The organism is Sorangium sp. So ce124 (assembly GCF_051525235.1).
Classification (GTDB): Bacteria; Myxococcota_A; Polyangia; order Polyangiales; family Polyangiaceae; genus Sorangium; species Sorangium atrum.
This window is the reverse complement of record NZ_CP150312.1, coordinates 3,817,494-3,932,836: the sequence shown is the minus strand read 5'-3', so window position 1 is coordinate 3,932,836 and position 115,343 is coordinate 3,817,494. Positions and strand designations below refer to the sequence as shown.

Genomic DNA, 115,343 nt, shown 5'->3' with positions numbered 1-115,343 from the left:
GCGCCGGCGCCCTCGCCCGCGCCGCGCGGCCTTTGACCCTGTTCGCGCCGCGCGGCCTTTGACCCCGCCCGCGCCGCACCGCCTTTGACCTTGCCGGCGTATGCCCGCTCCGGCGAAATGCGCCGCATGTCGTCCTCCTCGACGCCGCGCGGGCGCCACGGCGCCGCGCGGCGCTCCTTGCTCGGCTTGCTCGGCCCCCTCGCCCTCTCGGCGGCGTGCGCGCCGGTCCCGCCGGGGCCGCCGGCGGCTGCGCCCCGGCCTGCCGCGTCCGCGCCGCCGGCGCCGCCTTCGCCCGCCGGACCGCCGCGGCCTGCGCCCGCGCCGGAGCGGCCCGGGTACGAGGGGCACGGCGCGGCGAGCGTCTCTCCGGAGATCCTGGCTCGCTACGCGGCGCCTCCGCTCCCGGACGACGTCTCGCGCCGCATCCAGGCCATGCTCGACGTGCGCGCTCCTTCCGGAGGCGTCCTCGGGCCGGACGGCAAGGCGCTCTACTTCACCTGGACGATCACGGGGACGAGGCAGGTCTTCCGGCTCGACGGGCCGCAGCGCTTCCCGCTGCAGCTCACGGGCGGCGAGGATCCGACCGTGGTCGAGGCCGTCACGCCGGACGGCGCGCGCCTCGTCCTCTCGCGCGACCGCAAGGGCGAGGAGAACCCAGGGCTCTACCTGCAGGACGCGAAGGGCGGTCCGCTCGTCGCCATCCAGCACGCGCCCGGCGTGCAGACGCAGCTCCAGTTCGTCTCCGACGATGGGCGGCACGTTTACTATCGGGCCAACGACGTCAAGAAGGACGCGTACGTCATCTACCGGTACGACATCGCGTCGAGGCAGCGAGAGGTCGTGTTCGATCGCGAGGGCATCTGGCGCGCCGTGGACGCCGCGGGTGACGGCCGCCTGCTGCTCGCGAAGGACGTGGGCTCCAACATGAGCGAGCTCTTCGAGTGGGCGCCCGGCGCGAAGGCCGCTCCGGGTGCCGACGCGCTGACTCCCCTCTTCGGGCAGGGCGAGCGCGAGGACTACGAGGCCAAGTACGGCGCCGCGCCCGGCGAGGTCCTCGTGCTCACGCCGCGCCTCGGGGAGCACCGCCGGCTCTACAGCTGGAAGGCGGGGAAGCTCACGCCGATCTCGCCGGAGATCCCGTTCGACGTCAGCGCGTTCTCCATCGATCGGGCGAGGAAGAGGATCCTCTACACGGTGAACGAGCGCGGCTACACGCGGCTCCGCGCGCTCGACGCGAGGTCGCACCGCGAGATCAAGCTGCCCGCGCTCCCGGCGGCGGATCACGTGACCCCGGTCTCGACGACGCGGGACGGCCGGTTCACGACGCTGCTCCTGGAGACCTCGACGTCGCCGGCGACGGCGCATGTCCTCGACTGGACGACTGGCAAGCTTTCGCAGTGGCACGCTCCGAGCATGCCCGAGATGGCGCCGGGCGCGTTCTCGGCGACAACGCTGGAGTCCTATCCGGCGCGCGACGGCGCGCAGATCCCGATGTTCGTGCGCCGCCCTGCGCGGTGCGAGCGGCCGTGTCCTGTGATCGTCCATTTTCACGGCGGCCCGGAGGCCCAGACGAGGGCTGGGTTCAGCGCGCGGGCGCAGATCTTCGTGGACGCCGGGTTCGTGTTCGTCGAGCCGAACGTCCGCGGGAGCGACGGTTACGGCAAGACATGGCTGCACGCCGACGACGGCGCGAAGCGGCTCGACGTCATCACGGACATCGAGGACGCCGCGAAGTTCGTCAAGGCGAGCTTCGGCCACGAGGGCCGGCCGCCGAGGGTCGGCATCTTCGGCGGCAGCTACGGCGGCTATTCTGCGCTGATCGGCATGACCATGTTCGCCGGCGCCTACGACGCGGGCGCCGCCGTCGTCGGCATGAGCAACCTCGTGACGTTCCTCCAGAACACGGCGCCTTACCGGAGAATCCTCCGGATCTCCGAGTACGGCGATCCCGAGAAGGATCGGGACGCGTTGCTCAAGCTCTCGCCGATCACGTACCTCGATCGGGTGAAGGCGCCTCTGCTGATCGTGCAGGGAGCGTCGGATCCGCGGGTCCCTGCGGGCGAGTCGGTGCAGATCCAGCAGGCGCTGGAGGCAAGGAAGATCCCGTCCGAGCTCATCCTGTTCGCCGACGAGGGGCACGGCGCGCAGAAGCGGGACAACCAGGTGCTCCAGTATGGGCACCTCGTGAGGTTCTTCCGGGCGCACCTGGGGGGCGGGGGCGATAGGTAAGGCGAGAAATGAACCGCCATGACGCCAAGGACGCCAAATTTTTCTCTCTCCTTGGCGTCCGTGGTGTCATGGCGGTTCTAAATTCTGCTCTCTTCTGGCGGTTTCAACCCGTCAAGCTCGGGAGTGAGCAGCGGAATCGTCACGCGAGCGCAGACGCGCTCGCCGGTGGGCGTCGCGCTGCGCTGGTCCCCACGGCGGCGCGGGGTGCGCGCGGGAGATCGCCGAAGATCTCCGGCATCAACGACGTCTTGCCGTGGAGCCGGAGCACGCACTCCACGAGGAGCTTCGCCGCGCCGTAGGTGGTGATCCACTCGTCGCGCGCGGCCTTCATCTCCGGGGTCATCGTGCGGCGCGCGAGCCGGGTCTTGCGCACGCTCCTGATGAGCGGCTCGAGGGCGTCCCGGGAGCGCTCGAGGTCGGCCGTCCACGCCTCGCGCTCGGGCAGCTGCCCCTCGTGCTGCTCGAGCACCTCGATCGCGTGCGTCAGCGCCGCGGCGAGCGCCGCGGGGCGGCGGCGCAGCACGGTGGCGAGCGACTGGCCCTGAAGGAGCCCTCGGGCCAGCGCGGCCCCGTTGGGCCGCGAGGCAGCGTGCTCCACGAGGCGGCGCAGCAGGCCGCGGCCCGCAGCGACCGGATTGGCCCGGCCGCCCCTCGATCCGCGGGACGCGCTGGGAGGCACAGGAGCGGCCGTCGCGTCCAGCGTCGCCTTGCGCAGGGCCTCGGTCGCGGCGTCGAGGCGCGCCGTGACGGTGCGCAGCGCGCTCCCGAACCCCGCATCGACCGGCAGGACGAGCTTCCGGATCTGCGACGCGGTGAGGCGGCCGTACGTCTCGATGTCACGCTGGTAGATGTAGGGATCGGGCATGGGAGCGACTCCACTGCGCGCGGGCGCGTTCAGGGCGGGCGCCATGATACCCATCGCCGGCGTCGACGAAAGGAGCCGTCGCGCTGGCCTGCCTGCCGGTCCCTCCGCCAGGCAGGCCCGCGACCGCTGCTCACGGGCAGCAGGTGAGGAGCGCGCTCGTGTCGTACGCCTCGGGGCAGCTCGTGCCGCTGGAGTTGTGCCAGATGTGGAAGATCTGCTGGCCCGTCCCTCCGCACAGGGCGCTGGCCTCCGCATCGAGCGCCGAGTGCGCCTGGCACTCGTCCCCGTGGTCGATCTTGGTCGTCCAGCACGTGGGCGACGGCAGCGGCTCCGCCGCCGGGCAGCACGCATAGACGGCCCCTGTCGTCTCGCTGCCGCTGCATCCAGGGATCTCCCGCTCGTAGGTGAACTCGGCGAGATCCGCGCCCTGGTTCCTGCAGGTGATGTAGGCCTCGTCCTTCAGATCGCTGCTGTCACTGCATGTGACGCCATCGCCCACCTCGCCGCTCCAGCACGTCTCCGGCAGGGGCGGCGGAGGGGGCAGGGCCGGCGGGGGCGGGAGCGACGAGGGCGGCGCGGGCGTCGCCTCGCCATCGTCGGACGGCGGGGGCGGCGGCTTCGCCTCGCCATCGCCGCTCGAGCCGTCCTCCACGCCGTCGCTCTTCGCGCTCTTCACGCCCGCGGAGCCCGTTCCGCTGTCAGGGTCCGGCACCTCGGCGCTGATGCAGCCCGCGCCGGCGAGAAGACCCGAGATCGAGAGACAGAGCGAGAGACCGGTCGCAACGAAAAATCGCATGGAGTCCTCCATCAAGCCCGGCCCAGCCCGGGACAGCTTCGACGCGCGCGCCGCCGGAGCCCCGGTCGGCGCGCTCTCCTCGTCGTTCCGCTCTTCATCAACCGCGGCGAGCCTGCCGGTTTCCTCCGTCAGGCCACCTCGCGATCGCGGCTCACGGGCAGCAGGTGAAGAGCGCGCTCGTGTCGTGCGCCTCGGGGCAGCTCGCGGTGCCGGAGTTGTACCAGATGTGGAAGATCTGCTGCCCGGCGTCTGCGCACATGGCGCTGGCCTCGTCACCGAGCGTCGACTGCGCCTGGCACACGTCCCCGTGGTCGATCTTGGTCGTCCAGCACAGGCGCGACGGAAGCGGCTCCGCCGCCGGGCAACACGCATAGACGGCCCCTGTCGTCTCGCTGCCGCTGCATCCAGGGACGCCCCGGTCGTAAGTGAACTCGGTGAGATCCGCGCCCTGGTTGCGGCACGTGATGTAGGCCTGATCCTTCAGATCGCCGCTGTCATGGCAGGTGAGGCCGTCGCCGAGCTGGCCGCGCCAGCACTCGGTCGGCTCGTCGTCGACGCACGTGTGCTCGACGCTGCGGTAGCCGCCGTCGCTGCACGGATCGAGCAGCCTGACGTCGTTGAGGACGAGGCCCTGCGCGTCGCACATCGCCTCGACCTCGCTCGTCCAATCCTCCGCCGTCCGGCAGCCCGCCTCTTCCTGCGGACCCGTCGGCTTCTCGTGCGGCTCCGCGGTCGCCTCGCCGTCCGCCCCCTCGGCGCTGCTCTCGGCGCTTCGCTCGCCCTTTTGCCCAGCTGCCTCCGCCGGAGCGCTGGCGCCGCCGGTGCCTCGGCTCCACGAGGGGAGCTGGTCGCGCGACGGCGACGCGTGGACAGGCGGACGTTCCAGGGCGTCGACCCACCCCGGGCTCGACGGGAGCGCGACGGCCGGCGGCAGGGCGCGCGCGCGCGACGGCGGGACCGGGGCGCGGCTCTCGGTGAGCTCGCTGTGGCGCTGGCCTACAGGCGCGTCGCGCGCGTCCGGCGGCGCTGCCGAGCCGTGCGGCGCAGGCGGCGGGGTCCTCGGCGGCGGAGCGAGCCGGCGGGGCGGCTCCCGGAGGAGCGGGGCGTAGATCCGGGGCGGCGCCGGCGGGTGGCCGTCTGCCGGCGTGCGCTCCGGGATCCCGCCGTCCGCGTGGGGGCGATCGCCGACGATGCCGACCGCGGGTTCGACGGCGGGGCTGCGCGCGGAGACCTCGGGGGACACGGGGCGCTGGAGGGCGGCGGCGAGGGCGACCGCGGCCGTTCCGGCGGCGAGGGCCAGCGCGAGCGGGCGCCCCGCGCGCCCGGCGAGGGACGGGCGCGCCCCGCGCAGCCGCGCGCCGAGGCGCGCCGCGAGCCGGGGCGACGGCGTCGCCGCCGCGAGCCGCTCGTCGACCTCGTGCAGCAGCGCGAGCAGGTCGCGGTCTCGCGTCATTGCCCCACCTCCCACCCGGCTTCGCGGAGCCGCGCGACGGCCTTTTGAATCAGCTTGCACACGTAGCTTTTGGAGTGGCCAAGGACGCTCCCGATCTCCTCCTGCTCCTTGCCGTCGAGATAGAACATCGAGAACGCGATCTGCTCCTTGGGAGGCAGCTTGCCCAGCGCCTCGAAGGCCCGGCGCAGATCGTCGCGCGCGATGGCCACCTCTTCGAGCATCGGGCGCGGGTCGGCCTCGTCCTGCCCGAGCAGCCAGCGGATGGGCGCGAGATCGAGGAACCGGTCCCGCCGCAGGCGGTTCAGGCAGCGATTCGAGGTCGCCCGGTACAGCCACCCTTCGAGGTTGTCTCGATCGGTCAGCGTCGCGAGCGCCTTCATCAGATCGAGAAATACGTCCTGCGTCACATCCTCTGCCCAGGCCACGTTGCCGCGGCCGTAACGGAGGGCGAGTCGGTACACAAGGTGATGGTGGCGGCGGTAAAGCGCCTCCGCGTCCAGGGCCGCTGCGCTCGAGATCCGCACCCCGGACGCCGGGAGGCCCGAGGACGACATGGGAGCGACGTGCTCGGGCGGGTCGTACCGCTCGCCGTCTCCGGGACGGGGGAGCAGCTCCTCGGCCCTGGCCTGCGGGCCGAGCCGGGATCGCGCGGCGAGGTTCACGGCAGCCTCGGCGCGAGGGATCCGTCCGCCGCGATGCACCATGAGCCGACCACGAGCGCCGTCATCTCGCACTCTACACAACCGAGATCGCCGCCGGTTTCCTCTCGGCGCGCCGGCGATGACGATCGCGCGGCGGACCCGGAGACGCTCGCGGCGCGCGCCCCGTCACGGAGCGCGCCTCCGGCTCGCAGCGGCCGACGCCACCCGTCGCTCGACCATCGATCCGATCACCGCAGCCGCCAAGGTCTCGATCTGGCCGAGCCCTCGTCGCTCCCCTGCCCCGGAGGCCTCGACCTGACCAGCCCCTCGTGTCCAACCTGCCGTCGAGATCGCGATCTGGCCGAGCCCTCCTCTGCCGCCCGCCGCCGAGGCCGCGATCTGGCCGAACCCTCCTCGGCCGCCCGCCGCCGAGATCGCGATCTGGCCGAACCCTCCTCGGCCGCCCGCCGCCGAGATCGCGATCTGGCCGAACCCTCCTCTGCGCACCTGCCGCCGAGGCCGCGATCTGGCCGAGCCCTCCTCTGCGCACCTGCCGCCAAGGTCTCGTCCTCGCGGAATCCTCCCCTCGGACTCGCCCAGAAGGTCTCGACCTCCCCAGGGCACGCGTCACGACGCAGCTCCCAGGTCCGGATCTGGGCGTTGGTTCAAAATTCTACCAAACCCCAGATCGTGCCCCCGGCACATCCACGGTGATGAACGCGCGCGCCCGCCCTCGCGCAGAGCGCGTCCGGCACGCTGTCGAACGAGCCTTCACCGGGGTTCCCCGCGAGCGAGACCCGCGCGCAACGGCTGAACCCGACATCGTTCCGCGGAGACGATCGCCGACGAGGGTGGCGCATCGACCGCGGCGATCGGCCCGATCTATCAGTTCATCTAGGTCTTTATCCCATGGGATAGACCACGGACGGGCGGGAGACGTCAGCGACCCTCGCTCTCGGCCGTTCCCCCGGGGTTTCTGCGGCCGGCACCCGCGGAGGCCGTCTTGGCATCCGCCCTGCAATACCCCCCAGCGTCCACGCCAGAGTAGCTCAGCGGTTAGAGCGCGAAAACAACTCCGGACGGTGTTCTCCGGCGCGATGAGCGCCGGCAGTGAGCTCCGGGGTTACTTCCCTTCTCAGGACGAGGTCGCGGGTTCGAGTCCCGCCTCTGGCACCAGGGCGCAGCGCGGCAGTGAGGTCACGGTTCCTTCGTTTTGACACGACCAACCCCGTGACCACCATCCTCCGCGCTGCGCCCGTTTTCTACGAGCGGTACGCATATCGAATCTGCACCCCGCTCTCGATCCCTCGCCGCGCGTGCGTCGAGGATGGAGGTGGCATCATGGCGTTCTTTCAGCATCTCAAGCGTCAGGACAAGCGCAGCGCCGACTCGCACCTGAACTGGATGGGCGGCCGCTCCTACGACATCACCGATCCGCTGAAGCGCCTCCGCCTCGCGGCCTCGTCGTGCTTCTTCGGCGAGCCCATGTACTACCACCTCGATCCCGCGGACCCGCGCCCGGCGAAGGCCGTGGACGCGGCGAAGGCGAAGGCGTCGGTGAAGGCGGCGAAGAAGGCGGCCGCCCGCGCGCGCCTCTCGGACGCCGAGGTGCGGCGCCTGCGCGAGACGCTGGGCGCGGTGGACCCGGCCGAGTGGCGCAAGCTCTCGCCGGCGGCGCTGATCGAGAAGGCCATCGACGAGGCGCTCGCGGCCGATCCGGAGGCGACGCTCGCCGAGGCGGCGCGGCTGCGCGAGGAGGAGCACATGCGCACGACGCCCCAGGTCATCCTGGTGCGCGCGGCGAACACCGCGTCCGTGCGCGGGACGGGCCTCGTGCGCAGCTACGCGCCGCGCATCCTGAAGCGCGCGGACGAGCCTGCGGTCGCCCTCGCGTACCAGCTCTACCGCTTCGGCAAGCCGGTGCCGAACGCGCTGAAGCGCGCGCTGCGCGACGCGCTCGAGCGCTTCGACGATCACGCCCTCGCGAAGTACCGGCTCGAGGGCAAGGGGAGCAAGACCGTGGACGTCATGAACCTCGTGCACCCGAAGAGCCCCAGCGTGGACCGCCTCGCGAAGGGCGCGCTCCGCGCGACCGGCCGCACCTGGGAGGCGATCGTCTCGGCGCGCGGCTCGAACCGGTGCGCGTGGCGCAAGGCGCTGCCGGTCATGGGCCACATGGCCCTGCTGCGCAACCTGCGCAACCTGATCGAGGCGGGCGTGCCGTTCGACCAGTTCCTGCCGAAGCTCGTCGAGACGGCCGCGGAGGGGAAGCAGCTGCCGTTCCGGTACTACAGCGCCTACCGCGCCGTGAAGGGCTGCGCGCCGGGCGCCGTGCTCGACGCGGTGGAGAAGTGCCTGAACCGCTCGCTCGGCCAGGTGCCGTACTTCCCCGGCCGCGTGATGGTGCTCTGCGACAACAGCGGCTCCGCGCAGGGCACGACCACGAGCAGCCTCGGGACGATGCAGATCTCCACGATCGCGAACCTCACGGGGGTCGTGGCCGGGATGCGCGCGAGCGACGGGCACCTCGGCGTGTTCGGCGACCGGCTGGAGACGTTCGCGGTGCGCAGGCAGGAGAGCGTGTTCTCGCAGCTCGAGAAGGCGGAGCACATCGCCCGCACGATCGGGACGGCGACCGAGAACGGCGTGTGGCTCTTCTGGGATCGCGCGATCCGCGAGCGGCAGCGCTGGGACTCGGTGTTCGTGATGAGCGACATGCAGGCCGGGCACGGCGGCCTGTACGGTACGCGGCCGAAGGACTACGCGGACTTCGCCTGGAACGGGCACTACATCGACGTGGCGAAGCTCGTGGCGACGTACCGCGCGCGGGTGAACCGCGACGTGCGCGTGTTCCTTGTCCAGGTCGCCGGGTACCAGGACACGCTCGTGCCCGAGTTCTATGACCGCACGTACATCCTCGGCGGCTGGGGCGAGGGGCTGCTGCGCTTCGCCGCGGCGATGGCGCAGGAGCAGCAGTAGGCGCGCCGGGCCGCATCAGGGGCACATCGGGTTGGCGGCGGCGCGATCCCCGCTCCGCGGAGCGATGTCCGTGCGCTCGACGCCACAATGCGACACGCCGCGAGCAGCCTCACCGACAGGGTCGGGGCCGCTCACGGCGAGCGCATCACGACGGTAGAACGGGTTCGATCAGGCTTTGCCGCCGAGCCCGAAGCCATCGTGCAGCGCGCGGACGGCGAGCTCGGCATACTTCGTCGAGACAAGGCACGAGATCTTGATCTCGCTCGTGGAGATCGCCTGGATGTTGATCCCATCCGCCGCGAGCAGCTGGAACATCCGCGCCGCCACGCCCGCGTGCGTCCGCATCCCGAGGCCGACGATCGACACCTTCACGATGTCCTCCTCGTAACGGATGCTCATGGCGCGCACGGCGCTGGCGACCTTCTCCATCACGAGCTTCGCCCGCGGGAGATCCGCCTTGCCGACGGTGAACGTGACGTCGGCCTTCACCTCGCCGGACGTGCCGCGCGTCTCCAGGCCGTAGCTCGGCGCGTTCTGGATGATCATGTCGACGCTGATGTTCTCCTCGGCCAGCGCGCCGAAGATCTGCGCCACCACGCCCGGCTTGTCGTCGACGCCGACGAGCATGACCCGCGCCTCGTTCCGGTCGAGCGCCACGCCCGTCACCGTCACGCTCTCGAGAGACTGCTCCTCGCTGACGACCCACGTGCCCGGCACGTCCGAGAACGACGACCGCACATGCACCGGGACACCGTACTTCATCGCAACCTCCACGCTCCGTATCTGAAGGACCTTCGCTCCCAGCGAGGCGAGCTCCAGCATCTCTTCGTAGCTGATCCGCTCGATCTTCCGCGCCGTCTTGCAGATGTTCGGGTCCGTTGTGTAAACGCCGTCGACGTCCGTGTAGATCTCGCACTCGGCGCCCACCGCCGCCGCGATCGCCACGGCGCTCGTGTCGCTGCCGCCTCGCCCGAGCGTCGTGATGTTGCCCGCGTCGTCCACGCCCTGGAACCCGGCGACCACTGCGATCTTCCCCCCGGCCAGCGCCTCGTGCAGCCGCTGGGCGTCGATCGCCTTGATCCGCGCCTTCGTATAGGCGCTGTCCGTCAGGATCTTCAGCTGGTGGCCGAGGAAGCTCCGCGCCTTGCCCCCCTGCGCCTGGATCGCGATCGCCATCAGCGCGGCCGAGACCTGCTCGCCTGTCGCCGCGAGCGCGTCCATCTCCCGCGCGTCGGGCACGGGCGCGATGTCCGACGCCAGCTTGAGCAGCCGGTTCGTCTCGCCGGACATCGCGCTGACGATGACCACGACGTCATGACCGGCCTGCTGTGTGGCGAGCGCCCGCGCGGCCGCCCGCTGGATGCGCTCGATGGACCCGACGGACGTGCCGCCGAACTTCTGGACGATGAGGCTCACGCGAGGTGTGGCCAACTAGTCCAACACAGAGACTCGGGTCAAGGAGAAATTCGGCAGCCGCGCGCGCCAGGCGAGCCCGTCCCACGTACGACCCGTCGCCGAGGCGCCGCCGCCACCGCGCCAATCCGGGGATAGCCCGGACAACCGCGCCGGGTGCAGCCCCGATCGCCGGGAATAAACACCAGGTTCAGCCGCTTCGGGTCGGCGCTGTTGACAGAGATCCACCCGCCGCTACGATGGCGCCGCCTTTCGCCTGGGTAAATGGTGATCCAGGGTGTCCCGACGGCGCGCCCGCCGGCCAAGGCGGGGGGGATCGCCAGGGGCGAACGACGGAGCAGGGCGCTCCGCTTCTCAAGGAACCATCTAAGGAGGTCATTTTGGCTAGCGATGTGATGATCGAGGCGAGCTCGCTGACCAAGCGCTATGGGTCGCTGCGCGCGCTCGACAAGGTGAGCTTCGAGGTCCATCGCGGCGAGGTCGTCGGCTTCCTGGGACCGAACGGGGCCGGCAAGTCGACGACGATGCGCATCCTCACCTGCTTCCTCTCGGCGTCGGCCGGGACGGCGCGGGTCCACGGGTACGACGTCTTCGACGACCCGCTCGATGTCCGGCGCAAGCTCGGGTACCTGCCCCAGCGCGCCCCGCTCTACGGCGAGATGAACGTCTGGGAATACCTCTCGTTCGTCGCCGACATGCGCGGCCTCGATCACTCGCTCTTCAAGAAGCGGATGAAGGGGATCGTCGAGGTATGCGGCCTCGCCCAGGTGCTCGGCAAGGACATCGGCACGCTGTCCCACGGCTATCGTCAGCGCGTCGGCCTCGGCCAGGCGCTCGTCCACGATCCCCCGATCCTCATCCTCGACGAGCCGACGAGCGATCTCGACCCGAACGAGAAGGCGGAGGTCATCCGCTACATCAAGGAGATCGGCAAGGAGCGGACGATCCTCCTCTCCACCCACAACCTCTCCGAGGTCGAGGCCGCCTGCGCCCGCGCCATCGTCGTCTCCAAGGGGCGCGTCGTCGCCGACGGCCCGCTCGACGACATCCGCGCCAAGAGCGGCAAGGTCCGGTACGTCGTCACCGTCCACGAGAAGAAGGTCTTCGAGGGCGGCGACGGCTACCGGTCGGGCGCGCGCAAGCCGCCGACGGCCCAGGAGGTCCAGGAGGCGCTCTCCGGTCTGCCCGGGGTCACCAGCGTCACCGAGCTGCCGACCGGCGACAGCGCCCACAGCTTCCAGCTCCTCGGCGCGCTCGGCGGCGACATCCGGCCCGAGCTCTTCCAGCTCGTCGTGCAGAAGGGCTGGCTCCTCCTCGAGATGCGGCGCGACTCGCAGAGCCTCGAGGACGTGTTCAAGGCGCTCACGCGCGGCGACGAGCGCAAAGACCGCGGCCGCAAGCTGATCACCGACGACCTCGACGACGAGGACGAGGCGAGCGCGGCGGCCGACGACGACGAGGACGACGAGGACGACGAGGACGACGACAGCGCCGGCGACGAGGCCAAGGACGGCAGCGACGGCGGCGAGGACGAAGGCGCGGAGGAAGAAGCGCCCGGCAAGAAGAAGGGCTGAACGGTATGAGCACCACCCTGACCATCGCGAAGCGGGAGTTCCGCTCCAACTTCGATTCCCCACTGGCCTATGTCGTGATCTGCTTCGGGCTGATCGCGCTCGGCCTCATCTTCTTCTTCATGAACGGCGGCTTCTGGCAGGCGGATCGCGCCTCGCTCGTGCAGCTGTTCAGCTGGGCGCCGATAGGGCTCTCCTTCTTGATCGTCCCCGTCATCACGATGCGGCTCCTCGCGGAGGAGAAGCGGAGCGGCACGCTCGAGATGCTGATCACCCTGCCCGTGCAGGACCACGAGGTCGTCCTCGGCAAGTTCCTCGGCGCGTGGGGGCTCGTCCTCGTGCTCGTCTTCTCGACGATCCTCTATCCGATCATGATGTTCGTGTGGCCCTGGCACCTCGGCGCGCTCGACAGCGGGCCCGTGCTCTCGGGCTACATCGGCCTCGTGCTCTACAGCGCGGCGGCGGTCTCGATCGGCCTCCTCATCTCGTCGCTGACCGACAGCCAGGTGATCGCGTTCTTCATCACCTTCCTGGTGCTCGGGTTCCTGCACGGCGTGGACAACTTCGCCGACTACGCCCCGTCGTTCCTCCGCGACTTCCTCTCCTTCATCAGCTTCGACACCCGCCTCACGCCGTTCGCGCGCGGCATGGTGTCCACTCGAGACATCGTCTTCTTCCTCTCGGTCACCGCGGGCAGCCTCATGGCCGCGTTCAGGGCGCTCGAGCGCAGGAAGTGGGCGTAAGGACCAACCATGGAACGGAAAGCCAAAGCCGCGACGCAGACAGGCGTCTACCTGGCCATCGTGGCCGCCATCCTCGTGGTGGCCAACGTCATCTCGTACGGCGCCTACAAGCGCTTCGACATGACGAAGACCGAGAGGTTCACCCTCTCGAAGGGCTCGGCCCACCTCGTCCGCGAGGGGCTCAAGCAGGATCTCCAGATCGACGTCTACGTCACCCGGGGGCTCCCGAAGCACGAGGCGTTCATCCAGGACCTCACCGACCTCATGAACGAGTACGAGCAGGCCTCGAACGGCAAGCTCCACTACGCGATCATCGAGGCGAAGACGGACGAGCAGCGCGCCGCCGCCAAGGAGGCGGGCCTGCAGGAGGCCGCGTTCGGCGAGGGGAGCGAGACCGGCCAGGATCAGGCCACGATCACCCGCGGGTTCATGGGCATCGCCTTCAAGTACGGCAGCGAGAAGGAGGCGATCCCGATGCTCTCGCCGGACCAGGCGCAGGGCCTCGAGTTCTGGATCACGAACACGATCCGCGAGATCCGCGACAAGGCGGACGCCATCGACACCAAGATCGGCATCGTGACCGGCAAGGACGAGATCAAGCTGACCGACGCGAACCTCGTCGCGGCGCAGGGCGGCCGGGGGGGCGGCCCGTCGATGCGCGCGCTGCTCGAGCACCACTTCCCGTTCTACAAGTTCGAGGACGTCGACCTGAAGGGCGGCGACAGCGAGATCAACAAGGAGCTCGCCGGCCTCGTCATCACGCAGCCGGGCAAGGAGTTCACCGAGAAGGAGCTGCGCCGCATCGACCAGTTCATGATGCTGGGCAACAAGGCGCTCGCCGTGTTCGCCGGCGCGGTGAACCTCAAGGCGTCCGATCCGGCGATGAAGGCGTCGCTCAACACCTGGGGCCTCGAGAAGCTGCTCGACGGCTACGGCGTCGAGATGAAGAAGGAGGCGATCCTCGACTGGAGCCGCTCGATGGCCATCCCGGTGCAGACGCAGTCGGGCCAGATGATGTGGTTCCGCGCGCCGGGCATCCTCCAGCTCCAGGAGGACAGCCGCTTCGACGAGAAGGAGCAGATCCTCGACTCGTCGTTCCCCGGCTTCTTCCGCCTCCCCGAGCTCGCCTTCCCCTTCCCGTCGACCCTCGTGCCGCACCCGGAGAAGCAGCCCGAGGCGACGATGAAGGTCGTCGCGCGCTCGACGCCGAAGACGACGGTCGACGTGTCCGAGGCCATCGACATGAAGTTCTCGGCCGACTGGAAGCCGAAGGGCGAGTACGCGCAGCGCGCGATCGCCGTGACGATCGAGGGCAAGCTCAAGAGCGCCTTCGGGGGCCAGGAGGGGCTCGGGATCAGCGCTCCCGCGGAGAGCGCGGACAAGGGCCGGATCCTCGTGCTCTCGGCGTCGCAGTTCCTCGCGAACCCGTTCGCCCGCTCCGGCAACCCGCCCCCCATGCCGCCTCAGATGGCGATGATGGGCGGGATGGGCGGCGACGAGGATCTCCTGATGCTCTCGCAGCCGTACGCGCAGAAGTACCTGACCGCCACCATCCTGGCGTTCAAGAACACCCTCGACTGGATGGCGGGGGACAGCACGCTGCTCGCCGCGACCGCGAAGATGTTCGGCGACACGAACCTGACCTACGCGGGCATCGAGAAGCCGAAGCAGGAGGCCACGGACGACGAGGCCACCCTGGCCAAGAAGGCCGAGGAGTACCGGGCGGAGCGCAAGACCGTGCAGCAGCGCGTGCAGTGGTCGCTGACGCTCCTGCCGGCGGCCCTCTTCGCCGTGTTCGGCCTCATCCGGTGGCGGCGTCGCGAGAGCGCCCGCGAGAACATCACGCTCGACTGAGCCAGAGCCCCATCGGGTGAAAGAGCCATGAAGACCGAGCACAGAATCTACATCGCCCTCGCCGTCCTCGCGCTCCTCGGCCTCGGCGTGTACTTCACGCAGAAGAAGCAGAAGGACGAGCTCGCCGCGCACTCGGCGACCGCCGCCACGGCGGATCTGCCGAAGGTGGGCGTCTCGAAGGAAGACGTCGAGAAGGTCACGAAGATCGCGATCAAGAACGCCGACAAGTCCGACGTGACGCTCGAGAAGAAGGGCGACACGTGGGAGGTCACGAAGCCCGTCAACGCCAAGGCGAACGCGGCGAACGTGCGGAGCCTCCTCGACAACCTGAAGGAGCTCAAGCTGAAGGAGATCATCGACCGGACGAACGGCACGTACCCTCAGTACGAGCTCACCGACGAGAAGGCGGTCCACGTCGTCGCGTACAAGGGCGAGGAGAAGGCGCTCGACCTGTACCTCGGCAAGAGCGGCTCGCGCGGCCAGATGGCGCGCGTCGACGGGAAGGACGGCGTCTTCGTCGCGGGCGGCTACTCGAGCTACCTCTACACGCGGGAGCCGAAGAACTGGCGCGAGACGTCGATCCTCAAGTTCGAGGACGAGAACGCGATCCAGGTCTCGGTCGAGAACAAGAACGGCCTGTTCAGCTTCTCGAAGAACGGCGACAAGTGGGCCGGCACGTTCGCCCAGCGCGACAAGGGCGGCAAGCTGGGCGCGGCCTCCGCGAAGTGGGAGAAGTTCGACGAGGCCAAGGTGAAGGACCTGCTGCGCGCCTACAAGAACCTCGGCGCGGAGGACTTCGGCGACGAGAAGTCGGACACCGGGCTCGACGCGGCGGCCTCGAACGGCGGGATCATCACGATCAAGCTCAAGGACAACGCGGGCGACTTCACCGTCAAGGTGGGCAAGATCGCGAAGGGGTCGAGCCGCTACGCCACGAAGGAAGGCGGCGATGGCACGATCTACGTGCTGTCGTCGTGGTCGGCCGACTGGGCCCTCGCAGAGCCGAAGAGGTTCGAGAAGACCGAGAAGAAGGACGACAAGAAGGGCGAAGACGCCCATGACGACGAGGCGGCGGGCCACATGGGCCTGGACGACGGCGAGTAGCCGGCGACGTCGCGCATGAGAGCGGGAGGCGCTGGGAGACCGGCGCCTCCTGGCATTTTGTGCGCCCGTAGCTCGAAGCCGGGTCGCCATCTCACCGGCGCAACCAGGCGACCTCCGCAACCGGGCAACCTCAACCTGGGTCGGCAACCTCAACCTGGGTCGGCGCCATCTGCTGGTGTGACTCCCGCACCACGCGAACCTCAATTCGCACTCGAGGGCCGATGTGACGAATATTCGACGCACTCTGCGCACGGTTTTTCGTCACCCGTGACTATCGCGCCCTGGCGAATCCGAAGCGTACACGGCGGAATCAAGCTCAAACCCTGGATTCCCGTGTTTTCTGTTTGCCCTGGCTCGATTTTCGCTTATGGCTGCGCTCACTCAGGCCCCCGCTGTCCTTATCGGACGGATCACAACGTCCGGCCGGCCTGAGCCGCCAGAGAGCCTATGCGCACGTTCGTCGAAGTCCTTCAGCAGAATTCGGTGCACGCCGACCGCGCAGTCACGTTCGTTCGCAGCTCGGGGGAGGAGCGAGCGATCACCTACGCCGAGCTCTGGATCGAGGCGAGGCGCCGGGCCTACGCGCTTCGCAAGCTCGGGCTCCGCAAGGGCGACCGGGTCGCGCTGATCCTGACGGAGGCCGACGAGTTCGTCCTGACCTTCGTGGGCGCGCTGACGGCAGGCATCGTCGCCGTCCCGATGTACCCGCCGCAGTCGCTGGCCAAGCTCGAGGCGTACGGCGAGACCGTGCAGCACATCCTCGAGGCGTCAGGCGCCAGCGTGCTCGTCACGAACGAGCAGCTCAAGGAGATGATCGACGCCTACCTCGCGGCGAACGGCGAGAGCCGCGAAGCCCTCCCAGGGCTGCGCGTCGTCCTCGAGCGTGACCTGCGCGCGCCCGACGCGTTCGACGCATCGGACGCGGGCGAGCCGTGGCGCGTGTCCCTCGACGACCTCGCGTTCCTGCAGTTCACGTCGGGGAGCACCTCGCGGCCGAAGGGCGTGATGGTGACCCACCGCAACCTGACGGTGAACAGCCACGCCATCATGTTCGACGGGCTGCGCTCCACCCCGGAAGATCGCGGCGTCAGCTGGCTGCCCCTCTACCACGACATGGGGCTCATCGGCTTCGTCATCGCGCCGCTCTACGCGCTCGTGCCGGTGATGTTCCTGCCGACGACGGCGTTCATCCGCCGCCCCTCGCTCTGGCTCGACGCGATCCACAGGTTCCGCGGGACGATCACCTTTGCCCCGAACTTCGCCTTCGCCCTCGCCACGCGCGCCGTCACCGACGCGCAGGCGGGCAGCTGGGACCTCTCCTGCGTGCGCGCGCTCGGGTGCGGCGCCGAGCCGATCCAGGCCGACGTGCTCCGCGCGTTCCTCCGCCGCTTCGGCGAGCGGGGGCTCCGCCCGGAGAGCATCCTGCCCTCGTACGGCATGGCCGAGGCCACGCTGGCGATCACGTTCAGCGACCTCAAGGCCCCGCTCACCACCGATCGCGTGGACGCGAAGGCGATGCAGGCCGGCAAGGCGCGGCCCGCGAACGGCGGCGCGTCGCTGGAGCTCGTCTCCTGCGGTCGCCCCCTCCCCTGCCACGAGCTCATCATCGCGGGCCCCGACGGATCGCCGCTCGGCCCGCGCGAGGTCGGGGAGATCTGGGTGCGCGGCCCGAGCGTCGCCGCCGGCTACTTCAACGAGCCAGAGGCGACCGAGGCCGCGTTCGGAGGGGGCTGGCTGCGGACAGGCGATCTCGGCTATACAGTCGCCGGCGAGGTGTACCTCTGCGGCCGCTCCAAGGATCTCATCATCCTGGGCGGCAAGAACTACTTCCCCCAGGACATCGAGCGCATCGCGTCCTCCGTCGAGGGGGTGCGCGAGGGCCACTGCGTCGCGTTCTCGTGCCTCACCGCCGAGGGGGCCGAGCGCGCGATCGTCGTCGCCGAGGCCAAGCGGAGCGTGGCCGGCGTCGCGCAGGCGATCACCCAGGCCGTGCGCGCCCAGCTCGGCGTGCAGCTGTCCGAGGTCGCGCTGATCAAGCGGGGGACGCTGGCGAAGACGTCGAGCGGCAAGGTGCGGCGCCGCGAGATGAAGCGGCGCTTCGAGGCCGGCGAGCTCGAGGTCGCCTCGGAGTTTGATGAGGGCGCGACGCCCTCTCCCCATGGCGACGTGGTCCGCGCGGGCGGCCCTGTGTCGCGAACCGAAGGGGGCCGCGCGGGCGGCGCCCCGGCACGTGTCGAAGGAGTCATCGATGGGATCCAGTAAGGCCGAGGTCGAGGTCAGCTACGACGTCTCGAACGAGTTCTTCAGGCTCTGGCTCGACGAGCGCATGAACTACACCTGCGCCGTCTACGAGTCCCCCGAGCAGTCGCTCGAGGCCGCGCAGCTGAACAAGCTCCGGATCCTGTCGGACTTCGCTAAGGCGGGGCCTGGGAAGAAGGTGCTCGACATCGGCTGCGGCTGGGGCGCGGCGCTCGAGTACGTGGCCACGGCGCGCGGCGTGACGCGCGCGGTCGGCGTCACCCTGTCCACCGCGCAGGCCGCCGAGGTCAACGCCCGGAAGATCCCCGGCGTCGAGGTGGTCGGCGGCGACTTCCGGACCTTCACGACGGCCGAGCGGTTCGACAGCCTCATCTCGATCTGCATGATCGATCACCTGTGCTCGCCGGAGGAGGCGCGACAGGGCAAGGCCATCGACATCTATCGGGCTTACTTCAAGAAGGCCTGGGAGCTCACGAGCAAGGGCGCCTGGTTCGGCCTCCAGACCATCCTCCGCAACCGTACGCCGCGGATGACGCCCTGGGGTGGGCTCCCCGGCGGCACGAAGAAAGAGCTGGAGGACATCTACTTCGTCACGCGGGAGATCTTCCCCGGGGGCCTGAACCCTCGGCTCGAGGACATCATCCAGGCGGCGAACCCCTACTGGGAGGTGATGCAGGTGAACACGCGGCGCGAGCACTACCAGCGCACCACCGCGGAGTGGCTCCGCCGGCTCAAGCTGAACGAGAAGACCATCCGGTCGACGTGGGGGGACAAGGTCTTCGACGACTACGATCGTTACCTGTCGACGTGCGTGAACGCGTTCGACAAGCACTACAGCTCCCTCGCTCAATACGAGCTTCGCAGGATCGACTGAACCATGACGGACAAGACCAATCTGCTCGAGATGTTCAAGACGGTTGCCGCCCGGGTGGACAAGCGCGAGTTCCCCAATGTCACCGCGACGTCCGTGATCACCGAGCTCGGCATCGACTCGCTCTCGATGATGCAGATCGTCGGAGAGATGGAGACCGAGCTCGGGATCATGATTCCGGACGAGGATCTGGTCGAGCTCATCACCGTGGGCGACCTCTGCAAGAAGGTCGGGGAGCGGCTGGAGGCGATCGTATGAGCCGGCTGGAGGAGAAGATCTTCCAGGAGTACATGACGTTCTTCGAGAAGGCGGAGCGCGAGCGCCGCTGGAACGTCTTCCAGGACATCCCGTGGGAGCGCGTGAACAAGGACGCGAGCGAGGAGCTCGCCCTGTGCGCGGAGACCTTCTGCTCGGTCGAGATGTACCTGCCGGACTACGTGGCGAACGGCATCAACCTCGTGCGGAAGTACTTCGGCCAGGCGTGGTTCCAGGCGAACTGGGCCTATGAGGAGTCGAAGCACTCGCTCACGCTGATGCAGTACCTCCTGCGCTCCGGCAAGCGCACGGAGGAGCAGCTCACCGATCTACAGAACCAGATCTTCGAGAAGAAGTGGGACCTCCCGTTCCACACGCCGCGGCAGATGACGTTCTACGGCTGCGTGCAGGAGATGGCGACGTTCGTCATCTACGTGAAGCACCGGGAGCGGGCCGCGGCGGAGGGCGACGAGTGCCTGCGGGCGATCTACGACTACATCGCCCGCGACGAGATCGCCCATTGCCGCTTCTACCAGAGCGTCATCAAGGTGCTGCTCGAGGAGGACCGGCCGGGGACGCTCGCGGACATGGCGCACGTGTTCGCGAACTTCGAGATGCCGGGCGTCGGGATCGTCCCCGACTACGACTCGCGCATCCTGAAGATGCGCGAGGCCGGCGTCGACCGGAACGTGTTCATCCAGAAGGTCTACATGCCGATCCTCAAGTACCTCGGCGTGAGCCGGCACGAGATGCTCGCCGCCCAGCGCACCGCGCTCGATCTTCGCCGCGGCGGTGAGGGCCGCCGTGACACCTCGATCGAGGGCCGCGCAGGCGCTCCCAACCTGGACAACGCCGCGCCCCAGGTGCTGTCCGCCTGAACCCTTCCACCTCCTCTCCCCCAACGAACACGAGCAGTCCGATGCGAAGGCGCGTCGTCGTGACCGGGATCGGCGCCGTTTGCCCGCTGGGCAACGACGTCGCCACCACCTGGCAGAACCTCCTCGCCGGCCGGTCCGGCGTGGACTACATCCGCGATTTCCCCGTCGACAGGCTCCGCAGCGACATCGCGGCCAGCGTGAAGGGGTTCGATGTCGGGCGGTACCTGTCGCCCAAGGAAGCGGAGATCTACGGCCGCGTGACCCACTTCAGCCTCGCGGCCGCGGTGGAGGCGCTGCGCGAGGCGGGCATCGTGCCGCTCGAGCGCGCCCCTGCCGCGGACGACGAGGCGGAGCGCGCGGGCGCGCGGGCACAGGGCGCGCCGCCGCTCGCCGCCGCGCCGGCGAGCGGCCTCGACCGGACCCGCATCGGGTGCCTGATGTCCACGGGCATGGGGTCGGTCGAGATCTTCGAAGAGCAGGTCGCCAGGAGCGCGGCGCGCGGCCCGCGGGCCGTGTCGCCCTACTTCATCCCGGGGGTCATGCCGAACGGCGCTTCGGCGCTCATCTCCATGCGATACGGGCTCATGGGGCCGTCGTACAACCTCGCGAGCGCGTGCGCGACGGGCACGCACTCGATCGCGACCTCGGCCCTCATGATCGAGGCGGGCGAGGCCGACGTGATGGTCGCGGGGGGCGCCGAGGCCGCGACGCGCCTCAACACCGTCGCGGGGTTCGGCAATGCGAAGGCGCTCGCCAAGGCCGTTGACGGCGACCCCGCGCGCGCGAGCCGCCCGTTCGACCGGCGCCGCCAGGGCTTCGTGATGGGCGAGGGAGCAGGCGCGCTCGTGCTCGAGGAGGAGCAGCACGCGCTCGCGCGCGGCGCGAAGCCGCTCGCCGTCGTGGCCGGCTTCGGGATGACCACGGACGCGGAGCACCTGACGCGGCCGCACTCGGGGGGGCTCGGGCTCGCGCTCGCGGTGGAGCGCGCCCTCGCCAGGGCCGGCACGGCGCCGGAGGCGATCGGCTACATCAACCCGCACGCGACCTCGACGCCGCAGGGCGACGCCGCCGAGGTGCTGGCGCTGCGGCGCGTCTTCGGCGAGCGCCTCGCGCGCATCCCGATCTCGGCGACCAAGTCGATGATCGGGCACCTGCTCGGCGGTGCCGGCGCCGTCGAGACGATCGCGGTCGTGTGCTCGCTGCGCGACCAGCTGCTGCACCCGTCGATCAACGTGGATGAGCTCGATCCGGAGTGCTCCCTGGACGTCGTGCGGGAGCGGCGGGCGGTCGATCTGCGTCACGCGGTGAAGTGCTCGGCGGGCTTCGGCGGGCACAACTGCGCGCTGGTGCTGGAGCGGGCGTAGCGCCCGCGACGCCGGCACGGCTGGCGGACGGCTGGCGGCCCCCCGCGTCCGGCCCTACGTGGGGCCCATGGCAGCCCACAAGAACAGGCTCGCGAGCGAGTCGTCGCCGTACCTCCTGCAGCACGCGCACAACCCGGTCGCGTGGTACCCGTGGGGCGCGGAGGCGCTCGATCTCGCTCGCCGAGAGGACAAGCCGATCCTCCTGTCCATCGGCTACGCCGCCTGCCACTGGTGCCACGTGATGGAGCGCGAGTCGTTCGAGGACGAGGCGATCGCCCGGGACATGAACGACCTCTTCGTGAACATCAAGGTCGACCGGGAAGAGCGGCCCGATCTCGATCACATCTACCAGCTCGTCGTGCAGCTCATGGGCCGGAGCGGCGGCTGGCCGCTGACGGTGTTCCTCACCCCGGACCAGCGCCCCTTCTTCGCGGGCACGTACTTCCCGCCGAAGGACGCGCTCGGCATGCCCGGCTTCCCGAAGGTGCTCGACAAGATCGCCGACGCCTTCAGGAACCGGCGCGACGACGTCGAGCAGCAGGCGCAGGAGATCACCGAGGCCATCGAGCGCGCGCAGCGCGCGCCGGCGCGCGCCGCAGGCGGCGTCGCGCCCGCGTCGTCGGATCTGCTCCGGCGCGCGTCGCGGCAGCTGCTCGCGCGCCTCGACCCCCGCCACGGCGGCATCGGATCGCGGCCGAAGTTCCCGAACACGATGGCGCTCGACGTGCTGCTCCGCCGCGGCGTGCTGGAGGGCGATCGCGTCGCGGCGGAGGGCGTCGAGCTCACGCTGGACAGGATGCGGGACGGCGGCATCTGGGATCACCTGCGCGGCGGCTTCCACCGCTACTCGACGGACGAGCGCTGGCTCGTGCCCCACTTCGAGAAGATGCTCTACGACAACGCGCTCCTCCTGCGCCTCTACGCCGACGGGTTCCGCGCGTTCAAGAAGCCGATCTACGCCGAGACGGCGCGCGAGATCGTCGGCTACCTGTTCGCCGAGATGCGCGATCCGGAGGGCGGCTTCTACGCGTCGCAGGACGCCGACTCGGAGGGGAGCGAGGGCAAGTTCTTCGTGTGGACGCTCGATCAGCTCCGCGACGCCGTCGGCGAGGATCGGCTCGCGTACGACGTGGCCCGCCTCGTCTTCGGCATCACCGAGGAGGGCAACTTCGAGGACAGCGGCGCGACGGTGCTCTCGCAGCACCGCACGCTCGATCAGGCCGCGGCGGTCATCGACGAAGGCGCGGGAGGGGGCTCCTCGACCCACCTCGATCGGTGCCGCGAGGCGCTCGCGCGCGCCAGGGCCGCGATGCTCGCGGCGCGCGAGTCGAGGCCTCGGCCGGCGCGCGACGACAAGGTGCTCGCGAGCTGGAACGGGCTGCTCATCGGGGCGCTCGCCGACGCGGGCCGCGCGCTGGACGAGCCCGCCTGGGTCGACGCCGCGGCGCGCGCCTTCGCGTTGCTCGAGCGGAAGCTCATCCGCGGCGGCCGCGTCGGTCGTTACCTCAAGGACGGCGCGCCCGCAGGCGCAAAGGGCGAGCGCGGCGGCTCCGGCGCGGCCCTGGGCGACGTCCGGCCAGGGTTCCTCGACGATCAGGCGTACCTCGGGAACGCGGCGCTCGATCTGTACGAGGCCACCTCCGACCCGCGCTACGTCGGCGTCGCGCGCGCGATCGCCGACGCGATGATCGCGCACCACTGGGACGAGGCCACGCCCGGGTTCTTCTTCACGCCGGACGACGGCGACGCGCTGATCGCGCGCACGCAGGACATCTACGACCAGGCCGCGCCCTCGGCCGCCTCGATGGCGGCGCTCCTCTGCCTTCGCCTCTCCGAGATCGCCGACGAGCGTTACCTGTCACCAGCAGAGCGGCAGCTGGAGGTCCTCGCGCCGACGGCGCTCGAGAACGCCTTCGGCCTCGGCCAGACCGTGTGCGTGCTCGACCGCCTGACGCGCGGCGCGGTGACGATCGTGGTGATCGGCGAGGCGAGCTCGGCGGCGGCAGCCGAGCTCACGCGCGAGGCGTTCGAGGCGTACCTGCCGAACCGGGCGATCGTGCTCGTGGATCCGGCTCGGCCGGAGAGCGCCGCGGCGGTGAAGGTCGTCGCCGAGGGCAAGCCCGCGCGCCCTGGCGAGGCGGTCGCCTACACGTGTCGCGGGCGGACGTGCTCGGCGCCCGTCACGACGCCGGCCGACCTCAGGGCGCTGCTGGGGTAACGCGGCACGCGCTGAGCTCGCACGGGCCGCGATCCGGGGCGCTCCTGCAGGTGCATCCGGACACCGGGCCCGGCGCGTGCGTCTGCGCGCATCCACGCCCGACGCCCTCGGCGCGGCCCTCGCTCGGAGCGCAGGCCTCCACGTCGAGCCTCGAGTCGTCGTCGAAGTCCGTCACGAAGGTGCAGCTGCAACGGTAAGGCGTGCCCTGCTCAGGGCGGCACGCCGACGAGAGCACCACCCACAGCAGGGCTCCCGCGCGCGCCGCCCGGACGGGCCATCTACGGCGTGACGGTGCCGCCACCCTTGTCGCCGCCGGCCTTGGTCCCACCCGTGTTGCTCTCGCGGATGTGGAACTCGACGCGCCGGTTCTTCTGGCGCCCGGCCTCGGTGCTGTTGTCCTCGATCGGACGCTTCGGACCAAAGCCCGCCGCCGTGAGCCGCGCCGGATCGATGCCGCCCCGCTCGATGAGGTACGTCCTCACCGAGTGAGCGCGATCGTTCGAGAGCTTCTCGTTGAGCTGGTCCGAGCCCCGGTTGTCGGTGTGGCCCTCGATCGCGACGAGCGTGATCTCGGGGTTCACCTTGAGGAGCCGGACGACCTCGTCGAGGATGCTGTAGCTGTTCGGCAGGATCCTCGCGCTGCCGGTCGCGAACTGCACCTGCTTCAGGATCTGGATCTCGCTCGACCCCGTGATGCGACGGATGAACTGCGGGCAGCCGTTCTTCGTCGGCTCGGGGCTCGGCTGGCCCGGCTCCTTGGGGCAGGCGTCCTTCGCGTCCGGGATGCTGTCCTCGTCGGCGTCGTCCTCCGGGCAGCCGTCGGCGTCGTTGATCTTGTCGAAGTCCTCGGGCTGATCCGGGCACTTGTCGCTCGTGTCGGGGATGCCGTCGCCGTCGCGATCGGGCAGCGCAGGGCAGCCGTCGTCGGGGTTCGGCGGCTTGCCGTCCTCGGGATCGGTCGGGCAGAGATCGATGTCGTCCGGGAGCCCATCCTTGTCCGTATCCGCGGCGCGCGGCGGGACCGCCTGGAAGCGCCTGCCGGGAGACACGGGCTCGACGTCCGAGATGCCGAACGAGTAGCCGATGGCCGCGACCATCCGGAAATCCGGCGCGTAGCCGCCCGACAGCCGCGTTCCGGCGCCGACCCCGAGCCACCCCTTCTTGCGCTGATCGAGCGCGAGCCGCCCCTCGGCCATCCACTCCAGCGGCGTGTTGTCCCCGGTGAACGTCGTGCCCCGGCCGAGGCCCGTCGATCCGAAGATCTGCGCGCCGAGCCGCAGCGTGCCGTTCCGGAGCGGGAGGAAGCCGCCGATCCCCCACCTCCACTCGTTCGTCACGGCGAAGTCGTTGAGCGACGAGTACGGACGGAAGTGCACCCCGGTGTTCAGGACGAAGAACATCGACTTGAGATCGATCTCGCCGGAGAGCCCGATCATCGCGCTCGCGGCGTTGTCGCCCGAGAACGAGAGCTTGCTGCCGGTCGGCACCCACGCCGTCGCGTTGGCGCCCAGCTTGAAGAAGCGATCCTCGGTGCGGTACAGGATCGCCCGCCCGTCGAGCCGTATGTCCATGAGCGCGGCGGTCGAAGGGCTCGCCGCGTCCTCTGCGCCGGCGACGCTCGGGTCGTTCGTCGGGTTGCTCGTCTGGAGGGCGATGACCGGCAGCCCCACCTGGAACGAGAAGCGGTCGAGGAGCTCGACGCCCCCGTTGAAGTAGCCGATGAGCTGCGAGGACACCGGCGAGCCGTGTTCCCTGCTGAACCGCCCCGCGGCCTGCTCGTCGTTCAGCATGTTCTCGACCCGGAAGGGATTGAGGCCGAGGCCGAGCCCGAACTGCCCGAAGAAGCGCGTCTCCGGCGCCACCTGCGGTCGCCAGAGCGCGATCGAGTCGTCGGGAGCGCCGGCCATGTAGAGCCGGTCCAGGTAGAACGTTCTCGTCTGCGCGCTCACAGGGAGCGCGCTCAAGAACAAGGCTCCCGCCGCAGCAGCCCCCAGCGCGCGTCGCTTGACGCCCCGTGCGGGCGCGTGCTGCTTTTCCCCCTCATGTCCTCCGGTGCGCGTCAAATTCCCTCCTGTGACCCGCTTTCGAACGGCCGTCGCGGTCGATCGGAGGCTACACGCTAACCCAGGCGTCTAGAAAGGTGAGAGAGAACGGCGAACCCGGGCAAGGCGCGTACAAGGCGCGTACGTACAACGCGCGGTAAAGGCGCGGTGACCGCGCGGTAACCGCGCGTCACCATGTCATCCGGTGTTGACCTGAGCCGAACGTCATGCTTTCTTGCGCGCCCGCTTGACGTGCGGCCAGGATGCCGCCGTTCGCGGTCCAGACCGAGGGACCACCAGCCATGAAGCGCACCTACCAGCCCCATAACACCCGCCGCGCCCGGACCCACGGCTTCCGTGCGCGTATGGCGACCGCCGGCGGTCGCAAGGTCATCAACAACCGTCGCCGCAAGGGCCGCGCCCGGCTCTCGCCCACCATCTACAAGAAGTAACGCGGCGGTGATGGCGCCAGCGCACCCGCGCTCGTCGGCGTCCTCCTCCTCGTTCCCACGCGAGCGCCGCATTCGCAGGCGGGCTGAATTCGTCCGCATCCAGAACGGTGGTCATCGCGTCAGCACCCGCCACCTGCTGATCCTCGTCGCGGCCCCCACCGAGGGCGCCGCTCGCGGCGGGGCCCCCCGCGGCGGCGGCGTGAAGAGCGCTGCCGCGCCCGTCCCATCGGGGCCGTCGCGCCTGGGCCTCGTCGCCTCGCGCAAGGTGGGCGGCGCCGTGTCACGCAATCGCGCGAAGCGCCTGCTCAGGGAGGCGTTCCGGAGATTCCCGGAGCTCTTCCCGGAGCGCGTCGACATCGTGGTGATCCTCCGCACTGGCGCCGGCTCGCTCGGCCTCGATGACGTCCTCGCGGAGCTTCGGGGCGTGGTTCCGGTGCTCCGCCGCCGGGCGAGGGAGGCGCTCACCGCCGCGCCGCGCGCGCGAACGGAGCCCATGGCCGAGCGCAGCGCAGGCGATCCGCCGGCGCCTGCGCCAGGCCAGGCCGACCCGACCGACAGCTAGAAGATGGCGGGGCATACCTTGCGCCGTGGTGCGCTGGGCCCCAAGCTCATCGCTCTCTCACGGCTCACCGCATGCTGGCGACGCTCCTCCTCGCGCTGATCCGCGCCTACCAGATGACGCTCTCCAGGCTCATCGTGGCGTTGATGGGCCCGGTCTGTCGGTTCGAGCCCTCCTGCTCGCGCTACGCCGCCGCCTGCATCGTGGACCACGGGGCGCTCCGGGGGAGCTTGCTTTCGCTCAAGCGACTGTGTAGGTGTCACCCGTTTCATCCAGGCGGGTTCGACCCTCCGCCACCACCTCGTCTTCGCCGTGCCGCGGCTGCCCGGATGCCGCGGCAACGGGACGCTGACCCGCGGGATACGACACGCTGTTCGTCTACTGGCGCGGAGCTCGCCTCGCACGCCTCATCCCCTTGTCGAGCGGGCTTCAGCGGCCGGGTCACCCTCATGGACTAATCCCGCTCGGCCATCGACAAGGCCCCCGGCGGCACGGCGCCCGACACGACGCGGAGCGAAGCCCGCACGGAGCGACCCTGGGCAGCCTCGTGAGGCGTCACGAGACGCCCGCAGCGAAGGGCGCGGCTCGAGATCCTGGGATCGACGAAGGACTTCATGGAACGCAGCAATATCGCCAAATGGCTGTTCCTCGGCCTCGCCATCATCCTGTTCTTCCAGTTCGGCAAGCCGCTCCTCTTCGGCCATAGCGCGCCGCAGCTGCAGCCGCTCGACGTCAACGACAGCACGGCCCCCGCCGAGCGCGCGCCCGCGGAGGCGTGCGTCATCGACGGAGATCGCTTCAAGGCTGAGCTGTCGACGCACGGCGGGTCGCTCCGGCACCTCTGGATGACGGACCCGAAGTACACGACGGGGAACGGCGAGCGCAGGCCGATGGACCTGGTCACGACCTCGCTCGAGTCGCGGATGCCTCTCAGGACGGATCTGCGCCTGCCTGGTGGCAGCACGCCGCAGGTGCCGTTCGACGATCTCGACTGGAAGCTCTCGGCGCAGGACGGCAAGAGCTGCACGTTCACCTACGCCGACGACGCGACGAGGCTCACCAAGGTCGTCGCGGCCACGGGACGCCCCTTCGAGCTCTCGGTGCAGATGACCGTCGAGAACCTCGCTCAGGAGCCGCGCAAGCACCGGCTCTCCGTCGAGCAGACCTCGTGGCGAACCCAGAAGGAGACGGAGGGCCACCTCGGCCTGATCTCGGAGTGGATCACCGAGACGGTCGCCGCGACCGACCAGAAGACCGAGCGCCAGCACCCCGACGCCTTCGAGCCTGGCGACTTCAAGGACCCGGAGTTCACCGCCGAGCGCTGGCGGCGCACCCCGGGCAACGCGCGGTTCGCCGCGGTCTCGAGCAGCTACTTCAGCAAGATCGCGATCCCGCTGGAAGGGCCGGGGCAGCCCACGGCCGAGACGCAGATCGAAGACATCTGGGATTCATCGAAGTTCCAGGACAAAGGCAAGGACCCGAACTTCGGGCACGTCTATCGCGCGCGGCTCGCCTATCCGGAGCAGGAGCTCGCGCCCGGCGGCGCGGTGACCTACAAGCTCCTGTCCTTCACCGGGCCGAAGGAGCGCGATCTGCTCGCCGCCGTCGACCACGGGGCGAGCGAGGTCATCAACCTCGGCTGGTTCTCGCCGATCGCGAAGCTCCTCGTCTCGTACCTCTATGTCCTCCACCGCGCCGTGGGCAGCTGGGGGTGGGCGATCGTCCTGCTCACCATCACCGTCCGGCTCCTGCTCTTCCCGCTGAGCATCCAGCAGATCAAGAGCGCCGCGGCGATGCGCAAGCTCAAGCCGGAGATGGATGAGATCAACGCGAGGTACAAGGACGACGCTGCCCAGCGCGGCCTCGCGATGCAGGAGCTCTGGCGCAAGAACAAGGTCGCGAACCCGGTCATCGGCTGCTTCCCGATGCTGCTCCAGATGCCGGTATGGTTCGCCCTCTACACCGCGCTCCAGACCGCGGTGGAGCTCTACCACACCCCGTTCGGCCCTGTGATTCCGGACCTGTCGGCCCCGGGAAAGTACTTCATCATTCCCATCGTCCTCGGCGGCTCGAGCTTCATCCAGCAGAGGCTCATGCCCCCGCAGGGCGACCCGGCGCAGCAGAAGATGATGATGTACCTGATGCCCGGCATCTTCACCGCGATGATGCTCTTCCTCCCGGCCGGCCTCGGCGTTTACATGTTGACGAACACCTGGCTCGGCATCGGCCAGCAGGTGCTCGTCGAGCGCTACCTGAAGGCGAAGAACGAACGAGCCGGCGGCATCAAGGTGCGAGAGATCGCGAACGCGGAGCCCCAATCCGCGATGAAGAAGACTCCGGGCGACGACGACAAGTCGGCCCCTGCTCTCGGAAAGGGAAAAGCACGTGTCCGTGGATAGTGAAGTTGCCGAAAGGGGAATCGACGCGGCGGACGTCGATGTCGATGCCGAGGCGCAGGGCGCTGGCGACGCGGCCGAGTTCGAGGAGGACGGGCGCGCCGATATCGCGCTTGACTTCGTGATCGATGTGCTCGCGGCGATGGGCATGGACTGCACCGTCGACCTCCTCGAGAACGAGGAGGAGGATCCGCCCGAGGAGATCCGGCTCGAGATCGAGGGGAAGGACGCGGGCCGCGTGATCGGCAAGAAGGGGCAGACGCTCTCGGCGCTGCAGTTCCTCGCCAACCGCGTGATCAACCGGCCGGGCAAGAAGCGGCGCCACGTGATCATCGACGCCGAGGGCTACCGGCAGCGGCGCGAGGACACGCTCTCTTCCATGGCGCGCAGGCTGGGCAAGCAGGCGGTCGAGGAGGGCAAGATCATCACCTTCGAGCCGATGAACCCGCAGGACCGCCGCGTCGTCCACCTCGCGCTGGCGAAGTTCCCCGGCGTCGTCACGAAGAGCGACGGCGAGGGAGAGGCCCGCCGCGTGCAAATCATCCCCGTCCGCCGCTGAGGCAGAAGGCCCGGCAGGAAACGCGCACCAAGCGCGCACGCGCACTACACGCGCACTAGGAGCGCGCACCAAGCGCGCGCATCAAGAACGACTGCGCCGCTGCCGGCGTTGACACCGGATCGCCCGCATGCATAATGCCGCACCTCTCCGGTACCCCCCGGGGAGGTGCGCGGGCACGCGCTCGCGCCCATGTTCTACGGAACCGCAACCGGGTTCCGTCTGCGTTCATCGCGTGAAGCACGAGGGCCGCGCGCGGCCCCCGCTCCGCCGGACGCAGTCCACGAACGGCGGCGGCCCTGCCCCCTTGAGCACGGGCACGGGACCGCGAAGACGGATCCCCGACCCTTTGAAGGATTGACCGACCATGCAGACCTCGAACATCCTCGCGAAGATCGAAGCTCCCCTGTTCCGCGAGGGGATCCCGGATTTCCGGGTCGGCGATACGGTGCGCGTCCACTACCGGATCGTCGAGGGCGAGAAGGAGCGCATCCAGGTGTTCCAGGGTGTCGTGCTGAAGCGCCACCGCGCCGGGGTCCGGAGCACCTTCACCGTGCGCAAGGTGAGCTTCACGGTCGGCGTCGAGCGCATGTTCCTCCTCCACAGCCCCCGCATCGACAAGGTCGAGATCGTCTCGCGTGGCGTGGTCCGCCGCTCGCGGCTCTTCTACCTGCGCAACCTGGCAGGCAAGGCCGCCCGCGTCCGCGACGCAAAGGATTGATCCCGCCGGCCGGCTCCCCGGCCACGTGGAGAGCGCTCCCGCAGAGCAGATTGCCAGGGGGACAGCCGGCTCCCTGCTTCGATCGCGCGCGCAAGCATCCATGGCGCAGCGCGGAAGCGGCTGCGCGCTGGACGGTGACGTGTGCATGCACGCGCACGCACCGCGTTGCCGGCCTCTAGCAAGGGTTCCCGCATACTTCTTCCTTGATCCTCGGCCGAGCGGCCACGGTATGCTCGCGGCGGCGGTGCCCCCGGCGCCGCGAAACCCGAGAAGGATCACCATGCTCTGTCCGCGTTGCGGTGCGCCCGCGACCCCCGCCGATAAATTCTGCGCTGTGTGCGCCTCGCCGCTCGCCCCGCCCGGGCCTGGAGCGTTCGGGGCTCCGCCTCCGCCGCCGCCTCCTCCTCCGCCGTTTCCTGCTCCGGGCTTCGGGGCGCCCCCCGAGCCTCCCCCGAACTATAGCTCGCCGAGCGGCGGTTTTGGTCCGCCCCCGCCGGCGCCGTTCGGGGCTCCTCCAGGCTCGCCTCCCGGGTTCCCGCCGGCGCCCGACGGCGGCCCGGCCGGCTTCGGTCCGCCTCCGCCCTTCGGGCCGCAGCCTGGTGGTTTCGGAGCGCCCCAGCCACCCCCTCCTGTACCGCTGAAGCCGCCGCCGTTCCCGCCGGAGCCGCCGATCTACGGCGCACCGGGCGGCGGCTATGGCTCGGCCCCGGGCTTCCCTGAGCAGCAGCAGGGCAGCTATCCCGGCCCTCCGCTCCCGCGGCCCGGCTTCGGCCCGCCCCCGCAGCCCGGGTTCGGTCCGCCTCCGCAGCCGCAGGGCGCGCGCTGCGTGCAGGGGCACGCGATCCCGGCGGGCGGCTCGTTCTGCATGGAGGGAGGCCACCCGATCGCCCTCGACGGCATCCAGATGAGCGGCGATCCCTTCAACCAGACGGCCTATGCGCCCAACCAGCAAGGGGCGTCCGCGCCGCCGCCGATGCCGCAGCCGAGCGGCAGCGGAGCCTACGGCGAGCCGCCGCAGCCACAGCAGAACCTCGCCCCGCCGGGCCCGCCGCCCGCGTACATCCCGCCTCCTCCCGCGGTGCGCCCGCCGACGCCGGCGCCGCCGAGGGCCGTGGGGCAGGAGAGCCGCCGCGCCCTCGCCGGCTTCCTCGTCAGCTTTCAGGACGACGCGCTCGGCAGGTTCTGGCCGCTCTGGCAAGGCAAGAACATCGTCGGCCGCGCCGAGACAGGGCAGAAGGTCGACATCGAGATAGCGCACGGCACGACCTCGACGCATCACGCGACGCTCGAGGTCGACGGCGGTCGGATCGTCCTCGCCGACCTCGGCTCCACCAATGGGACGTTCCACAACGAGGAGGCGATCGGCTTCCAGGGCCGGCGCGAGCTGCGCGATGGCGACAAGATCCGCTTCGGCGGGTTCAGCGTCATCCTGCTCAGCGTGGCCGCGCGGGCCTGACGGGCCCATCGCACGAGGAGAGGCGTTGCCGAGCCTGGCCCCCTTCCCCCGCGACGTTCGACCGGCACCTGGCGCCCCTGCCAGGCTGCGTGAAAACCAACCGGATAGCCGCCGCCAGCGCGCGGCGGCCGCCCCGCTCGCGCAGGGAGCGCTCCTCGGCTCCCTCGCGCCCGCTGGAGATCCCCACGCATGACTCCCTCTCATGACGCGACTCGCCCGATCCATTCCATGAGCGCCTCCGCCCGTCGCGGCAGGCGCGAGGGCAAGGCCCTGCGCTGCGCGAAGCTCCTCGCGCTCGCGGCCGCTGTCCTCGCGCTCCTCGCCGGACAGCGCCGCGCCGAGGCCGCACCCGAAGCGCACTTGCTCCGCATCGACCCGCGCGCGAGCACCGTGGACGGCTCGCCCGTGCTCACGACCGTGCTCGAGGTCGTGCAGAACAAGCGCCTCAGCGACCTCACCCGCAACTGCGCCGCGCTCACGGGCAACGCGAACCTCGACTGCGTCGCCGACGCGATCGAGCAGCCGTCGGCGCTCTACTCGTCGTTCGACTTCCCGGACAAGAACGCGATCCTCTCCGTCACGGTCGACGGCACGGATCTGCCGGCGAAGTTCGAGTCGAAGGCGCGGTGGGGCGACAGCGCCGGTCAGCCGGGCGTCGGGACGGCGTGGCTGATCCTGATCGACGCCGCGTCGAGCATGGGCGCCCGCTTCGACGAGGCGAAGTCGGTCGCGAGCGCGTTCGTCAACGCGATGCAGCCGAACGACATCGTCGACGTGATGTTCTTCAACGATCGCGGCATCGTCGAGGACTCGAAGTGGGTGAGCAACAAGCAGGCGGCGGCGCAGGCGATCGCCGGCGTCGCGCGCACCTACCCGACGCAGGGCCGCACGCGCCCGCTCTTCACGATCATCAAGAACGCCGCGACCGACGCGTTCAAGGAGCTCGGCAACGCAGGTCAGGGCGTCCAGGTGCCGATGCACCAGGCGATGGTGGTCCTCTCGAACGGCTCCGCCGGCGCGGATCCCAGCTCGACCGCCGCCGCGTCGAACCTCCTCCGCGACTACCTGACGAAGGGGCGGTTCCCCGAGAACAACGACGTCCTGCCGAAGACGCCGGTGCCCGTCATCTCGATCTGGTTCCCGAGCCAGCTCGTCGAGGAGTTCACAGCGAACGCCCGCGAGTTCATGGAGGGGATGGCGAACACCGAGATCGGCGGCTTCTTCAGCGTGGTGCGCGACGGCCAGCAGCGGCGCGCGGCCAACATCGTCAACGCGATCCGCACCCGCTTCAACAAGATGCACATCGTGAAGTGGCGGGTCTCGTGCGTCGCGCCGAGCATCACGCAGACGTTCAAGCTCGCCTTCATCAACACGGATCCGCCGATCGCGGGCGACGCCACCTTCCAGAACGTCCCCGTCGGCATCGATCCGACCGCGTGGCCGCTCGACGTCGACCGCGACGCGACCGACCGCGCGGCGAAGAAGACGCCGATCTATCCCGGCGGCACGGTCAAGATCTTCGGCAACTTCTGCTGGGGTGGCAACGCGCAGCGGGCAGAGATCTACATGGTCCCGAAGAACCAGGCGGCGCCGCAGTCGCTGCAGGGCGGGAACATCGAGGACGCGAAGAAGGCCCAGCGGACGCTGATCGAGGGCGGGATGCGCGGCAAGGCGGTCTCGGCCGGCGACAGCGTCGTCGAGTTCGAGCTCCCCGACACCGACAAGTTCCTCGTGGGCAAGGGCGACCAGACGACGGCGCGCCTCATCATCTACGACAACCAGGCGCGGCGGACGAGCGCGGTCACGGCCGACAAGATCCTCACGCTGAAGGCGAAGGAGGCGCCGCTGCCGTACCTGCTCATCGGCGGCGTGACCTTCGGCGGCGTCGTCATCGTGCTGCTCCTCGTCTCCATCTTCCGCGGCGGCGGGAAGCGGCGCGGCGGCACCGTGGCGGCCGCGCCGCCGAGGCCCATCGTGGCGGGGAGCGGGCCGCCTCCGCCTTACGCGCCCGCGCCGCCGCCCCCGGGCGACTTCGGCGGCTACGGCGGCGGGCCGATGATGGGGCCCCCCATGGGCGGGGTCAGCCGGGCGACGCTCTCGGGCCCGGCGGGCATCTTCACCGTGCACCCCGGCGCCGAGGTGCGCGCGGGGCGCGACGGCGCGTCGTGCCTGATCGCGCTGTCGGAGCCGCGCGTGTCCGGCACCCATGCGAGCGTGAAGCTCGAGGCCGGCCAGCTGTTCGTGCGGGACGAGAACTCCAACAACGGGACCTACGTGAACGGCCAGCGAATCGCCGCGGCCGTGTGGACGCTCGTGCCGCCCGGCGCGTCGTTGCGGTTCGGCCCCGTCGAGTTCAGCGTCCGTTTGGAGTAGCGTGTCCGGGGCCCGTTCTCGCGCCCCGAGCGACGCCCACCCATGATGCCCCCGACCGAGTCCTCTCCGCACCTCAAGATCGAGTTCGCCCAGGCCAGCGATGCGGGTCGGGACCCGAACAAGCAGGTCAACGAGGATTCCTGCGGCTACGCCGAGACCCAGTTCGGTTACCTGTGCGTCCTGTGCGACGGCATGGGCGGCCACTATGGCGGCAGCGAGGCGAGCCGCACCGCCATCAAGACCATCTTCGAGATGATCGAGCACACGCCGTCCGCCGTGGGCCCGAGCGGCGCGCTCAAGGCCGCGATCGAGGAAGCAGGGCGCCGCGTCTACCAGCTGGGCGGGCCGCCGGAGAACCGCGTCCGGCCAGGCTCGACCGTCGTCGCGATGATCCTCCACGATCGCGGCGTCGATGTCGCGCACGTCGGCGACAGCCGTGCGTACGTGATCCGGAGCCACCAGATCTACCCCCTCACGCGCGACCACTCGATGGTGCAGGGGATGATCGACGCGGGCATGATCACGGAGGCGCAGGCGATCGGCCACCCCGACGCGAACAAGATCACACGCGCGCTCGGGATGAAGCCGGAGGTGGAGGTCGAGGTTCGACCCGAGCCGATGGAGCTCTACCCGGGAGACGTGCTGATCCAGTCGAGCGACGGGCTCACCGATCTCGTGCTCCCCGGCGACATCCTCGGGTGTACGCGGCAGGCGCTCGCGTCGGGCTCGGTCGATCACGCGTGCAGGATGCTCGTGCAGCTCGCGAACCACCGCGGCGGTCACGACAACATCACCGTGCAGATGGTCCGGGTGCTCGAGACGGGCAGCCGCTCGCTGACCATCGCGCATGGGCCGCCAGGGGCGGCTGGCCCCGGCGACGGCGCCGGCCCTGCGCGCGCTTCGCGCCCTCAGGAGACCGTCGCGATGACCCGGCCCGAGGCGGCGGCGATCGGCCAGCAGCACGCCACGAGCACGCCGCTCCCCCACGGCCATGGCGCCCCTGCGGCCGCGAGCGGCGCGGCGGCCGCGGGAAAGGCGCCGGCGCCGTACCCGGCGTCCATCAACAATGCGATCACCGTCGTCCCGACGGGCTCCTCCGACACGCCGCGCCCTGCATCCATCAACAACGCGATCACCGTGGTCCCGGCAGGTTCCATCGGCACGCCCGGGCCGCGTCCAGCGTCCACCAGCAACGCGGCGACCTCGGTCTCGACGGGCTCCGATGACGTGCCGGCCGTCGCGCCGACGGCCCTGGACAACGTGCCGGTCGTCGCGCGGACGGCCACCGACAACGTGCCGGCCGTCGCACCGGGCGCTGCCGCTGCTGCCGCTGCCCATGGCGCGCCGGCGCTTCGCCCCACCATCGACAGCACGCCGGCCGTGAGCCCCACGGCCACCGATGAGCTGCCTCCCGTGGCGCCAGCCGCCGCCCCCATCGCGCCGGCCGTGAGCCCCACGGCCGCCGACAGCGGGTCGCCCGTGACGCCCACACCGATGGACTCCGCGCTGGCGCTGCCTCCAACCGTGCCAGGGGCCCATCCCCCGGTGGCTTACCCGAACGCGCCCGACGCACCCGCCGTGCTGTCTCCCCTCCCCCTGAGCGCTCCCGCGGCGGCTCCGATGGGCCGCGCCGCGCCACCCCAGCCTGGTTCGTTCGGGGCGCCGCCTCACCCAGGCGCCGCTTACGGCGCTCCGCCCCACCCTGCCGCCCCCTACGGCGCACCGCATCCTCCTGGCGCCGCCTACGGCGTGCCGCACCCTCCTGGCGGCCCCTACGGTGCGCCGCATCCTCCTGGCGCCGCATACGGCGCTCCAGCTCACGTCGGAGCCGCCTATGGTGCGCCTCTTCAAGCGACCGAGCAGGACGTCCCGCCGCCTTCGGTGGCGTTCCCGGGGCACAACCCCGCAGCGCCCGGTGGTCCCCCTGTCGCCGCCGCCCCGCCCCCTCACCTCGCGCCCACGCCGCTGCATGCTCACGCGTACGCCGCAACCGGCCCGCGCCCCGCGCCAGCACCGAGCTTCTCCGGACCCGTGTCGTCGTCTGGGGCATCAAGCGTGCCGACCACCGTGCGCGCCCCGCGCGGCGTCTACATCGCCCTCATCGCTTCGGCGGCGGCCGTGTTCCTCGTGCTGTTCGTCTTCCTTCTCTGGAAGCTCCTCGGCAGCTGAGCGCGGAACAGAAAGGCCGCCCCACCCACCACCATGCACGGATGAGCGGAAACAGCGGCGGACACGAGGACGCGGATCGAGCTCAGCGCAAAGAAACGCAAATGAGCGCAGACGACAGATGCGTGACGCGCAACGGTCCCGCTCACGGAATGCGATTGAAGAAGGACCGGATTCCGGATTAGCCTAACTTTCCGGAGGTCCCTCCATGCCTGGCGACCAAGAGCTCGAGGACGGCGACGACATGGATGGCGCGCCTGAGGATCTGGAAGACGTGCCGGAGTCGACCCCTGCACCCTCTCTCGAGGAGGCCCGCGCCGGCTTCATGCTGCTCGATCTGTGACCCGCTGAACCACCTGGCTCCCGGAAGTCACGGCGCTCCGCGCTGACGCTCCGTTCGTCCAGCGGGCGAGAGTCTCCCACCGAACGGCGCCCATCGCCGCGCGCGTGCAGAAGCGCGCTCCTCTTCCGTTTCCGCTTCCGCGAGCGACGCCGCGCCAGCGTGGCGACAGGCGGCGCACGGCACGCGCCTCTTCCCTTGCCCTCCCCGACGGCCTGTGGTGAAACGCGGCCCGCATGATCCCGGGGCTAGGTAAACAAAGCATCACGATCGGCAGCGCCCCCACCTGCGATGTGGTGCTCGTCGCACCCGGCGTCCTGCCCGAGCACGCGCGCATCGTCAACCAGGGGGGTGGCAAGCTGCTCTTCTCCTGCGGGCAAGGGCCGGCGTCGGCGAACGGGCGGCCCCTCTCGCCGGGGGAGCAGGTCCCGTTCGACTTCCGCACCCAATTCGTAATCGCGCAGACGCCGGTCCCGCTGAACCACCCGGCCATCACGCTGATGCTGGCGTCGCCCGGGAACCTCGCGCCGGCGCCCGGCCAGGTCGTGATCGGACGAGACCCCGGGCGCGCCTCCTTGGTGCTCCAGCACCCGAGCGTCTCGAGCCAGCACGCGACCGTCACGCTCGATCGCATGATGGTCATCGACCACAACTCGACGAGCGGCACGTACGTGGGCGCGCAGCGCATCGCCGCTGGCACGCCGACGCCCATCGATCCGCAGGGCGCCATCGCCTTCGGGCCTGTCCCGGTCCAGGTCAGCCTGCTCGTCCAGCTCGCCCAGGCCGCCCGGCAATCCGCGCTGCCGGCCGCCTCCGGCGCCCCGCCCGCAGCCAGCGTCCTGCCGCCGCAGCCTGCCGCTTCCGGCTACGCGCCGCCGCCGCAGCCCGGCGCCGGGGGTTACGCACCGCAGCAGCCCGGCGCCGGGGGTTACGCGCCGCCCGGCGTCGCCGGTTACGCGCCGCCGCAGCAGCCCGCGCACGCGGCGTCCTCGGTGCCCGCCGCCGGCGCGCCCGGGAGGAAGAACAAGACGGTCCTCGGCCAGCTCGACTTCTCCGGCGGCGGATCGAACGTCAAGAAGATCGGCCGCACGCCCGACAACGACATCGTGCTCGCCCACCCCCAGGTGTCGAGCCACCACGCGCTCCTGCACTCGATCAACGGGCAGCTCTACGTCGAGGATCGCGGCAGCGCCAACGGGACCTACGTCCGCGGCAACCGCATCGCGCCCGGCCAGAAGATCGCCGTGCAGAGCGGCGAGAAGATCTACATCGGGCCCATGCCCCTCCAGATCGAGATGGGGGGCGCGGGCGCCGTCGAGGTCGTCCAGGAGGAGTACTCCGCCGATCGGTGGGCAGGACGCCCGCTCTACGAGATCGAGGCGTGGAGCCTCGCCCTCCAGGTACCCGATCGGGACAACCCGAACGAGCAGAAGACCCTCCTCGACAACGTGTCGTTCAAGGCGCTGCCGGGCGACATGATCGCGCTCATGGGGCCGTCGGGCGCCGGCAAGACGACGCTCCTGCTCACCCTGAACGGCTACCTGCCGCCGACGAGCGGCGTCGTCCGCATCAACGGCGAGGACCTCTACAACATCTACGACACGCTCCGCGGATCCATCGGCTACGTGCCGCAGGACGATCTCGTCCACCCGGAGCTCACCGTCTTCGAGGCCGTCCGCTACAGCGCAAAGTTCCGCCTGCCGCCCGACTACACCGAGGCCGAGATCGACGCGCGCGTCGAGCAGACGATCAAGGATCTCGGCCTCGAGGGCGTCAAGAACCTCCAGATCGGCAAGCCGGAGAACAAGATCCTCTCGGGCGGGCAGCGCAAGCGCGTCAACATCGCGCTCGAGCTCGTCACCGATCCCGTCATCCTCTTCCTCGACGAGCCGACCTCGGGCCTCGCCGCCGACGACACGACCGCGCTGATCAGCCTGCTGCATGACCTCACGAAGGCCACCGGCAAGACGATCATCATGACGATCCACCAGCCGGCGAAGGACGAGTTCGAGAAGTTCAGCCACGCGCTCATCCTGGGCTACGGCGGCATCCCGATGTTCTTCGGGCCGACCCGGCCCGACGCGTACCGCTTCTTCGGCAGCTGGAAGGAGCGGCACGGCCAGCAGAACGACGTCGACAACCCGCGCGACATGTTCGAGATGCTCGCGCTCCGGGAGCGGCCCATCTTCGATCAGCTCCGCGCGCGGAACCCGAATGCGTCGCGCGGCGAGGCCAGGAAGCTCGCCGCCATCGAGTGGCGCAAGGAGTTCTTCAGCGACGGCAACCCGACGTACCGCCGGATGTACTCCGGCCGGCGCGAGATCGGCACCGGCCAGGGGCAGCGCGGCATCCCCGCCGGGCGCGCCACGACCAAGGGGCAGCTCGGCCTGCTCCTGTCGCGCTACTTCAAGGTGAAGAAGCGCGACATCGGCGGCACCCTGATCATGCTCCTCCAGGCCCCGATCATCGGCATCCTGCTCGCGATCGTCTTCGGCGGGCAGGAGAAGGCGATCCCGGCGTGGTGCCTCGGCGCGCTCCAGGAGCTCGGCCGCCGCGCGGGCGGCGCGGACAAGAGCACCGACGTCATCAAGGGCATGGAGGTCACCACCGACCACACCGCGGCGATCTTCTTCCTCGTCGTCGCCGCCGTCTGGTTCGGGACCTCGAACGCGGCGCGCGAGATCGTCAGCGAGCGGGCCATCTACCTCCGCGAGCGCATGGTCAACCTGGGGCTCGTCAACTACGTGCTCTCCAAGTACCTGCTGCTCGCCGGCTTCTGCCTCGTCCAGTGCACGGTCCTGCTCGCGATCGTGTTCTTCGCGCTCGGCTTCCACGGCGGCATGCAGGCGTTCGGCATGCAGCTCGCCGCGCTGACCGCCACCTCGCTCAGCGCCGTCGCGATGGGGCTCCTGCTCTCCACGGTGGTCGCCTCGTCCGAGGCGGCGATGGCGCTCACGCCGATCGCGCTCATCCCCCAGGTCGTGCTCGGCGGGCTCATGGTGCCGATGACGACCGTGCCGCACCTCCGGCCGCTCATGTACATCATCCCGGCGCGCTGGGGCTTCGAAGGCGCGATCGCGCCGGAGCGGCTCGCGACCGCGGAGGATCCGGCGTGGGTCATCGATCTGCACCGCACCGACACGAGCGCGGCGGACTTCATCGAGGGCGGCAAGTTCAAGTGCGCCATCGCGCAGATGGCGGCCGACAACTACGCGGGCGCGTGGGGCTTCACCACCTACGATCAGACCTGGATGCCCTATGCGGTGCTCGCCGGGATGACGTTGATCATCCTCGTCACGCTCTGCGCGGTGCTGAAGCGGCGCGACCCGGTGTGACGTCGTGACCGCGAAGGAGCCCTCCGCTTCCATCCGCATCGATGACCGGCGCGCGCGCCCGCGCCCGAGCGCGCGAGGCGACCGCAGGCCGGCCGCCGCGGTGCTCGTCTCGCTGCTCGCCGCCCTCTCGCCCTCCCCGGCACGGGCGCAGCAGCAAGGCCAGGAGGGGCAGGCGGCGCCGCAGGCGCCCGAGGGCGGGGCGGCCGTGCCCCGAGGCCCGGGCGGCGCGATCGTCACGCCGCCTGCCTCCACGGCCGCGCCGACGGGGAAGGCGACGCCGCCGCGAGCGCTCAACTACACGCCCCCGGAGTACCCGCCGGAGGCCGAGAAGCAGGGGCGCGAGGCGTCGGTGACCCTGCAGCTCGACGTCGACCGCGACGGGCGCGTGAAGCACGCCGTCGTCGTCGAGAGCGCGGGGCACGGGTTCGATGAGTCGGCGCTGGCCGCGGCCCAGAAGCTCGAGTTCGAGCCCGCCCGCCGCGCCGACGGGACCCCCGCCCCGGCCCGCATCCTGTACCGCTACTCGTTCACCCTGAAGGCGGCCCCGCCGCCGCCGGCCGCCGGCGAGCCCGCGAAGCCCGCCGAGAGCCTCCGCGGCACCGTGCTCGCCAGCGGGGGCGACGTCCCGCTCGCAGGCGCCACCGTCTCGGTCGCGCGCGTCGCCAGCGCGGGCGCGGGCTCGGGCACAGCGACGGCCGCCGCGCCGCCGGCGCTCACGACCGACGAGGGCGGCGCCTTCGCCTTCGCCGATCTGCCGCCGGGGCGATACCAGGTCACCATCGCGGCGCCCGGCTTCGAGCCGCTCTCCGTCGAGGAGGCGCTCGCCCCCGGGGAGCAGCTCGAGGTGAAGTACCGGCTCCTGCCGCAAGGCGACGGCCTCGAGGTCACGGTCCGCGGCACGCGGCCGCCGCGCGAGGTCACGAAGCGCACGATCGAGCAGCGCGAGATCAACCGCATCCCCGGCACGAACGGCGATGCCCTGCGCTCGCTCCAGAACCTGCCGGGCGTGGCCCGCCCGCCCGCCATCGCGGGCCTGCTCATCGTCCGCGGCTCCGGCCCGCAGGACACGCAGACCTTCGTCGATGGCACGCAGGTGCCGCTCATCTACCACTTCGGCGGCCTCTCCTCGGTCGTGCCGACCGAGATGCTGGATCGGATCGACTTCTACCCCGGCAACTTCAGCGCCAAGTACGGGCGCGTGCAGGGCGGCATCGTCGACGTCGCCCTCCGCTCGCCCAACGAGGACGGCAAGCTCCACGGCCTGGCGCAGATGGACCTCATCGACGCGCGCGTCCTGCTCGAGGGCCCCGTGCCGTTCCTCGACAACACCCGCTTCATGGTGGCAGGACGGCGGAGCTACATCGGCGAGTCGTTCGGCCCCGTGCTCGAGGCCGCGGGCGCGGGCGTCACCCAGGCGCCGGTCTATTACGACTACCAGGTCCTCCTGGAGACCGAGCCCACGCCCTCCGCGCGGCTCCGCCTCACGTTCTTCGGCTCGGACGACGCCCTCGAGCTGCTGCTCAGCGACCCGGCGCCCAACGAGCCGGCCCTCTCCGGCAACGTCGGGCTCCACACGGCGTTTCAGCGGCTCCAGGTCCGCTACGATCACGAGCTCACCGACAAGGACCGGCTCGACGGCGTGCTCGCGCTCGCGCGCGACGACGCCGATTTCGGGATCGGGCCGATCTACTTTCAGCTCGATCTCAAGACGATCTCCGGCCGCCTCGAGTATGCGCGGCGCATCTCGAAGGGCACGGTGTTCAACGCGGGGCTCGACGTCTTCGCCGGCCTCTACGCCGTGAACCTCCGCGCCCCCGGGCCGAACCGCCCCGGCGAGCCGCCGAACCAGCCGTTCTCGACGCGCACCCTCCAGGAGGTCTCGCGCGACGGCGAGTTCTTCTACCCCGCGGCGTACGCGGAGCTCGAGCTCGCCCCGACCCCTCGGGCGAAGATCGTCCCGGGCCTGCGCGTCGACTACCAGGACCTGAACCAGCAGGTCACCGTGAGCCCGCGCGTGAACGGGCGCTTCGACGTCGTCCCCGGGTTCCCGCGGACCACGGTGAAGGGCGGCCTCGGGGTGTTCCATCAGCCGCCGCAGTTCCAGGAGGTGATCCCGCCGCTCGGCAACCCCGGCCTGAAGTCGACCCGGGCGCTGCACTACGCGGTCGGCGTCGAGCAGGAGCTGACCCGGCACATCGAGGCGTCGGCGGAGGGGTTCTACAAGCAGCTGGACGAGCTCGTCGTCGGCGTGAACCGACCCGGGACGATCCAGCTCGACTACCAGAACGTCGGATCGGGCAGGGTGATCGGGGGTGAGTTCCTGCTCAAGTACAAGCCCGACGATCGCTTCTTCGGCTGGGCCGCATACACGCTGTCCCGCAGCACGCGGGTGCCGGAGCCCGGCGAGCCGGAGCGGCTCGTCCCGTTCGATCAGACCCACATCCTGACGGTGCTCGGCAGCTACCGCCTGGGAGACGGCTGGGAGTTCGGCGCCCGGTTCCGCCTCGTCTCCGGCAACCTGGTCACGCCCAACGTGTGCAACGTCAACGAGCAGAGCTGCGACCCGTACCGCACCAACGCGCTCTTCTACGCGCCCACCGGGACGTATACCCCCATCCCGTTCTCCGGCCCGAACAGCGAGCGGCTCCCGGCGTTCCACCAGCTCGATCTGCGCCTGGACAAGACGTGGAAGTTCAAGACCTGGCGGCTCGCGGCGTACCTCGACGTGCAGAACGTCTACAACAACGCGAACAGCGAGGCGATTCAGTACAATTACAACTACACAGCCCGTCAATACGTCACGGGGCTGCCCATCCTGCCGAGCTTCGGGATGCGAGGAGAGTTCTGAGATGCGCGGGGCGCAGGCGATGAACGGCGCGGCGAAGCGCGAGCGTCCCGAGCGCCGCGGGCGCCGGTGGCGGCGCGCGGTGCTGGGGACGCTCGCGCTCGCGGCGATCGCGTCGCCGGCGATCGCCTCGGGGTGCGTCGCGGGCTTCGATCCGCCGAGCCTCGTGGGCGGGCTCCGCGTCTTCGCGGTGGTCGCCGACAAGCCGTACGCCAACCCCGGAGACCAGGTCACCTTCCGGATCCACTACCAGGACGGGCTGGGCGGCCCCGAGGACGGGTCGCGCCCGGTCTCGGTCTACTGGTTCGGCGGGTGCGAGAACCCGATCGGGGACGACTACTACGGCTGCTACGCGCAGCTCGAAGGCATCACCTCCGAGATCGAGGCGTGGGTGGAGCGAGGCGACCCGACCGTCCCGCTGCCCGACCTCAACGGCGTGCGCCCCGGCTTCGGGGACACGTACACGATCACGATCAGCGACGACATCCTCACCGGCCGCACGGCGCCCGCCACGGGGGGTCCGGCCTCCGGGAGCGCGTACGTCTTCTTCGTCGCCTGCACCGGGGAGCTCGGTCTCGTGGAGGACCAGGGCACCGGCCGCGCCGGGACGTTCCCCGTCGCGTGCTTCAAGGACGGGCGCCGGCTCGGCCCGGACAGCTTCGTGCCCGGCTACACGCAGATCTACGCCTTCGAGGGGGGTCGCGCGAACGCGAACCCGGAGGTGCAGGGGCTCACGCTCGACGACAAGCCCATGCCAGAGGACTTCGCCGACATCCCCACCGTCCCGCGCTGCCGCGTGAGCGCGGAGGCGCGGCGCGAGGCCGGCTGCAGCGCGGAGGATCCGTTCGTCGAGTGCGCGGCCTACGAGCTCGAGGCGATCGTCGATCCCGAGGTGGCGGAGGACGACCCTAGCGCGCAGCATCAGGCGCTGAAGGAGATCGTCTGGGTCGATTACTTCGCCGATCTGGGCGATCTCGACGGGGGCATCAAGCTCGTGAGCGACGCGAACGAGGGGTACATCGGCGATCACGCCGTGAAGTGGATCCCGCCGGCCGAGCCGGGCGTCGCCACGATCACCGCGGTCCTGCGCGACGCGCGCGGCGGCTCGTCCGTTGTGCAGCGCCTCGTCCGCGTCGAGTGACGGCGGCCCCCTCCGGCCGCGCGCGTCGGGACCGCCGCGATCAGCCGCAGCCCGCTTCGATCTGAGAGAGCTGGTCGATGAGCTGCGCGGGGTCGCGCGCGGCGCACAGCGCGTCGGCGGCGCCGAGGCTGGCGAGCCTCGCCGCCTGGGCGAGCAGCTCGAGGTGCGCGCGGCCCCCCTCGCCGCAGACGAGGACGACGAACAGCCGGAGCGGGGCGCCGCCCGGCGTCGGCACCGCGAGCGGCTGGGCCAGCGTCGCGACCACGGCCGCCTGGCTCGCGCCGGGGACGATCGCGTGCGGGACCGCGACGCCGTTGCCGAGCGCCGTGGGCGACTCGAGCTCGCGCCGCAGGATCTCCTGGGCGAGCGCGCTCGCCGCGAGCGCGCCGCCGGGGGGCGCGAGCCGGGACGCCGCGACGTCGATGACGTCCTCGATGTCCGCGCACGAGAGCTGCAGCACGACGCGCTCGGGCGTGAGCAGCCCGCTGAGCCGCCGCGCGGGCGCCCCCCCGAAGGCCGCGCTCGCCGGGAACTCGGCGTCGATGAACGCCTTGACGCGCGCGAGCTGCGGGCCGCTGAGGTTGCGCCGCGCGAGCTCCGCGCAGAGCGCCTTCGCCGACGGGACGCGCTCGAGGTAGCGCGAGACGAGCGGCTCGACCTGGTGGCCGAGCTCGAGGAGCACCGCCGGCGGGAGCTCGAGCGCGCCCGCGATCGCCGTGAGCCGGTCGGGCGTGGGGATGGCGTCGTGCCCGTGCTCGACGCGGCTCAGGTAGGCGCTGGAGACGCCGATGCGGTGCGCGAGCGCTCGCAGGCTCAGGCCCGCCTCGACGCGGAGGAGCCGCAGCGCGGCCCCGAACTCGGCGACCGCGCGGGCGCGCGCGGCGCCGTCAGCGTCGGACATCGCTGGCATGGGATCAGGAGCGATCGGGCTCGACCGCGAGGGCGGTCGAGAGGATCTGCGGGGCGGGCGCCGGGGCCGGCGCGCGCGCGGTGGCGGGCTCGTGGCTGCGCACGACGAGCAGCGAGGTCGGGCAGCCCTGGATGATGTGCTCGGCGCGGATGCCGAACCGGCGCTGCGCGAGGCCCCACTCGGGCCCGACGCCGACGAGGACGAGATCGTAGCCGCGCTTCGCCTCCTCGAGGGCCGCGTCCGCGGGGGAGTCGTGCTCGACCACCTTGAGCACCACCTTGGACTTCTGCAGCGCGCCGCCCTCCTCACCCTCGAACACCTCGTCGACCGCCTGCTGCGCGCCGAGCGTGTCGTCGGATCTGCGCTTCGGCTTGACCACGTGGAGGATGGTGACGTCGGCGCCGACCTGCTGCGCGAGCCGGCGGGCCAGCGCGAGCGCCGCCCTGTCGTGCAACGTGCCGTGGAACGGCACGAGCAGCTTGCGGACCGCGGCGAGCCCGCGATCGATGAGCACGCCGACGTCGGTGTGGGCGCCGCGCATGACCTCGTAGACGGTGCCGCCGAGCACGGTCTGGCTGAGCAGCGGCTTGTGCCACCCGACGAGCACGAGGTCGGCCTGCTTCACGTCGGCGACGTTGCAGATGTCGTGGCTCGGCTTGGGCGAGACGAAGGAGAGCGGCCGGACCTCGGCGCCCAGCTCCTTGGCCCGCGACAGGAGCGGCGCGAGCGCCGCCGCCCCCTGCCGCTCGGGCCCTTGGTCGAGGTAGAACGAGCCGCGATCGGTCGGCGGGATGAGGCGCAGGGCGTAGAGGCGCCTCGCCTCGGGGCCGCTGCCGGCGAGCGCGCTCGCGAGCGTCACCATGCCGGGGCCGGAGCGCTCGTACGAGACGCACATGAGCACGGTGAACACGTCCGCCGCGGCGGGGAGCGGCGTGCGCTCCGGCACGTCGGCGAGCTCCTTGGCGAGCTCCTCCGGCGGGTAGATCCAGCGCAGGAGCGGCGTGGTCATGAAGGTGGTGACCAGCGCCATGAGCACCATCATCGTGAACAGCTTGGGCGAGATGATGCCCAGATCGAGCCCGAGGTTCAGGACGATGAGCTCCATCAGGCCACGGGTGTTCATGAGGATGCCGAGCGCGCTGGCCTCCCGCCAGCTCTGGCCGGTGAAGCGGGCGGCCACGGCGCTGCCGCCGAACTTGCCGAGGCAGGCGACCACGATGATGAGGCCGCACATCATCCAGCCGTCGGCCGAGTTGAGCAGCCCGATGTGCGTGCGCAGGCCGCTGTAGGCGAAGAACAGCGGGAGCAGGAAGACCACGGCGAAGTCCTCGAGCTTCTCGGCGAGGCTCTTCGCGAAGCCGGTGCCCTTCGGCATGATCGCGCCGAGCATGAAGGCCCCGAACAGCGGGTGGATGCCGATCATCTCGGTCATCCAGCTCGACACGATGAGCAGGAGGAACGTGACGGCGACGAGGTCCTGCGAGAGCCCTTCCTTGCTGGAGCCGCGCTCGCCGAGCCGGACGAGGAAGGGGCGGACCAGGAACAGCATCCCGGCGATGTAGGCGACGGCGAAGACGGTGGTCCAGACGGCGCCCACGAGGCCCGTGGCGCGCGCGATCGAGACGACGAACGCGAGGATGCACCAGGCGGTCACGTCGTCGACGGCGGCGCACGTGATGGTGAGGGCGCCGACCTTCGTGCCCAGCAGGCGCCGCTCGGTGAGGATGCGCGCGAGCACCGGGAACGCCGTGATGCTCATGGCCACGCCCATGAACAGCGTGAACGACGAGAACGGGACGGAGCTGTCGGAGAGCCGCGGGTACAGGTAGAGCGCGAGCAGCCCGCCCAGCGCGAACGGCACGACGATGCTCGTGTGGCTGATGATGACCGAGGCGTGGCCGCGCCCGCGCAGGAGCTTCGGGTCGAGCTCCAGCCCGATGAGGAACATGAAGACGATGAGGCCGACCTCGCTCACCAGCTTCAGGAGCGGCAGCGACTCCTTGGCGAACAGGACCGCAGACGCATCGGGAAAGAGCCAGCCGAACAGCGACGGGCCGAGAAGGATGCCCGCCGTCACCTCGGCGACGACCATCGGCTGCTCCATGCGGCGGGCCATCATGCCGACGAGCCGCGCGCAGGCGATGATCAGGAACGCCTGGATGAGGAAGCGGGCCAGCGAGTTGTGGATCAGAATCTCCATTGGGAGCGCTCCCTCCTGGTGGTAAGTGTTAAGTTATCGCTTATCAGCGGGCTCTCTCGACTGTCAAGAAAGGATCCGCGGAATCGAGCGGCCCCAACAGCTCGGCGAAGGAGAGCGCGCCGTGGCGCGGGCTGCGCCTACCAGTCGGTCGGCATGTAGTCTTTGAAGAACTGGCCGTACGCGTGCTGGCCGCTGAGCAGCCCGGAGAAGATGGGGTCGCAGATGCGAGCGGCGCCGTCGACGATATCGAGCGGCGGGTGAAAGCCGTGCTCCTCGAGCTTGCGGGCGGCGAGCGCCGCGGGGTCCTCGTCGGTGACCCACCCGGTATCGACGCTGTTCATGAAGATGCCGTCCTTCGCATAATCGGGCGCGGACGTGCGCGTCATCATGTTGAGCGCGGCTTTCGCCATGTTGGTGTGAGGGTGCCTGTCCGTCTTGTAACGGCGGTAGAACTGCCCCTCCATCGCCGAGACGTTGACGATGTGCCTGTCGAACGTGGGCCGTCGCATCATGAGCGGCTTCAGCCGGGAGTTCAGGACGAAGGGGGCGACCGCGTTGACGAGCTGCACCTCGAGCATCTCGACGGTCGGGACCTCGGCGAGCGTGAGCCGCCAGCTGTTCAGCGTCCGGAGATCGACCTGCTGGAGATCGGCGTCGTAGCGGCCCTTGGGGAAGAGCAGCTCGTCGAGGCGCTCGTCGCCCGGAGCCGGGATCTGGGAGAGCAAGGCGGGCTCGCGCAGGCCCGCGGTGGGGTCGGCGCCGGCGACGAGGGGGAGCGTGCCGCACGCGCGGAGCGCGTCGTACTCGCGGAGCGGGGGCCGAGCGCCCTGCGGGAGGGTGTGGACGGGCGCGGTCTCGCCCTCGATGAGGTGGCCGTAGAAGCCCGGCGGTCGCCGCACGGTCTGACAGGCGTTGTTGATGATGAAATCGAGCCGGTCGAGCGTGTGGAGGAGGTGGCGCGTGAAGAGCTCGACGCTCGGGGTGTGTCGGAGATCGAGGCCGTAAATCGCGACCCGTGATCCCCAGGCGTCGAAGTCGCGCTCCGCCGAGAAGCGGCGAGCGGCGTCGTGCGGGAAGCGGGTCGTGACGATCACCCGCGCGCCGGCGCGGAGGAGCATGATCGCCGCCTGATAACCGATCTTGACGCGGGCGCCCGTCACGAGCGCGACGCGGCCGTCGAGCGGAGCGGTCTGGCTGCGTTTGCCGTAGTTGAAGTCGCCGCAGGCGGCGCACATCGCGTCGTAGAAGAAGTGGACCCTGCGGAACTCGGCCTTGCAGACATAACACTTGCGCGGCCGCGCGAGCTCCGGCGCGCCGGGCTCGGGCGACGGCTCGGGCTCCTCGGTGGGCCCGGGCGGCGGCGCGGGCTCCTCGGCGGGGTCGGCCCATGACAGCGGGGGCGCGACCGGGGCGAGCGCGTCCGGCGTGCGGAACACCGGCTCTCGGCGGGCGACGCGGATGCCGACCGCATCGAGCAGGGCGGCGTCGGCGGACCTCTGCGCGTGCCGGTCGCGCTTGCGGAACGCCCTGGCGAGCTCTCGCTGCTCGGCGCGCTCGGGGCGCGAGACGCGGCCGGCGGCCAGGAGAAGCCGGCGGCGGTCCTCGGCGCTGATGGAGGCGAGCTCCGCACGATCGAGGGCCAAGGCCTCGAGCACCTTGAGGCAAGCGTCGAGATCGGCGGCAGTGAACGGCCGGCCTGCGCCGGCGGCTTCGCGGTCGGGACTCATCGAAGCGTGCGTGCATAGCACGCGGGAGACCGCGCGCGAACCGCAGCGGCCCTTCGGGTCCTGCCGGCACCTCCGCTGGCCGCGGCGCGCCTCGCCTTGCCTCGCCTCGCCCAGAGCGCCCGCGCCCAGAGCGCCGCCGACGAGCCCCGCGCGTCGCGTCCTGTTCGCCAGCTGAGGATTGTACACTACGTTCGCACATCATCCTGAGCCCTCGGAAACTCCAGCAGAGGATCTTATGATCGAGTCGCCACACAGTCTGTTTGCGACGGAATTCATGCCCCATGGCCATTGCTACTTCTGGCAGCCGGGCATGGTCTGGCTGCAGGTCATCACCAACCTGGCGATCGGCTTCGCCTACCTCTCGATCTCCCTGACCCTCGCCCATCTGGTCCGGCGTATCCGGGACATCCCCTTCCGGTGGGTGTACCTCGCGTTTGGCACCTTCATCGTTGCCGGTGGATTCACGCACTTCATGGATGTGTGGGTCATCTGGCAGCCGTTGTACTGGCTGGATGGGGCCATCCGGGCCATCACGGCGATCGCCTCCGTCGGCACCGCCATCCTGCTCTTTCCGCTGCTCCCCAGGGCGGCGGCGCTGGCGGCAGCCGCGCGCGTCACGCGCGAGCACGAGCTCCGCAGGGAGGAGCTGAATCGCCAGCTCTCGGCGCTCTACGAGGAGCAGAAACTCGCGGCCGAGGAGCGCGAGGTGATGCTCCAGCAGGCGCGAGAGGCCGTGAGGGCGCGAGAGATCTTCCTCGCCGTCGCGGCCCATGAGCTCAAGACGCCGATCACGCCGCTGCGCGCCGAGGTGGAGAGCGTGCTGCGCGCGGCGCGCGCCGCGCGCGCAGACCGCCTCACACCCGAGCGCCTGGTCATCAAGCTATCGGTCGTGGAGCGGCAGATCGATCGCCTGGAGCGGCTCGTCTCCGACCTGCTCGACGTCTCGCGCATCGCCGCTGGACGGTTCGAGCTTGAGATACAGGAGGTCGACCTCGCGGAGGTCGTGTGCGAGGTGGTCGAGCAGCACAAATACGACCTCACCAGGAACTCGATGTCCCTCCAGCTCGCCGCCGACGCCACGGGCGGCTGGGATCGCAGGCGGCTCGACCAGGTAGTGAACAACCTCCTCACCAATGCCCTCAAGTACGGCCGTGGGCGTCCGATCACGATCACCGTATGGGCGAATGATTCACGCGCCTGGCTCACGATCACGGACCAGGGCATCGGCATCGCGCCCGACCAGCAGGCCATCATCTTCAACCAGTTCGAGCGCGCGGTCTCGGAGCGACACTACGGCGGGCTCGGCCTCGGGCTGTGGATCGTGCGGCAGGTCGTCGGGGCGATGGGAGGGACGGTGTCCGTCGCGAGCGAACCTGACGTCGGCTCGACCTTTACTGTGGAGTTGCCTCGACGACATGGAAACATCGATGACGCCGAGACGAAATCCCCTTAAGCTGACATGATGAAGCACATCCTGTTGGTGGAGGACAACGAGGATATTCAGCTCTCTCTCCGCGACGCGCTCGAGGAAGACGGTGCTTACAGCGTCGTGACGGCCGGAAATGGAGCGGAGGCGCTCGCGCTGCTCGAGCGCGGCGAGCGGCCGAACATGATGCTCGTCGACCTCTTGATGCCCGTCATGGACGGTGTGGAGTTGATCGACCGGATGCGGCGCGACGCGCGGTTCGCTGGCATCCCGGTCGTCGTCCTGTCAGCCGCATCGATCACGTCCCCGCCACCCGGAACGCCGTTGCTCAGGAAGCCGATCCGCTACGAAGCCCTCCTTGGAGCGGTCCAGAAGGCGTGCGGTTGCTGAGAGCGGTGCGCTCGCGCGCTGAGGGCGCTACTTGGCGGCGGGCTCGTAGGGGCAGGGAGCGCCGCCTTCTCCGGTCTCGGCGAGGGCGCCCGTCGAAGGATCGATGGTGAGCGTGGTCGGGAAAGGGTGAGCGCCGGGTCCCTGCGAAGCTTCGGAGACCGAGAGCAGGAGGGTCCTGTCGGAGCGCTTGAACGCCCCTTTGCGATGGACGATGCCCGACCAGATGCACGCCACCTTCGGCGGGCAGGGGGAGACGCGATCCTCGGCGGCGAAGCTGCCGTCCCTCGCGAAGGAGAGCAAGCGCTCGTACTTCCGCGGACCGCACGCGGCGGAGCTCCACGTGCCGAACAGGGCTTCTTCGCCGGACGCGGTGGTCGAGGTCCGCGCTGTCGTGGTCGGCGCTTGCGTCGTCGCGGTGGTGACCGTGGCCGAAGCTTGCGGCGCGGGCGTGACCGGCGCCGCGGTGGAAGGCGGTGCGGAGGGCCCCGCGGGAGACGACGGCTCAGGGGCCGGCTCACGCGGACCGTTGACGGTGCACGCAGCGAGCGGCGCCAGCAGCGCGGCGAGGGGGAGGATGAACGTTCGCATCACACCCGCTCATCCCATGGCGGCTCAAGGCGCGCAACGCGTGCACCGCCAGAGGCCGCGGCGATACGCCCGCCCCGCGAGCGGCGACACCCTGGGGAGCGCCAGGCGTCCGACCGCGATCGATGTGCGCTACCCCAGCAGCGCGAGCAGATCCTCCCGCGTCAGCGAGGCCGCCCTGTCCGCCTCGCCCAGCGCGGCGCCCGCGATGGCGCGCTTCCGCTCCTGCAGCGCGAGGATCCCCTCCTCCACCGTGTCCTTCGCGACGAGCCGGTGGACCATCACCGGCCGGTGCTGCCCGATACGGTGGGCCCGATCGGCCGCCTGATCTTCGACCGCCGGGTTCCACCAGGGATCGAGCAGGAAGACGTGATCCGCCGCGGTCAGGTTCAGGCCGGTGCCGCCCGCCTTCAGCGAGATGAGCATCACCGGGGGGCCGCCCGGCGACTGGAACGCCGTGACCACCCCGGCGCGGTCGCGCGTCCCGCCGTCGAGGCGGCTCCACGGGATCCCCGCCGCGACGAGGTGCGGCTCGACGAGATCGAGCAGCGAGGTCCACTGCGAGAACACGAGCGCCTTGTGGCCGTCGGCGACGCACTCCTCGAGCGCCTCGATCAGCCGCGTCACCTTGGAGGAGGGCGCGGTCCGCGCCGCCTGCGCCGCGCCGCCGGCGCTCGAGCCCGGGATCAGCGCCGGATGGCAGGCCGCCTGGCGCAGGCGGAGCAGCGCCTCCAGCGCCGCCATGACGCTCGCCCCCTCCGCGAGCTTCTCCACCACGTCCTTGCGGGTGGCCGCGCGCACCGCATCGTAGAGCTCGCGCTCGGCCTCCTCGAGCTCGCAGTAGAGCACCATCTCCGAGCGCGGCGGCAGCTCCGGCGCCACCTCGCCCTTCAGCCGCCGCAGCACGAAGGGGCGGATCTTCTGCCGCAGCTCGGCCGCGGCGCCCTGCACGCCCTCGGCGATCGGGCGGCCGTAGCGCTCCTGGAAGGCGCTCCGCCCGCCGAGCAGGCCGCGGTTCGTGAAGTGGAGCAGGCTCCAGAGCTCCTCGAGCCGGTTCTCGACCGGCGTGCCGCTCAGCGCCACGCGCAGCTCGGCGCGGAGCGCGAACGCCGCGCGCGCCGCCTGGCTGTCGGGGTTCTTGATCGCCTGCGCCTCGTCGAGCACCACCGCCTCCCAGGCCTGCGCCGCGAGCAGCTCGGCGTCGTTGCGGAGCACGGCGTACGTCGTCAGCGTGATGTCGGCCGCAGGGTCGATCGTGCGCCGCGTGCCGTGGTAGACCGCGAACCGGAGGCCCGGGCGGAAGCGCCGGATCTCGTCGGCCCAGTTGTGGACGACGCTGCGCGGGCAGACGACGAGCGTCCGGCCGCGCAGCGCGCAGAGCGTCTGCAGCGTCTTGCCGAGCCCCATGTCGTCGGCGAGCACCGCGCCGAGGCCGGCGTCGCGCAGGAACGACAGCCAGTCGACGCCGCGGCGCTGGTACGGGCGCAGCGTCGCGGTCAGGTCGGCGGGCAGCGGCGCCTCCGGGAGCGACGCGAAGCCGTCCAGCAGCGGCATGAGCTTGTCGAAGCCCGACGGGCGCGGGTACTCGATCTCGTCGCACAGCGCGGCCAGCGCCGGGAGCGCCGCGGGCGGCACCTCCTTGTCTTCGCGCCGCGCCGCGAGCAGATCGGCGACGCGCGCGCCGTACTTCTCGAGCCACGCGGAGGGCAGCGGCGCCCACCCGCCGCCGAGGAGCGGCACGAGGGGCAGGCCGTCCTGCCACGCCCGGATGACGGCGGTCGCGTCCGCGCGCTTCGTGGGCGCGCCGGCGCCGGCGCCTTCGTCGTCCTGCCCACTCGAGAGCTCGAACTCGACGTCGAAGGCCCGGTCGTGGATGACGAAGCGCGGCACGAGCGCGGCCTTGCCGAAGATCTCGCCGCGCGCGTCGGCGAAGGCGCGGGCGTCCCACGACTCGAGGCGCGAGGCGAAGCGGATCGCCTCGACCCCGTCGAAGTCGACCCGACGGCCCGGGATGAGGTGGAGCTCGTCGCGCAGCCGGACGAGCAGCATGCGCTCCGCGGCCTCGTCGCGGACGGGCACGGCGCCGGACAGGTGCACGAGCCGGCCGTTCTCGATGCGCGCCTCCGGCGGATCGCCGTACACGAGGCTGGGCACGACCGAGAGCGTGTGCTCCTTCTGGCTGAGCTCCAGGAGGATCCGCGGCCGGGAGGCGCCGCCCGCGCGGGGCAGGCGCTGGCTCTGGACCGTGACCGGGACGCGCTTGGTCAGCTCCGGCAGGACGTCGGTCACCAGCTTGCCGAGGTCCCCCCGCGAGAACACCCGCCGGAGCGGCAGCCGCTCGAGCTTCGGCCCCGTGAGATCCGTCTCCCGGAGCAGGTGCAGCGTGCCGCCGCACCGCGCGACACCCGACGCGATCACCTCGTCGACGCGCGGGTCCCGCTCCACGACGAGCGCCGCGCCGTCGTCGTGATCGCGCACCGTCGCGCGGGGGCCGATCGCCTCGCTGGAGACGCGCACGGGCGCGCCGTCGAGCTCCACGTCCGCGACGCCCGCCAGCGCCGCGAAGAGCTCGGGCTGGCGATCCGAAGGGAAATAGCCGTGCTGCTTCGTGCCCACGAGGCGGTCGATCGCCAGGTCCTCGTGCGTCGGGTAGAGCTCGGGCAGCCTCGGCCCCGGCCGCTCCGGGCTCGCTGGAGCCCTCACGGCGCGGCCAGCGAGGCTGGCGAGCGAGACCCGGAGCGGCTCCTCGGAGCCGCTCGCGTGCACGATCATCCGCTCGAGCGCGAGCACGAGCCCCTTGCGCCGGAGCCGGTACCGCAGCCGCGCCGGCGGCGGGGACGCGGCGATCGCGCCGCCTTGCGCGGCCGGCTGCGTCTGCGCCCTCGGCTGGCCCTGCGCCGGCGGCTGGCCCTGCGCAGCCGGCTGGTCCTGCGCCGCCGGCTGGCCCTGCGCGACCGGTTGCGAGAGCGACAGCGTCGCCGCGACAGCGTGCGCGCAGGGATCGATTTTTCCACCGCAGTCGCACGTCCACTCGGCGTCCGCCGGGTAGAGGGTGACGGTGGGTGCGACGGGCTGCCCGGCCGCCTTGATGCGGACCACGATGGCATCGCCGCGATCCTCGCGTCCGAAGGCAGCGCCCTCACGGGCGAGCTTGACGCCCTGGGACCAGAGGCCCGGAAGACAGGCTTTTCTGATGGCTTCGAGAAGACCCTGCACTGAGACTCCAGACACCGACGACCGGCCGCGGTAGCTCGCGCGCTCTCCCGGGACCAGCGCCACTTCTTGGGATGTTCACAGAAAGACGAAGAAGACGGAAAGAGGTTCGGGCGTCTTTTTCCGCTGTCGCGTCTTCCAGATTCCAGGAGCTTGCCCGGTACGAGCAGGGCGCTGCTGTAGCAGGTATCCGCGCGGCGTGGCGCCGCGAGCTCTACCGGCGCGTCAGGTGCTCGCGGTAGCGCGTCGTGAGCTCCATCCAGCGCAACGTGAGGATCGGCTCTCGCTCGAGCCGATCCTGCCAGCTGCGATCGACGGCCTTCCACAGGTCGCGGTCGGCGATGCCGTGGCGCAGGAGCGCCTGGTCGAACGACGAGGCCGCTCCGAGCGACGACTCGGCGCAGAGGACCGCGTACTGCTGGAGGCTGAGCGAGGGGAGCGCGCTCCGCGTGCCCGGAAGGTCGCTCCGCGACGCGGGCGCAGGGGCCGCGACGCTCGGCGGCGCCGGAGCTGCCGGCGCCGGAGCGGCCGGCCCGGCGGCGCTCTCGTCGAGCTCGCCGGGCGATCGCCGGAGGGTGACCCCCGACCGCGCGTTGCCGCCATCGAGCTCCAGCAGATCGGCCTCGGGCGGGACCTTGATCGAGGGCAGCGGCAGGGCCCGCGGCACCTCGACGGCCTCGTCGGCCTCGCCCTCCGAGGGCAGGCGTTTCCCGCTCGACATGGGGACGATCACGGACTGCGGCGGCGAGGCCGCGCGCCGCGGCGGCGCGGAGGAGCCGCTCCCCTGGCCGCCTCGCCGTGAGCCGCCGCGCTCGCCGTCGGGCGCCGCGAACGACAGCACCGGGCCGGCGTCGGTGATCTCCATCTGCAGGATGATCTCACCGGTCCTTCCGCGGACGACGAGCCGATCGCCCCCCAGCGTCGCCTCCATCTCGTAGCGCCGCCCGGAGGAGAGCGAGATGGTGGCCGAGGGGACCGGCGCGCCGCTCGCCGCCCCCCGTGAGCCCGCCTCTTCCTGAGGACGGAGCCCGGTCTGATGCAGCCCGCGCTCGGTATCGGGTGGATCCCCACTCATCAGGATCGGAGCCTAACGCAGCAAGCGCACGCCCCGCGAGCGCTTTCGACGCTCTCGACGCTTTCGACGCTCTCGACGCATGATTCAAGCGTCTGAGCCCAGAGCGCCTGGGGACACGCGGCTCGCCTTCGCGTTCCTGCGATCGGGCGCGGGCGCATCCGAGCCCAACCGACCCCCTCCGACGCGGTGCGCTCGGTCACCCTGGCTCGCGCCTGAGCGCCGCGGCCTGCGCTCGGTCGCGCAGGGGTGCGCAGGAGCGCGCTCGGCCACGCAGGAGTTGGGGCGAGGGTGCACTCCGACACAGAGCGCTTACGTGGCTCAGCGTGTCTTCATTTCACGAGGTGCGTCGCTGCGCTCAAGCCCGGGCTGCGCTGACAAAAATCGCCGCTGATGACGTTCTCTTGGAATTCGCCGGCGCTGATCGCAATGCGTCCAGAGAGGTCATTCCTGGCGTGTCCCGGCCCATCTTCGTTTGAAACGGTTGGCTCTGTAGTAAAGCGGGCAGCGAGCTCTTCCCGACAGGCGGTCTATGAAGAATACCTATCTCGCGCTTGCGCTGCTGTTCACCGCGTGCCTCCCAGGCTGCTTCTACACCAGACAGACTATCGAAACATGCGACACCGAGTGTGAGGACGTGCCCAACCAGGACGCGTGTCTAGCGGAATGCGGGACGTGCGTGGATCAATGTAAAAGCGAGCCCTACGGGTCCGACCGTTGGGACTGCATAGCGGAATGTCGGACATGCGCGAAAGTGTGTAGAAACCAGCCCGACCGCGACGCGTGCATCTCGGCATGCGAACCGTGCAGCGGCGACCAGTGTGTCGAGCCGCCTCCGGAGGGCTTCTATGGCCCTGCGCTGCTCTGGGTCGGCAGGACGGTGGACGAGCCGCAGTGCCCCCACGGCGCCCAGACCACGGTGTACAGGGGGTACGAGACCGCTGACTTCCCTTTCGCGTGCAGCCCATGTCGGTGCGGCGAGCCGGCCTGCGCCTTGCCCGACGATCTCCGGACGGCCGCTTCGCTGAAGTGCGGTGGCCCGGCGGTCTCGGTGCATGAGCCCCGGGACATCCTGAACGGCACCTGCGTGGTGCCCAGCAGCGCCCTCGTGAACGATCACCAATCGCTCGTCCTCGGCGCGACCCGAGTGACGCCTTGCGAGGCCAGCGTCGAGCCCCCCCCGGTGCCGCAGTTCACCTTGCGGTGGTATCGCTCCGGCGTGGCGTGCGGGGGCAGCCTCCAGGAACGCACGTGCCCCTCTCCGTCGAAGACGTGCGTGCCACCCGATCAGGAACACGGCTTCGCTCAGTGCATCATGTACCTCGGCGAGGGCGAGGTGACCTGCCCGGAAGATTACCCGGAGGACGTCGTCCTCTACGACGGCATGAGGGACGAGCGCCACTGCACGCCGTGTGAGTGCGGTCCTCCGACAGGCAGCGAGTGCTCCCTGATGCTCGTTTCCTTCCGGGACGGCGCGTGTGACGAGCAGCTCACCGCCGGCACCGCTTCGAGCGATGCCCCGGGCTGCGTCGCCGCCACGCCCGGGGAAACGCCCAAGAGCATGAGGGCCATCTGGCAGGTCGACCGGCCCGGAAGCTGCGAGCCGAGCGGCGGCGAGCTGCGAGGCGAGATCGTCCTCACCGGTCCGAGCACGTTTTGCTGCCAAACACGTCCAGGCGAGAACGGGTGACGATCATGCGCCGCGAAGGGCGGCGCAGCGCCGCCCGAGCCGCACGATTCGGGCTTTTCCTGAACCACGGTACGGGCTGACCAGAACCTGCGATGTCAGGCAAAAGGCGCCAAAATCAGGGATCCGCGGGCATGGCGAAAAACCTCTCGAAACGGAGAAACAGACGAGCCAAAATGCAATGCGACCTGCGCGCTCGAGAGCGCACACAAAAGCCTTTACGTGCGCTCCAAAGTCAGTATCTACAGGATCACGACGTGGGAGCGGCGACGTCGAGCCGGCCTCCGTCACGCGGCAGAGGTGCACTGTCCTACGGGCGCTGGAGACGTTGAAGAGGGGGGCCACATGGCGGGGTGTTGCGGCCGGACGGGAAGCAGCGGCGTGCATCGGGTCGAGGTGTCCACTCCGCTCCGTACCGCACCGATCCCGCCCTAGCCGGGACGCCGATGCGACGCGCCGGTTGTGCCGCCGTGTTCGTTGTCTCGATGGCGACGACCCCGGCGCACGCGGATACGCCTCGGTCTGAATCGGGACGGGAGACTCAGGAGGACGACCACATGTTCCGCGGCGAGATCTCCGCGTCACCGCTGCTCGCAATGGGCCTCATGCCCGCGCTCGGCGGAGGGGCATCTTTCGCCACGGCGTTCCGCTGGCCCAGTCTGTCGATCGGCGTCGAGGCGCGGATGTTCACCTCCCTGGCAGATACCTTTGCGGACGGCGTCCTGGTCCATGCGAGCCTGGCGATGCCGACGCTCGACATCTGCGGTCATCGCGGGCTCCTGTCGGTGTGCGCCGTCTTCGACGCCGGCGAGCTGCGGATCACGAGCGACCCCGGCGTCAGCGTTCAAGCGCGCCAGCCGTGGGTCAGCTCGGTCGGCCTGCGGGTCGCGGGCGACTGGCGCTTCTCCGAGCAGCTGTCGCTGCGCGGGTTCGCCGAGCTGCACACGAACCACAGCCGCCCGTCCCTCTGGGTGAACAACAGAGAGGTATGGCGGGTCCCTCCGCTCTCCGGTGTGGTCGGCGTGGGGCTCGTGCTCCCCGTGGACGCCTTCTGAGGGAGGCACCCTGGCCGCTCCCTGGATGGGAATGCGGCCGACACCACCTGGCCTGAACAAGCGGTCACCACGCCGCGATGAGCACCATGTCAGCAGCATCAGCAAGAGACACCGGGGCTGACGCGGCAACACGGGACCGACCGAGGGTCCGGGCGGCGTGGTCGCTCGTCGCTGCGGCCGCGGCCCTGCTGTGGCCCTGGCGCGCCGGGGCCGCGCCGCCCCGCGCCGCGGTGCAGCTCGAGTACCGGCGCGCGCCAGGGGCCGAGCGCTGCCCGGGCGAGGGGCTCCTGCGCGAGGAGATGGCCAGGCAGCTCGGCTATGACCCTGTGGAGCCCGAGGCGGCCGCGCAGGCCAAAGCCCTTGTCTTCCGGGGACCAGGGAGGGAGATACACGCCACCATGGATCTCTACGACGCGGATGGATCCATCGCATGGTCACGGCACCTGGTCGTCTACCACGACGATTGCCAAGAGCTCGTCATGAACATGGCGCTCTCGCTCCGGGTCGCGCTCGATCCGAGCCTCCACGTGCCGCCCGCCCCGCCACCGCCGCCGCCCTCCCCTGCCCCGCCCCCAGCCGACGCCGCTGCCGCCACGCCCGCGCGGCGCGCGTGGCCCGACTTCAGCGTCGGCCTCGCGGGGGCCGCTGTGTTCGGAACCTTGCAGGAGACGACCGCCGGGACGGCGCTCCACGTCGCGCTCCGCTATCCATCTTTCTCCCTCGGCTTAGAAGGCCAAGTTCAACTGCCCGTCACGATTCAGCTCGACGAGACGACGAGCATCTCGGCCTGGCTCGCGGCGGCGAACGTGATGCCGTGTTCGCGGCAGCGTCACCTCTTCGCTTGTGCCGTCGTGTCGGTCGGCGTCGTGACCACCTCCAGCACCGACGCCAGGATCGTCGACACGTCGGCGCTCTGGCTGGCCACGGGGCCGCGCGCCGGCATCGAGATGCCGATCTCCGATCGGCTCGCCATCCAGTTCTATGGCGACATCGTGCTCCGCCTCTCGGAGCTCCGGGTCGAGAGCCAGGAAGGTGTGCTCTGGACCCCGCCCGCCTACGGCGGGCTCGTGGGGCTCCGTCTGGACGTCAATCTCGATCCGCGGAGCGAGGCGCCCGCGCGGCGCGCTGCCCTCCCTCGGGGTGCCGAGGCAGCGCATTGACCAGCTTCGCGACCACGCCGTCGCCACGCTCGAGGGGGGAACAGAGATGGGGTCACAGTCACGCAAAAACACGTCCGCAGAACCTTCCCACGCCCGCATGGCGGAGATCGCCGACGAGCACTTCTCGTTCATCGCCCGCTACCTCGCCCGCCTCGGGGTTCGCGCGCAGGACATCGAGGACGTCGCCCAGGAGGTCCTCGCCGGCGCCTACCGCGCGCTGCCGCGGTTCGATCCCAGCAGGGGCACCGTGCGGTCGTGGCTCATGGGCATCGCGACCCACCAGGCGTCGAACCATTTCCGACGGGCCCACCGCCGCCACGAGCGCCTCCGGCCGTTCGACGATCTCGCGGCGCTGCCTGACGTCACCCCCGACTCCGAGCAGCATGCCATCGCGAGAGACCGGCGCTGCGTGCTCCACAAGCTGCTCCAGGAGCTGCCCATGGAGCGCCGCTGCGTGTTCGTCGCCCATGAGCTCGAGGAGATCGACATGGCCGAGATCGCCCAGCAGCTCTCGATTCCCCTGAGCACCGCGTGGAGCCGGCACCGGCTCGCCTGGGTGGACATCGAGGCGGCCATGCGTCGCTGGCAGGCGCGGCAGCGCGGCCGCGGGCTCGCGTTCATCCCCTTCAGCGCCGGCGCGCTCGTCCAGGAGGCGCGCACGGGACGCGAGGGCGCGCCGACGTTGCTCGCGCGGCTATACCGCGGCGCCCGCGGGGTGTTCTCTCCGTGGAGGCTCCCGATCGAGGGCGGCACGCCGACGCGGGCAGGCTCGCTCCATCTCGCAGCGAGCATCGCAGTCCCGCTGGCGAGCGCCGCCGCCGTCATCGCGCTCACGCTGAGCGCGCTGCGCGCCGCCTCGACCCCGACCGCCGCCGGACAGCGCGCCGCGAGCGGGCTCGCCGTGGCGGCCATCCGGACGCCGCCGCCCCCGGAAGCGTTGCCGCCGTCCCCGGCCGCGCTGCCGCCGCTGTCCCCGGCCGCGCTGCCGCCGCTGTCCCCGGCCGCGCTGCCGCCGCTGTCCCCGGCCGCGCTGCCGACGGCGCCCGGCGTAGCTGCAGCGGCGGGCGCCCTGCAGGGCGGCGGGATCTCGGCCGCCGGGAGCCCGCGAGCGACCAGCGCGGCGCCGCTCGCCCAGAAGTCCGCGCCCCGTCCGGCCGGCAGAGCGACCTTCCCTCCCGCAGGAGCGTCCGGGGCGTCGAACGATCAGGAGATCGCCGCGGAGCGCACCCTCATCGACGGGGCGATCACCGCGTTGTCGCGCGGCCATTATGCGGAGGCAAAGAGCCTCCTGATCGAGCACCGAACGAGGTTCCCTGCTGGCCGCCTCACCGCCGAGAGGAACGCGGCGCTTCGCGCGCTGCGCTCGAGGACGGCTGCCGCCGGGCCCCGCCCGCTCCTGTAGAGCACTGCTCGGATGGCGAGGATCTGAACCGCCGAGGACACCAAGAGAGTCGAGCCCTGGCCCCTCTCGACCTCTCGTCCACCTCTTCTCTCCGAGCCGCCGTGGCACGCGCAGCCGAGAGCCGGTCGAGAGCGATTCCCCCGTTCAGTTCCCCACGACCTCAGTGCTGCTCTCCTGCACAGGAGACGATCCATCCCAACCGCCGCCGAGCGCTGCTCTCCCGCACAGGAGACGGGCCCAGATCGACGTTTTCGGCGCGCAGGCGTGCTCCAGCACGCCGAGCACCGAAAACGCCGAGGTGGGCCCGTATCCGAAGCGGGAGAGCAGCGCTCCCGTCCTTGGCGATTGAGGGGGAGAGGCGGGGGATCGCGCGCGCACAGAAGATCATTTTTCAGAGCCGATGGCTTTTTTTTGAGATGGGAGATCTGCTCCTCCTAATTAAGCGAGCATGGGACAACCGCATCGCACTCTCGCACCGTCGATGCCGCTGGATAGACAGCGGGCCTTCGTCCGGCTCTTTCGGGGGAAGACCTACGATTCCGTATGGAATTGGCTTAGGCGGCTCGGGGTCCCACGCCGCGATCGGCGAGACATCCTCCAGGATGTGTTCCTCGCCGGATACCAGAGCTTCCCTTCCTACGACCCGCTCCGCGCGCGACCGGAGCGGTGGCTCAACAGGATCACGGTCCACGTGGCCGCCCACTACCGCGACCGCGCGCACCACCGGCGCGAGGAGCTGTCCTCCGGCCACGCCCCGCGTCGCGTCGCCGACGAGCGCCCGAACGCCGAGGAGCAGATCGACGCAGAGCAGACGCGCTCCCTCATCCTCTCGCGGCTCAGGTCGCTGCAGGCCGAGGAGCAGCAGATCCTCATCCAGCACGACATCGAAGGCGTGCCGATGGCGACGGTCGCCGAACAACACGGGATCCCGCTGTCGACGGCGTACAAGTGGCGCACGCGCGCGCTCGCGTCCCTGCGTGCGCTGATCGAGGAGCCCCGCGCGGAGCGCAGGCATCAACGACCGCCGCGACCGACGGCGAGCAACGTGGCCGAGGCGGCGGCGCACCCGGCGAAAGGCGCACGATCGGCGAACACGCCACGCCGGACGGCGCTGGCAGAGCGACCCGTCCGCTCGACCACAGCGGGCGCGAACCGGCCCGCGGCGCCCTGCCATGCGCAGCCGAAGGGCGCGCCGTTCCTGCCGCGGCCGGGCGGGGACCGGGCGCACTCGCCAGCGCGCGCATAGATAAGGTTGGATGGCCGGCGGAGGCCGCCAGCGCGGTCGGGCCAGCGCTCGCGCGAGCGCCGGCGTCGGCCCGGATCCGGCGTCCCCGCGTGGTTCGATGGCCCGCCCGCGCATGGCGAGACAGATCTTCAAGCCGACCGCAAGCCGTAAGGGAGTACGGGGCGCCGTACAACGACCAGAAAGTGCCTCCGGGCCACGCGCGGGTAGTCGGGGCGTATGTCGTCCGCTATGCTGGAGCCTCAACGATGTACTACTCGACCGACGACCTTCGTATTGCAGGGCTCAGGCCCTTGATCCCCCCGGCGATCCTTATCGAAGAGATCCCCGTCAGCCCCGCGGCCTCCGAGACCGTGGCCTTCACGCGCAAGGCCGCCGAGCGCGTGATCTCGGGCGACGACGACCGGATCATCGTGGTGGTGGGCCCCTGCTCCATCCACGACCCCAAGGCCGCCCTGGAGTACGCCGCGCGGCTCCGGGAGGCGCGCGACCGGCTGAGCGACGATCTGCTCGTGATCATGCGCGTGTACTTCGAGAAGCCGCGCACCACGGTCGGCTGGAAGGGGTTGATCAACGATCCCGACCTCGACGGGAGCTTCTCGATCAACAAGGGGCTCCGCGTCGCCCGCGGGCTGCTCCGCGACATCGCCGAGCTCGGGCTCGCGAGCGGGAGCGAGTTCCTGGACACGATCTCGCCGCAGTTCATCGCCGATTTCATCTCCTGGGGCGCGATCGGCGCGCGCACGACCGAGAGCCAGATCCACCGCGAGCTCGCCTCCGGGCTGTCGTGCCCCGTGGGCTTCAAGAACAGCACCGAGGGCGACGTCCAGATCGCGGTCGATGCGGTGCGGGCCGCGCGCGAGGCGCACCATTTCCTCTCCGTGACGAAGCAGGGGATCTCGGCGATCGTTGCGACGCGCGGCAACGCGTCGTGTCACGTGATCCTGCGCGGCTCGCAGCGCGGCCCGAACTACGCGGCCGAGCACGTCCGCGAGGCGGCCGACCGCCTGACCAAGGCGGGCCTGCCGCGCCGGCTGATGGTCGACTGCAGTCACGGCAACAGCCAGAAGGATCCGGCGCGCCAGAGGACGGTGGCCGAGAGCCTGGCCGACCAGCTGCGCTCCGGCTCGCGGGACATCCTCGGCGTGATGATCGAGAGCCACCTCGTGGGAGGCCGGCAGGATCTCGCGCCGGGCAAGCTGCCCATCTACGGCCAGAGCATCACCGACGCCTGCCTCGGCTGGAACGACACCGTTCCCGTGCTCGAGCTGCTCGCACAGGCGGTGCGGGACCGGCGAGCCAGCAAGGCGGCGTGAGCCCTCCGCGCGGCGCCTGCGGCCGCGCGTGACGGCGGCCGTGCGTGACCGCGCCGCGGCCACCGTGTGTGGCGGATCCCTCAGAAAATTTCATCATAAACGCAATTCACGACCCGCGGCACGCTGCAGCCACGGCCGCCGGGGTTTCGTGCGCCGCGGGCCCGGCGCCACTGCCGTGCGGGCGAGCGACACGCTATGCCTGCACCCGGGAAAGCCGCGGAGGGAGCTGCCATTCTCTCGGAAATCCTCATCATCCTGGCCCTGGTGCTCGTGAACGGCGTCTTCTCGGGCGCCGAGATCGCGGTCGTCACGGTCCGCAAGACGCGGCTCGACCAGCTCGTCCAGTCGGGGAGCCGCCGGGCGCGCGCGGTGAAGCGCCTGCGGGGCAACCCGGAGCGCTTCCTCGCCACCGTGCAGATCGGCATCACCGTCGTGGGCGCGACCGCGAGCGCCTTCGGCGGGTCGACCCTCGCGAAGGACCTCGCGCCGGTGCTCCGCGCGGCGCCGTGGATCGGGGACGCGGCGGACGAGCTGGCGTTCGCCGCGGTGGTCGCGCTCGTGTCCTTCCTGTCGCTCGTCCTCGGCGAGCTCGTCCCGAAGTCGCTCGCGCTCCGCGCTTCCGAGCGGTACGCGATGCTCGTCGGCCCGCCGCTCCGCGGGCTGTCGTCGCTCGCCCGCCCGCTCGTCTGGCTGCTCACCGCCAGCTCCAACCTGGTGCTGAGGCTCTTCGGCGACCGCACGAACTTCGTCGAGGCGCGCCTCTCCCCCGAGGAGATCCAGCAGATCGTCGACGAGGCCGCCGAGGCGGGCTCGGTCGACAAGCGCGCCGGCGAGATCGCGTCCCGCGCCATCGATTTCGCCTGGCTCACCGCGCTCCAGGTGATGCTCCCCCGCGGCCGCGTCGTGGCCCTCCCGCGCGACGCCGCCGCCCAGGAGGTCCAGCGCGCGGTGCTGGAGCACGGCCACACGCGGATGCCGGTCTACGAAGGGTCGAACGACAACGTGATCGGCTACGTCACGATGCCCGAGGTGCTCGCGCTCCTGTGGGGCGACGGCCAGTTCTCGCTGGAGAGCATCCTGCGCCCGGCGTACTTCGTGGTCGGGTCGATGCCGGCCGTCGATCTCCTCGCCGAGCTGAAGCGGCGCCGGCTCCAGCTCGCCGTGGTCGTGGACGAGCAGGGCGGCATGATCGGCATCATCACGATGGAGGACCTCGTCGAGGAGCTCGTCGGCGAGATCTTCACCGAGAACGAGGCGCACCCGCCTCACGCAGAGACGATCCGGCGCGAGCCGGACGGGTCGGCGCTCGTGCCCGGCGACATGCCGGTCCACGAGGTCTGCCGGCAGCTCGCGATCGCGCTGCCGGACGACGTCCGCTGGTCGACGGTCGCGGGGCTCTGCCTGGGGCTCGCCCGGCGCATCCCGGCGCCCGGCGACGTCGTGACGACCCCGGACGGGGCGGAGCTCCACATCGTCGACGCGAGCCCCCGGCAGATCCGCACGGTGCGGGTCCGCATCCCGCCCGCGCTCGCGAGCGAGCCCGAGGACGAGGAGCCGCGCGGCGAGGGCTGAGCCGGCGCGGCGCGTCAGGACGCAGGGACGGGCGCGCCCGCGGTCCTCCGCTGGAAGTAGTCGACCACCACGTAGCGCCGGGCGAGGAGGCCGAAGACGACGCCCGCGATCAGGAGGAGCACCGCGAAGGAGAGATATTGAAGCGCGCCCGTGAGCACGTCGAGCGCCGCGACGCCGGCGGTGATCAGGTCGCCCGTGATCGCCATGCCGGCCGAGCGCCGTGAGGTGGGCGCCGCGCACAGGTGGTCATTGGCCTTCGCACGTGCTCGTGGATCAACATGGTGTTGATCGTGAAGAACGTTGAGATGCTCTTCATCCCGTAAAACCTGAAACGCTCGCACCCCTCGTTTCCGATAATGTACTTGCTCTGAGGGGGAAATCGGTTGGTGCTCGGAGCGGTTGGCGTCATGGCGAGGCCCTCGCGCGCGCCATCTCGATGCGTAGATCGCCTCCCGCGCCAGGGCAATCCGCGCTGCCTCCCTCCCCTCCAGAGAGCGCCGGCGCTGGCTGGCTCATCAGCCTAGCCTCGCGAGGCTAGGCCAGCCCGAGCAGCGCACCCTGTGGTCAAGGTGTACGACGGTGGCAAAACGGCGCGCGCGCGCACCGACGAGGATCGACGATCTGCGCGCGGGATTCAGGCTGCAAGCATTGACATCCTGGAAGGCCATCGTCGTATCCTCCCGGTAGCTCCGCGTTACGACCCCCGTCGTCGGCAACCCTGCCGAGGGAAGGTTCATGGAAAAGCTCAAATCGCGCTTCAGGCTCGCGCCGACGTATACCCTGCTCTGGCTCGCCGCGGCGGCGCTCTCCGCCGTGGCATCGTGTTCGGACGGCGGCCCCAGCACGAGCGCGTGCGTCGCGCCGGAGACGGAGTGCGACGGCATCTGTATCAACACGGGCACGAGCACGAGCCACTGCGGCGCGTGCGGCGTGGCGTGCGGCGACGATCAGACCTGCCGCGACGGCGAGTGCGTGGCCGCGTGCGACGACGGCCTCGCGGCGTGCGGCGACAGCTGCGTCGACACCCAGAGCGACGAGGCGAACTGCGGCCGCTGTAACAACGCCTGCGAGGAGGGGCAGACATGCCAGGCCGGCGCGTGCCAGGACCAGGGCAGCTGCCCCACGGGGCGCACCGACTGCGGCGGCACGTGCGTCGACGTCTCGTCCGATCCGAGCAACTGCGGCGAGTGCGGCGCCGCGTGCACGGACGACCAGACCTGCGAGTCGGGCGAGTGCCAGGACGGCGAGTGCTCGCAGGGGCTCACCGACTGCAACGGCGCCTGCGTCAACCTCCGGAACGACGCCGGGAACTGCGGCGAGTGCGGCACCGCGTGCACGGACGACCAGACCTGCGTCGCCGGCGAGTGCGAGGACGGCTGCGGCTCCGGGCTCACGGCCTGCGACGGCGTCGACGTCTGCGTCGACCTCCAGACCAACGCCGAGCATTGCGGCGAGTGCGGCGCCGCGTGCAACGACACGCAGGTCTGCCAGGCCGGGGCTTGCGCGTGCACGGTGAGCCCGGGCCACGACCTCGGCAGCGCCGTGCCGCAGATCGTGAACGGCACGACCGCGGGCCTGCCGAACACGTATTCCCCGACGTGCTCCGCCACGAGCTCGAGCGAGCGCATCTACTCGTTCACCGCCGCGACCGCGGGCGTCTACTCGTTCGACAGCACGAACTCCGGCTACAGCGTCGTTCTCGCCCTCCTCGACGCGACGGGCTGCTCCGAGATCGCGTGCAGCGCCGACCCCAGCGCGGTCATCACGGCCGACCTGGCCATGGGCCAGACCGTCTACATCGTGGTCGACGGCGCGGAGGGCCAGGCGGGCACCTTCGAGCTGAACGTGACGCGGGCGAGCGCGCCGAGCTGCCCGGCGGGCACCCTCGCCTCGTCGGTGCCGCAGACGATCACCGGCAGCACGGTCGGCCGGCCCAACAGCGTGCGGCCGACCGCGACGACGGCCTGCCGCGCGTCGAGCAGCCCCGACGCGGGGTACGCGTTCACGGCGCCCGTCGCCGGCGACTACACCTTCGATACGTTCGGCTCGGCGTTCGACACGATGCTCCACGTGCACGACGCGACGTGCAGGGGGGCTCAGCTCGCGTGCAACGACGACACGGACGTCGAGCAGTCGGAGGTCACGGTGACGCTCGCGGCGGGTCAGACCGTCGTGGTCGTGGTGGACGGCTCGACCGACACCAGCGACGGCGCGTTCACGCTCAACGTGAAGCGGGCCGTCCCGCCGCCGGTATGCGACAACTCGGGCACCTGCGGCGACGGCAGCTCGGGGTGCACCCGGTGCGCGCTCGAGAGCAGCTGCGCCGACGAGCTCTCGGCGTGCACGGACAGCATCGCGTGCAGGGAGTACGTGAGCTGCTTCCGTACGTGCGACACGGCCGCCTGCAAGGAGGCCTGCAGGACGGTAGACCCGGCCAGCGCGGCCCTCTACGAAGCGATGCTCCAGTGCGCCCAGTGCGACGTGTGCCGGAACGATTGCAGCGGCTCGTCGGAGGTCGTGTGTCGCTGAGCGAGCGCGTGAAATAGAAACGCTGCGTCGCCCGTGTTACGAACGGGATGATGCAGCGCATCCTCCACGGCCACTTCTGGACGGTCGCTCCCTGGCTCAAGCATCAGATTCGCGCCCCGCGGCTCGCTCCGTCTTCCCCCTTCGCGGTCCACGTCGATGAGACTCCTGCCGGGCCCGTCCGGTTGCTCGGCAGGATCCGCCACCGAGAGGGCGCGAGCTCGATCCTCGTCGTCGTCCACGGGCTCGGCGGTACGAGCGAGAGTTATTATATGGTCGAGGCCGCTCTGAGGGCCGAGCGCGCCGGGCTCGCCTGCCTGCGCGTCAACCTGCGCGGCGCCGGGGGCGACGGAGACGACATCTACCACGCTGGCCTGTTCTCCGATCTCCACGCCGCCATCACCTCCCCCGAGCTCGACCGGTACGAGCGCGTGCTCGTCCTCGGCTACTCGCTCGGCGGGCATATCGCCCTCCGTTACGCGGCCTCGGGCTCGCTCGACGGGCGCGTCCACGCCGTGGCGGCCGTCTGCCCGCCGCTCGACCTGGAGCGATCCGTCGCCGCGATCGACCAGCCCGAGCGGTGGGTGTACCGCAGGCACGTGATGTCCGGGTTGAAGGAGATGTACACCGCCGTCGCCTCGCGCCGCGCCGTGCCCGTGCCCCTCGACGAGGCGCTCGCCATTCGCACGATCCGCGAATGGGACCGGCGCATCATGACGCGGCGCTTCGGCTATGAGAGCGTGGAGGCCTACTATGCGAGCGAGAGCGCCGCCCCGCGCCTCCGCGACATCGCCGTCCCGTCGCTGATCGTCGCGGCGGAGGCCGACCCGATGGTGCCGCTCGACACGGTGCGGCCGGCGATCGAGGCCCACCCGCGCTCGCCGCTGCTCGACGTGCAGTGGCTCCGGCACGGCGGGCACGTGGGCTTCCCGCGGACGCTGAGCCTCGGGTTCGGGGCGGCGCCAGGCCTCGAATCCCAGGTCATCCACTGGCTCACGAGGCATTGACGTGCAGGCGTCGCCGCGGCCGTGCCCGCGGCTCGCTGGCTCGGCTCCCCCGGGCATCGGGGCGCGGGAGCGCGCTCGGTCGCCGCGCGGCCGCGCCGACGCGATGTCACCCGCGCGGAGCGGCCGGCATCAGCGCATAGACGTCGACGTCCACGCCTGGGCTGTAGAGCACGTGCGGCGCCCCCTTCGGGGCGGGCAGGCCGGCCGCGGCGACGACGCTCTCCTCGACGTGGGTCACCTCGGCCCGGTGGAGCGGATAGGGCGCGTGGTGCACCTGCCCGATCCTGAGCGCGCCGCCGCTCGCGGCGAACAGCAGGTAGCGCTCGGCCAGGAAGTGCTCGAAGGTCCCCGGCGCCGCGGCGCCGCCGTCGATCGCCGCGCCGACGCGATAGCGCGCCTCGAAGCGCGCAGGCACGGGGCCCGGCCAGCGCCGCGCGCTGCGGTAACGGACCTCCCCGTCCCTCGATTCGAGATCCATCGAGGCGTAGTGATACGGCAGGTGCCAGCCGACCCGGGCCGCTACGACCGCGATCGCCTTGGCCGCGTCCAGGCTGAAGAACCAGACGCCCGGCGCTCGCCCCTCCTGGTGAACGTAGGTGCGGACGTTGAGCTCGTGGAAGTTCGAGATCCCCGGCACGCTCGGCGACCACCAGGGGCTGACGTCGCGCATGGTGAAGGCGACGACGCCGACGTAGGCCTTGCCCTCGAAGGTGTCGAGTTCGAGCGCAGGCGGCACGACGGCGCGGAGCGCGGCGATCGGCGTCTCCCAGTGCAGGAAGAGCAGCTCTCTCCAGCGCTGGAAGCCCGCAGGACGGCCAGGGGGGCGGAGCGTGGGGGCGATTCGATCCACGGCGACCTCAGCATAGGACGGCGCGGTCAGAAGATCTCCTCTCGCGGCGGGCAATGGCATGGGGATATCCTGCGCGCGGAGCCGAACGGGCACGGAGCGGAGGCAGGATGAAGAAGCTCATCAATGCGCCGGACGATCTCGTCGATGAGGCGCTCGAAGGCATGGCGCTCGCTCACGCCGAGCTCCTCCGGGTGAACGCCGCGCCGCGCTTCGTCACGCGCGCCGAGGCGAAGGGCAAGGGCAAGGTCGCGCTGCTCTCCGGCGGCGGCAGCGGGCACGAGCCGCTGCACGCCGGGTTCGTCGGGCGCGGCATGCTCGACGCCGCCTGCCCCGGCGCCGTGTTCACGAGCCCGACGCCCGACCAGATCTTCGAGGCGACGCGGGCAGTCGACGGCGACGCCGGCGTGCTCCACATCATCAAGAACTACACCGGCGACGTGATGAACTTCGAGATGGCCGCCGAGCTCGCGCGCGAGGCGGGAATCCCGGTGGAGGGCGTGCTCGTGAACGACGACGTGGCGGTCGAGGACAGCCTGTACACTGCCGGACGGCGCGGCGTGGGGACGACCGTCCTCGTCGAGAAGATCTGCGGCGGCGCCGCCGAGGCGGGCCGCCCACTCGAGGAGGTGGCGGCGCTCGGTCGACGGGTCAACGCGCGCGGCCGAAGCATGGGGGTCGCGCTCTCCGCCTGCACGGTGCCGCACGCCGGCAAGCCGTCGTTCGAGCTCGGCCCGGACGAGATGGAGGTCGGCATCGGCATCCACGGCGAGCCCGGTCGGCGGCGGGCCAAGCTGGAGCCGGCCGACCGGGTGGCCGAGATCCTGATACAGCCCATCCTCGACGACCTGCCGTTCGAGCCGGGCGACGACGTTCTGCTGTTCGTCAACGGCATGGGCGGGACGCCGCTCCTCGAGCTCTACGTCGTGTACCGCAAGGCGCGCGCGATCGCGCAGGGCCGCGGCCTCAAGGTCGCGCGCAGCCTCGTGGGGTCGTACATCACGTCGCTCGAGATGGCCGGCGCGTCGGCGACCCTGCTCAAGCTCGACGACGAGATGCTCCGCTGGTGGGACGCGCCCGTGCACACGCCGGCGCTGCGCTGGGGGACCTGAGCCATGGACGCCTTGACCGGCGCGCACATCGCGGCGTGGATCGAGCGCGCGGCCGACGTCATGGAGCGCGAGAAGGCGCTCCTGACCGAGCTCGACGCGGCGATCGGCGACAGCGACCACGGCGTCAACATGGCGCGCGGCTTCACGGCGGTGCGCGCCCGGCTCGGCGGCCTCGATCACGGCGACGTCGGCGCGCTGCTGAAGGGCGTCGGGATGATCTTGCTGTCGACCGTCGGCGGGGCGAGCGGCCCGCTCTACGGCACGCTGTTCCGCGACGCGGGCCAGCGGGCGGCCGGCGCCGAGACGCTCGATCTCGCGGCCCTGGCCGGGTGCCTCGAGGCGGGCCTCGACGGCGTGAAGCGGCGAGGCAAGGCATCGCCCGGCGACAAGACGATGGTCGACGCGCTCTCCCCTGCGGTCGACGCGCTCAAGGCCGCGCTGAGCGCGCCGGCGCCCACGGGCGAGCCGGCGCGCTCCCCGCTCATGGACGGGCTCGCCCGCGCCGCCGAGGCGGCGCAGGCCGGCGCGCTCGCGACCGTGCCGCTCATCGCTCGCAAGGGCCGGGCGAGCTACCTGGGAGAGCGCAGCGCTGGGCACCAGGACCCCGGCGCCACGTCGTGTTCGCTCTTGCTGCGGAGCCTGGCCGCGACGGCAGGCGCATGAGCGGGGCGGCGGGCCGCGTCGGGCTCGTCCTGGTCTCGCACAGCCGAGAGCTCGCCGAGGCCACCGAGGCGCTGGCCCGCCAGATGACCGGCGAGGCGGTCGCCATCGCCTGCGCGGCGGGCGCGGGCGACGGCGGCGCCGAGCTCGGCACCGACGCGACCGCGATCGCCGCGGCGATCGAGCGCGCCTGCGGGCCGGCCGGCGCCGTCGTGCTGATGGACATCGGCGGCGCGATCCTGAGCGCCGAGACGGCGCTCGAGCTCGTCGATCCGGCCATCGCCGCGCGCACGCGCCTCTCCGGGGGGCCGATCGTGGAAGGGGCGATCGCGGCCGCCGTGCGGGCGGCGGCGGGCGGCACGCTCAATCAGGTCGCCGCGGAGGCGCGGCAGGCGCTCGCTCCGAAGGCCGAGCATCTCGGCGAGGCGGAGCGCCCCCCGGCGGCGGCCGGTGCCGCGACCGACGCGACCGCGCCGGCCGCGACGGTCGAGCTGGCGATCGCCGATCCGAGCGGCCTCCACGCCCGCCCTGCCGCGCGGCTCATCACGCGCGCGGCGGCCTTCGACGCGGCGATCACCCTGGAGAACGTGACGGCCGCGCGCGGTCCGGTGCCGGCCTCGAGCCTGATCGCGCTCGCCTCCCTCGGCGCGCGCCGGGGCGACGTGCTGCGCCTGCGCGCGACCGGTCGGCAGGCGGGCGAGGCCGTCGAGGCGCTCGCTGCGCTCCTGCAGCGCGACGCGCCAGCGGCCGCGCATACGGCGCCCCCCGCGTCGTGCCACGCGATCCCCGTCGCGCCCGGCATCGCGCTCGGCCCGATGGTCCGGCTGGTGCGGTCCGTCCCGGAGGTCCCCGAGACAACGGTCGACGATCCTGTGGCCGAGGCCGAGCGGCTGCGGCGGGCGCTCGATCTGGCAGCGCAGGACCTCGGCAGCGCGCTGCGCGGCACCGACATCCTCGACGCGCATCAAGCGCTGCTCTGCGACCCGGCGCTCGTCGACGAGGCGATCGGGCGCATCGAGCGGGAGCGCTGCAACGCCGCCTGGGCCTTCCGCCAGGCGATCGACGCTGCGGCCGCGATCTACCGGCAGCTTGACGACCCGTACCTGCGGGCGCGCGAGGCCGACGTCCACGACGTGGGCGACGCCGTGGTGCGCGCCCTGCTCGGCGGCGCCGCGGCGGTGCTGCCCGAAGGCCCGCCGGCCGTCGTCGTGGCCGAGGACCTCACGCCGTCGGAGGCCGCGCGGCTCGAACCGGGGCGGGTGCTCGGCGTCATCGACCGGCGCGGCGGTCCCACCTCGCACGCCGCCATCCTGCTGCGGAGCGCCGGCATCCCTGCGGTCGCCGGGGCGGCGGCGCTGGTGCCGGATACGGGCGGCGCGCGCGCCGGCCTCGACGGCGCGACCGGCGAGGTGTGGCTCGACCCGGATCCCGAGACCACGATCGAGCTCGAGCGGCGGCAGGCGGCCCTCCGCGCGTCACGGCGGCCGCCAGGCGCCCGGGACGGCCGGTTGCGCCTCGCCTGCGGCCGCGAGATCGAGCTCTGGGCGAACGTGGCCGGCCCCTCGGACGCGCGCGCCGCGCGCGCGGCCGGCGCCCTCGGGATCGGGCTCCTGCGCACCGAGATGCTGTTCCTGGACCGCGTGGACGAGCCCGGCGAGGACGAGCAGGCGGAGCTGCTCGCGGAGATCTTCGCGGCGTTCGCCGGCGCTCCGATCGTGGTCCGCACGCTCGACGTCGGCGGCGACAAGCCGCTGCCGTACCTCGAGCTCGACGCCGAGGCGAACCCCAGCCTGGGCGTCCGCGGCGTCCGCCTCTCCCTCGCGCGGCCGGCGCTGCTCGAGGCGCAGCTCCGCGCGATCCTTGTCGCTGGGCGCGGCCATGACATCCGGGTGCTGGTCCCGATGGTGTCGACCGCCGCGGAGGTGAGCGCCGTGCGCGCCGCGCTGGAGCGCGCGCACGAGACGCTCGCGGCGACGGGCGCGGCGCACCGCTGGCCCGTGGCCACGGGCATCATGGTCGAGGTGCCGTCGGCGGCGCTCATGGCGGAGCGCCTCGCGCGCCTGGCGGACTTCTTCAGCATCGGGACCAACGATCTGACGCAGCACACGCTGGCGGCCGAGCGCGGTCACCCGCGGCTGCACGCGCTCGCGGATCCGGCGCACCCGGCCGTGCTGCGGCTCGTGCGCGGGGTCGTGGAGGCGGGGCACGCCGCGAGGCGGCCGGTCTCTGTGTGCGGCGAGGCCGCCGGCGATCCCGGCGTCGCGCCGCTCCTCGTCGGGCTCGGAATCACGCGCCTCAGCATGTGCGCCTCCGCGTTCGACGCGGTGGAGGACGCGCTCGCAGGTGCCTCGTTCGCCGATCTCGCCGCCATCGCCGAGGAGGCGCTGGCGGTCGACGACGCGGCGGCGGCCCGCGCAGCCCGCGCGGCGGCGCGGCGTCCGGGCTGACGTCGCTGCCGCGATCGAGCAGCCAGAGCCCGGCGCCGGGCCGGCCAGACGTCTGGCCGGCCCGGCGCCCGACCTCCAGGGCGATCCTGGCCGCGACCGTCGATCGCCGACGTTACAGCGCCCCCGACGGCGCGGCGCCCTCGTGCGCGGAGCGCGCGGCGGCGTCGCCCGAGGGCTGGCTTGCCCGCACCGGGTGTCCCAGCAGGCACGCGCTGTCGTCGGGCAGCTCCGTCGCCGCATCGCACGCCGCGAGCTCCCAGCCGATCGCCTGTTCTGTGTCGCTCCCGGTGAGGTCGGCGCCTCGGAGGTTGGCAGCGGTCAGATCGGCGCTCCCGAAGGTCGACTCCATCAGCGCGGCGTTCGAGAGGTCCGCCCCCGCGAGGCGCGCGTTCCGGAAGCTGGTCTGGGTGAGATCGGCCCGGGAGAGGTCGAGCCCCGACAGATCCAGCCCCTCGAAGCTGCGGTGACCGCTCCGCGCGAGGAGGCGTACGGCGGCGGACCGTTGCGCGGCGTCGCCCGAGGCGAGCGTGGCGCGCAGCCGGAAGACCGCGAGGCGCGACGGATCGAGGCCGTAGACGAGCGTCGCGGCGAGCGCGGCGAGCACGAGGCGGGCGCCCAGGGAGCGCGCGGCGTCGCGCTCGGTACCGAAGAGAGGCAGCGCGAACGTCATGAGCGCCGCGCCCAGCACGCTGCCGGCGTGCGCTACCGCGAGGAGGCCGTGCGGAGGGATCTTCGCCAGAGCGACGGCGGCCGCGAGGACGAGGAGCAATGCGCCGCCGGCGAGCGCGAGGCGCAGCTCGGTCGACCGCGCGAGCAAGGGCGAGTCTGGCGCCCTCCGAGGGCCACCGGACAGGCCGGGGCGGCGGACCGGCGGAGCCTCGCGCTCACCGGCAGCGCGGCGCGAGGCGCTGGCGGCCACGCCCTGGCGAGGCCCGTCGGTCGCGATGGACATCCGCTGCGACTCGGGTATCCGCTGCGACTCGGGTGGCGCCGAGATCCGTTGCGATGACCACGCCGCCTCCATCCGCCGCGAGTCCGGCGCCGCCTCCATCCGCCGCGAGTCCGGCGCCGCCTCCATCCGTCGCGAGTCCGGCGCTGCCTCCATCCGCCGCGAGTCCGGCGCCGCCTCCATCCGCCGCGAGTCCGGCGCCGCGGGGAGACGGCTCCGCTCCGCGCTCTCGGGGACCGCGTCGGCGCTCGCGAGGGCGTCGCGCAGCGGCGAAGGGAACGACGCGATGTCGTCGAACGACGCGCCCGCGCTCGCCAGCGCCAGGATGGCCTCCTCGTCGAAGCCGGAGCGCGCGCACGCCGACGGATCGACGCGCGCGCCCACGAGCGAGCCCGCCGAGGAGAACGAGCGCGGGAGCTTGGCCCCGCGCAGGTCCGCGGCCGCGAGCAGCGCCCCGCCGAGCAGCGCCCCCGAGAGATCGGCCCAGCGCAGGTCGGCCCCGGTGAGGTCGGCGTTGACGAGCGACGCGGCGTCGAGCCGCGCCCCCCCGAGGTTCGCGCCGGTGAGCTTGGCCCCGTCGAGGCGCGCGCCCGCGAGGTTCGCGCCCTGGAGGTCGGCGCAGCGCAGGTGCGCGGCCGCGAGGTCCGCGCCCGGGAGCTCGATCGCGGTGCTATCGCCGCCGCGACGCGACGACAGGGCACCGAAGAGCGTGTGGAGAGCTGCGGTGTCCATGGCGGCGCCGCCTACTCATCCGGGTCGATGGTGCCGATCGTGCTGGCGAACACCACCTGCCCGTCCTTCATGTAGCCGTCCAGCGCGAACCACGCGTGCGTATTGTCCCCGTCGAGGTCGCCTCGCGCATAGGCGGCCCACCTGCGATCCTCCGGCACGTCCTCCGGAAAATGGTTGACGGAGACGGGCATGGGAGAGCCGCCGAGTCGATATCGATACTGGTACGACTGGGGCTGGGTGATCGCGAACCCAAGGCACTTCCAGCCCACGGTCGGACTGCCAGTGTTGTAGTCAACACCCGGGCTGGGGTCGGGCTGATACTTCTTCCCCTGGACACGAGAGAACCCGTTGGGCACCGTGACCGCATCGCTGCACAGCGGCTGGATCGCCGTGGTGCCCGACATCGCCTGGAGGCGCTCGGCCGAACCGACGACGGCCCTGGCGATGCCGCCGATCGTCTGCTTGGCCTCGGCCGATTTGGCGAACACGAGGTACTTGGACACCCCCTGGGTCGCCAAGGCGGCCAGGATCGTCACGACCCCGCCCGCGACCATCACCTCGACGAGCGAGAAACCTCGTTGACCTCGCCCTCGAGCCGCCCACTCCACGCCAGGTCGAAAATTTCTTGCCACGATACAACTATATACCGGGGCTGTTCATCGATAAACAAGCACAACCCAGAGTGCTCGAGCCCATGGAACGCTGTTTGGTCGGGGGTTGTGGGGAGTGTGGTCGCGCGGGCGGCTCGACTCCCACGTAGACCACGGAAGAAGCGATGTGGCGCGCGGTGAGCGCGCGTGGTGCATCCTGCGCTCGGCGTCGCGTCAGTCGCGTCAGTCGCGTCAGTCGCGTCAGTCGCGTCAGCCGCTCCCGCCACACCGGCCGCTCCGGCACGGCGGCGAGCGCGGACGGGCGGTGAGCTCAGGCGCGCGGGCCAGCGGTCTTGGGCGGCGGATCCCCCGCGAGGAACGCTTCCAGCGCATCGGCGATGCGCTCGCCCGTCTTGCCGTCCCATCCTTCGGGTACGGAGCCTCGCTTGGCGCGGCCGTCGAGGATGGCGTCGACCTCGCGCGCGATGAGCGCGGCGTCGAGCCCGACGACGATGTTCGTGCCCTGCGTCACGGTGATGGGCCGCTCGGTGCCCTGACGCATCGTGAGGCACGGGATCCCGAGCGCGGTCGTCTCTTCCTGGATGCCGCCGGAGTCGGTGGCGACGAGCAGCGCATTGCCCATCACGGTCACGAAATCGTCGTATCCGAGCGGCTCCATGATCCGGAGCCCCTTCGTCTCGCGGAGGCGCGCCGACAGCCCGAACGACTCGGCGCGGGCGACGGTGCGCGGGTGGACGGGGAACACCGTCGGCAGGCGCTGCGCGATCGCCTCGAGCGCGTCGAGCGTCTCGGCGAGCCGCTCGGCGCTGTCGACGTTGGCCGGGCGGTGGAGCGTCGCGATCGCGTACTTCTTCGGCTCGAGCCCGAAGCGCGAGAGCGCGTCCGTCTGGCGCTTGAGGGCGTAGTGGACCGAGTCGATCATCACGTTGCCCACGAACCGGATGCGCTCGGGCGCGATGCCCTCGGCGAGCAGGTTGGGGTGGGCGTCGTGAGAGGGGGTGAGCAGGAGATCGGAGAGCTGGTCGGTGAGGACGCGGTTGATCTCCTCGGGCATCGTCCAGTCGCGCGAGCGCAGCCCGGACTCCACGTGGACGACAGGAATGCCGAGCTTGGACGCCGCGAGCGCGCCTGCGAGGGTGCTGGTGACGTCCCCGACGACGACAACCACCTTGGGCCGGTGCTCGATCATGTCGGCCTCGGCGCCGACGAGGACCGCCGCGGTCTGCTGGGCGTGCGAGCCGCCGCCTGCCTTGAGCGTGTGATCCGGCGTGGGCAGGCCGAGGTCCCGGAAGAACACGTCGCTCATCGTCGTGTCGAAGTGCTGCCCCGTGTGGAGCAGCCGCATCGGTAGGCGGCGCGCCTTGAGGGCGCGGCAGATGGGGGCGAGCTTCATGAAGTTCGGGCGCGTCGCGGCGACGAGGTAGATCATCTCGACCGAGGATGATGCCGTGGTACCCGGCGCAGCACCAGCGTTTTGACGGAGCCGCGGGCGAGGCCGATCCTCGATTCTGCTCTCCTGCCTCCGCGTTCCCTCGCCTCGCCTCGCCTCGCCTCCGCCGCGGCCGGCGCTCGATATCCTCACTACCCACGATACCTACGCGCCGCGGTTCACCATCGCGCCCGCCACGCCGCCCACGTCGGACGCGTCGGACCTGCGCTCGCGCTGCGCCGAGCGCCGCGCCCGGCGTGTGCGCCACCACCGCTCGGCGCTCATCACCGGCAAGATCGTCATCGCCACCAGCGTCGACTTCACCCACGCGTCGAGCGAGAGCGGCGCCGAGCCGAACAGCGTGTGCATGAACGGCGCATAGACGAAGCAGAGCTGCAGGGCGAGCAGCGCGCCGATCCCGACGTAGACCCAGGGATTCGAGAACAGCCCGATCTTCAGCATCGAATCGCGCAGCGACCGGCAGTTGAGCACGTAGAAGATCTGGAACAGCACGACCGTCGTGACCGCCGCGGTCTGGGCCTCGCGGTAAGCGATCTCCGAGACGACGCCGCCGCGCACCTCCATGAAGTACTCGTAAAAGAACAGCCCGATCGCCCCGGCCGTCATGAGGACCGCGACGATCGCCGTGCGCACGAGCACGAACCGGCTCAGGATCGGCTCGCTCGGATCCCGGGGCGGGCGGCTCATCACGTCCTTCTCCATCGCCTCGAACGCGAGCGGCAGGGAGAGCGCCACCGTGGCCACCAGGTTGACCCAGAGGATCTGGACGGCCGTGATCGGCATGAGCGGCGCGCCCCCGACGATCGGGAAGCTCATCACCGCCACGAGCAGGATCAGCGCCTCGCCCAGGTTCGTCGGCAGCACGAACGCGAGCGCCTTGACCAGGTTGTCATAGACGCGGCGCCCCTCCTCGACCGCCGCCCGGATGCTCGCGAAGTTGTCGTCCGTCAGCACGACGTCGGCGGACTCCTTCGACACCGCGGTGCCCGTGATCCCCATGGCCACGCCGATGTCCGCCTGCTTGAGCGCCGGCGCGTCGTTCACGCCGTCGCCGGTCATCGCGACGACCCTCCCCTCGGCCTGCAGCGCCTTCACCAGGCGGAGCTTGTGCTCCGGCGCGACGCGCGCGAACACGTGCGTGGACGTCGCCGCCGCGCGCAGCTCGCCCTCCGAGAGCCGCGACAGCTCCGTGCCGTTCATCGCGCGCGCCCCGTCCGGCACGAGCCCGAGCTGCCCGCCGATCGCCCGCGCGGTCGCCAGGTGGTCGCCGGTGATCATCTTCACGGTGATCCCTGCCGCGTGGCACGCCTTGATCGCGTCGATCGCCTCGGGCCGCGGCGGGTCGATCATCCCCTCCAGGCCGAGGAGCTCGAACCCCTCCGGGAGGTGCGCCTCGTCGAGCGAGGCCGCGTCGCGGCCCGCCGGCCGCGAGGCCACGGCGAGCACGCGCATGCCCTGCGCCGCCATCCGCTCGACCTGCGCCATCACCTGGGCCCGCCCCGCCTCACCGAGCGCGGCGCGGCCGAGCACCGCCTCGGGCGCCCCCTTCATGAAGATCACCCGGTCTCCGCCGGGGGCCTCGTGGAGCGTCGCCATGAGCTGCCGCTCCGAGGAGAACGGGACGACATCGACGCGGGGGTGCTCCCGCCGCGTCCCCTCGACGTCCACGCCGAGCTTCTGGGCCGCGACGACGAGCGCGCCCTCGGTCGGGTCGCCCTCGATGCCGCAGGCGTCCGCCTCGCGCGTCATGCGGGCGTCGTTGCAGAGCAGCCCCGCGCGGAGCAGCGCGCGCACCGCCTCGGGCACCTCGCCGACCGGCGCGCCGTCGCGTCGGAGCTCGCCTTCGGGCGCGTAGCCGACGCCGGTCACCTCGAGCGCCGCTCCGGCCTGCTCGAGCGCCGCCTCCCCTTGCGCCGCGGCGGCGGGCGTCCACAGGGCCCGGACCGTCATCTCGTTCCGCGTCAGCGTTCCTGTCTTGTCCGAGCAGATGACGCCCGTGCTGCCCAGCGTCTCGACCGCGGGCAGCTTCCGGATCACCGCGCGGCGCCGCGCCATGCGCTGCACGCCGATGGCGAGCGAGATGGTGATGATCGCGGGCAGCCCCTCCGGGATCGCGGCGACCGCGAGCGAGATGCCCGCGAGCATCGCGTCGACCGGCGGGTAGCCCCGGAGCAGCGCGACCCCGACGATGAGCAGCGCGACGGCGACGATCGCGATGGTCAGCACGCGGCCGACCTTGGCCATCGAGCGCGTGAGCGGCGTCTCGATCTCGGTCGCCTCGTGGAGCATCGAGGAGATGCGGCCGAGCTCGGTCGCGGCGCCCGTGGCGACGACCACCGCGGTGGCCGCGCCGCTGGTCACGAGCGTCCCGCCGAAGGCGAGGTTCTTGCGGTCGCCGACGCCGGCGTCCTCGGGGACCGCTGCGACGTGTTTGTCCGATGGCACCGACTCCCCGGTGAGCGCCGACTCGTCCACGTGGAGGTTCTTCACCGAGAGCAGCCGGGCGTCGGCGGGGACCTTGTCGCCGGCGTCGAGCACCACCACGTCGCCGGGGACCACGTCGGCGGCGGGGATCACGCTCCGCTGGCCGCCGCGCACGACCGTGGCCGTCTGGGGCACCATGTCGACGAGCGCCTCGATCGCCTTGCCCGCGCGGAGCTCCTGGACGAAGCCGATCGCCGTGTTGAGCACCACGACCGCCAGCACGACCGACCCGTCGATCGCCTCGCCCATGGCCATCGCGAGGGCCGCCGACGCGAGCAGCACGTAGATGAGCGGGTCGTTGATCTGACGGAAGAGCAGCTTGAGCGGGCCGTCGCCCTTCGCGCGCTGGATCACGTTGGGCCCGACGTCCTTGAGCCGCCGGGCGGCTTCGTCGCCCGCGAGGCCGGCCTCGGCGCTCTCGATCCTGGAGAGCACATCGGGGACAGGCAGGCTGTGCCAGGCGATCGCGGCCGATGGGGGGAGGACGCGTTGGGACATGGAGTCATCTCCTGCGGCGGCAGCCGCGCTGTGCGCGCTGATCCGGCCGGCTGTGGCTGCTCATCACGTGGTCTTCACGTGGCTGGCGCGCGGTTTCCCCCGTCATTCGGCACGTCTCATGCCAGACCGCGCCAGAGCGGAGCCGGGCTGTTCAGCACCCTGGGTGCCTGCGCGGGCAGGCTGCCGGCGGGACCTTTTCACCCCGGCGGGGAATTTTGCCCCATAACGCTCGCCCCGCGCGTCCGGCGACGCGTCGAGGAGCGCGGGCTCGCGGGGCCTGCTGGTGGCCTAACCGCGCGCGTACGCGAAGGTGCCGTCGATGTTGAGCAGCCGCGTCGCCTGGACGAGCTCGGCCACGGTCACGCCGAAGCGCCGCACGAGCCGGTCGGCGACGTCGCGCCGGAGGATGTCCCTGCGAAAGACGTGCAGCGCGCGGGGGGCGAAATACCCCTCGAGCTCCGCGAACGTGAGGCGCTGGTAGTCGGCGGTGCCGGGGACGGGCCGCCGCGACACGACGTCGTAAAAAAAGAAGATGCCGCCCGGCCGGAGCAGGCGGAGCGCCTTGTCCATCAGGCCTCGCTTGAGCTCCGCGTTGGTCACCGACGACAGGACGGCGAACATCATCACCACGTCGAACGGGCCCCCGACGTCGGCCGTCAGGAAGTCGCCCGCGACGAAGCGGATGCCAGCGAAGCGAGAGCGCGCGACCTCGGTGCGCTGCGCGACGAGATCGATGCCGGTGAGGCGCGTCGGATCCGCGCCGAGCTCGACCAGCCACGCCAGGTTGGATCCCGACCCGCAGCCCACGTCGAGCACCGACATCTCGCGCAGCGCCTCGGGCGTGCGCACGCCGCACGCGACGAGCGCCTCGCGCAGGCGGCGCTGCCGCTGCCGCGCGACGAGGTACGGGTGGGCGTTGAGCAGGCTCGCCCAGGGGTTCGCGGGCAGGAAGCGCTCGGTGTAGTGCCGGTTGATCGCCGCGAGATCCCGCTCGAAGCCGCCCTCTTCAGCCATCGGTCCGCCTCCCTCCCCCGCGCGCGCCGCCTGCCTGTTCCATCAAGGCTGCCCCACGGCCCACGCCGGCAGGCGCTGGACCCCCCAGCGCACCGCCTTGAGCAGCCCGAGCGCCACCGTTTGCTCCACCGTGAGCCGCCGGTGCGGCTTCCGCCGCGCGAGGTACGCGTCGAGGTAGCGCAGGAACTCGGGGTCCGGCTCCATGCCGCCCACCTCGCGCCGGATGCGCCGGTACTTGCGCGTCTTCCAGATGAAGTTCTCCCAGCTGTCGAAGTAGTCGTGCCGCATCAGGAGATCGGGCACGTAGACGACCCGCAGATCGGGGAAGTCCTTCGCGATCCGGTAGACGAGGTAGACCCCCTCGGCGCCGTAGAACTGATCGGGAAAGCCCCCGGTCGAGAGGTAGACGCCGCGCCGGATCGCCATGTGCCCCTCGGTCGCGAGGACGTCGTCGACGACGTCGTCGCCGCGGTCGTAGTGCCCCGCGAGCGTGCAGAAATAGGGGTGCTCCTTGGGGATGATCCGGCCGCGCATCGCCGCGATGCGGGGGTCCTGGAAGACGCGGCAGACGACCTCGACGAACGTCGGCGCGATCAGCCCGTCGTCGTCGATGAACGCGACGTACTCGCCCCGCGCCCAGGCGATGGCGGCGTTGCGCGCGGCGTTCAGCGGAATGCCGTCGGTGAGGCGCAGCTCGACGTCGACGAGCGGGGCCGATCGCGGCCGCAGGTGCTCGATGCCGCCGCTGTCCGCGAGCAGGATCTCGAACGGCACGTCGAGCGCGGCCGTCTGGCCGCGCGCGTGCTGGAGGCACTCGATCAGGTAGTCCTTCGCCTTGTAGGAGATGACGATCAGCGTGAGCTTCGGCGACGGGACCTCGCGCCGCACGATGAGCTCCTTCACCTCGGGCGCGTACTTCGCGCGCCACGCCTCCTGATGGGCGCGCTCGGCGTCGGGGAGCCCCGCTCGATCCTGGAGAAGACGGTCAGGCATCGCGGGCTCGCATGCCACGGGGGCCGCCGCGCAGGCAAGGATGTCGCGCGGGCGCCGCCCGGGGAGCGGCGTCGGCGCGCGCCCCGGGCGCGGCTTCAGGCGCGCGCGCTCAGCGCGGAGAGCGCGGCTTCAGGCGCGCGCGCTCAGCGCGGAGAGCGCGGCTTCAGCCCCTGCGGCTCGCCGCGACACGCTCGAAGAGGCGCGCCAGCACCCCCGCGCTGGCGCGCGCGCTCAGCGCGGAGAGCGCCGCGTGATCGGGCTCGACGAGCGGCCGGCCGGCCGCGCGCGCGTCGAGCGCGTCCTCGATGCGGCGCTCGATCGCCGCGGCGTCGCCGGCCGCGTGCGTCCAGCCGAGGCGGGTCGCGTCGAGGATGCGCGCGACCTCGGGGGACGGCGAGACCGCGAGGATGGGCGCGCGCGCGAGGAGGTAGTCATAGAGCTTGCCTGGCAAGAGGTGGGGCTCGTCGCCGAAGCCGGTGAGCAGCGCCAGGTCGGCGCCCGCGACGATGCCGAGCCCCTCGGCGTACGGCAGCACCGTGCGGTGCTCGAAGAGCCGCGACACCCCGAGCTCCTCGGCGAGGCGGAGGTCGCTCTTCGCGACGCGCCCCAGGTTGAGCAGCCGGATCGCGCCCGGGCCGAGCGACCTCCTGCGCGCCACGGCCGCCAGCGCCCGGACGAACGGCGCGAGCGTGCGCTCGCTGTAGCAGTTGCCGAAGTGCACGAGCGTCATGGCCTCGCCGCGCCGCGGGGCGACCGCCGCGTCCGGGTCGAAGCCCGTCCGGATGCACTCCACGCGGCGCGCGATCCCCCGCTCGGCGTAGGCGTCGCGGGTCATCTCGGACGTCACCGTGAAGGCCGCGGCGGCGCCCACCACGGCCCGCTCGACGAGCGCCGCGGCCGCGCGGCTCCACGCGGGCCGCGTCGCCATCACCGGGCCGAACGACCACGGATCGCGGAAGTCGACGACGACGGGCCGGCCGATGGCCCTGCCGGCCAGCACGCCCGCGAGCACGGCCTCCCACGGCGCCCCGCTCGCGAAGATCACCTCGGCGCCGACCTCGCGGGCGAGGCGCGCGACGCGGACCGCCAGGGCCGGGACGCGCCCCGTGTTCGGTCCGATCACCGGGACGTAGCGGACCTCGGCGGCGAGGCGCGCGAGGCCTCTGCGGCGCGCGATCGGCGGTGCGGCCTCGGTCGGCGCCTCGAGGGTGCCGTCCGAGCCGAGCGCCCGGCGCGGCATGCGCGCAAGCTCGGCCTCGGAGAGGTAGTCGCGGCGCACGTCGCCCGCGGGCAGCGAGCCCTCCGCGAACGACGGATCCAGCCGCTCTCCTGGAGGCGGCCTCGCGGTGAGCACCGTCGCGGCCCAGCCATGCTCGGGTAGAAATTTCGCGAATCGGTACGCGCGCTTACCGCCGACGCTGAACCGCGGTGGAAAGTAGTAGCTCACGAGGAGCGCGCGCCTCATGGGCGCGCCTATATCACGGCCGACCCAGGCGCCGCGCGCTCGCCTCGGGAGGCCGCTCCTCCCCGCGCATGTGCTACCGAGCCGCCATGCAGGACGAGCAGCCCGCCCCGGTCGAGCCGAGCGCGCCCACGCGGGCCCCGGAGGTCGCGCCGGCTGCCAAGGAAGCGCCGCGCCCCGGCGAGGCGCAGAGCACATCGCTGGCCGACCGGATCGGGATGATCGTCGGAGGGCAGGTCGTCAACACGCTGATCGTCCTCGTGCAGGGCATCGTCGTGGTGCGGCTGCTCGGCAAGGCCGAGTACGGCGTGCTCGCGTTCGCGACGATGCTGTTCGTGACGGGGCGCGATTTCGCGCTGCTCTACCTCCCGGAGTCGTTCCTCTATTTCGCGCCCAAGGTGACCCGCGCCGAGCTCCGTGGGCTGGTGCGGCAGAGCATGCTGCTCCTGGTCGGCCTCGGGGCGCTCTCCGCGCTGGCCTTCTCGGTGTTCGCGCTGGTCCCCAGCGTCTTCCTCGATGGCCGCGAGGGCGTCACGCGGCTCCTCCTGCTCATCGGCCTCATGAGCGTGATCGCCTACCCGGCGAGCGTGTTCGGCCCGCTCTTCATCGCCACGAACAACCACCGCAAGTCGGCGGGGGTCGCGCTGATCGTCACGCTCTCGAACGCCGCGGGCGCGATCGTCCCCGCGGCGCTCGGGTGCTCGATCGCCTGGATCGTGGCGGCGCAGTGCGCGGCGCAGGCCCTCCGGCTCTGGCTTTCGTACCGGCTCTACGCGCGGCTGTTCCAGGACGTCGCCCCGGCCCCGTTCCCTGGCGGCGTCAGGGCGCAGCTGGCCTACGCGCTCCCGCTCTCGGTCACGCGCTTCGCCGGCCTCTTCAACCAGAAGCTCGACAAGTTCGTCATCGGCCTCTTCTTCAGCGCGGGCCTCTACGCCGAGTTCTCCGTCGGCTCGCAGGAGCTCCCGCTCGTCGGCGTCCTCGCCTACTCCGTCGCCTCGACGATGCTCCCCGACCTCGTCGCCCGCGTCGAGAGCGGGCCGACGCCGGCGCAGGGCGCGCGGGCGGCGATCGACCTGTGGCACTCGGGCGTCCGCAAGACGACGCTGATCATGCTCCCGATCGCGGTGTTCCTCCTCCTCTTCGCCGAGCCGCTCATGCGCGCCGTCTACGGCGACGCCTACGCCGGCGCCGCCGTCCCGTTTCGCATCTACTCCGCGCTCCTGCCGCTGCGCGTGACGGCGTACGCGATCATGCTGATGGCGTTCGGGAAGACGTCGATGATCCTGCGGATCCAGGTGATCTCGATGGTGTTCAACGCCGCGGCGAACCTGGCCCTCCTGCCGACGATCGGCATGGTCGGCGCGCCGCTCTCGGCCGTGCTGACCCAGGTGCTCGTGATCGCCTCGACGGTGGCGTGCATCGCGCGCTTCTCCGGCGTCGGCCTCCGCGGCGTCTTCCCGTGGGGCCATTACGGGCGCGTCGCGGCCACCGCGATCGTGGCCGCGGCGCCGCTCGCCGCGTTCCTGCTCACGGGCGCGACCGACAGGCGCCCCGCGCTCTGCCTCGCGCTCTGCGCCCCGCTCTACGCGGGCCTCTACCTCGTGGCCGCGCGGGTCACCGGCGTGCTCGCTCCCGAGGACCGGGCGTTCGTGGCGCGCTGGCTGCGCCTGGAGCCGCTGCGCAGTCGCCACGGCTGACGCGTCCGCGCGCGTCGCCCCCTCGCTGTCTCGGGCGGCGAACCAGGGCTGCCGGCGCGGAATCGGCGCAGACTGCTTCAAAGGGCCCTCGCCCGGAAGGCGGGAAAGATTGACAGTCGTCCCGTCGTCTCCCGCGTGGCGCCCGCCTTCGGGTGGATTTCCCGCCGATCGGTGTTCTAGGCTTACTTGCCGGCCTCATCGGCGCCTTGTGCGATGGAGACGACCATGAGCGAAGACCAGGAAGCAGGGCTCGTCCTCCGGGTCATCTCGGGCCCCCTGGCCGGGCAGACGGCGCGTATCCCAGGCGACCGTCCGCTGCTCGTCGGCCGCGCTCCCGAGTCGGATCTCTCGATCGCGAGCGACGGAGAGCTCTCTGCGCTGCATTTCTCGGTGGAGCAGATCGACGGCAGCTACCTCCTCCGCGACCTGGGGAGCCGCAACGGGACGCACGTCAACCGAGAGCGGGCGCGCGAGGTGTCGCTCCGGGACGGCGACGAGATCCGCGCGGGGGGGACGCTGTTCGCGGTGGCGCGCCGCGAGGTGAGCCGCCGCTACGCGCCGACCGAGCCCGCGCCGCCCTCGCGCCGCGCGCGGAGGACCGCGGCGCTCGCGACGGGAGCGCCGTTCGCCGCGTCGGCGCGGGCGCGGCTCCGGCAGGAGCGCTCGCCCCTCTTCGCGGTGCTCGACGCCGCCCGCGACCCGCGCATCCGGCTGCTGCTCGGCGAGGCGGGCGAGCAGACCGCCTCGCTCTACACCGGCTTCCAGGGCGAGATCCTCGCGGACGTCGGCCCCACGCTCGTGCACCTGCCGCACGGGTCCAGGCTGCTCGACGCGCTGGTCGACGGAGGCTGGGGCGACTGCTGGGGCGTCTTTCTGACGAGCGACCGCCCGTTCGGCGACGTGCGGAAGCACCTCCGCCGCTTTCTCCTGGTCGAGAGCGGGACAGGCAAGCAGCAGTATTTCCGGTTCTACGACCCACGCGTGCTCCGCGGCTTCCTGCCCACGTGCGGTCCTCGAAAGCTCGAGGCGCTGTTCGAGGAGGTCGAGGCCTTCGCCATGGAGGCCGAGGATCCCGGGAAGCTGCTCCGCTTCACCGCCCGGGGCGGCAAGGCGGTGCGCGAGGAGTCGGCGCTGGAACGCGAAGGCTGAACGCGCGCGCCCCGCGGGCCGGCGTGGATCAGCGCGGCGGCGCGCCCGCGGCGCTGCCAGGGTCCAGGGCGGGCAGGTCCCAGGCGATGAGGCGCAGGAGCTCCGCCACGCTGAAGGCCTGCGCGAAGCTGCCACCGGGGTGGTGCGGCGGCTCGCCGGAGGCGATCTCGGGCACCTGGCCGAGCGCGATCTCGTTCGCGGCCGCGGAGGCCGCGAGCCGATGCAGCAGCGGGATCACGTGCTCGCCGAGCGTGGAGAAGCGCCGGGCGGCGCGCGCGTAGAACCCGAGCAGGAACGGCCAGGCCGTGCCCTGGTGGTAGGCGGTGTCGCGCGCCTCGGGGCCTCCCTGGTACCGGGGGGCGTAGGCCGGATCGGCCGGCGAGAGCGTGCGCACGCCGGCGGGGGTCACGAGCTCCAGGCGGACCCGGTCGAGCAGCGACGCGGCCCGCTCCGGCGTGAAGCAGGCGGGATCCACGGCGACGGCGATCAGCGCGTTGGGGCGGATCGACGCGTCGCGGAACGCGCCCTCCCCCTCCGCGCGCTCCGAGATGACGTCGTACGGGTAGCCGGTCTCCTCGCACCAGAAGCGGGCGGCGAAGCCCTGGCGCGCCGCGCGCGCGGCCGCCTCCGCCCGCCCCGCGAGCCGATCGTCGCCGGCGGCCCGCGCGAGGCGCGCGAGCGTCTCCGAGCCCTTCGCCCACAGCGCCGTGAGCTCGACCGGGCAACCGGCGCGCGGGGTCACAGCGCGGCCCGCGACGCGCGCGTCCATCCACGTGAGCCCGTCGACGGCGCCATCGCCGAGGCGCCCGGCGGCGAAGAGGCCGTCGGCCGTGACGTGGATCCCGTTCCGGGTCCCGCGCAGGGCGGCCTCGAAGGCGTCGCGGAGCGCGCCGAGCAGCTCGCCCGTCACGAACGGGTGCGCGTCGCCGACAGCGTCCGCGAGCAGGCGAGCCGCCTCGAACAGCCAGAGGGTCGCGTCGGCCGCGTGGAAGTCCGCGGGCTCGCCCGCGTCGGGGAGCCGGTTCGGCACGAGGCCGTCCTGCATGGCGTCGATCATCGAGCGGAGGACGCGGATCGCGGCCTCGGTCTTGCGCGGCACGAGGTAGAGGCCGGGCAGGGAGATCAGCGCGTCGCGGCCCCACACCTCGAACCAGGGGTAGCCCGCGATGACGCCGGGCCGCGCGGCCGCGTCGGCGCGGAACGCCTCGGCCGCGATGGAGAGCTTCCGCTCCAGGAGCGGGCGCCGGGGCCCCGGGTCCTCGGCGCGGATCGCCGCGCTCGCCGCCGCGAGGAGGTTCTCCGGCTCGTCCTCGGGCAGCGCGCCCACCGCCACGAGCAGGTGAACGGGCTCGGTGCCGATCACCGTCTCGAAATGGCCCGGCGTCCAGAGATCCTCGAGGAAGTCGAGGCCCCGATCCTGCTCGCCGAGGTACTCGAAGCGTCGCCACCAGTCCTGCGAGCCGACGAACGTGCCCTGGTAACGGAAGCAGATCCTCGGCAGCGCGCGGTTCGGCTGCACCCGGACCTCGCCCATCACGGGGCGGTCCCGACCCGAGCCGGGCTCGCCGCGCGCCGCCCCTGCGCGCAGCTCGACCTTCTGGGAGATCCCGCCGTTCTCGCGGAGCAGCTGGTGAATGTGGCGGGCGGCGAGGAGCGGGCGCAGCGTCAGCATCACCGGATCCGCCCCGCTCCAGGCATAGCGGAGGACGGCGGCGTTCTCGCCGCGCACGAGGCCGAGCGTCACCTCGAGCTCGCCGCCCGGGACGGCGTACGCCCAGCGCGGGAGCGGATCCTGATCGAAGCGCTCGAGGTAGAACGAGCTGCTCTCCGGATCGATGCCCGGGAACTGGTGCTTGGCGAGATCCCAGCGCGGCCACGAGGCGCGGCGCTCGGACGGCGCGCCCTGCTGCCGGACCGGGCGGACGCAGGCGTCGACGTGCGAGAGCATGACGTGCCGGCGCCGCGGAGGGTCGAGGGCCGCGACGAGCAGGCCGTGGTAGCGGCGGGTGTGCATGCCGGCGATCGTCGAGCTCGCGTAGGCCCCCGCGCCGTTCGTGTGCAGCCACTCCTTGCGCGCGATCGAGAACTGGCCCCGCACCTCGACGTGCGGCCACGGCGAGGCGTGCTCCAGCGCGGCGCCCTGGCCGCGGGGCGCCGCGGGCGTGGACGACAGCGCGTCGTGGGTCGGAGAGTGCCGCCGGGATCCGTCCGAGCTCATCGACCGCCGGTTGCCTTCCTGAGCGAATCCTCGGCGGCGGCGCGCATCACCTCGACCGGCGCCGGGAGACCGGTCCAGAGCGTGAAGGACTGCGCTGCCTGCCCGACCAGCATCCCGAGCCCGCCTTCGGCGCGGAGCCCTCTCTCGCGCGCCATCCGGAGGAAGGGCGTCACCGGGGGGTTGTAGACGAGGTCGTAGAGGCACACGCTCGGCGAGAGCGCGTCCCACGGGATGATGCTCGTGACCTCCTCCCCGGGCGGCCCCCCGAGCATGCCGGCGCTCGTGGCCTGGATGATCAGGTCGGCGGCGACGGTGAACTCGCTCCAGTTGAGCCGCAGCGCCACGGAGGACTTGCTGCTGATCGACCTGTCGGTCGGGATCGGCCAGGGCGCGGTGAGCGCGCCGAGCTCGGACGCGCGCTGCCCCGCGGGCGACTCGAGCATCGCCTCGGTGCTGGTCCACGAGCGGGTGGTCACGCTGATGAGGTGATAGCCGAGCATCTTGCACGCGGCGATCGCCGCGAACGCCGCGCCGCCCGCGCCGATGATCACCGCGCGCTGGCGCGGGCTCGAGCGCGCGCCGTACGGCCCCTCCGGATCGTCCCCGCGGGGCGGGCCGGATCCCAGGAGCAGCGCGAGCTCGTCGCGGAGCGCGGCCACGTCGGTGTTGTACGCCGTCACGCGCCGCGCCTCCGTCGCGCAGAGGACGTTCGCGGCGCCGACGTCGGCCGCGCTCGCGTCCACGTCGTCGACCATCGACATGATCGCGCGCTTGTGCGGGATCGTGACGTTCGCGCCGGCGATGAGGCCGCTCCGGATGTCGCTGACGAAGCGCGCGAGCTCCGGGCCGGTGGGCACGTCGAAGGCGCTGTAGATGTGCGGCAGGTGGTGCGCCCGAAACGCGGCCGAGTGCATCGCCGGCGAGACCGAGTGGCCCACCGGGTGCCCGACAAGACCGAACATTCGCCGCTCAGCGTTCGACATGGTGCCTCTCCTCAGGGCCGGCCTCCGCGCCGCCCTGCCCCACCGAGACCTGGCCGGCGGCGCCCGTGCGACCGAGGGTCGGGGCGCGCTCCTCGGCCGCGAAGCCGAGCCCGAGCTGCTCGCACGCGGGCGCGCCGGGCTGCGCCCTCTTGCGCCTCGGCGCGCGGCCGGACGCGGCGCGCGGGCCGCCGCCCTGGCGCGCAGGCGGCGCGGGCGCCGCCGCGGCCGACGCGGCCGCCGCTGCCGGCGCGGGCTCGTGGCCGTCGACGAGCGGCTCGTCCGGACCCGCGGTGACGACGACCCGCACGAGCAGCGCGCCGTGGTGCACGCGCACCGCGATCGGATCGCCCGGCGCGACCTCGCGGTGATCGCGGACCGCGCGCCCCGACGCGTCCGTCGCGATGGCGTAGCCGCGCGCGAGCACGCGGAGCGGCGACATCGCCTCGAGCCGGGCCACGTCGCCCGCGAAGCCCTCCCGCAGGAGGGCGACGTGGCGGTGCGCGGCGGCGGCGAGGCGCACCGACAGCGGCCGGAGCGCCCCGCGGGCGCCCGCGAGCACCGCGCGCGGGTGGCGCGCGGCGAGCCTCCGCTCGAGGCGCTGGAGCGCGGCGCGGTCCTCGACGAGGATGCGCTCCATGCGGCGCCGGAGCCTCGCCATGGCGTCGTCGATGCGCTGCTGGGGCTCCGCCAGGATCTGCGCGGGCGAGCCGAGCCGGGCGCGCTGCCGGTCGAGATCGGCCCGAGCGCCCCGGATCCGGTGCGCGATCGCGCGGCGCATGCGGGCCTCGAGGTGCTCCAGCGCCGCGCGCCGCGCGGCAGCGTCCGCGACGAGCATCTCTGCAGCCTGCGAGGGCGTGGCGGCGCGCGCGTCGGCGGCGAGGTCGGTCAGCGCGACGTCGATCTCGTGCCCGACGGCGCTCACGATCGGCACCCGCGCGGCCGCGACCTTCCGGACGACGATCTCCTCGTTGAACGCGCTGAGGTCGTCGGCCGAGCCGCCCCCGCGCCCCACGATGATCACCTCGATGCCCGGGAACTCCTCGAGCAGCGAGATCGCGCGCACGATCCGCTGCCCTGCGCCGGCGCCCTGGACCGGCGTGCGCGCGAGGATCAGCCGGGCCCCGCCGCGGCGGAACGCGACGGTCACGATGTCGTGGATCGCCGCGCCGTCGCCGCTCGTGACGACGCCGATGATCTGCGGATCGACGGGCAGCTTGCGCTTGCGCTCCGGCGCGAAGAGCCCTTCGGCGGCGAGCTTCTCCTTGAGGCGGGCGAGCGCCTCGAGGAGCGCGCCGCGGCCGGCGAGGCGCGCGTCGTCCGCGGAGAACTGGAGCCGGCCCCGAGGCACGTAGACGGTGGCGCGGCCCGTGAGCACGACGCGCGCTCCATCGGCGAGCAGCTTCCGCGCGCGCGGCGCCGCGGTCCTGTACATCACGCAGTCGATGGCCGCCTCTTCGCTCTCGTCCTTGAGCGTGAAGTAGGCGTGGCCGCTGCCCACGACGCGCAGGCCCGAGATCTCGCCCTCGACGCGCACGTCCGCGGTCGATCCCTCGAGGATCCGCTTCAGCCGGCGATCCAGCTCCGCGACCGAGACCACCTCCGGCTCGGCGCCCCGCTGGCGGCGCGAGGGCGGCGGGCTCGTGAGCTCGCGAGGCTCGGCGACGGGAAGGGCCGCGAACGAGAGCTCGGGCGGGATATCGCGGCGCTGCACAGGGCAGACGTACCCTTTTGCTCGGCCTGTGGAAAGACTCTCGCGGGCCTGATCCCGCGTCAGGCGAGCCCGCCGTCGGCCGCGCTGCGAGGCTCGGCGCGGAGCGGCGGAGCGACAGTCCGTTCGCGGAGGCGATTTCGTGTGAGAGGGCCAGCTCGCGATCCGCAAGGTCCTCCTCTCCTACGGCGGCGAGATCGCCGTCCGAGTCCTCCGATCGCTGCATGAGGTCGGCCTCCGGCGCATCGCCGTCTGCAGCGACGCAGACCGCGACGGCCTCCATGTCCGCCTCGCGAGCGCGTCGTACGCCATCGGCCCCGCGCCTGCGTCCGAGAGCTACCTCCGCTTCGACCGGATCCCCTGCGTCACCAGGCGTTCCGGGGCGGGCGCTATCCATTTCGGGTACGGAAAGCCGCGAGTTCGAGGAAGCATGCGAGGCGAGCGGACCTCGTCGGGTTCCTCCTTGCCGAGGAGGGTTTGCCTTGGTTGCCCTCGCAGAAGCCGGCCGCCCTCACCAGCGCGCCCCTTGCCGCAGCCGCTCCCATGGGAGCGCGATCGCCCGCGTGCGCGTCCTGCAACGCGGCGTGACACGACACGTCGCAGCGCGCGCCATCCGCGACCCGCCGGGGACGTCCTCAGTAGGTCGTAACAGGTCGTAACCGCTCGTAACGGGTCGTAACAGGTCGTACGGGGTCGCAACCGATCGTAACAGACCGGGGCGCCAACAACGTGCAGCCCCCTACGCAGCGCGTTGTCCAAAGTCCCCTCGCTCCGGCCTCGGTCAATGCTATTCTACCGCGAACTTTCGGCCGGGGTGGAGGTGCGATGGGACGCGAGGCGAAGGGCCAGAAGGACCCGCTTGGGTCCGTCGCGATGCTCCCGCCGATCGAGGTCCGAGCCCACGAGCCTCCCTCTGCGACAGGCAGGTCGGCGACGCAGCGCGCGGGCGAGCCGGTGAGCGACGCCGCCGTGACGCCTTCTCCACGAGCCCGGTGGTTCGACGCGACCGCTCCCGACGTGACGCCGGCGGGGGGCACGGACACCCGGCGGCGCTGGGCGATCCCGCTCTTCCTGGCCGCGCTCGTGCTGGTGGTGACCGCGCGCGGCCTGATGCTCCGTGCGCTGTTGCCGGTCGCCCTCGTGACGGCGGCGGTCACGCTGCTGGCGCGGGGACGACGGCACCTCCTGCCCCCTCCGCAGGTGAGCCGCCGCGGGCTGAGCCTCGAGGGCGATCAGCTGCTCCTTCGAGGCCAGGGCAGCGCTGCGCCGCACGTGCTGCTCACCACCCGCGAGCGGTTCGGCGTCACGCTCCTCGCTACGCCGCGGCGCGATCGCATCGTCGCCCTGCTCAGCTCCAGCGCCGGGATGTCCTCCATCGGGGCCGGCTTCGACGGCCCCTCGCGGCGCACCTTCGCCGCGCTCCTCGACCACGCGTCGGTCGTGGGCTCCGACGAGGTCGGGCTCGAGGCGATCGGCCCGGACGGCGAGCCGATCTCGCTCAGCCCCGCGGCGCTCGCCGCGCTCCTCGAGGAGCTCACGCTGCGCTCGCCCGGGTGCCTCGATCGCTTCCTCCTGACCGACGCGCGCGGCGCCGCCCTCGGCCTCGACAGCCGCGAGCTCCGCGCCGGGGGCCGCGTCTTCGATCTGACGGCGCCGCTCGAGTGGCGCGCGTTCGTCTTCCAGGAGGCGCTCGGGCAGGCGATCGCGGTGTACCAGGGAACGTGGGTACGCCAGGGTACCAACGAGCTCTCCCTCGTCTGCCTGCTCCCCGCGATGACGCCGGCGCTCGACGGGCTGGGGGCATCGCTCGGCCCGCTCGATCGCGGCGCGCTCCGCGACCTCCGGCTGATGCAGGGCATACCGGAGAGCCCGCCGCCCGCCGATCAGCGCGTCGCCATCGATCGCCTGCTGATGGTCCCGATCCGATCCGCGCTGGACAAGGCGCCCCGGCCCGCCGCGCAGGCGCCGCGCGCGCGCGCATGACGCATCGACCGTGAACGCAGCAGCGCCAGGGTTGTCCTGATGGGTCGACGGACAGCGCGCCGGGCCTGTCCTGACGGAGCGACGAACCCGTGCGCGGGCGTCGTGCTTCGCTTGACTCCCGCGCGCGAGCACGGGTAAACCGCGCTCGGTATCCAGGCGATTTCAAGTCACCACGTCCCACACGACATCCGGAGGCGATCCATGGCCGTCGATATCCAGAAACTGTTCAACGAGGAGCTGCCCGCTGCGCTGGCGAAGCACACCGACGCGGCCAAGCAGATCGGCGGGAAGTACCAGATCAACGTGACGGGCGAGGGCGGCGGCGAGTGGCTGATCGACCTGTCCGACAGCGGGCCCAAGCTCTCCTCGGGCAACCCTGGCAACGCGGATGTCACGATCTCGCTCACCAGCGAGGATTTCCAGAAGCTGCACGAGAACCCGCAGGCCAACTCGATGCAGCTCTTCTTCGCGGGCAAGCTGAAGGTCACGGGCAACCAGATGCTCGCGATGAAGCTCCCGAAGCTGTTCCAGCTCAACGCGGGCTGATCCGGGCGCCGGCGGAGATCCGGCGAGCCAACCTGCGCCGCCGTGCGCCCCCTCACCGACACGCGCATCCTCGATCTTTCGAGGCTCTTGCCAGGCCCCTTCGCGACCCTCGTGCTCGCGGATCTCGGCGCGACGGTGGACAGGATCGAAGACGTCGCCGGCGGAGACCTCCTGCGCCAGCTCCCCCCGCAGATCGCCGGAGAATCCGCGGCGTTCCAGCTCTTGAACCGCGGCAAGCGAAGCGCCCTGCTCGACCTGAAGAGGCCCGAGGGTCGCGACGCCTTCCGCCGGCTCGTCGCCAGCTACGACGTGCTCTTCGACCAGTTCCGCCCGGGGGTGCTCGATCGGCTCGGCCTCGGTCACGCGGCGCTGCGCGCGGACAACCCGCGGCTCATCGTCTGCGCGCTGACCGGCTACGGTCAGACGGGCGCCCTGGCGGCGCGCGCGGGGCACGATCTGAACTACATCGCGCGCGCGGGGGTCCTCGGCGCGCAGGGGCCCGCCGAGGGGCCGCCGCAGGTACCGGGCTTCCAGGTGGCCGACATGAGCGGCGGGATGTGGTGCGTGATCGCCATCCTCGCCGCGCTGCGCGAGCGGGAGCGGACCGGGCAGGGCGCGGTGCTCGACATCGCCATGACCGACGGCGTGCTCGGCTTCGCCCTCCCCACGCTCGCCGCCGCGCTCGCGAGCGGCGCAGGAGGGGCCGGGGAAACGTCGCGCGCGGCGGGCGGCGAGCCGCTCACCGGCGGGCTCGCGCCGTACAACACCTACCTCTCGAAGGACGGGCACGCGATGGCCCTCGCCGCGCTGGAGCCGAAGTTCTGGGTCTCGTTCTGCGAGGGCGCCGGGCTCGATCCCGATCCGAGCGCGCTCGTCCCCGGGCCGCACCAGGCCGAGCTCAAGCGCAAGCTGGCCGCCGTCGTCCGGGAGAGGACGCGCGCCGAGTGGGAAGCCCTCGCCGCCGAGCGCGACTGCTGCCTCGAGCCGGTCCTCGATCCGCGGAGCGCCGCGGCGGATCCCCACCTCGCCTCGCGCGATCTCCTGTTCGAGATCGCCTCGCCGCGCGGCCGGATCCCCCAGCTCAGGACGCCGGTCACGCCGGCGGGCGTCGCGTTCGCGCCCGCGCCTCGCGCCGGCGAGCACACGCGCGCCGTGCTCCGCGACGCGGGCTTCTCGGAAGGCGATATCGATGCGCTGATCCGCGCTGGAGCGGCGCGGGAGGCGCGCTGACGGCCGCCGGTCGCCGTTCGCGAACGCGGCGCGCGCCGCGCCGGCAGCGGCGACCGGCGCTCCTGCTTCGCGTCAGATCTTCTTCAGCTCGTCGACGAACTCCCAGTCGGCGATGAGGTGCTTCTTGAGCATCAGCGACAGGAGCGCGGCGAACATCGCCTCCCAGCGCACGTTGTTGCCGAGGATCTCGCTCGCGTCGGCCCCGTGCGACACCGCGCGCAGCGCGGAGACGAGATCGCGCGCGGTGAGGCCCGAGTCGTCCGCCGTCGGAGGAGGAGGCGGCTCGGAGGCCGCGGTGGATCGGGGGGACGGAGCCTCTTTCCGCGGCTGCTGCTGCTGCTGCTGGGACTTGCTCCCGCGCGCGGGGAGCGTGATCGTCGTCCCGTCGAGGAGGGTGAGCGAGACCATCCGCCGGCGACCGCGGCCTTGCGGCGCGGGGATGTTGCGCACCTCGCGCTCGCTCGGGGGCTCGTCGCCGTAGTCGGGCACGCTCTCCGGGACGGCGCGCGCCGCAGCGCTGGCGCGTCCGAGCACGGCGCCGAGGAGGGCTGCGGCCGGCGTGCTCGACGTCGGGGCCCCGTCCACGCTCGGCGCCGCGTCGCCGGCGGGCCCCGGCGCGGCGCTCGGGCGCAGCGTCTTCCGGCGCTCCGGCTGCGCTGCCTGCGTGGACGGCGCCTGCGCTGCCTGCGTGGACGGCGCCTGCGCTGCCTGCGTCGTCTGCGCAGCTTGCGCTGGCTGCGCGGATCGCGCCGCCTGCGCCGCCGCGAGCAGCTCGGGCGTCGGCGCGACCTTCAACGTCGGCCGCGAGCGCTCGTCCGGGCGGCCGCGGATCTGCCGCTCCTCCGGGGAGCTGCGGACTTCCCTGGCCGCGGGGCGAGGCGCTTCCCACGCCAGCTCGTCATCCATGACCCCCACGTCGGAGGGGTCGACGTCGGAGGTCTCGATCGCCGGCCCCGCATCCTCGACCAGCCGCGACCCGGATCGCATGACCGGCCTGGTGAGCAGCAAGGGCTCCGGCGTCGACGTCGGCATCGGCGTCGACGTCGAGGTCGACGATGGCTCATCGGCGTGGCGCGCGGTCTCGGGCGCTCCGGAGAGCTCGGACGAAGGCGGCAGATCGGCGGGGCGCGCCCGCGACTGCGGCTCGCTCACCTGCGCTTGCTTCGCGGGCGCGGGCGGCGGCACCGAGCGGGCGCGCGCTCCGTAATAGACCCGGATCGCGTTCCGGATGTCGCTCGGCGGAGCGATCATCGCGCGCACGGGAAGGCCGGAGAACGCCATGCACTCCTTCATGCCGTCCTCGTTCGTCGGATCGTCCATCGCGACGTAGAGCGTCTCGCCCTGGTTGCGGACGTGGCGAACGTAGATCGGGACGAGGCAGTAACGCTCGGCCACGTCGTGCGGGACCAGGTTGAGCAGCTGCCGCGAGAACTCGATGTGCAGGAGCGACACCCAGGGGACAGCGAGCTGGTGCGACAGGATCTGCGTCAGCTGGGTTTCGTTGATGAGACCTTGCTCGACAAGGAGCGTCCCCAGCCGCCGGCCATCCGTGCGCTGCTGCTCCAGGGTCCTCTCGAGGGCGTCCTGGGTGATCATCCGCGCGTCGACCAGGAGCTGACCGAGACGTAGGCGAGGCGTAACCATCGCGCCCGAGGTTACCCCAAGAAGGATCCAGGACCTAACAGACGGCTGGACGAGCCCCCCCGCCCCCTCCAGACGGCGCCCCCGCGGGCCGAGGGAGACCTCGACTCCAATCGCTATCCCGAACGTGGTAAGGTCCCGCGCGTGTCCACAGTGGTCTGCCCGCAATGCGCGAATCCGTGCGAGCAGGCGCACAAATTCTGCCCGGTGTGCGGCTTCCCGATCTCGGAGTTCAACCGGACGTCCGACGATCCGCTGATCGGGACGACGCTCCCGGGCAACTACGTGATCCTGGAGCTCGTCGGGGTGGGCGGCATGGGCCGCGTGTACAGGGCCGAGCAGAAGGCCCTGGGGCGCACCGTGGCCGTCAAGATCATCCATCCCCACCTGCTCGGCGACGAGAGCGCGTCGGTCCGGTTCATCACCGAGGCGCGCGCCGCGAGCCGCCTCAACCACCCGAACTCGGTCGGGGTCATCGACTTCGGTAAGAACGGCGGGCAGCTCTACCTCGTCATGGAGTTCCTGCGCGGGCGCGACCTCGCCCGCGTCGTCTACGAGGACGGCCCGCTCCCGTTCCGCCGCATCGTCGACATCCTCTGCCAGGTGCTCGCGGCGCTCGCCGAGGCGCACCACCTCGGCATCATCCACCGCGATCTCAAGCCCGAGAACATCGTGCTCGAGCCGATGCGCTCGGGCGGCGACTTCGTGAAGGTCGTCGACTTCGGCCTCGCGAAGCTGAAGGGGGAGGTCGCGACGTCGAACATCACGAGCCCCGGCATCGTCTGCGGGACCCCGGACTACATGGCCCCGGAGCAAGGGCGGGGCGATCCGATCGACGCACGGAGCGACCTCTACGCGTGCGGCGTCATCCTGTTCCAGCTGCTCACGGGCCGGCTCCCGTTCGAGGCGGAATCGCCGACGCAGGTGGTGCTGATGCACCTCTCCTTGCCGCCGCCCGATCCCGCCCTGCTCGCGCCGGAGCGTGAGATCCCCGAGCCGCTCGTCGAGGTCACGCTGCGGGCGCTCGAGAAGGACGCCGCGCGGCGCTACCAGTCCGCGGACGAGTTCGCGGCGGCGCTGCGCGCGGCGCTCGGGACGTTCGACACGCCCTCGGGGCGCTTCTCGTTTTCCGACGCGACGGTCATCTGCGGCTCGTGCCGGGCCATCGTGCCGCGCGGCCAGAAGTTCTGCGGCGAGTGCGGCGCCAGGATCGCGCAGGCCCACTCGCCCGCCCCTGCGCCGCGCGCGGCGCCCCAGGCCGCCCGGCGGGATCGCGCCCCCTCGGCCCCCACGCTCCCGCTCCCGTTCGCGGCGCGCGAGGACGACCTCGCGTGGCTCGACACCTGCCTCGCCGACGTCGAGGGCTCGGTCGTCGCCGCGCGCATCGTCGGCGAGCACGGCGTCGGCAAGACCCGGCTCCTCCGCGAGTTCCTCGACGTCGCCGCGAGCCGGGGCGACATCGTCATCCAGACCGGCCCGGACCCGTGGGGCGCGGAGGTCGGCTACTACGCGCTCCGCTGGGCGATCGCCGGGCTCGCCGAGCTCCCGCCCGACGGCGGCAACGCGTCGAACTGGAGCGGCGCGACGCCGGAGGCGCGGCGCGGGCTGCTCGAGATCTTCGGCAAGGGCGATCGCGGGAGCGACGTGCGCAGGCACGCGTGGAACAAGCCGACGGCAGGGGGCCTGTCGCCCGACGATCGCCGCTTCATCGCCGCGGAGGCCCTGCGCTGGGCGCTCTCTCGCGCGCAGCAGACAGCGTTCCCGCACCGGGTCCTGCTCGCGATCGACGATCTGCACGCCGTCGACGGCGCGAGCCGGAACGCGTTCGCCGACGTGATCGCGGAGCCGCCGCTCGCGGCGCTGCTCATCGTCGCCAGCCACACCCCGGGCTTCGAGCCCGAGTGGGGCGGCGCCGAGCGGGCGCTCGGCGGCCTCCCGAAGGACACCGCGCTCTCGCTCCTCCGCGGCAGCGTGGGCCTCGACCACCGCGCCGCCCGCAAGACGCCGCCGAGCGTGGGCGGCCTGCGGCTGTCGCCGCGGCGCGATCCGTCGGACGGCGCCGCCGATCAAACCCCGCTGGCTCTGCCGCCGAGCGCGGCGACCCCGGCCGTCCTCGGCGGCGAGGCCGCGACGGTGCCGCCGCTCTACATCGACCAGCTGGTCCGCTACACGCTCGAGGGGGGCAGCGATCCGCCCGCGCGGATGGCCGACCTCGTCGCCGCGCGGATCGAGCGGCTGCCGCAGGACGCGCGCCGCACGCTGCAGGCGCTCGCCGTCATCGGCGACGCGGCGGACCGCGCCACCCTGCAGCGCCTGCTCCCGGACATCCGCGCCTTCGACGACCTGCTCGGCAAGCTCGCGGCGGCGGGCATGATCGAGGAGCACTCGAGCGGCATCCGCACGGCGCACCCGCTGCTCCGCGACGTGACGCTCGCGACGATCCCGGCCGGCGTCCGGCGCGATCTGCACGCCAAGGCGACGTTCGACAGCGCGGGCGACCCGCTCGCGCTGCCGCTCGAGGTGCAGGCGATCCACGCCTACCACGCGCAGAACGCGTTCGTCGCGCTGATGCTCCTCGAGCAGGCGGCGGACCGCTCCGCCGCGCGCGGGGACAGCGCCGGCAGCGTGCTCGCGCTGCGCCGCGGCCTCGATCTGGCGCGGCGGGAGATCTTCCGGGGCGAGCTCGACGATCCGGTGCGCGCCGTCCTGATCTTCAGCCGGAAGCTCGGCGAGGCGCTCGCGCGCGCCGGCGACCTGACCGACGCCGACGGCGTGCTGCGCGAGGCGCTCGACCTCGCCGGCCCAGGCGGGCCGGATCGCGCGCTCGTCCTGGGCGCGCTCGCGCACGTGGCGCACCAGCGCGAGCGCACGGGCGAGGCGTCGATGTACCTCCGCGAGGCGATGGACCTCGCCCGGCAGGGCGCCGACAGCGACGTGGTGCAGTCGCTCGACAAGATGCGGCGCGAGTGGATGGCGCGCTGAGCGAGAGACGGTGAACGACGAGGAACGACCGCAAGGGCCCCGATCGCCGGCGAACGCAGCGGCGTCGCCGCCGCGCGCGCCGTTCATCGCGCGGTGGGACCTCGACAAGACCTACCTGCGGACCGACTTCGACACGCTGCGCGACCTCGTGCGGACCGCGATCGAGCGGCCGGATCAGAAGCGCACCGTGCCGGGCGCGGGGTCGCTCTTGCGCGAGCTCGGCCGCGCGGGCGTCGAGACCCACATCCTGTCGGGCAGCCCGGAGCAGCTCCGCTCCCGCATCGAGCAGAAGCTGCGGCTCGACGGCGCGCGCTGGGCGTCGCTCACGCTGAAGCCCAACCTGCAGAACATCCTCCGGCTGCGCTTCCGCGCGCTGCGCGGGCAGCTCGGCTACAAGCTGCCCGCGCTGCTCCAGCGGCGCTGCGAGCTCTCGGATCAGCGCGACCCGAGCGGCACGCTGATCCGCGAGGTGCTGCTCGGGGACGACGCGGAGGCCGACGCCTTCGTCTACTCGCTGTACGCGGACGTCTGCGAGGGCCGGGTCACCCCGCTGGAGCTGGGCGAGGTGATGCGGCTCGGGCACGCCTACGACGACACTATCCTCGATGCGATCCGGTTCGCGAGCTACGTCGAGAAGGGCCCCGTCGTCGAGCGCATCCTGATCCACCTCGACCGCCAGTCTTCGCCCTCGGATTTCAGGATCTTCGGCGACCGGGTCGTCCCCTTCTACAACTACCTGCAGGCGGCGTTCGTGCTCCACGAGGACGGCCGGATCGCGGCGCACGCCGTGCTCCGTGTCGCGCAGTCGCTGGTCGTCGCCCACAACTTCGACAGCGTCGCGCTCGCGCGGAGCTACGTCGATCTGTCGCGCCGCGGGCACGTCTCCGGCAGGGGCATCGCGTCCCTCGCGGCCGCCTACGGCGAGCTCGCGCAGCGCAGGGCCGCGGGCGCGAGCGATCTCGGCGCGATGGTCGCGGAGCTCACGCGGCTCTGCAGCGATCTGCGCCCCGCCGTGAGCCGGCCGCACGCGGAGATCGACTACCGCGCGCTCGCCGCCGGCCACAACCGCCGCTCGAAGCGCGGCCGCTGACGGCGGGCGTGCGAGGTGGCCGCGCCTGCCCCGGCGTCGGCGCGGGCGTCGTTCCGCCGCGGCGACGCCCGCGCGCTCACAGCCAGGCGTTGTTGAGGATCTCGCCGACGCCGCCGGCGCCCGGGACGATGTACTGGATGCCGTTCAGGCCGCGCTCCTCGTCCCAGTGCGTGCCCGGCTCGGTCTTGAGGACGCGCGCCGGCGAGAGGCCGCGATCGAGCCGGAGCGCGTAGATGATGGCGTCCGGGTGGGCCTCGGTGACGCGGCGGATGTACTCGGGCGTGACGATGAGGTGCATGGCGATGCACTTGGCCGGCCGCCCCTCGAGCGCGGTCTTGTAGTACGTCATGGCGCTGACCATGGACGAGCCGGTGGCGCCCATCGGGTCGGGGAAGAGCACGTGGCGCCCGTCGACGTCGCGGCCGATCTTGGCGTCGTGCCAGGTCGCGCCGACGACCTCGCCCTGCTCGTTCGTCTGCCGGCTCATGAACAGGTGATCCTGCCGCACCAGCGCGGGGTCGAGGACCTCGTTCAAGAGCTCGTAGACGACCTGGGAGGGCATCGTCCCGGCGCGCGCGATGCCCACGGTGACGGCCTTGGTCGCGCGCGAAAGCGCGGTGCCGCGATAGACCGCCTCCGGGTGGGAGGAGATCATCCGGGTCGGGACGTCGACGCGCGCGCGCCCCAGCTCGGCGGCGAGGACGGCGCGCGCCAGGTTCTGGTAGAGAACACCGACGAGACGCCCGACGTCGGGCTGGACCGTCTCCGGGGAGCAGGCTCGAGCCAGCAGAGTCCATGCGAGCGGGTCATCGAGCAGGTGCACGCCCGGACCGTACCGATGGGCGATTTCCGGGGGCCGGAATCGACTCTCAGCGTACGCAACGTCGACCATCGTTTTTCTGTTACACTACCTGGCCCGGCGCGGGGTATTCCTCCGGGTGCGCGCCGGTGCTCTCCCCGGGAGCGGAGTGGTTTCGAAGCGATGAGGGCGCCCGCCCAGCGGGCTGTCCCGGTGGACTTGCAAAGGAAGGGATGTTCGGTGGATAGCGACCTTGCCGAGTCGGTTACGGCGCTCAAGGATGCCTTTGTCCGAAGAGGCATCCCTGCGAGGTTCGGAAAGGCGGCTCCAGCGGCGGTGGAAGAGCTGCGCAAGACGCTGCGGGTGCCCGCGAGGTACCGCGCTTTCCTGCAGGAGGCCGACCCGCTCGACGTCGAGACGGTGACTCCGGTCGAGCGTGTACGCCTCATCCCCTCCGAGAAGCTCGCGGCCGAGCAGCAAGCGAACGGCGGCGACAGCTCCCTTCCGGGCTGGCGCAAGAGCTGGATCCTCATCGCTCGCAGCGCCCTGCTGGGAGATCCCTATTTCCTCGACATCTCGAAGCTCGACGCCGAGGGGGACTGCCCCGTGTTCACCTGTATGACGGGGACCGAGTCGCTCAAGCCGGAGCTCTGTGCGTCGAGCTTCCAGCAGTTCCTGCGCATCCTCGCTACCTCGATGGAGGTCGCGTCCGGCTTCGGAGAGAGCGGCCTCGACGACGACGACGAGGCCATCTTCCGCGAGGCGCTCGCGCCCAAGATCAAGACCATCGACTCCGCGGCGCTCCGCGCGGGCCACTGGACCTGACGTAGCGTCCACGGCGCGCTGCTCGCCGGGCGCGCCGCGGATCGAGCTGATCGCGCCATGGCCAGGTGCCTCGTATGCAACGCGGAGAACCCGGGCTCCGCCCGGTTCTGTGTCGCGTGTGGCGCGTCGCTGGCCGCGAAGGAGGCGGGCGTCGGCGCGGCGCCCCTAGCGCCTCCCGCGCCCGGCCCGCGGACGACCGTCCCTGGGCAGCCGCTGATGGGCGCGCTGCTGCCCGAGGATCCGGCGCACAGGGCCAGCCTCGCGGCGGGTGGCGCGAACGGGCCGGCGGCGGACGTCCGCGCGCCGCATGTCGTCCCGGCGCCGGTGGCGGGCTCGCTGCCGCGGCGCGGGCCGGGCGGCCACCTGCCGGCGGGGACGCTCGTCGATCAGAAGTACGTGGTCGAGCGGGTGCTCGGCGAGGGCGGCATGGGCGTCGTCTACCTCGCCCGGGACGTCCACACCGGCCTGCACGTGGTGCTGAAGGCGGTGCGCCAGGAGCTCGGGCACCGGCCGGACGTGCGCGCGCGGACGCTCGCCGAGGGGCGCGCGCTGGCGCAGATCGATCACCCGAACGTCGTCCACCTGAAGGCGGTGGTGGCGGAGCGAGACGACCTCTGGCTCGTCATGCAGTACATCGACGGCGAGAGCCTCGAGCAGACGCTCGCCAGGTACGCCGAGGAGCGCCGGCGGATGCCTCTGCCCGAGGCGCTCTCGATCTTCCGGCAGATCGCCTCCGGCATCGCGGCCGCGCACCGCGAGGGGGTGATCCACCGCGACCTCAAGCCGGCGAACGTGCTCATCCGTGGCAAGGACGGCGTCGCGAAGGTCACCGACTTCGGCATCGCCAAGGCCGAGGCGGACGCGCTCGCGGGGCGCGGGCTGACCAAGGGGATCATCGGCTCGCTCTATTACATGTCGCCGGAGCAGGTCCTCGGGCGCCGCGAGCTCGACAAGCGGGTGGACATCTACGCGCTGGGCGTCGTGCTGTACGAGATGCTGGTGGGGCAGGTGCCGTTCGACGCCGAGAGCGACATCGAGATCATGCGGCAGCACGCGGAGGTGCCGCTCCCCCTGGTCAGCGCCGTGCGCCACGACGTTCCTCCGGCGCTCGACGCCTTCCTCCAGAAGGCGTGCGCCAAGGAGCGGGCGGATCGCTTTGCCAGCTGCGAGGAGCTGCTCGCCGCGCTCGACGCGATCGCCCACCCTGCGCCGGCCGCGACCGCCGCGCCGCTCGGCGCGTCGAGCCGCCCGCCGCCGCCCGCGGCCACGACGGTGGACGAGGTCCGCGACGGGCTGCGGTCGCCGTCGGGCGCTGCGCTGGCCAGCGGACCCGCGGGGTCGCAGCGCGCGCGCGGCTCGTGGCTCGCGATCGGCGCCGGGGCCCTCGTGATGTTCGGCGGGGCCGCCGCGCTGCTCGGGCTGGGCGTGCTCGACAGGCCGCGCGACGGTCGCCGGCGGGCCGTCTCGTCGAGGGAGCAGCGCCCGGCGGCCAGCGCGAGCAGCACCACCCCGGCGGCGAGCGCGGAGCAGCCGCAGCCGTCGCCGCTCGCCAGCCTGACCGGGCTGTGGGTCGGCAACGGGCGCGAGCTCGAGGCCGTCCTTGCCGGCGAGTCGCTCGAGTTCCGGGTCCGCCGCCCGGAGCAGTTCGCGCCGCAGGACTATGCCGAGGGGGAGGCCCGCTTCTCGCTCCGCGAGATCCCCGGAGAGACCGCGGTGTTCGCCGTCGAGGACCGGCTCCGCTTCATCGCCCCCGAGTCGCGCAGCTTCGATCCGGCCCGTTCCCGGGGCACCTGCCAGGACGTCCGCAGCGCGGTGGAGGGCCGCCCCCTGCGCGCGAGCTTCGACGGGGCCCGGCTGAGCGTCGAGTTCGCGAAGATCGAGCCCTCCACGAGCAACTTCGTGGTGGAGCGCGGCAAGGTCGTCAGCTGCGTCGGCCTCAGCGCCCTCCCCGCCACGCGCGTCGTCAGCACGCTGTCGCGGCCGTAGCGCGGCACCCCTCGCTAGAGGCCACCCACGGCGGGGACCGGCTGCGGCTTTCCGGCGTGGATGACCGCGCAGCGGACGGTCGTCGACGACGTCGGCGCGCTCGCGCGCCCGCCGCCCAGCACGAGCGTGCCGAAGATGCTGCGCGCCGCCGCATCGACCTCCGCGGCGCCGCGCGGCGGCACCGGGTTCCCGCTCGCGTCGAACACCGTCACCGCCTGCACGACGCCGCGGGCGATCTCGCCCTCCGGGAAGGACATCATCACCGTGGCGCGGACGTAGGCCGAGGCCCCCTCGACGATCCCGAAGCTGTACGGCTTCTTCGCGAAAGCGCCGCAGAAGCCGCTCGTACCCATCCCGCCGTCGGGCCCGTAGTTCGCCGACGCCCACTGCCCGACGTTGACCGTGAGCCCGCTCTCACCCGAGCCCTGCGCGTACTGGACGCACTGGGCGAGCGCGGGATCCCACATCGCGCCCGTTGGGCAGCGCCCTACCTTCGCGCAAGCTTGGCCGGTCCAGACCTCGTCGCGCGCGCAGGTCTGCGAGAGCGGCACGCACGCGGCGGTCGGACCGTCGACGACGAGCTCCTGGCCGGGCGGGCACCCGAGCTTCTGCCCGGCGCCGACCGCGACGCCGATGTTGGTCGCCACCTGCTCGCGCGACACGCAGTAGCCCGTGCTCTGGTCGATCTCGTCCCCGGGCCGGCAGCGATCGGGAGCGCAGCCGCCGGCCTCGTAGTGGCGGCCCACGCCGCAGTAGGCGTTCGCCGCCTGGGGCGTGAGGCACTGGCCCGCGACCGAGAGGTAGCCCTTCAGGCATCGGCAGCGGTTCTGCTTCGTGTCGAAGCCGGCGCCGTCGCTGCACGACGAGATCGAGCAGCGGCAGCTGCTGCCCTGGCAGATCTTGAGGAAGCAGGAGTTCTCCGGGCAACCGACGAGCACGGCAGGCGCCAGCGCGAGGAGCACGACCGAGAGCGCGGCGGAGGCGAGACCAAACGAGCCGGACCGCATCGGGCGACCCTACTCGATCCGCTCAGGCCGGGGAACTCGGGGAGCGACGCGCTGCAGCCGCCGCGATGCGCTGCTTCGGCCGCAGCGCGCGTGGCGCTGTCGACCGCGCGGCCGACGTACCGGCGGCCGGGGTGGTGTGGTACGGGGTGTCGCCGTCCACGCGGAGATTCCACCGCGCCGGTCCATATCAAGCCATGTTGCCCATCTACATCGAAGGTTCGCCTCAGTTCGAGTCCACCCTGTCAGCCCTGCGCACCCGCGGCACGGGCGACCTCGCGAACGTCACGCCGGCCGTGACCGAGATCATCGACACCGTGCGGCGCGGGGGCACGTCCGCCGTGCTCGGCTACATCGAGAAGTTCGAGCGGAGGACGTCGAAGGCGCTCGTCCGCCACGCAGGCCCGGAGGCGGAGGGCGGCTTCGGCGGGGCCGAGGCGCTCGCGAGGCTCTCGCCGGAGGTCCGCGCCGCGCTCGAGACCGCGGCGGCGAGGATCGCGCGTTACCATGAGCGGCAGCGCGACGCGGGCGATCTCGGCCCCGCGGACGTGACGGCGAACGGGCCCGCGCTGCAGGCCGGCTTCAGCTACGAGGAGGAGGGCGTGCTGCTGGGCATGCGCGTGCGGCCCCTGCGCCGGGTCGGCGTCTACGCGCCGGGCGGCAAGGCCCGCTACCCCTCCAGCGTGCTCATGTCGGCCATCCCCGCGCGCATCGCCGGCGTGCGGGAGATCGTCCTCGCGAGCCCGTCGGCCGACGACGCCACGCTCGCCGCGGCACACCTCTCCGGCGTGACGACCCTGCTCGACTCGGGGGGCGCGCAGGCGATCGCCGCCTTGGCCTACGGGCTCCCGGAGCTCGCGCCGGTCGACAAGATCGTGGGGCCCGGCAACGCGTACGTCGCCTGCGCGAAGAAGCTGGTCTTCGGGGATGTGTCGATCGACGGCATCACCGGGCCGAGCGAGATCCTCGCGCTCGCCGACGAATCCGCGGATCCCCGGCTCGTCGCCGCCGATCTCCTCTCGCAGGCCGAGCACGACGAGGCGTCCTACGCCCTGCTCGCGACGACCTCGGCGAAGCTGGCGGAGGCGGTCGCGCGCGAGCTCGACGCGGCGCTCCCCGAGCTCACGCGCCGCGCGATCGTGGAGGCGTCGCTCTCGACGCACGCGGCGGCGCTGGTCGTCGGCTCGCGCGCTCGCCTCGCCGAGATCGCCGATCAGCTCGCGGTCGAGCACGTGGCCTTCCACGTCGCCGACGCCGAGGGGTTGTTCTCGGAGATCGGCACGCTCGGCGCCGCGCTGCTCGGCGACCTCACCCCGGTCGCCGCGGGCGACTACCTCGCGGGGCCGTCCCACGTCCTCCCGACCGGCGGCTCGGCCCGCTTCGGCGCGCCGCTCGGGGTCTACGACTTCGTGACGCGCGCGAGCCTCATCCGGTACTCGGGCGCGGCGCTCCGGACGCAAGGCCCGATCATCGAGAAGCTGGCCCTGGCCGAGGGCCTGCAGGCGCACGCCCGCGCCGTGTCGCTCCGCCTCGCGAGCAAGGCGATCGACCCCGCGAAGCGCGGCACGTCGCAGTCCTGACACCACGCTGCCGCCCCGCGCGCCGCGCCTTCGGGAGCGCGGCGCGCGAGGACGCGCTGCCGATCGCTCTCCCCCGACCTACCGATTTCGGCTCAGCCGAGAGCTGCGCGCACAGCCGCGATGGGCCGCATCGCGCGGCCTCGCGACACCGTGCGCTCCCGCCCGGCTCACTCGGCGCGGAGGTAGCCCGCGTTGATCATCTTCAACACGGACTGCGCGGTCTCCAGATCCGTCGCGGGGCTCTTGTTGAGGACCATCGCGAGGTGCCCGTGGTTGTAGACGACCTGGAGGACGTCGAGATCGACGGGCGAGAGATCGCGGAGCTGCGGCTTGAGCGGCTGGGGGATGACCAGGCGCGCCGACAGGTCCGGGAGCTGGTGGCGGATGTTGTTCAGCTCGTCGATCTGCCGGAGCCCCTCCATGAGGAGCTCCTGCACCGTCGCGCTGATCTCGCCGGTCATGACCCGCTCCTCGGCCGCCTCGAGGTCGAACGTCCCGCCGGCCCACGTGAGGATCCGGTAGACGCTCTTCAGCGGCGGGACGTCGGTCAGATCGTTGATCGTCGCAAAGGTCACGATGCCCTTGCGCAGGTAGATCTTGCCGACGTCGTCGTCGGAGCGGACAACGAGGACGCCGCTCTTCTTCGACGTGCCGAAGAGCTGCAGCAGATCCGGGAGCGGGATCTCGTCGATCGACCCGGACATCGACCGGGTCTGACCGCTCCTCAGCGATGGCTCGTCCATCCGTTTCCGCGCCGGTGGCGCGCCTGGGTCGGTGGAGACGACCTTGAGGATGCTGGTGCCGATGAGCACACGATCGCCCTCCTTCAGGGTCGTCTTCTTGATCTTCTCGCCGTTGACGAACGTTCCGTTCGTCGAGCCGAGATCCTCGATCACAATCGACTGTTCGGTGCAGGCAATCCGGGCATGGCGCCGGGAGACCATGTCCTCGACGAGGACCATGTCGAGGTCGCTGGAGCGACCTACGACGATCTCCTGCTGCTCCCCGAGGGGGAATTCGCCGCCTTGGTACTTCCCGGAGATGAAGCGCAACGCTAGTTGCCGCGTTGCCGACACCTTGGGAGCGTGGTTATCCATCGCAGGGAGTAAAAACCTTCGTGCGCTTACGAGAGCGCCAGCAGGGGGCAAAGCTTAGTTTCACCGAGCAAAGGTGGTCAAGAGATCCGGTCCGTTCTTTCAAATGAGTCGGCTCGTCCGATCCTGACGCAACGCGCCGGCCCCCCTCCCTCGGTCGCCACAGAGGCGCACCGTGGGGGTGAGGGCCAACGTACTCGGCGCACGCGAGTGTATCCAATTTGAGGGAAAGAGGGCGATTGGCTCCGCCGAAACGGTCGGCACCGACGGTTTCCGGGGCCTCCGGGCCCTGGGCGGAGCGCCGGGCCGCCTCAGCGAGGGATCCTGCGGCAGCTCGGCTCATTGCCCTTGCTTTCGAGCCCGGCATGTTGAACGGCCTCGGCGTGAGCTCCGCAGCGACGCGACCCCCCCTCCCCGCAGGCGATCCGCTGGGCACGCACCGCGTGCTCGATCCACCGGGGGCGATGCCGCAGCCGGCAGAGCGGCTGGACGCCGACGCCTCGCGCCACTTCGAGACCGAGATCGTCGTCGATGTGCAGACGCTGAACATCGATGCCGCGAGCTTCCGCCAGATGGAGGAGGCGTCCGGCGGCAGCCCGGACGGCGTGGCGCGGCTCGTCCTCGAGACGGTGGCGCGCCGGGGCAAGCAGCACAACCCGGTCACCGGCTCGGGCGGCATGCTGCTCGGCGTCGCGCGCCGGGTCGGCTCGCTCGCCGAGCACCGCGGCGTCGCCGTCGGCGATCGCATCGCGACGCTCGCGTCGCTGTCGCTCACGCCGCTCTCGCTCCGCCGGATCATCGCCATGCGGCCCGCGTCCGCGCAGATCGACGTCGAGGGCACCGCGATCCTCTTCGGGTCGGCGCCGCTCGCCCGGATGCCGACCGACATGCCCGAGCGGCTCGCCCTCGCGCTGCTCGACGTCGCCGGCGCGGCGCCTCAGGTGGCGCGCCTCGCCGGCCCGCGCGACAGCGTGGTGGTGCTCGGCGCAGGCGGGAAATCGGGCCTCCTGTGCGCGGCCGAGGCGCGGCGCTGCGTCGGTCGCGCCGGGCGCGTCATCGGGATCGAGGCGTCGCCGGAGCTCGCCGCCGACCTGCGCTCGCTCGCGATCTGCGACCACGTCGCGGTCCTCGACGCGCGCGACCCCCTCGCCGTGCGCGACGCCGTGCTGCCGTTCACCGGCGACGCGGGCGCCGACCTCACGCTCTCGTGCGTGAACGTCCCGGGCGTGGAGCTCAGCGCGATCGTCGCCACGCGCGATCGCGGCAAGACGTACTTCTTCGCGATGAGCACGAGCTTCACCGCCGCCGCCCTGGGGGCCGAGGGGATCGGCAAGGACGTGGATCTCTACATCGGCAACGGCTACGCCCACGGACACGCCGAGCACACGCTCGCGCTCGTGCGCGAGCACCCCGCGCTGGAGCGGCTGATGACCTCACGCTACGGCTGAGCGCGCCGCTCGACGCAACGCGCGCAGCGCGCATGCGCCCGGACGCCGCGGGCGCTCCACGGGCGCACCGGGCTCAGCCGGGCCGCTCCTGAGGGGCCGGCTCGGCAGGCGCCAGCGCCGCGGGCGACGGCTGCGCTGCGCCCAGCTTGTCGACGGCGGCGGGGAGGATCACGGCGAAGGTGCTCCCCTTCCCCTCGTACGACCGGACCTCGATGCGGCCGCCGGCGCTCTGCGCGATGCGCTGGCTGATGGACAGGCCGAGCCCGGTCCCCTTGTCCTTCGTCGTGAAGAACGGCAGGAAGATGTTCGCGAGCACCTTCTGGGAGATCCCGGGGCCGTTGTCGGTGACGTTGAGCTCGACGAACGGCTCGTCCGAGCCCGAGCCGGGCCGCGTGCCGCGGCCGAAGCGGACGCGCGTCGAGATCACCACCTTGCCCCGGCCCTTCATGGCCTGGACGGCGTTGCGGAACAGGTTCATCAGCACCTGCCGCAGCTGCTCTGGATCGATGGCGACGCGGGGGAGACCGGGATCCAGCGTGACCTCGACCTCGAGCTGGTCGTTCCTGCGCTCGATCGAGAGCACCTGCAGGGTGCGGCGCACGATCGCGTTCACGTCGGTCGGGACGACCGAGCCCTGCGCCGGCCGCGCGAGATCGAGCACCGAGCCCACGACGCGATCGAGCCGGTCGACCTCCTCGAGGATGATCCCGAGGAACTCGCGCGACGCCGCGTCGATCTGCGCCTCCGGCACGGGATCGGCGAGCAGCTGCGCCGCCCCCTTGATCGCGCCGAGCGGGTTCCTGATCTCGTGCGCGAGCCCGGCCGCCATCTGGCCGAGGAGCGCGAGCCGGTCCCGCTCCTTCATCTGCGCGTAGAGCCGCGAGTTCTCCAGGACGACGCCGATCTGCGCGGCGAGCGTCTCGAGCAGGGTCAGCTCCTCGGGCGAGAACGCGTCGCGCACGCGCGTGTCCGCCACGACCAGGAGCCCGATGGGCTCGCCCTGCTCGTCGCGCGCGCACAGGACCACGCCCGAGCAGAGGCTGCCGAGCACCTCGGCCGCCGCGAGCACCGCGTCCTCGGGGACCTGGGGCCGCACCTCCGTCCGCCGCGCGAAGTTGCCGTCGTCGTCCGCGTCGCTCTGGCTGCGGCGCGCCCGCCGCTCGCGGGCCTCGCGCTCCAGCTCCTCCATCGCGAGCGGCCCCCGGTCGAGGCGATCGAGCAGCGCCCTCGCGGTCGCCACCTCGATCCGCTCGGGGACCCGCGGCCCGAGCGAGGTGAGCCGGTCGAAGCCCGTCCCGTCCTGATCGCGCAGGTAGAGCGCCGCCGCCGTGACCCGGCGCGACTGCTCGAGCGCGCTCATCACGATCGAGCCCATCTCGTCCACCTCGAGCGTGTGCACGAGGCGCCGCCGGGCCTCCGCGAGCGAGCGATCGAGATCGAACCGCTCCCGCAGGAAGAGGCGCTGGAGCTGCTCCTCGACGCGCTCCCGCAGCGGGTCGAACAGCACCAGGATGACGATCGCGGCGAGCACCGCGTTCAGGTACATCGTGTTGAAGCCGCCGATGAACGTGAGCAGGAGATAGAAGATCAGCGCGATCAGGAACGCGACCGCCGTGGCGACGAGCAGGCGCGCGAGCATCTCGTAGGCGTCGAGCAGGCGCTCGTGACGCAGCGCCTGGGCGAGGACGAACAGGAACACGATCGAGAGCGCCGCGCCGACGGGCGGCGGCTCCGCGCCGAGGAACCAGGCGAAGTCGGCGACGCTGGCGAGCCCGGCGAGCGCGCCGATCACCACGAGGAACCGCACGCGCCGCTGCGTCGCGCGCGAGGAGCTCTGCTTGCCGCGCTGGCCGAGCGTGTACAGCCCCGCGGTGAGCAGCGCGAAGACGTAGAGGAAAATGCAGCCGCGCGTGAGCCAGTCGAGCCACGAGCCCGGCTCCCGGCTCACCAGCACGAGGATGAACAGCGGGATGACGAGCACCCCCGCGAACCGGAGCAGCCGCGAGCGCCGATCCGCGTCATGGGGGATCATCGCCTCGAAGAGCTGCAGCGCGAACTGCGGGAGCAGCACGGCGAGGATCGCCGTGAAGCGCTCCCAGATCGAGGCCTGGAAGAAGCCGAAGAGCGACTGCGAGAGGTACCAGAGCCCGACGTCGGCGGCGAACGCGGCGAAGAAGAGGTGGACGCGGCGGACGCGGCCCCGCAGCAGCGTCGACGCCGCGATGGCGAGGGCGAGGGCCCCGCAGACAAGGGTCGTCCGTGTGCGGAGATCGATCCCGAGCGGCGCCACGCGCGAAGGCTACCGCGGCGAGCCGCGCGGCGACCGCAAAACGCGCCGGAGAGCGGCGCGCGGCGACCGCAAGACGCGCGCCGAGGCGCGGGCGCGCTCAGGCCGCCCGGGCGCGCGGCTCAGCGCGTCCCGTCGCTCTCGGAGGGAGCGCTGTCGCGTCTGTCCGCGCTGCTGGGGTTCCACGGGAGCGGGTCCGGGTTGCAGCGCCCCTGCGACCGGACCTCGATCGACGTGGGCGCGCCGTCGTCGCTCGACGGCGGCGCGACGTCGCGCGGCGGGAGCGACGCAGGCGTGACGAAATCGGTGACGGGTACGACGACATCACCCTCCGTGCCATCGCTCGATCCGGACGCCTCTTCGGAGATCATCGGGTCGAGATCGCCCCACGCTTCCACGCTCTGCTCCTCGTGGTCTGCGGACGTGATCGCGCAGCCCGCCAGCAGCAGAGGCGCCGCGAAGCCCCCCGACAGCCAACTCGTCCAGCAACCTCGCATCACTTCAATCCTCCGAAGTCCCGCCAAAGCCATACTGCTTCACAAGCTGGGAAAGCCGTGGGCGCTTCATGCCCAGGAGCACGGCGGCGCGCGTGATGTTCCCACGACTTTCGTCGAGCGCCCTAGCAATGCACTCGCGCTCGATCTCGCGCTTCATGTCGCTGAGGCTGACCCCTCCGCGGACCTGAGCGTACGCGAGCTCCAGCGGCGTGCGATCCGCAGGCGTCGACGGGGAATGTGACACCGACGTCGCCTGCTCTGGCGCCGACGAGCGCGGCGCGCTGGTCGGCTCTCTGGACGACTCTTTCGATGAGTCTCTCGACGACTCTCTCGACGAGTCGAAAGCAGGGTGCATGCCAGCCCTCGGTGTCATCGGAGCGCTCGCCAGCTCCGCGGGTTCGAGCTCCCGCAGCCCTTCGACGTTCGTCGTGAAATCCTCGAGATCGATCACCTGGCCGTCCGCGAAGATCGCCGCGGCGCGCAGGGCGTTCTCGAGCTCGCGCACGTTCCCCGGCCAGGAGTGCCGCGAGAGCGCCTCGACGGCCCGGCTGGAGAGGCGCTTCGGCGCCACGCCACGCTCGCCGCCGATCCTCTCCAGGATCGCCGCCGCGATCGCGGGCAGATCCCGCGGCCGATGGCGCAGCGCGGGGACCTCCAGGACGACCTGCCGGAGCCGGTAATAGAGATCTTCCCGGAACTCGCCCCGGGCGACCATCGCACGCAGGTCGCGGTGGGTCGCGCAGAGGATCCGCACGTTGGCGCGCAGCGGCGTGACACCCCCGACCCGCTCGAAGGTCTTGTCCTGCAGGACGCGGAGCAGCGCGACCTGCGTGCGCGGCGAGATGTCCCCGATCTCGTCGAGGAAGAGCGTTCCCCCCTCGGCGAGCTCGAAGCGCCCGCGACGGCGCGACGCCGCGCCGGTGAACGACCCCTTCTCGTGGCCGAACAGCTCCGACAGCAGCAGCGTCTCGACGAGGGCGGCGCAGTTGACCTTGATCAGCGGGCCCGCGCGCCGCGCGCTCACCTCGTGGATCGCCTCGGCGACGAGCTCCTTCCCGGTGCCGCTCTCGCCATGGATCAACACGGTCGCGTCGCTCGCCCCGACCTTCTCGATCTGGTGGATGAGGCTGAGCAGCGCGGGCGTCGTGCCGACCATCCGCTTGATCGCGGGGACCACGCTCGCCGGCCTCGGCGCGCGGGCCGCTCCCCTGGCGCACCCGGCGCACGCGCTGGAGCCGCAGAGCTCGCAGCCCCTCGGCTCCGCCTCGGCGGCGCTGCGCGCGCACGCCTCCAGCCGGGCGAGCTCGGCGAAGCTCCGGCGCGACAGGAACTTGCGGGCGATCTCGGGCGGGAGCGACCCGGCGATGCGATCGCGGAGGACGACCGCCGCCTCGAGGTGCGAGCGCGCCGCCGTGGGCTCGTCCTCGAGGGCGCGCGACACACGGTCCCCGGCGGACGAGGCGTGGTGAAGCAGCACGTGCGCCTCCAGGGCGCACTCGTGGCTGTGGGCCCGGCGCGACAGCGCGAGCGCCTCCGCGGCGATCTGCCCGAACGGCGCGCCGGCGGCGCGGGAGCACATCGCCTCGAGGAGCGCGACCTCGGCGCGGTGCCGGTCGGAGGTCGCCTCGGCGCGCGCCCGCTGGATCATCTGACCGGCCTGCAGGAGGTCGCCGTCGTGCAGCGCGATGCGCGCGGCGGTCGCGTAGCACTCGCCGAGCTTCGAGCCGGCGCCGCAGGCGAAGGCGGCCGTGAGCTCGGACCAGGCGTCCACCGTGCGCCGGCACTCGAAGTGGATCTGCGCCGCGACGTAGGCGACGTGCGTGACGCGAACGCCAGGGATGACATGGCCGCAGGCCTTCCGCGCGAACGCGAGCGCCTGCTCGGCCTCCTCGATCATCCCGAGCTGCAGCCGGATCTCCGCGAGGTTCGTGATGAGGTTCACGAGCGCGACCTTGTCGCCGATCCTCCGGAAGATCTCGATCGCGCGCTCGAAGAGGCGCAAGGCCTCCGGGTACTCGTGCTTCAGGTGGGCGATGACCGCGAGGTTCGTGAGCGCATAGCCGGTCGCCGCGCGCTCGCCCCGCCGCTCGCCTTCCTCGAGCACGCCGGCGAGCATCGTGCGCGCCTCGTCGAGCCGGCCGCTGGAGAGCAGCGAGATGGCGCGGTTCAGCCGGGCGCGCAGCTCGCTCACGTGCTCGCCCGCGCACGCCGCCTCCCACGCGTCGGCCGCGAAGTGCAGCTCCGCGTCGGCCCAGGCCTGCTGCGCGAGGAGCAGCTTGCCGAGGATGTTGCGCGCCTGGAGGCGCGTCGCGATCTCCCCCGCGCCGGCGAGCCCTTCCTCCGCGCGCGCCTTGGCCGCCGCGAGGTCGCCCGTCTTGCAGCAGAGCTCCGCCATCTCCACGGCGCCGCGCGCCCGCTCGTCGGGCGTGGCGGCGAGCGACAGCGCCCGCGAGAGCACCATCGCGGCGGTCGTCAGGTCGCCGCGCGCGCTCGTCGCGCGGCCCCGGACGAGCAGCGCGGCGAACGTCTCCCGCTCGCGCTGGGCCGCGGACGAGAAGTCGATGGCGAACTCGATGTCGCCGAGCCGGAGCGCGAGCTGCGCCGCGCGGAGCAGCCGCTCGCCCGACGCGGCGCTCTCGCCGGAGAGCGTCCGCGTCGTCCGGGCCCAGCGCTGCCAGAAGTCGGCGCGCGCCGACGGCTCGCCGACCGAGGAGATCGCGAGCATCGCCGCGGCCTCGGCCCGCTCGTCCTGGCCCAGCGAGGCGAGGAGCTCGCTCGCGCGCGAGAGGCTCCACGGATCGGACGATTGCTCCTCGAGCGCCTCCGCGATCGCGAGCACATCCTCGGGATCGACGTCGGCCGGATCGACGACCGCGCGCGGCGCGGCGACCCACCCTCGATCGTCGACCTCGATCAGGCCGAGGGCGGCGAGCTCCTGGGCGACCCCCTGGCACGCCGCGTCCCCCGGCCC

At 71.8% G+C, this 115,343-nt stretch carries 82 protein-coding genes and 1 tRNA gene (1 of these 83 only partly in view); 52 read left to right on the top strand and 31 right to left on the bottom strand.

Going from position 1 to position 115,343, the window contains the following annotated elements; translation table 11 throughout:
* Window positions 1–126: 126 nt before the first annotated feature.
* Window positions 127–2,229, top strand: a complete 2,103-nt coding sequence (locus tag WMF19_RS14925) for a S9 family peptidase (RefSeq protein WP_437899724.1) — start codon at window positions 127–129, stop codon at window positions 2,227–2,229.
* 139 nt (window positions 2,230–2,368) lie between these two features.
* Here WMF19_RS14925 and WMF19_RS14920 read toward each other — a convergent pair whose 3' ends face one another.
* The 4 genes from WMF19_RS14920 to WMF19_RS14905 all read right to left on the bottom strand — a co-directional run bounded on the left by WMF19_RS14920 (window position 2,369) and on the right by WMF19_RS14905 (window position 6,005).
* On the bottom strand, window positions 2,369–3,094 hold the full coding sequence (locus WMF19_RS14920) for a hypothetical protein (protein WP_437899723.1): 726 nt from the start codon (window positions 3,092–3,094) through the stop codon (window positions 2,369–2,371).
* 130 nt (window positions 3,095–3,224) lie between these two features.
* Complete coding sequence (locus WMF19_RS14915; protein WP_437899722.1) at window positions 3,225–3,890, bottom strand: hypothetical protein; 666 nt, start codon at window positions 3,888–3,890, stop codon at window positions 3,225–3,227.
* 151 nt (window positions 3,891–4,041) lie between these two features.
* Window positions 4,042–5,343 carry a hypothetical protein gene (locus WMF19_RS14910; protein WP_437899721.1) on the bottom strand — a complete coding sequence of 434 codons (1,302 nt, stop codon included), beginning with the start codon at window positions 5,341–5,343 and terminating at the stop codon, window positions 4,042–4,044.
* Window positions 5,340–6,005, bottom strand: coding sequence for an RNA polymerase sigma factor (locus WMF19_RS14905; protein ID WP_437801518.1), 666 nt, complete (start codon window positions 6,003–6,005; stop codon window positions 5,340–5,342). Before WMF19_RS14905 ends, WMF19_RS14910 begins: the two co-directional genes overlap by 4 nt.
* 1,017 nt (window positions 6,006–7,022) lie before the next feature.
* Here WMF19_RS14905 and WMF19_RS14900 point away from each other — a divergent pair.
* Window positions 7,023–7,160, top strand: a tRNA-Arg gene (locus WMF19_RS14900).
* 165 nt (window positions 7,161–7,325) lie between these two features.
* Window positions 7,326–8,963 carry a TROVE domain-containing protein gene (locus WMF19_RS14895; RefSeq protein WP_437899720.1) on the top strand — a complete coding sequence of 546 codons (1,638 nt, stop codon included), beginning with the start codon at window positions 7,326–7,328 and terminating at the stop codon, window positions 8,961–8,963.
* A gap of 168 nt (window positions 8,964–9,131) precedes the next feature.
* Here the strand turns inward: WMF19_RS14895 and WMF19_RS14890 are convergent, their stop codons facing one another.
* Window positions 9,132–10,379: an aspartate kinase gene (locus WMF19_RS14890; protein ID WP_437329235.1), complete on the bottom strand. Its 1,248-nt coding sequence runs from the start codon at window positions 10,377–10,379 to the stop codon at window positions 9,132–9,134.
* 377 nt (window positions 10,380–10,756) lie between these two features.
* Between WMF19_RS14890 and WMF19_RS14885 the strand changes: the two genes are divergently transcribed.
* The 10 genes from WMF19_RS14885 (at window position 10,757) to WMF19_RS14840 (ending at window position 23,493) form a co-directional block, all read left to right on the top strand.
* On the top strand, window positions 10,757–11,950 hold the full coding sequence (locus WMF19_RS14885) for an ATP-binding cassette domain-containing protein (RefSeq protein WP_272103421.1): 1,194 nt from the start codon (window positions 10,757–10,759) through the stop codon (window positions 11,948–11,950).
* Window positions 11,951–11,955: 5 nt separating this feature from the next.
* Window positions 11,956–12,690, top strand: a complete 735-nt coding sequence (locus WMF19_RS14880) for an ABC transporter permease (protein WP_272103419.1) — start codon at window positions 11,956–11,958, stop codon at window positions 12,688–12,690.
* A gap of 9 nt (window positions 12,691–12,699) precedes the next feature.
* Entirely contained in the window at window positions 12,700–14,544 is a 1,845-nt protein-coding gene (locus tag WMF19_RS14875) for a GldG family protein (RefSeq protein ID WP_437899719.1), read from the top strand.
* Window positions 14,545–14,571: 27 nt separating this feature from the next.
* The gene (locus WMF19_RS14870) at window positions 14,572–15,648 is read left to right on the top strand and encodes a DUF4340 domain-containing protein (protein WP_437899718.1); all 1,077 of its coding nucleotides are present in this window, start codon (window positions 14,572–14,574) and stop codon (window positions 15,646–15,648) included.
* Between the two features lie 483 nt (window positions 15,649–16,131).
* The gene (locus WMF19_RS14865) at window positions 16,132–17,910 is read left to right on the top strand and encodes a fatty acyl-AMP ligase (protein WP_437899717.1); all 1,779 of its coding nucleotides are present in this window, start codon (window positions 16,132–16,134) and stop codon (window positions 17,908–17,910) included.
* Window positions 17,897–18,781: a class I SAM-dependent methyltransferase gene (locus WMF19_RS14860; RefSeq protein ID WP_437329230.1), complete on the top strand. Its 885-nt coding sequence runs from the start codon at window positions 17,897–17,899 to the stop codon at window positions 18,779–18,781. Before WMF19_RS14865 ends, WMF19_RS14860 begins: the two co-directional genes overlap by 14 nt.
* A gap of 3 nt (window positions 18,782–18,784) precedes the next feature.
* On the top strand, window positions 18,785–19,036 hold the full coding sequence (locus tag WMF19_RS14855) for an acyl carrier protein (RefSeq protein ID WP_272103411.1): 252 nt from the start codon (window positions 18,785–18,787) through the stop codon (window positions 19,034–19,036).
* Window positions 19,033–19,911 carry an acyl-ACP desaturase gene (locus WMF19_RS14850; RefSeq protein ID WP_437899716.1) on the top strand — a complete coding sequence of 293 codons (879 nt, stop codon included), beginning with the start codon at window positions 19,033–19,035 and terminating at the stop codon, window positions 19,909–19,911. The genes WMF19_RS14855 and WMF19_RS14850 overlap by 4 nt, the downstream gene beginning before the upstream one ends.
* A gap of 41 nt (window positions 19,912–19,952) precedes the next feature.
* A complete protein-coding gene (locus WMF19_RS14845) occupies window positions 19,953–21,275 on the top strand; it encodes a beta-ketoacyl-[acyl-carrier-protein] synthase family protein (RefSeq protein ID WP_437899715.1) in 1,323 nt (440 codons plus the stop codon).
* Between the two features lie 67 nt (window positions 21,276–21,342).
* A complete protein-coding gene (locus tag WMF19_RS14840) occupies window positions 21,343–23,493 on the top strand; it encodes a thioredoxin domain-containing protein (RefSeq protein WP_437899714.1) in 2,151 nt (716 codons plus the stop codon).
* A gap of 278 nt (window positions 23,494–23,771) precedes the next feature.
* Here the strand turns inward: WMF19_RS14840 and WMF19_RS14835 are convergent, their stop codons facing one another.
* Entirely contained in the window at window positions 23,772–25,457 is a 1,686-nt protein-coding gene (locus tag WMF19_RS14835; RefSeq protein ID WP_437899713.1) for an OmpA family protein, read from the bottom strand.
* A gap of 380 nt (window positions 25,458–25,837) precedes the next feature.
* On the opposite strand from WMF19_RS14835, the gene rpmH reads away from it, so the two are divergent.
* The 13 genes from rpmH to WMF19_RS14770 all read left to right on the top strand — a co-directional run bounded on the left by rpmH (window position 25,838) and on the right by WMF19_RS14770 (window position 43,875).
* A complete protein-coding gene (rpmH, locus tag WMF19_RS14830; RefSeq protein ID WP_272103402.1) occupies window positions 25,838–25,987 on the top strand; it encodes a 50S ribosomal protein L34 in 150 nt (49 codons plus the stop codon).
* Window positions 25,988–25,997: 10 nt separating this feature from the next.
* On the top strand, window positions 25,998–26,549 hold the full coding sequence (gene rnpA / locus WMF19_RS14825; protein WP_437899712.1) for a ribonuclease P protein component: 552 nt from the start codon (window positions 25,998–26,000) through the stop codon (window positions 26,547–26,549).
* A gap of 71 nt (window positions 26,550–26,620) precedes the next feature.
* Entirely contained in the window at window positions 26,621–27,004 is a 384-nt protein-coding gene (yidD, locus tag WMF19_RS14820; protein WP_276598071.1) for a membrane protein insertion efficiency factor YidD, read from the top strand.
* 156 nt (window positions 27,005–27,160) lie between these two features.
* On the top strand, window positions 27,161–28,945 hold the full coding sequence (gene yidC / locus WMF19_RS14815) for a membrane protein insertase YidC (protein WP_437899711.1): 1,785 nt from the start codon (window positions 27,161–27,163) through the stop codon (window positions 28,943–28,945).
* The gene (locus WMF19_RS14810) at window positions 28,938–29,501 is read left to right on the top strand and encodes a protein jag (RefSeq protein ID WP_437299560.1); all 564 of its coding nucleotides are present in this window, start codon (window positions 28,938–28,940) and stop codon (window positions 29,499–29,501) included. Before yidC ends, WMF19_RS14810 begins: the two co-directional genes overlap by 8 nt.
* Before the next feature lie 364 nt (window positions 29,502–29,865).
* The gene (rplS, locus tag WMF19_RS14805) at window positions 29,866–30,219 is read left to right on the top strand and encodes a 50S ribosomal protein L19 (protein WP_012235149.1); all 354 of its coding nucleotides are present in this window, start codon (window positions 29,866–29,868) and stop codon (window positions 30,217–30,219) included.
* Window positions 30,220–30,499: 280 nt separating this feature from the next.
* Window positions 30,500–31,675: an FHA domain-containing protein gene (locus WMF19_RS14800; RefSeq protein ID WP_437899710.1), complete on the top strand. Its 1,176-nt coding sequence runs from the start codon at window positions 30,500–30,502 to the stop codon at window positions 31,673–31,675.
* Window positions 31,676–31,903: 228 nt separating this feature from the next.
* Complete coding sequence (locus WMF19_RS14795; RefSeq protein WP_437899709.1) at window positions 31,904–34,048, top strand: FHA domain-containing protein; 2,145 nt, start codon at window positions 31,904–31,906, stop codon at window positions 34,046–34,048.
* 42 nt (window positions 34,049–34,090) lie between these two features.
* Entirely contained in the window at window positions 34,091–36,217 is a 2,127-nt protein-coding gene (locus WMF19_RS14790) for a protein phosphatase 2C domain-containing protein (protein WP_437899708.1), read from the top strand.
* A 205-nt stretch (window positions 36,218–36,422) separates the two neighbouring features.
* A complete protein-coding gene (locus tag WMF19_RS14785) occupies window positions 36,423–36,557 on the top strand; it encodes a hypothetical protein (protein ID WP_437329220.1) in 135 nt (44 codons plus the stop codon).
* A gap of 233 nt (window positions 36,558–36,790) precedes the next feature.
* The gene (locus WMF19_RS14780; protein ID WP_437899706.1) at window positions 36,791–39,889 is read left to right on the top strand and encodes an FHA domain-containing protein; all 3,099 of its coding nucleotides are present in this window, start codon (window positions 36,791–36,793) and stop codon (window positions 39,887–39,889) included.
* Window positions 39,890–39,893: 4 nt separating this feature from the next.
* Complete coding sequence (locus WMF19_RS14775) at window positions 39,894–42,737, top strand: TonB-dependent receptor domain-containing protein (RefSeq protein WP_437899705.1); 2,844 nt, start codon at window positions 39,894–39,896, stop codon at window positions 42,735–42,737.
* A gap of 1 nt (window position 42,738) precedes the next feature.
* Window positions 42,739–43,875, top strand: a complete 1,137-nt coding sequence (locus WMF19_RS14770) for a hypothetical protein (protein ID WP_437899704.1) — start codon at window positions 42,739–42,741, stop codon at window positions 43,873–43,875.
* A gap of 40 nt (window positions 43,876–43,915) precedes the next feature.
* Here WMF19_RS14770 and WMF19_RS14765 read toward each other — a convergent pair whose 3' ends face one another.
* The 3 genes from WMF19_RS14765 to WMF19_RS14755 all read right to left on the bottom strand — a co-directional run bounded on the left by WMF19_RS14765 (window position 43,916) and on the right by WMF19_RS14755 (window position 48,712).
* The gene (locus tag WMF19_RS14765) at window positions 43,916–44,785 is read right to left on the bottom strand and encodes a PTS sugar transporter subunit IIA (RefSeq protein ID WP_437899703.1); all 870 of its coding nucleotides are present in this window, start codon (window positions 44,783–44,785) and stop codon (window positions 43,916–43,918) included.
* 4 nt (window positions 44,786–44,789) lie between these two features.
* Complete coding sequence (locus WMF19_RS14760; RefSeq protein WP_437899702.1) at window positions 44,790–46,985, bottom strand: cation:proton antiporter domain-containing protein; 2,196 nt, start codon at window positions 46,983–46,985, stop codon at window positions 44,790–44,792.
* Window positions 46,986–47,122: 137 nt separating this feature from the next.
* The gene (locus WMF19_RS14755; RefSeq protein ID WP_437329214.1) at window positions 47,123–48,712 is read right to left on the bottom strand and encodes an SDR family NAD(P)-dependent oxidoreductase; all 1,590 of its coding nucleotides are present in this window, start codon (window positions 48,710–48,712) and stop codon (window positions 47,123–47,125) included.
* A gap of 274 nt (window positions 48,713–48,986) precedes the next feature.
* On the opposite strand from WMF19_RS14755, the gene WMF19_RS14750 reads away from it, so the two are divergent.
* Both WMF19_RS14750 and WMF19_RS14745 read left to right on the top strand, forming a co-directional pair.
* A complete protein-coding gene (locus WMF19_RS14750) occupies window positions 48,987–50,165 on the top strand; it encodes a sensor histidine kinase (RefSeq protein ID WP_437899701.1) in 1,179 nt (392 codons plus the stop codon).
* A 6-nt stretch (window positions 50,166–50,171) separates the two neighbouring features.
* Window positions 50,172–50,528 carry a response regulator gene (locus tag WMF19_RS14745; protein ID WP_272103377.1) on the top strand — a complete coding sequence of 119 codons (357 nt, stop codon included), beginning with the start codon at window positions 50,172–50,174 and terminating at the stop codon, window positions 50,526–50,528.
* A 27-nt stretch (window positions 50,529–50,555) separates the two neighbouring features.
* Here WMF19_RS14745 and WMF19_RS14740 read toward each other — a convergent pair whose 3' ends face one another.
* The 3 genes from WMF19_RS14740 to WMF19_RS14730 all read right to left on the bottom strand — a co-directional run bounded on the left by WMF19_RS14740 (window position 50,556) and on the right by WMF19_RS14730 (window position 55,401).
* Window positions 50,556–51,116 (bottom strand): hypothetical protein, encoded by a 561-nt coding sequence (locus WMF19_RS14740; protein WP_437899700.1) that lies wholly within the window; start codon window positions 51,114–51,116, stop codon window positions 50,556–50,558.
* A gap of 129 nt (window positions 51,117–51,245) precedes the next feature.
* A complete protein-coding gene (locus tag WMF19_RS14735; protein WP_437899699.1) occupies window positions 51,246–54,329 on the bottom strand; it encodes an SNF2-related protein in 3,084 nt (1,027 codons plus the stop codon).
* Between the two features lie 211 nt (window positions 54,330–54,540).
* Complete coding sequence (locus tag WMF19_RS14730; protein WP_437899697.1) at window positions 54,541–55,401, bottom strand: hypothetical protein; 861 nt, start codon at window positions 55,399–55,401, stop codon at window positions 54,541–54,543.
* Between the two features lie 751 nt (window positions 55,402–56,152).
* On the opposite strand from WMF19_RS14730, the gene WMF19_RS14725 reads away from it, so the two are divergent.
* The 7 genes from WMF19_RS14725 (at window position 56,153) to WMF19_RS14695 (ending at window position 64,833) form a co-directional block, all read left to right on the top strand.
* On the top strand, window positions 56,153–57,088 hold the full coding sequence (locus tag WMF19_RS14725) for a hypothetical protein (protein ID WP_437899696.1): 936 nt from the start codon (window positions 56,153–56,155) through the stop codon (window positions 57,086–57,088).
* A gap of 554 nt (window positions 57,089–57,642) precedes the next feature.
* The gene (locus WMF19_RS14720; RefSeq protein ID WP_437899695.1) at window positions 57,643–58,140 is read left to right on the top strand and encodes a hypothetical protein; all 498 of its coding nucleotides are present in this window, start codon (window positions 57,643–57,645) and stop codon (window positions 58,138–58,140) included.
* Window positions 58,141–58,538: 398 nt separating this feature from the next.
* Window positions 58,539–59,300: a hypothetical protein gene (locus WMF19_RS14715; RefSeq protein ID WP_437899694.1), complete on the top strand. Its 762-nt coding sequence runs from the start codon at window positions 58,539–58,541 to the stop codon at window positions 59,298–59,300.
* Between the two features lie 97 nt (window positions 59,301–59,397).
* Window positions 59,398–60,702: an RNA polymerase sigma factor gene (locus WMF19_RS14710; RefSeq protein WP_437899693.1), complete on the top strand. Its 1,305-nt coding sequence runs from the start codon at window positions 59,398–59,400 to the stop codon at window positions 60,700–60,702.
* A gap of 448 nt (window positions 60,703–61,150) precedes the next feature.
* The gene (locus WMF19_RS14705) at window positions 61,151–61,948 is read left to right on the top strand and encodes an RNA polymerase sigma factor (RefSeq protein ID WP_437899692.1); all 798 of its coding nucleotides are present in this window, start codon (window positions 61,151–61,153) and stop codon (window positions 61,946–61,948) included.
* Between the two features lie 245 nt (window positions 61,949–62,193).
* Window positions 62,194–63,261, top strand: a complete 1,068-nt coding sequence (locus WMF19_RS14700; RefSeq protein ID WP_272103361.1) for a 3-deoxy-7-phosphoheptulonate synthase — start codon at window positions 62,194–62,196, stop codon at window positions 63,259–63,261.
* Window positions 63,262–63,456: 195 nt separating this feature from the next.
* Entirely contained in the window at window positions 63,457–64,833 is a 1,377-nt protein-coding gene (locus WMF19_RS14695) for a hemolysin family protein (RefSeq protein ID WP_437899691.1), read from the top strand.
* A 14-nt stretch (window positions 64,834–64,847) separates the two neighbouring features.
* On the opposite strand, the gene WMF19_RS14690 is transcribed toward WMF19_RS14695, so the two are convergent.
* Window positions 64,848–65,039, bottom strand: a complete 192-nt coding sequence (locus tag WMF19_RS14690; protein WP_437899690.1) for a hypothetical protein — start codon at window positions 65,037–65,039, stop codon at window positions 64,848–64,850.
* A 529-nt stretch (window positions 65,040–65,568) separates the two neighbouring features.
* Between WMF19_RS14690 and WMF19_RS14685 the strand changes: the two genes are divergently transcribed.
* Both WMF19_RS14685 and WMF19_RS14680 read left to right on the top strand, forming a co-directional pair.
* The gene (locus WMF19_RS14685) at window positions 65,569–67,362 is read left to right on the top strand and encodes an MXAN_6577-like cysteine-rich protein (protein ID WP_437899689.1); all 1,794 of its coding nucleotides are present in this window, start codon (window positions 65,569–65,571) and stop codon (window positions 67,360–67,362) included.
* A gap of 47 nt (window positions 67,363–67,409) precedes the next feature.
* The gene (locus tag WMF19_RS14680; RefSeq protein WP_272103355.1) at window positions 67,410–68,366 is read left to right on the top strand and encodes a YheT family hydrolase; all 957 of its coding nucleotides are present in this window, start codon (window positions 67,410–67,412) and stop codon (window positions 68,364–68,366) included.
* Between the two features lie 106 nt (window positions 68,367–68,472).
* Here the strand turns inward: WMF19_RS14680 and WMF19_RS14675 are convergent, their stop codons facing one another.
* On the bottom strand, window positions 68,473–69,216 hold the full coding sequence (locus WMF19_RS14675) for a YqjF family protein (protein WP_437899688.1): 744 nt from the start codon (window positions 69,214–69,216) through the stop codon (window positions 68,473–68,475).
* Between the two features lie 107 nt (window positions 69,217–69,323).
* Between WMF19_RS14675 and dhaK the strand changes: the two genes are divergently transcribed.
* The 3 genes from dhaK to ptsP are packed head-to-tail and all read left to right on the top strand — an operon-like array spanning window position 69,324 to window position 73,432.
* The gene (gene dhaK, locus WMF19_RS14670; protein ID WP_437899687.1) at window positions 69,324–70,325 is read left to right on the top strand and encodes a dihydroxyacetone kinase subunit DhaK; all 1,002 of its coding nucleotides are present in this window, start codon (window positions 69,324–69,326) and stop codon (window positions 70,323–70,325) included.
* Window positions 70,326–70,328: 3 nt separating this feature from the next.
* Window positions 70,329–70,988, top strand: coding sequence for a dihydroxyacetone kinase subunit DhaL (gene dhaL / locus WMF19_RS14665; protein ID WP_437899686.1), 660 nt, complete (start codon window positions 70,329–70,331; stop codon window positions 70,986–70,988).
* A complete protein-coding gene (ptsP, locus tag WMF19_RS14660) occupies window positions 70,985–73,432 on the top strand; it encodes a phosphoenolpyruvate--protein phosphotransferase (RefSeq protein ID WP_437899685.1) in 2,448 nt (815 codons plus the stop codon). Before dhaL ends, ptsP begins: the two co-directional genes overlap by 4 nt.
* A 112-nt stretch (window positions 73,433–73,544) precedes the next feature.
* Here the strand turns inward: ptsP and WMF19_RS14655 are convergent, their stop codons facing one another.
* From WMF19_RS14655 to WMF19_RS14625, 7 genes are all read right to left on the bottom strand, one after another.
* The gene (locus WMF19_RS14655) at window positions 73,545–75,113 is read right to left on the bottom strand and encodes a pentapeptide repeat-containing protein (protein WP_437899683.1); all 1,569 of its coding nucleotides are present in this window, start codon (window positions 75,111–75,113) and stop codon (window positions 73,545–73,547) included.
* 11 nt (window positions 75,114–75,124) lie between these two features.
* On the bottom strand, window positions 75,125–75,721 hold the full coding sequence (locus WMF19_RS14650) for a pilin (protein WP_437899682.1): 597 nt from the start codon (window positions 75,719–75,721) through the stop codon (window positions 75,125–75,127).
* 313 nt (window positions 75,722–76,034) lie between these two features.
* Window positions 76,035–77,153: a non-hydrolyzing UDP-N-acetylglucosamine 2-epimerase gene (gene wecB, locus WMF19_RS14645; RefSeq protein WP_272103344.1), complete on the bottom strand. Its 1,119-nt coding sequence runs from the start codon at window positions 77,151–77,153 to the stop codon at window positions 76,035–76,037.
* Window positions 77,154–77,318: 165 nt separating this feature from the next.
* The gene (locus WMF19_RS14640; RefSeq protein ID WP_437899681.1) at window positions 77,319–80,156 is read right to left on the bottom strand and encodes a cation-translocating P-type ATPase; all 2,838 of its coding nucleotides are present in this window, start codon (window positions 80,154–80,156) and stop codon (window positions 77,319–77,321) included.
* A 288-nt stretch (window positions 80,157–80,444) separates the two neighbouring features.
* The gene (locus WMF19_RS14635) at window positions 80,445–81,170 is read right to left on the bottom strand and encodes a class I SAM-dependent methyltransferase (protein ID WP_437899680.1); all 726 of its coding nucleotides are present in this window, start codon (window positions 81,168–81,170) and stop codon (window positions 80,445–80,447) included.
* 42 nt (window positions 81,171–81,212) lie between these two features.
* Window positions 81,213–82,163 carry a glycosyltransferase family 2 protein gene (locus WMF19_RS14630; RefSeq protein WP_437899678.1) on the bottom strand — a complete coding sequence of 317 codons (951 nt, stop codon included), beginning with the start codon at window positions 82,161–82,163 and terminating at the stop codon, window positions 81,213–81,215.
* Between the two features lie 163 nt (window positions 82,164–82,326).
* The gene (locus WMF19_RS14625; RefSeq protein ID WP_437899677.1) at window positions 82,327–83,628 is read right to left on the bottom strand and encodes a glycosyltransferase; all 1,302 of its coding nucleotides are present in this window, start codon (window positions 83,626–83,628) and stop codon (window positions 82,327–82,329) included.
* An 86-nt stretch (window positions 83,629–83,714) separates the two neighbouring features.
* Here WMF19_RS14625 and WMF19_RS14620 point away from each other — a divergent pair, with 86 nt between their 5' ends.
* On the top strand, window positions 83,715–85,322 hold the full coding sequence (locus WMF19_RS14620; RefSeq protein ID WP_437899676.1) for an oligosaccharide flippase family protein: 1,608 nt from the start codon (window positions 83,715–83,717) through the stop codon (window positions 85,320–85,322).
* A gap of 225 nt (window positions 85,323–85,547) precedes the next feature.
* A complete protein-coding gene (locus WMF19_RS14615; RefSeq protein ID WP_437899675.1) occupies window positions 85,548–86,471 on the top strand; it encodes a DUF4123 domain-containing protein in 924 nt (307 codons plus the stop codon).
* A 28-nt stretch (window positions 86,472–86,499) separates the two neighbouring features.
* Here WMF19_RS14615 and WMF19_RS14610 read toward each other — a convergent pair whose 3' ends face one another.
* From WMF19_RS14610 to xseA, 3 genes are read right to left on the bottom strand one after another with little or no spacing between them, the layout of a single operon-like run.
* On the bottom strand, window positions 86,500–88,689 hold the full coding sequence (locus WMF19_RS14610) for an amylo-alpha-1,6-glucosidase (RefSeq protein ID WP_437899674.1): 2,190 nt from the start codon (window positions 88,687–88,689) through the stop codon (window positions 86,500–86,502).
* Window positions 88,686–89,672, bottom strand: a complete 987-nt coding sequence (locus tag WMF19_RS14605; RefSeq protein ID WP_437899673.1) for a shikimate dehydrogenase family protein — start codon at window positions 89,670–89,672, stop codon at window positions 88,686–88,688. The genes WMF19_RS14610 and WMF19_RS14605 overlap by 4 nt, the downstream gene beginning before the upstream one ends.
* Complete coding sequence (gene xseA, locus WMF19_RS14600) at window positions 89,659–91,383, bottom strand: exodeoxyribonuclease VII large subunit (protein WP_437899672.1); 1,725 nt, start codon at window positions 91,381–91,383, stop codon at window positions 89,659–89,661. The genes WMF19_RS14605 and xseA overlap by 14 nt, the downstream gene beginning before the upstream one ends.
* A gap of 160 nt (window positions 91,384–91,543) precedes the next feature.
* Here xseA and WMF19_RS14595 point away from each other — a divergent pair, with 160 nt between their 5' ends.
* The 4 genes from WMF19_RS14595 to WMF19_RS14580 all read left to right on the top strand — a co-directional run bounded on the left by WMF19_RS14595 (window position 91,544) and on the right by WMF19_RS14580 (window position 95,139).
* Entirely contained in the window at window positions 91,544–92,029 is a 486-nt protein-coding gene (locus WMF19_RS14595) for a biotin carboxylase N-terminal domain-containing protein (RefSeq protein WP_437901631.1), read from the top strand.
* 176 nt (window positions 92,030–92,205) lie between these two features.
* Window positions 92,206–93,363 (top strand): IMP dehydrogenase, encoded by a 1,158-nt coding sequence (locus WMF19_RS14590; RefSeq protein ID WP_437899671.1) that lies wholly within the window; start codon window positions 92,206–92,208, stop codon window positions 93,361–93,363.
* A gap of 201 nt (window positions 93,364–93,564) precedes the next feature.
* Entirely contained in the window at window positions 93,565–93,909 is a 345-nt protein-coding gene (locus tag WMF19_RS14585) for an SCP2 sterol-binding domain-containing protein (RefSeq protein ID WP_272103323.1), read from the top strand.
* A 42-nt stretch (window positions 93,910–93,951) separates the two neighbouring features.
* Complete coding sequence (locus tag WMF19_RS14580) at window positions 93,952–95,139, top strand: CaiB/BaiF CoA transferase family protein (RefSeq protein ID WP_437329185.1); 1,188 nt, start codon at window positions 93,952–93,954, stop codon at window positions 95,137–95,139.
* Between the two features lie 72 nt (window positions 95,140–95,211).
* Here the strand turns inward: WMF19_RS14580 and WMF19_RS14575 are convergent, their stop codons facing one another.
* Window positions 95,212–96,783, bottom strand: coding sequence for a hypothetical protein (locus WMF19_RS14575; protein ID WP_437899670.1), 1,572 nt, complete (start codon window positions 96,781–96,783; stop codon window positions 95,212–95,214).
* Window positions 96,784–96,924: 141 nt separating this feature from the next.
* Between WMF19_RS14575 and WMF19_RS14570 the strand changes: the two genes are divergently transcribed.
* Both WMF19_RS14570 and WMF19_RS14565 read left to right on the top strand, forming a co-directional pair.
* Window positions 96,925–99,762: a protein kinase domain-containing protein gene (locus WMF19_RS14570; protein WP_437899669.1), complete on the top strand. Its 2,838-nt coding sequence runs from the start codon at window positions 96,925–96,927 to the stop codon at window positions 99,760–99,762.
* A 10-nt stretch (window positions 99,763–99,772) separates the two neighbouring features.
* Window positions 99,773–100,852, top strand: a complete 1,080-nt coding sequence (locus WMF19_RS14565; protein WP_437899668.1) for a hypothetical protein — start codon at window positions 99,773–99,775, stop codon at window positions 100,850–100,852.
* A gap of 76 nt (window positions 100,853–100,928) precedes the next feature.
* Here WMF19_RS14565 and WMF19_RS14560 read toward each other — a convergent pair whose 3' ends face one another.
* Window positions 100,929–101,744, bottom strand: a complete 816-nt coding sequence (locus WMF19_RS14560) for a uracil phosphoribosyltransferase (protein WP_272103314.1) — start codon at window positions 101,742–101,744, stop codon at window positions 100,929–100,931.
* Between the two features lie 243 nt (window positions 101,745–101,987).
* Here WMF19_RS14560 and WMF19_RS14555 point away from each other — a divergent pair, with 243 nt between their 5' ends.
* A complete protein-coding gene (locus WMF19_RS14555) occupies window positions 101,988–102,476 on the top strand; it encodes an SMI1/KNR4 family protein (RefSeq protein WP_272103312.1) in 489 nt (162 codons plus the stop codon).
* A gap of 57 nt (window positions 102,477–102,533) precedes the next feature.
* On the top strand, window positions 102,534–104,462 hold the full coding sequence (locus WMF19_RS14550; protein WP_437899667.1) for a protein kinase domain-containing protein: 1,929 nt from the start codon (window positions 102,534–102,536) through the stop codon (window positions 104,460–104,462).
* Between the two features lie 14 nt (window positions 104,463–104,476).
* Here WMF19_RS14550 and WMF19_RS14545 read toward each other — a convergent pair whose 3' ends face one another.
* Complete coding sequence (locus WMF19_RS14545) at window positions 104,477–105,469, bottom strand: hypothetical protein (protein WP_437899666.1); 993 nt, start codon at window positions 105,467–105,469, stop codon at window positions 104,477–104,479.
* A 194-nt stretch (window positions 105,470–105,663) separates the two neighbouring features.
* Between WMF19_RS14545 and hisD the strand changes: the two genes are divergently transcribed.
* Window positions 105,664–107,046 carry a histidinol dehydrogenase gene (gene hisD / locus WMF19_RS14540; RefSeq protein ID WP_437899665.1) on the top strand — a complete coding sequence of 461 codons (1,383 nt, stop codon included), beginning with the start codon at window positions 105,664–105,666 and terminating at the stop codon, window positions 107,044–107,046.
* A gap of 167 nt (window positions 107,047–107,213) precedes the next feature.
* Here hisD and WMF19_RS14535 read toward each other — a convergent pair whose 3' ends face one another.
* Entirely contained in the window at window positions 107,214–108,143 is a 930-nt protein-coding gene (locus WMF19_RS14535) for a DUF4388 domain-containing protein (protein ID WP_272103306.1), read from the bottom strand.
* A 362-nt stretch (window positions 108,144–108,505) separates the two neighbouring features.
* On the opposite strand from WMF19_RS14535, the gene WMF19_RS14530 reads away from it, so the two are divergent.
* Complete coding sequence (locus WMF19_RS14530; RefSeq protein ID WP_437899664.1) at window positions 108,506–109,588, top strand: L-erythro-3,5-diaminohexanoate dehydrogenase; 1,083 nt, start codon at window positions 108,506–108,508, stop codon at window positions 109,586–109,588.
* Window positions 109,589–109,661: 73 nt separating this feature from the next.
* On the opposite strand, the gene WMF19_RS14525 is transcribed toward WMF19_RS14530, so the two are convergent.
* The 3 genes from WMF19_RS14525 to WMF19_RS14515 form a co-directional block, all read right to left on the bottom strand.
* Window positions 109,662–111,878, bottom strand: coding sequence for an ATP-binding protein (locus tag WMF19_RS14525; protein WP_437329177.1), 2,217 nt, complete (start codon window positions 111,876–111,878; stop codon window positions 109,662–109,664).
* Between the two features lie 119 nt (window positions 111,879–111,997).
* Complete coding sequence (locus WMF19_RS14520) at window positions 111,998–112,372, bottom strand: hypothetical protein (RefSeq protein WP_437899663.1); 375 nt, start codon at window positions 112,370–112,372, stop codon at window positions 111,998–112,000.
* A 4-nt stretch (window positions 112,373–112,376) separates the two neighbouring features.
* Window positions 112,377–115,343 carry the 3' portion of a sigma 54-interacting transcriptional regulator gene (locus WMF19_RS14515; RefSeq protein ID WP_437899662.1) on the bottom strand. 549 nt of this gene lie beyond the right edge of the window, so only the last 2,967 of its 3,516 coding nucleotides appear in the window; its start codon lies beyond the right edge, outside the window; its stop codon occupies window positions 112,377–112,379.

Bases quoted from the DNA above. Each gene is read 5' to 3' on its own strand.
- WMF19_RS14925 (WP_437899724.1), top strand. From the start codon at position 127: ATGTCGTCCTCCTCGACGCCGCGCGGGCGCCACGGCGCCGCGCGGCGC.
- WMF19_RS14920 (WP_437899723.1), bottom strand. From the start codon at position 3,094: ATGCCCGATCCCTACATCTACCAGCGTGACATCGAGACGTACGGCCGC.
- WMF19_RS14915 (WP_437899722.1), bottom strand. From the start codon at position 3,890: ATGCGATTTTTCGTTGCGACCGGTCTCTCGCTCTGTCTCTCGATCTCG.
- WMF19_RS14910 (WP_437899721.1), bottom strand. From the start codon at position 5,343: ATGACGCGAGACCGCGACCTGCTCGCGCTGCTGCACGAGGTCGACGAG.
- WMF19_RS14895 (WP_437899720.1), top strand. From the start codon at position 7,326: ATGGCGTTCTTTCAGCATCTCAAGCGTCAGGACAAGCGCAGCGCCGAC.
- WMF19_RS14880 (WP_272103419.1), top strand. From the start codon at position 11,956: ATGAGCACCACCCTGACCATCGCGAAGCGGGAGTTCCGCTCCAACTTC.
- WMF19_RS14875 (WP_437899719.1), top strand. From the start codon at position 12,700: ATGGAACGGAAAGCCAAAGCCGCGACGCAGACAGGCGTCTACCTGGCC.
- WMF19_RS14870 (WP_437899718.1), top strand. From the start codon at position 14,572: ATGAAGACCGAGCACAGAATCTACATCGCCCTCGCCGTCCTCGCGCTC.
- WMF19_RS14860 (WP_437329230.1), top strand. From the start codon at position 17,897: ATGGGATCCAGTAAGGCCGAGGTCGAGGTCAGCTACGACGTCTCGAAC.
- WMF19_RS14855 (WP_272103411.1), top strand. From the start codon at position 18,785: ATGACGGACAAGACCAATCTGCTCGAGATGTTCAAGACGGTTGCCGCC.
- WMF19_RS14850 (WP_437899716.1), top strand. From the start codon at position 19,033: ATGAGCCGGCTGGAGGAGAAGATCTTCCAGGAGTACATGACGTTCTTC.
- WMF19_RS14845 (WP_437899715.1), top strand. From the start codon at position 19,953: ATGCGAAGGCGCGTCGTCGTGACCGGGATCGGCGCCGTTTGCCCGCTG.
- WMF19_RS14840 (WP_437899714.1), top strand. From the start codon at position 21,343: ATGGCAGCCCACAAGAACAGGCTCGCGAGCGAGTCGTCGCCGTACCTC.
- rpmH (WP_272103402.1), top strand. From the start codon at position 25,838: ATGAAGCGCACCTACCAGCCCCATAACACCCGCCGCGCCCGGACCCAC.
- rnpA (WP_437899712.1), top strand. From the start codon at position 25,998: ATGGCGCCAGCGCACCCGCGCTCGTCGGCGTCCTCCTCCTCGTTCCCA.
- yidD (WP_276598071.1), top strand. From the start codon at position 26,621: ATGCTGGCGACGCTCCTCCTCGCGCTGATCCGCGCCTACCAGATGACG.
- yidC (WP_437899711.1), top strand. From the start codon at position 27,161: ATGGAACGCAGCAATATCGCCAAATGGCTGTTCCTCGGCCTCGCCATC.
- rplS (WP_012235149.1), top strand. From the start codon at position 29,866: ATGCAGACCTCGAACATCCTCGCGAAGATCGAAGCTCCCCTGTTCCGC.
- WMF19_RS14800 (WP_437899710.1), top strand. From the start codon at position 30,500: ATGCTCTGTCCGCGTTGCGGTGCGCCCGCGACCCCCGCCGATAAATTC.
- WMF19_RS14795 (WP_437899709.1), top strand. From the start codon at position 31,904: ATGAGCGCCTCCGCCCGTCGCGGCAGGCGCGAGGGCAAGGCCCTGCGC.
- WMF19_RS14790 (WP_437899708.1), top strand. From the start codon at position 34,091: ATGATGCCCCCGACCGAGTCCTCTCCGCACCTCAAGATCGAGTTCGCC.
- WMF19_RS14785 (WP_437329220.1), top strand. From the start codon at position 36,423: ATGCCTGGCGACCAAGAGCTCGAGGACGGCGACGACATGGATGGCGCG.
- WMF19_RS14780 (WP_437899706.1), top strand. From the start codon at position 36,791: ATGATCCCGGGGCTAGGTAAACAAAGCATCACGATCGGCAGCGCCCCC.
- WMF19_RS14770 (WP_437899704.1), top strand. From the start codon at position 42,739: ATGCGCGGGGCGCAGGCGATGAACGGCGCGGCGAAGCGCGAGCGTCCC.
- WMF19_RS14765 (WP_437899703.1), bottom strand. From the start codon at position 44,785: ATGCCAGCGATGTCCGACGCTGACGGCGCCGCGCGCGCCCGCGCGGTC.
- WMF19_RS14760 (WP_437899702.1), bottom strand. From the start codon at position 46,985: ATGGAGATTCTGATCCACAACTCGCTGGCCCGCTTCCTCATCCAGGCG.
- WMF19_RS14755 (WP_437329214.1), bottom strand. From the start codon at position 48,712: ATGAGTCCCGACCGCGAAGCCGCCGGCGCAGGCCGGCCGTTCACTGCC.
- WMF19_RS14750 (WP_437899701.1), top strand. From the start codon at position 48,987: ATGCCCCATGGCCATTGCTACTTCTGGCAGCCGGGCATGGTCTGGCTG.
- WMF19_RS14745 (WP_272103377.1), top strand. From the start codon at position 50,172: ATGATGAAGCACATCCTGTTGGTGGAGGACAACGAGGATATTCAGCTC.
- WMF19_RS14740 (WP_437899700.1), bottom strand. From the start codon at position 51,116: ATGCGAACGTTCATCCTCCCCCTCGCCGCGCTGCTGGCGCCGCTCGCT.
- WMF19_RS14730 (WP_437899697.1), bottom strand. From the start codon at position 55,401: ATGAGTGGGGATCCACCCGATACCGAGCGCGGGCTGCATCAGACCGGG.
- WMF19_RS14720 (WP_437899695.1), top strand. From the start codon at position 57,643: ATGTTCCGCGGCGAGATCTCCGCGTCACCGCTGCTCGCAATGGGCCTC.
- WMF19_RS14715 (WP_437899694.1), top strand. From the start codon at position 58,539: ATGGATCTCTACGACGCGGATGGATCCATCGCATGGTCACGGCACCTG.
- WMF19_RS14710 (WP_437899693.1), top strand. From the start codon at position 59,398: ATGGCGGAGATCGCCGACGAGCACTTCTCGTTCATCGCCCGCTACCTC.
- WMF19_RS14705 (WP_437899692.1), top strand. From the start codon at position 61,151: ATGGGACAACCGCATCGCACTCTCGCACCGTCGATGCCGCTGGATAGA.
- WMF19_RS14700 (WP_272103361.1), top strand. From the start codon at position 62,194: ATGTACTACTCGACCGACGACCTTCGTATTGCAGGGCTCAGGCCCTTG.
- WMF19_RS14695 (WP_437899691.1), top strand. From the start codon at position 63,457: ATGCCTGCACCCGGGAAAGCCGCGGAGGGAGCTGCCATTCTCTCGGAA.
- WMF19_RS14690 (WP_437899690.1), bottom strand. From the start codon at position 65,039: ATGGCGATCACGGGCGACCTGATCACCGCCGGCGTCGCGGCGCTCGAC.
- WMF19_RS14685 (WP_437899689.1), top strand. From the start codon at position 65,569: ATGGAAAAGCTCAAATCGCGCTTCAGGCTCGCGCCGACGTATACCCTG.
- WMF19_RS14680 (WP_272103355.1), top strand. From the start codon at position 67,410: ATGATGCAGCGCATCCTCCACGGCCACTTCTGGACGGTCGCTCCCTGG.
- dhaK (WP_437899687.1), top strand. From the start codon at position 69,324: ATGAAGAAGCTCATCAATGCGCCGGACGATCTCGTCGATGAGGCGCTC.
- dhaL (WP_437899686.1), top strand. From the start codon at position 70,329: ATGGACGCCTTGACCGGCGCGCACATCGCGGCGTGGATCGAGCGCGCG.
- ptsP (WP_437899685.1), top strand. From the start codon at position 70,985: ATGAGCGGGGCGGCGGGCCGCGTCGGGCTCGTCCTGGTCTCGCACAGC.
- WMF19_RS14655 (WP_437899683.1), bottom strand. From the start codon at position 75,113: ATGGACACCGCAGCTCTCCACACGCTCTTCGGTGCCCTGTCGTCGCGT.
- wecB (WP_272103344.1), bottom strand. From the start codon at position 77,153: ATGATCTACCTCGTCGCCGCGACGCGCCCGAACTTCATGAAGCTCGCC.
- WMF19_RS14640 (WP_437899681.1), bottom strand. From the start codon at position 80,156: ATGTCCCAACGCGTCCTCCCCCCATCGGCCGCGATCGCCTGGCACAGC.
- WMF19_RS14635 (WP_437899680.1), bottom strand. From the start codon at position 81,170: ATGGCTGAAGAGGGCGGCTTCGAGCGGGATCTCGCGGCGATCAACCGG.
- WMF19_RS14630 (WP_437899678.1), bottom strand. From the start codon at position 82,163: ATGCCTGACCGTCTTCTCCAGGATCGAGCGGGGCTCCCCGACGCCGAG.
- WMF19_RS14625 (WP_437899677.1), bottom strand. From the start codon at position 83,628: ATGAGGCGCGCGCTCCTCGTGAGCTACTACTTTCCACCGCGGTTCAGC.
- WMF19_RS14620 (WP_437899676.1), top strand. From the start codon at position 83,715: ATGCAGGACGAGCAGCCCGCCCCGGTCGAGCCGAGCGCGCCCACGCGG.
- WMF19_RS14615 (WP_437899675.1), top strand. From the start codon at position 85,548: ATGAGCGAAGACCAGGAAGCAGGGCTCGTCCTCCGGGTCATCTCGGGC.
- WMF19_RS14610 (WP_437899674.1), bottom strand. From the start codon at position 88,689: ATGAGCTCGGACGGATCCCGGCGGCACTCTCCGACCCACGACGCGCTG.
- WMF19_RS14605 (WP_437899673.1), bottom strand. From the start codon at position 89,672: ATGTCGAACGCTGAGCGGCGAATGTTCGGTCTTGTCGGGCACCCGGTG.
- WMF19_RS14590 (WP_437899671.1), top strand. From the start codon at position 92,206: ATGGGACGCGAGGCGAAGGGCCAGAAGGACCCGCTTGGGTCCGTCGCG.
- WMF19_RS14585 (WP_272103323.1), top strand. From the start codon at position 93,565: ATGGCCGTCGATATCCAGAAACTGTTCAACGAGGAGCTGCCCGCTGCG.
- WMF19_RS14575 (WP_437899670.1), bottom strand. From the start codon at position 96,783: ATGGTTACGCCTCGCCTACGTCTCGGTCAGCTCCTGGTCGACGCGCGG.
- WMF19_RS14560 (WP_272103314.1), bottom strand. From the start codon at position 101,744: ATGGTCGACGTTGCGTACGCTGAGAGTCGATTCCGGCCCCCGGAAATC.
- WMF19_RS14550 (WP_437899667.1), top strand. From the start codon at position 102,534: ATGGCCAGGTGCCTCGTATGCAACGCGGAGAACCCGGGCTCCGCCCGG.
- WMF19_RS14545 (WP_437899666.1), bottom strand. From the start codon at position 105,469: ATGCGGTCCGGCTCGTTTGGTCTCGCCTCCGCCGCGCTCTCGGTCGTG.
- hisD (WP_437899665.1), top strand. From the start codon at position 105,664: ATGTTGCCCATCTACATCGAAGGTTCGCCTCAGTTCGAGTCCACCCTG.
- WMF19_RS14535 (WP_272103306.1), bottom strand. From the start codon at position 108,143: ATGGATAACCACGCTCCCAAGGTGTCGGCAACGCGGCAACTAGCGTTG.
- WMF19_RS14530 (WP_437899664.1), top strand. From the start codon at position 108,506: ATGTTGAACGGCCTCGGCGTGAGCTCCGCAGCGACGCGACCCCCCCTC.
- WMF19_RS14520 (WP_437899663.1), bottom strand. From the start codon at position 112,372: ATGCGAGGTTGCTGGACGAGTTGGCTGTCGGGGGGCTTCGCGGCGCCT.